Genomic DNA, 113445 nt, shown 5'->3' on the forward strand with positions numbered 1-113445 from the left:
CTTCCACAGGCGATTGATCTGGTACAGGTAGAAGCAAAGCAGCCCGAACAGCACCGCGCAGGCCAGTGCCAGCGCGGCAATCGGGCCGAAGGCCAGGAAGACGCCGGCGGCTACCACCACCAGGCTGATCAGGATAGCCGCGGAACGGGCCCAGATGACATTCATGCGCAGGGTTCAGGCTAGCGGCCGGCAGCGGCCGCATGGGGTTGCGACGGAGTGTGCCACGAATTCGCCGCGCCCTGCCAGCAGCGTGAGTAGTGGCACGGGGCGAATGGCACCGCCCCGGCCAGCCGGCCCCCTCAGGCGCCGGGAGCGCGCGCAAGGCGGTAGCCGCTGCCGCGCACGGTTTCGATCATGTTGCTGTAGCCACCTGGAGTAAGCGCTGCGCGCAGGCGCTTGATGTGCACGTCGACGGTGCGCTCTTCGACAAAGACATGGTCGCCCCAGACCTGGTCGAGCAGTTGCGAACGACTGTGCACGCGCTCCGGATGGGTCATCAGGAAGTGCAGCAGGCGAAACTCGGTTGGGCCAAGGTCCAGCTTGATCGGGCCACCGTCGTCCTCGCCGGTGACACGATGCGTGGCCGGGTCCAGCCGCAGGCCATTGATCGCCACCACGTCGTCGGTCAGCTGCGGCGCGCGGCGGCGCAGCACTGCCTTGATGCGGGCGAGCAACTCCTTGGGCGAAAACGGCTTGGTGACGTAGTCGTCGGCACCGGCTTCCAGGCCCATCACCTTGTCCTGCTCCTCGCCGCGGGCAGTCAGCATGATGATCGGGATCTGGCGGGTGCGGTCGTTTGCCCGCAACTCCTTGGCGAAGGTCGCGCCCGACTTGCCCGGGAGCATCCAGTCCAGCAGCACTAGGTCGGGCAGCACGTCGCTCATCAGCGACAGCGCTTGCTCGGCGTTATAGGCCCTGATCGGATAGTGCCCCGCGTGCTGCAGGTTGACGGCGATCAGTTCGGCGATCGCCGGTTCGTCTTCGACAACGAGAATACTGCTTGGCATGTGTATCGTTCTCCGCAATCAGGCGGCTCAGCTCAGGGCTTCGCGCTCCATGTCCTCGCGCGAGGCATGGCGGACGTCCGTCCCCTTGACAATGTAAATGATAAATTCCGCGATGTTCTTGGCGTGGTCGCCGATGCGCTCCACCGCCTTGGCGATAAAGAGGAAATCCAGCGCGACCGAGATCGTGCGCGGGTCTTCCATCATGTACGTGATGAGCTTGCGCACGAAGCCGCGGAATTCCTCGTCGATCGCCTTGTCGTCCTTGACGATGCGTGCCGCCGCCACGGTATCCAGGCGGGCAAAGGCGTCCAGGGCCTGGCGCAGTAGCGAGATCGCCATCTCGCCCGACAGCTTCACCTCGGCATAGTTGATGCTGTGCGCCGACGCGTCTTCCATGATGTGCTTGGTGCGCTTGGCGATCTTCTCCGCCTCGTCGCCGGCGCGCTCCAGGTTGGTGATGGTCTTGGAAATGGCCATCACCAGGCGCAGGTCGCGCGCGGTCGGCTGGCGCCGCGCGATGATATTGCCGCAATCGGCATCGATCTCGACTTCCAGCGCGTTGAGCTGCTGCTCGCGTGCGATGACCTGGTCGGCCAGGTCGGCGTCGAAGTCAGCCAGCGCGCGCATGGCAACTTCGATCTGCGACTCGACCAGCCCGCCCATCTGCAGCAGCTTGGTGTTGATCGCATTGAGGTCGGCGTCGAACTGGGTCGACAGGTGCTTGTCAGTCATGGGTTTCTCCTGGCCGCTATGGATATGCTAATCCTTGCCCTGCTTTCCAGCGTCGGAATCAGCCGAACCGGCCGGTGATGTAGTCTTCCGTTTCCTTGCGGTGCGGCTTGATGAAGATCTTCTCGGTCTCGCCGAACTCGATCAGCTCGCCCAGGTACATGTAGGCGGTGAAGTCCGAGCAGCGCGCGGCCTGCTGCATGTTGTGGGTCACGATCACCACGGTGTACTCGTCCTTCAGCTCGGCGATCAGTTCTTCGATGCGGCCGGTGGAGATCGGGTCCAGCGCCGAGCATGGCTCGTCGAGCAGCAGCACTTCCGGGCGGATGGCGATGCCGCGCGCGATGCACAGGCGCTGCTGCTGGCCGCCGGACAGGCCGTAGCCAGACTGGTTCAGCTTGTCCTTGGCTTCGTTCCACAGCGCGGCCTTGGTCAGCGCCCATTCCACGCGGTCATCCATCTCCGAGCGCGACAGCTTCTCGAACAGGCGCACGCCAAAGGCAATGTTGTCGTAGATCGACATCGGGAACGGCGTCGGCTTCTGGAACACCATGCCGACCTTGGCGCGCAGCAGCGCGATGTCCTGCCTGGCGGTCAGCAGGTTGTCGCCGTCCATGTTGATCTCGCCCTCGGCACGCTGCTCGGGATAAAGCGCATACATCTTGTTGAAGGTGCGCAGCAACGTCGACTTGCCGCAGCCCGAGGGGCCGATGAAAGCCGTGACCTTGCGGTCGGGGATCGACATGTTGATGTTCTTCAGCGCATGGAACTGGCCGTAGTAGAAGTTCAGGTCGCGCACATCGATCTTGGCGCGTACCGAATCAGGAATGTCGATGACGGTAGAGGTCATTGCGTTCTCTCGCTTGCAGTCAGCTTGCAGTCTTCAGGGCGAAACGTGGGATAGGTCGTTGCGCCGCTTAATGCTTCTTGAACAGGATGCGCGCCAGGATGTTCAGGGCCAGCACGCCGACGGTGATCAGGAACACGCCCGCCCAGGCCAGTTGCTGCCATTCGGTGAACGGGCTCATGGCGAAGCGGAAGATGGTCACCGGCAGGTTGGCCATCGGCTTGTTCAGGTCGGAGGTCCAGAACTGGTTGGACAGCGCGGTGAACAACAGCGGCGCGGTTTCACCGGCGATACGTGCCACCGCCAGCAATACGCCAGTCACAATGCCGGCGTACGATGACTTCACCGTGATCGACATCACCATCTTCCACTTGGGCGTGCCCAGGGCGAAGGCCGCCTCGCGCAGCGAGTTGGGCACCAGGTTCAGCATGTTCTCGGTGGTGCGCACCACGATCGGGATCTGCAGCAGCGCCAGCGCGCAGATGCCTGCCCAGCCGGAGAAGTGCCCCATGCGGGTCACCACCAGCGCGTAGACAAAGAGGCCGATCACGATCGACGGCGCCGACAGCAGGATGTCGTTGATGAAGCGGATAAAGCTGGCCAGCGGCGAGCGCTGGCCATACTCGGCCAGGTAGATGCCGGCCAGGATGCCCAGCGGCGTGCCGAACAGCGTGGCCATGCCCACCATCACGAAGCTGCCGAAGATGGCGTTGGCCAGGCCGCCGCCGGCGGTGTTGGGTGCCGGCGTCATCTGCGTGAACAGGTCCAGCGACAGGCCGCCCACGCCCAGCGTGACAGTGGTCCACAGGATCCACGCCAGCCAGAACAGGCCGAAGCCCATCGCCACCAGCGAAGCGGTCAGCGCATACAGGTTGATGCGGCGGCGGCGGCCCTGCAGGCGCGCGCGCACGGCATCGGCATCGGGACGGACGGCGGGGATAGATACGGAAGACACAGCTTGGCTCGCTTGGCTCATTTGGCGCCCTCATTCTTGGCGAGTCGCAGCAGCAACAGCTTGGACAGCGCCAGCACCACGAAGGTAATGAAGAACAGGATCAGGCCCAGCTCCATCAGCGCGGCCGTATGCAGGCCGGCGCCGGCTTCGGCGAACTCGTTGGCGAGTGCCGAGGTGATGCTGTTGCCCGGCGAGAACAGCGATGCGCTGTCTAGCAGGTTGGTATTGCCGATCACGAAGGTGACGGCCATGGTCTCGCCCAGCGCGCGGCCCAGGCCCAGCATCACGCCGCCGATGACGCCGGCGCGGGTATAGGGCAGCACCACGTTCCACATCACTTCCCAGGTGGTGCAGCCCACGCCGTAGGCGGATTCCTTGAGCAGCACCGGAGTGACTTCAAACACGTCGCGCATCACCGAGGCGATGTAAGGGATGATCATGATCGCCAGGATCACGCCCGCGCACAGCAGGCCAATACCCAGCGGCGCGCCCTGGAACAGCTTGCCGATCACCGGCAGCTGGCCTACCGTGGCGGCCAGGGGCTTCTGGAAATACTCGCCGAAAATCGGCGCGAACACGAGCAGGCCCCACATGCCGTACACGATGGACGGCACCGCGGCGAGCAGCTCGATGGCGGTGCCCAGCGGGCGGCGCAGCCAGGCAGGCGACAGCTCGGTCAGGAACAGGGCGATGCCGAAGCTCACCGGCACCGCGATGATCAGCGCGATCAGCGATGTCACGATGGTGCCGTAGATGGGCACCAGCGCACCGTAGACATCGGCGGGAGGATCCCACTCCGCGGACCACAGGAAGCGCGCGCCGAAGGCCTCGATCGAGGGCCAGGCGCTGATCGCCAGCGAGACGATGATGCCGCCCAGCAGCAGCAGCGTCACGATGGCGGCGCCGCGCGTCAGGCCGCCGAACAGGATGTCGCCGAGCCGGCTCGGAGGCTGGACGCCGCGGGTGTCGGAGGGAATAGTCGCCATGTCGGAGAATTCAGGGTGGATCGCCACTCCCGCCTGGGCGGGAGCGCGGTGTCCGGACGAGAGTCAGGCTGCCCGGACACCGGCCCCGCGCTCGCGCGGGGCCGGCGATGCCGTCAGATCAGTACAGCGCCTTGCCCGAGGCGTCCTTTACGCTGGTCTTCCAGGTCGAACGGATCTGGTTGACCACGCTCTCCGGCAGCGGTACGTAGTCCAGGTCGGCGGCCATGTTGGCGCCGCTCTTGTAGGCCCAGTCGAAGAACTTCAGCACTTCCGCGCCCTGCGCCGGCTTTTCCTGGTTCTTGTGCACCAGGATGAAGGTGGCGCCGGCGATCGGCCATGCTTCCTTGCCCGGCTGGTTGGTCAGGATCTGGTAGTAGCTCTTGCTCCAGTCCGCGCCGGCGGCGGCGGCCTTGAAGGCATCGTCGCCCGGCTTGACCACGGTACCCGCCGCGTTCTTCATGTTCACGTGGGTCATCTTGTTTTGCTTGGCGTAGGCGTACTCAACGTAGCCGATGGCGCCGTTCAGGCGCTGCACGAAGGCGGCCACGCCCTCGTTGCCCTTGCCGCCGGTGCCGCCGCCCGGCCAGTTGACCGTCGTGCCCTCGCCCACCGTGCCCTTCCAGTCAGCGCTGACCTTGGACAGGTAGTTGGTGAAGATGAAGGTGGTGCCCGAACCGTCGGCGCGGCGCACCGGCAGGATGTCCTGGCTCGGCAGCTTGGCTTGCGGGTTCAGCGCCTTGATGGCGGGGTCGTCCCACTTCTTGATCTTGCCCAGGTAGATATTGGCCAGCACCTCGCCGGTGATGGTCAATTCGCCCGGCTTCACGCCTTGCAGGTTGATCACCGGCACCACGCCGCCGATCACCGTCGGAAACTGGACCAGGCCCTGCTTGTTCAGTTCCTCGTCCTTCAGCGGCGCGTCCGAGGCGCCAAAATCGACCGTCTTGGCGCCGATCTGCTTGATGCCGCCCGACGAGCCGATGGATTGATAGTTGACCTTGTTGCCCGTTGCTTTGTTGTATGCGTCGGCCCACTTGGAATACACGGGCGCCGGGAAGGAAGCGCCTGCACCGGTAATTTCCGCCGCGAACGCAGTACCCGCTACGACCATCGAAACGATGCCTGCTACGGCAGTCTTGACCAGCTTCATATGTCCTCCAGAGAACATTGGTTGGGAATGACAAATTTTTGACAAGACGAACTGTATGCTCCCCATATGACAATTCCGTGACATCTTTAAATCTTCTTGAAAGCCGCTGCCAGCTTGGGTTTCGGGGCGCCATCGAACTGTCATGGCGATGCAATGTGACGGCGGTTAATTGCAAAATTACCCAGAAAAACGCCGGGACAAGCCCGGCGTTTGCCGCATTCGCTGCGACGGATCAGGCGCTCAGCGCGTCAGCCAGCGTCTTCGCGGCGCGCTCGGCCATGTCGGCCTGTTCAGCCTCCACCATCACCCGTACCACAGGCTCCGTGCCGGAGGCGCGGATCAGCACCCGGCCACGGCCTTCGAGTGCCGGCTCGACCTCGGCACGCGCGGCTTGCAGGCCGGCATGCGACTGCCAGTCGAAGCCCTTCTGCACGCGCACGTTGATCAGGGTCTGCGGGAACAGCGACACACCCTCCAGCAACTGTGCCAGCGTCTTGCCGCTGCGGCGCAGTGCCGCCAGCACCTGCAGTGCCGAGACGATGCCATCACCGGTGCTGTGGCGGTCAAGGCACAACAGGTGGCCGGAGCCCTCGCCGCCCAGCGTCCACTTGCGCTTGTTCAGCTCTTCCAGCACATAGCGGTCGCCGACCTTGGCGCGCACGAACTCCACACCCTGGCGCTGCAGCGCCAGTTCCACCGCCATATTGGTCATCAGCGTACCCACCGCGCCGGGCACCACCTGTCCGTTGCACTGGCGGTCGCGCACAATCAGGTACAGCAGTTCGTCGCCGTTATAGAGGCGGCCGTCGGCGTCCACCACCTGCAGCCGGTCGGCGTCGCCGTCGAAGGCCAGACCCAGGTCGGCGCCGTTGGCCTTGACAGCCTCGATCAGTTTGGCGGGCGCGGTGGCGCCATAGCCTGCATTGATATTGCGGCCGTCCGGCTGGTTGCCGATCGCGACCACGTCGGCGCCAAGTTCATGGAAGACGTGCGGTGCGATGTGATAGGCGGCGCCATGGGCGCAATCCACCACCAGCTTCAGCCCGTGCAGGTCCTGCTCGTGCGGGAACGTGCTCTTGCAGAACTCGATATAGCGGCCCGGGGCGTCGTTGATGCGGCGGGCGCGGCCCAGGTCGTCGGAGGGCGCGCACAACATCGGCTCGTCGATCGCGGCCTCGATCTCGGCCTCGACCGCGTCGGGCAGCTTGTCTCCATCGGCGGAGAAGAACTTTATGCCGTTGTCGTAGTACGGGTTGTGGCTGGCCGAGATCACCACGCCGGCCGAGAGGCGCAGCGCGCGCGTCAGGTAGGCAATGCCCGGCGTCGGCAGCGGCCCCGTCAGCAGCACGTGAACGCCGGCCGAAGTGAAGCCGGCTTCGAGCGCAGCTTCGAGCATATAGCCCGAAATGCGCGTGTCCTTGCCGATCAGCACGGTCGGGCGGCCCTGCCCGGTCTTGGCGCCGTGCGCCAGCACCTTGCCGGCTGCATGGCCCAGGCGCATCACGAAGTCAGGAGTGATCGGCGCCTCGCCAACGCGCCCCCGGATGCCATCGGTCCCGAAATACTTGCGTGTCATTCGCTGTTCCCTTTCTGATCTGTCTTGCGTTGCACTACCTGGCGCTCTGCGGCGCCTGCCTTGGGTGGACGGGGTGTTCAGGCTGCCGTGACAGACTCGTTGCGCACGGCCCACCAGGTCTTGACCGCGTCCACAGTCTGCTCCACATCATGCACGCGTACGATAAACGCACCGCGCTCTACCGCACACACCGCGGCCGCAATGCTGGCGGCAATTCGTTGCTGTGGCGGGCGCCCGCCCAGAATCGCGCCCAGCGTGGATTTGCGCGAGATCCCCGCCAGTACCGGCAGGCCTTCCAGCGCCATCCGCGGCAACTGGCCGAGCAGGCGCAGATTATGATCCGGCGTCTTGCCAAAGCCAAACCCCGGATCGAGGGATAGGCGCGCGTCGTCGATGCCGGCAGCGCGCAGCACGGCAATCCGTTCGGCCAGAAAATCCGCCACCTCACTGACCACATCCTCGTAGTGCGGGTCTTCCTGCATGGTTTGAGGGTCGCGCTGCATGTGCATCACGCACAGCCCGGCTTTTCCTGCCTCCTGCGCTGCCAGTGCCTCCACCGCGCCAGGCATGCGGAAGCCCCAGATATCGTTGATGAGATCGGCACCCGCCGCAATGGCGGCGCGCATGACCTCTGGCTTGTAGGTGTCGATCGACAGCGGCTTGCCGCAGTCGCGCAAAGCCTCGACCACCGGGATCACGCGCGCCAGCTCATCCTTCAGCGGCAGCGCGGCCGAGCCCGGCCGGCTGGATTCACCGCCGATGTCGATGATGTCCACCCCCTCCTCGATCATCTGTTCGGCACGGCGCACGGCGGCATCGCGGCCGGCGTGCTGGCCGCCGTCCGAGAAGGAGTCGGGCGTCACGTTGAGGATGCCCATCACGAGCGGGCGCTGGTCTAGCGCAAAGCGGAAGCGTCCGCACTGGAAATACCGGATCTCTGGAATCTGCTGCAAGGTCGGAATACTCAATAAAGCGGTGCGCGAACCCGGCCGCGCCAAAGGAAAAGCCGGTGCACCAGGCACCGGCTTCAGGGTCATGCATTACACAGCCAGCATGCAGGCGTCGTCAGGCCGACGAGCTGATGCGATCAGGCCGTGGCAGGCGCGTTGGTCGGCGCCACCGGCGAGCCACCCGGGGGCGTGCTGCCGCCACCGTTCTGACCCGACACACCGCGCGGCGGACGCGGCGGCTTGCCGGCCATGATGTCGTTGACCTGGTCGGCGTCGATGGTTTCCCACTCCATCAGCGCGTTGGTCATGGCCTCGACCTTGTCGCGGTTATCTTCAAGCAGGCGCTTGGCCAGCGCGTATTGCTCGTCGATGATGCGGCGGATCTCGGCGTCGACCTTCTGCTGCGTGGCTTCCGACACGGTCTTCGACGACAGCTTGCCGAACATGCCGTCCTGCTCGGTATCCACGTAGACCATGGCGCCGAGCGAATCGCTCATGCCGAAGCGGGTCACCATGTCGCGGGCGATCTTGGTGGCGCGCTCGAAGTCGTTGGAGGCACCGGTGCTCATGGCGTTGAGGAAGACCTCTTCCGCGGCCCGGCCGCCGAAGAGGATGGCAACCTCTTCCAGCATGCTGTCCTTGTACTTCGAATACTTGTCATGCTCGGGCAGCTGCCAGGTCACGCCCAGCGCCCAGCCACGCGGCATGATGGTGACCTTGTGCACCGGATCTGCCTTGGGCAGCAGCTTGGCAACCACCGCGTGGCCCGACTCGTGGTAAGCCGTGGCCCGGCGCTCTTCCTCGCGCATGACCGTCGACTTGCGCTCCGGACCCATGTAGATCTTGTCCTTGGCGTCCTCGAAGTCCTGCATGTCGACCACGCGCTTGTTGCGGCGGGCGGCAAACAGTGCAGCCTCGTTGACCAGGTTGGCCAGGTCGGCGCCCGAGAAGCCCGGAGTACCGCGCGCGATCACCGAGGCGTCGACGTCGTTGCCAATCGGCACCTTGCGCATATGAACCTTCAGGATCTGCTCGCGGCCGCGGATGTCCGGCAGGCCCACGTAGACCTGGCGGTCGAAACGGCCCGGACGCAGCAGCGCCTTGTCCAGCACGTCGGCACGGTTGGTCGCGGCGATCACGATCACGCCGGAGTTGGCCTCGAAGCCGTCCATCTCGACCAGCATCTGGTTCAGGGTCTGCTCGCGCTCGTCGTTGCCGCCGCCCATGCCGGCGCCACGATGGCGGCCGACCGCGTCGATTTCATCGATAAACACGATGCAGGGAGCCTGCTTCTTGGCATTCTCGAACATGTCGCGGACTCGCGCCGCGCCCACGCCGACGAACATTTCAACGAAGTCGGAACCCGAGATGCTGAAGAACGGCACCTTGGCCTCGCCGGCGATGGCACGCGCCAGCAGCGTTTTGCCGGTACCCGGAGGGCCGACCAGCAGCACGCCGCGCGGGATACGGCCGCCCAGCTTCTGGAATTTCTGCGGATCCTTCAGGAAGTCGACCAGCTCGACCACTTCTTCCTTGGACTCATCGCAACCGGCCACGTCCTGGAACGTGACGGCGTTCTGGTTCTCGTCGATCAGGCGCGCACGCGACTTGCCGAATGAGAATGCGCCGCCTTTCCCGCCGCCTTGCATCTGGCGCATCATGTAGAACCAGAACACGATGATCAGCAGGGTCGGCCCGAGGTAATACAGCGCCTGGACCAGCACGTTGGGTTCGTCATCCGCCTTGCCGGTCACCTGGACGCCATACTTCATCAGGTCGCCGACCATCCAGATGTCGCCCGGCGAGATGATGGTGTACTTGGCGCCTTCCTTAGGCGAGACCACCAGGTTGCGGCCCTGCACGTCGACACGCGACACCTTGCCGTTCTTGGCGTCATCCATGAACTGCGAATAGGTGACGCTGTCCTGCGCACGGGGCTTGTCGAACTGCTTGAAGACGGTAAACAACACCAGCGCGATCACGAGCCAGATTGCCGCCTTTTGAAACAGGTTGTTATTCAAGGCCGAACTCCTTTGCAATTGCCTTGCCAACGGATAGCTGCATTGTAATGCAGCGCCCGCCCTCGGGGGGAAACAGCGAAACTATGACGCCGATAGGTGCGGGTGGGGCACTTTCGCCCACTTATTTTGCCCTGGCCTCGACCGGAATCAGTTAATCCACCGCCTTCAGGTAGCGCCCAAGGATAAAGGTTTCGGAAGATTTGTCGCGGGACGCCTTGGGCTTGCGCTTCGCGACCACTTTGAACTGCCGTTTGAACTTCTCCACGATCTGGCTGTAGCCGCTCCCGTGGAAACACTTTACCAGCAATGCGCCTTCCGGCTTCAGGTGGGCCTGTGCAAACTCAAGGGCCAGATCGCACAAGTACTCGATCCGGGCCGAATCGGCGGAGGCCACACCGGACAAATTGGGGGCCATGTCGGAGATAACAAGGTCGATCTTGTCGCCGCCGGAAGCTTCCAGTACCAGGCTTTCGAGTTGCCGGAACACCTCTTCCTCGCGGAAATCGCCCTGGATGAAAGTGACGTCGGCGACAGGCTCCATCGGCAGGATATCGATCGCGACCACCGCGCCGTCGATCTTCCCGTCCTTGGCCCGGTTCGACGCAGCCAGCTTGTTGCGTGCGTACTGGCTCCAGCTGCCAGGAGCCGCGCCCAGGTCGACGATGACCTGCCCCGGCTGGATCAGCTTGTCCTGCTCGTCGATTTCCTTGAGCTTGTAGGCGGCGCGGGCACGATAGCCCTCCCGCTGCGCCATCTTCACGTAGGGGTCGTTGATGTGGTCGTGCAGCCACGAATGGTTAAACTTGTTCTTTGCCATGCCAGTTCCAGCCTGTTGCCTGCCCCGGCACGCGGCCAATGCCACATGCGCAAGGTTTTTCTACTGTTTTGATGATTTTGCCGCCCGACAGTGCCGGATTGACGGATAATACGCGCCAATTCGCGCTCCGCCCGCCTGCCGAACCGGCACCTGCCGGGCCCGCCGCGCACCAAACTCCAGCGCCACCGGCGCCAACCTATGCCCGCACTACAACTGATTCCTGCCCAGCGCTCCGAACTGCGCTCCCGTGCCCATGCCCTGAACCCGGTCGTCATGGTTGGGGCCGAAGGCCTTACCGGCGCCGTGCTCGCCGAGATCGACCGCAGCCTGGCTGCGCACGACCTGATCAAGATCCGCGTATTCGGCGATGACCGCGACGCCCGCATTGCCATCTACGAAGAAATCTGTGACGCGCTGCACGCCGCGCCGATCCAGCATATCGGCAAGCTGCTGGTGGTCTGGCGCCCGGGCGAGGCGCGCCTGAAGGAAAACCAGCCGGATAGCCTGGGCCGCCTTGCCCCGGCACGCCGCGGCGGCTCCGCGCCGCGCACGGTGACGGTCAAGAAACCCAGCGCCGCACCGAATCGGCGTCCGACCCGCAAGGAAGTGACCGTACTCGGCAACGAGCGCGTCACCGCGGGTGGCAACGTCAAGCGCGCGCGCGCGCGGCCGACCAGCCAGAAAAAGAAAGCCCTCAGCTGACAGGCTCCATCGAAGCGGCCACCGCCCGGTGGCCGCGGCATTCACTCCCCGGCCGAACGCGGCGCCGAAGCGCGCCACACCAGCACCAGCGCGAGCAGGCTTTGCAGCAGGTAGAAAGCACTCGACGCGCCGTGCAGCATGCCGAACTGCGCCTGGTAAGGCGATTCCGAAACACCCAGCCCCAGCGCCTGTGCTTTCTCCTTCAGGCTGCCCATGAACGGCTGGATGCCGAAGTAGCCGACCAGCACGCAGCACAGCATGCCGAGCACCAGCCAGCGCAGGCCGCGATAGCGGTTGGCGCCGCGGCGGATCATCACGTTGCACAACACCAGCTGCAGCACGCCGATGGTCACACCGACGATGGCTTCGGTATGGAACAGGTGACCGGCGATCATGCCGGCCATCTCGCGGCTGGGCAGTACAGAGAACAGCGTCGGCGCCACCATGTAGCCAACCGTCCAGAGGCTGCCAGCCCACACCACCGTCAGCAGCAGGAATAGCCGGTGCGGCAGCGGCGGCAGGCTGTTATAGGAAGAAGAGAACACGTGCCGGTCTTTCCGGTGGCCGGATTGCGGGCGACTGCCGCTCCCGGCCCGACCGGCCTCAGATATAGCGGACGGTAATGACTTCGTACTCGCGCTCGCCGCCAGGGGCCAGCACGGTGGCGACGTCGCCTTCGAACTTGCCGATCAGCGCGCGCGCGATCGGCGAACTGACCGAGATCTTGCCGGTATCGAGGTCGGCCTCGTCATCGCCCACGATCTGGTAGCTCACCGGCTTGCCGGACTCCAGGTCTTCCAGGTCAACGGTCGCGCCAAAGACGATGCGGCCATCGGTGTCAAGCTGGGTCGGGTCGATAACCTGGGCCGTCGACAACTTCGACTCCACTTCGATGATGCGCCCTTCGATAAAGGCCTGCTTTTCCTTGGCAGCGTCGTATTCGGCGTTTTCAGAAAGGTCGCCCTGCGCACGCGCTTCGGAAATGGCATTGATCACCGCCGGACGCTCGACAGCCTTGAGGCGCTGCAGCTCTTCCTTGAGCAGTTCGGCGCCACGCTTGGTAATCGGAATGGTGCTCATGTCTTCTTCAACAAAAAAATGAGCCGCAGCGGAGCTGGAGCCATCCCCGGCAAGACTGCCAGGGCACTTCCGCTCAACCGCGGCTTTCAGACAGGACCGAAGGGCCGCACACTGCTTATGCTGGTGCCAGGCCGATTCAATCGACGAATTTGACGTAGTTTAGGCCAAGAAGCCCGCCGGCATCAACACCGGCGGGCTTCCGGGCAATGTGCAGCGTGGCTTACGCCAGCGTGCCGTGCAGGCCCTGCAGGTCATAGACCTCCAGGCTCTGCATGTGCTTCAGCCCCTCCACCGCAGCGCTGGCGCCAGCGATGGTGGTGTAGTAAGGCACGCGGTTGGCCAGTGCCGAGGTACGGATCGAACGCGAATCCGCGATCGCGCCGCGGGTTTCATCGACGGTGGTGAACACCAGCGCCAGTTCACCGTTCTTGATCATGTCGACGATGTGCGGACGCCCGTCCTTGACCTTGTTCACCACCTTGACCGGGATGCCGGCGGCCTCGATGGCCGAGGCGGTGCCGCGGGTGGCGACGATCGGGTAGCCCAGGTCGTGCAGCATGCGGGCCACGGCAACCGCGCGCGGCTTGTCGCTGTCCTTCACGGTGATCAGCACGGTGCCCTTTTCCGGCAGGCGCGAACCCGCTGCCAGCTGGCTCTTGAACAGTGCCTCGCCGAAGGTCTTGCCCACGCCCATCACTTCGCCGGTGGAGCGCATTTCAGGTCCGAGGACCGGATCGACGCCCGGGAACTTGTTGAACGGGAACACCGCTTCCTTGACGCTGTAGTACGGCGGCACCACCTCGTCGGTAATGCCCTGCTCGTCCAGCGACTGGCCGGCCATGCAGCGCGCAGCGATCTTGGCCAGCTGCATGCCGGTGGCCTTCGACACGTACGGCACGGTACGCGAAGCGCGCGGGTTCACTTCCAGCACGTAGACGGTGTCGACACCGTTGCTCTGCTGGATGGCGAACTGCACGTTCATCAGGCCGACCACGTTCAGCGCCTGGGCCATGGCGGCGGTCTGGCGCTTCAGTTCGGCGACGGTCTCGGCCGACAGCGAGTACGGCGGCAGCGAGCAGGCGGAGTCGCCCGAGTGCACGCCGGCCTGCTCGATGTGCTCCATCACGCCGCCGATGAACACGCGCTTGCCATCCGACAGCGCGTCGACGTCGCATTCGATGGCATCGTTCAGGAAGCGGTCCAGCAGCACCGGCGAATCGTTCGACACCTTGACGGCCTCGCGCATGTAGCGCTCGAGGTCGCGCGGCTCGTGCACGATTTCCATTGCGCGGCCACCCAGCACATACGACGGGCGCACCACCAGCGGGTAGCCGATTTCCTCAGCCAGGCGCAGCGCTTCGTCCTCGGCGCGCGCGGTGCGGTTGGGCGGCTGGCGCAGGCCCAGTTCCTGCAGCAGCTTCTGGAAGCGCTCGCGGTCTTCCGCGGCGTCGATCATGTCAGGGCTGGTGCCGATGATGGGCACGCCGTTGCGCTCCAGGTCCAGCGCCAGTTTCAGCGGGGTCTGGCCGCCGTACTGCACGATCACGCCGACCGGCTTTTCGATCGCGACGATCTCCAGCACGTCTTCCAGCGTCACCGGCTCGAAATACAGGCGGTCCGAGGTGTCATAGTCGGTCGACACGGTTTCCGGGTTGCAGTTGACCATGATGGTCTCGTACCCGTCTTCGCGCAGCGCCAGCGCGGCGTGCACGCAGCAGTAGTCGAACTCGATGCCCTGGCCGATCCGGTTCGGGCCGCCGCCCAGCACCATGATCTTCTTCTTGTCGGTCGGGTTGGCTTCGCACTCGCCATGCTCGGCCTCATAGGTCGAGTACATATAGGCGGTGTTGGTGGCGAACTCGGCCGCGCAGGTGTCCACGCGCTTGTAGACCGGGCGCACGTTCTGGGCAATGCGCGCCTCGCGCACGGCGCGGGCGTCGGTCTTCAGCAGCCTGGCCAGGCGGCGGTCGGAGAAGCCCTTCTGCTTCAGGAAGCGCAGCTCAGCGGCCGACAGGCTTTCCAGTGTGCGTGCCTTGACCAGGCCTTCGGTCTTGACGATGTCTTCGATCTGCGCCAGGAACCACGGATCGATATCGGTCTCGCTATAGACCTCTTCCAGCGACATGCCGAGGCGGAACGCGTCACCCACGTACCAGATGCGGTCCGGGCCGGCCTCGCCGATTTCCTCGACGATCTCGTCGCGGTCGGTGGATTTCTCGTCCAGACCGTCCACGCCGACTTCCAGGCCGCGCAGGGCCTTCTGGAACGATTCCTGGAAGGTGCGGCCCATCGCCATCACCTCGCCCACCGACTTCATCTGGGTGGTCAGGTGGCTGTCGGCCTGCGGGAATTTCTCGAAGGCAAAACGCGGCACCTTGGTGACCACGTAGTCGATCGACGGCTCGAACGACGCCGGGGTCGCGCCGCCGGTGATCTCGTTCTTCAGCTCGTCCAGCGTGTAGCCCACGGCCAGCTTGGCCGCGACCTTGGCGATCGGGAAGCCGGTGGCCTTGGAGGCCAGCGCGGACGAACGCGACACGCGCGGATTCATCTCGATGACGATCATGCGACCGTCCTTCGGGTTGATCGAGAACTGCACGTTGGAGCCGCCGGTGTCGACGCCGATCTCGCGCAGCACGGCCAGCGAAGCGTTGCGCAGGATCTGGTATTCCTTGTCGGTCAGGGTCTGCGCCGGGGCCACGGTGATCGAGTCGCCGGTGTGGATGCCCATCGGGTCCAGGTTCTCGATCGAGCAGATGATGATGCAGTTGTCCTGCTTGTCGCGGACCACTTCCATCTCATACTCTTTCCAGCCCAGCAGCGATTCTTCGATCAGCAGCTCGCGCGTCGGCGACAGGTCCAGGCCGCGCTTGCAGATCTCTTCGAATTCCTCGCGGTTGTAGGCAATGCCGCCGCCGGTGCCGCCCAGCGTGAACGAGGGGCGGATCACGATCGGGTAGCCGGCGGTGCCGGTTTCCTGGGCGATGCGGCCCTGCACGGCCACGGCCTCATCCATCGAGTGGGCGATGCCGGACTTGGCCGAGCCCAGCCCGATCTTGGTCATCGCGTCCTTGAACTTCTGGCGGTCCTCGGCCTTGTCGATGGCCTCGGGGGAGGCGCCGATCAGCTCGACCTTGTACTTGTCCAGCACACCGTGGCGGTGCAGGTCCAGCGCGCAGTTCAGCGCGGTCTGGCCGCCCATGGTCGGCAGGATCGCGTCGGGGCGCTCCTTCTCGATGATGCGCTCGACCACTTCCCAGGTGATCGGCTCGATGTAGGTCACATCGGCCGTGTTGGGGTCGGTCATGATGGTCGCCGGGTTCGAATTGACCAGGATGACTTTGAAGCCTTCTTCGCGCAGGGCCTTGCAGGCCTGGGCGCCGGAGTAGTCGAATTCGCACGCCTGGCCGATGATGATGGGGCCCGCGCCGATGATCAGGATGCTCTTGATGTCTGTGCGTTTTGGCATTGCACGCTCTCTTTATGGGCCGGCTCGCTTGCATGCGGGCCGCGCCGGTAATCAGGGAATCCCTTCAGGATTCGAATAATGTCGGCTGCAGTTGTCGCAACCGCGCCGCGTCAGTTCATGGTCGCCGTAGCCAGCTTGGCGCCGAAGCCGATAAACATCGCCCCGACCCCGCTCGCCATCCCGGCCGACAGCCGCCGCCGGCGCCGGAACGCGTCGGCCAGCTTCGCGCCCACGAAGATGATGGTGGTCAGGTAGGCGAAGCTGCACAGCTGGCACACCACGCCCAGCACGGCGAACGACAGCACCGGGTAGGCAAAGGCCGGATCCACGAACTGGATGAAGAACGAGATGAAGAACAGGATGGCCTTCGGGTTCAGCAGGCTGATCAGCAGCGCCTTGCGGAACGGGTCGGACTGCTCGGCCGCGCCGGCGGGCACCGTCTTGTCCGCCGCATTGTCCACTGCCGCCGCGCCGCGCGAGGCCCAGCTGCGCATTGCGCCGCGCAGCATGTTGAAGCCGATCCACGCCAGGTAGGCCGCGCCGATGTACTTCACCACGTAGAACAGCGCCGGACTGGCCTTCAGCAGCGAGGCCACGCCCGCCGCCGACAGCACCATCAGCACCTGGTCGCCCAGGAACACCCCGCACGCGCCCTTGTAGCCGGCGCGCACGCCACGCTGCGCCGCCACCGACAGCACGTACATCGAGTTCGGCCCCGGCAGCAGCACGATAAAGATCGTGCCGAGCAGGTAGGTCCAGAAATCGGTGATGCCGAAGGCGGTTTGCATGAAGGCGTTCATGGGGTATCCCGTGGTCCAGCGCTGTCCGGGCGCGCTAATTTGCTCACTTACTTGCGCGCGTCGGTCATGTGCTGGATGAAGCGGTCGAACAGGTAAGCCACGTCGTTCGGGCCAGGCGAGGCTTCCGGGTGACCCTGGAAGCAGAACGCCGGCTTGTCGGTCAGCGCGAAGCCCTGCAGCGTGCCGTCGAACAGCGACACGTGGGTCACGCGCGTGTTGGCGGGCAGCGTGTCGGCGTCGACCGCGAAACCGTGGTTCTGCGACGTGATCATCACGCGGCCGTCCTCCAGGTCCTTGACCGGGTGGTTGGCGCCGTGGTGGCCGGCCTTCATCTTCAGCGTCTTGGCGCCGACGGCCAGGGCCATGATCTGGTGGCCCAGGCAGATGCCGAAGGTCGGGATGCCGCGCTCGATGAACTCGCGCGTGGCGGCAATGGCGTAGTCGCACGGCTCGGGGTCGCCGGGGCCGTTGGACAGGAACACGCCGTCCGGATTCAGCGCCAGCGCGTCGGCGGCGCTCGCCTGGGCCGGCAGCACCGTCACCTTGCAGCCGCGCTCGGCCAGCATGCGCAGGATGTTGAACTTGACGCCGTAGTCATAGGCGACCACGTGGAACTGCGGCTTGTCCTGCTTGCCGTAGCCTTCGCCCAGCGCCCATTCGGACTGGGTCCACTCGTACGGCTCCTTGACCGAAACCACCTTGGCCAGGTCCATGCCGGCCAGGCCGGGGAACGAGCGGGCCAGGTCGATGGCCTTCTGCACGTTGTCCTCGCCAGCCAGGATGCAGCCGTTCTGGGCGCCCTTCTCGCGCAGGATGCGGGTCAGCTTGCGGGTATCGATGCCGGCGATCGCCACCACCTTTTCCTGCTTCAGGTAGTGCGCGAGGGTGTGTTCCTTGCGGAAATTGGAGGCCAGGATCGGCAGATCCTTGATGATCAGGCCGGCGGCATGGACTTTCGTGGCTTCGACATCCTCAGGATTGACACCGTAGTTGCCGATATGCGGATACGTCAGCGTGACGATCTGCCGCGAATAGCTCGGGTCGGTGAGGATTTCCTGGTAACCGGTGATGGCGGTGTTGAACACCACTTCGCCGATGGTATGGCCGGAAGCGCCAATGGAATAGCCACGAAAGACCGTGCCGTCTGCTAGCGCGAGAATGGCGGACGGAAAAGACGGTAACACGGGTAGGCTCCTGCTGGACTCACCCCGTGACCGACCAATCGACGCCTCGTGCCTCCCAGGCTGGATCCGTGACGGCGGCAGCGGCATTGCGCCGATGCGGTCGGATCCGGTTGCGGCATGCTCTTTGCATCACATCAAGTGCGAACGGCAGAGGCGGCGCGGATGGGGGCGGCGGAAGGTGGAAAGCGGTTGGCGCTAGGGTGAAGGGTTCTGAAAGCGAAACTTTCGAATTATATCCCGCGCCACCCAATTTCTCAAGTTTTCAAGGACTTGCATCACGCGGGCGCCGCCGCGGGCACCCGGCCCGCCGGTGCCCGCGCCCTGGTCCGGCGGTGTGCGGATCCCGTTACGCGTCAGGCGGGACGACCGCCGTCACTTCGATTTCCACCTTGGCGCGCGGCTCGACCAGGTCGGCCACTTCGACCGCAGTCATCGCCGGAAAGTGCCGGCCAATGATGGCGCGGTAGTGCTGGCCGATCGAGCCATAGGCACCGACATATTCCGCCTTGTCCTTCACATACCAGGTCATGCGTGCGATATGTTCCGGCTTCGCGCCGCCGGCGGCCAGCACGTCGACCACATTGCGCAGCGCCTGCGCCACCTGCAGGCCGAAATCGTCGGTCTCGAACTCGCACTTGCCGTTCCAGCCGATCTGACCGCTGACAAAGAGCAGGCGGCTGCCGGCCTGGATCTCGGCCATCATGCCGTTAGCGTAGCCACGCGGGGGCGCCCAGTCGGGCGGCTGCAGGATTTTCATGGTGGATGTCCTGTTACTTTCTGATTTACGGATTGGGGGAAATCAATTGCGTCAAGCAGCCGGCCGCCGGCCGGTCAGGCCGGCGCCACCAGGTAGGCCGCCATGGCCTCGCGCACGGCCTCCGGCAACGGCTGCGGCGCGATCGAGCCGGTGTCGACGCAGACCAGCCGCTGCGTCACTTCCATGCGGGTATCGTCGTGCGGGCCGGCAAAGCGGATCGCCAGCGTGAAGCTGGACTGGCCGAGCTTGAGCACGCGCAGCTCGCGCGTGAGCACTTCGCCCAACCGGCTCGGCGCCAGGAAGCGGCATTCCAGCTCGGCGGTCGGCACGCCGGCCCGGCCCTCGCCGTGCATGACGTCGAAGGGCCAGCCCAGCGCTTCGCCGAACCAGTCTTCGATGAAGTCGTTGAGCATCTCGAAGTAGCGCGGGTAGAACACGATCCCGGCCGCATCGCAGTGCTTGAAGCGCACCAGGACGGTGCTGCGGAAGACCGGGCTCATGATTTGCTCCCACCTTGATTGGCGCCGTTGCCCTGCTCCGCCATCTGGCGCAGCCGGAAGCGCTGCAGCTTGCCGGTTTCCGTGCGCGGCAGCGCCGGCACGAACTCGATGCGGCGGGGATACTTGTACGGCGCGATCTGGCGCTTCACGAAGTCCTGCAGCGCGGTGCGCGTGGCATCGTCCGCGGGTACGCCTTCGCGCAGCACCACATAGGCCATGACCACCTGCCCACGCCCGTCGTCGGGCGCGCCGACCACGCCGCACTCGGCCACCGACTCGTGCTGCATCAGCGTGCTCTCCACCTCGGGGCCCGCGATGTTATAGCCGGCCGAGATGATCATGTCGTCGGAGCGCGCCTGGTAGAAGTAATAGCCGTCTGCGTCGACCGTGAAGGTATCGCCCGGCAGGTTCCAGCCTGCCTTCACGTAGTTGGCCTGGCGCGGATCGTCCAGGTAGCGGCAGCCGGTCGGCCCCTGCACCGCCAGCTTGCCCACCTGTCCCGGCGGCAGCGGCCGCATCTCGTCGTCGACGATCTGCGCCACGTAGCCGGGCACCACCTTCCCGATCGCACCCGGCCTGACCTCGGCGCCCGCACTGGAGATAAAAATATGCATCATCTCGGTGCCGCCGATGCCGTCGGTCATCTCGATGCCGGTGGCGGCCTTCCAGCTTTGCCGCGTGGCGTCGGGCAGCGCCTCGCCGGCCGACACGCTATGCCTCAGGCTCGATATATCGAAGCGCGGCGCCAGTGCCGCCATCTGCCGGTAGAACGTGGGCGCGGTGAAGACAATGGTGGCGCGGAAATCGTGGATCAGTTCCAGCAGCGATTCCGGCGTGAGCTTCTCCGCCAGCACCGTGCTGGCGCCGATGCGCAACGGGAAGCACAGCATGCCGCCCAGCCCGAAGGTGAATGCGATCGGTGGCGTGCCACAGAAGATGTCGTCCGGCCCGGAGCGCAGCACATGGCGCGGGAACAGGTCGCACATGGCCAGCACGTCGCGGTGGAAATGCATGGTGCCCTTGGGCTGTCCGGTGGTGCCGCTGGTAAAGGCGATCAGGCAGATATCGTCGCTGGCGGTGTCGCAGGCGTCGAAGCTGTCGGGCTTGCCCGCCATCGCGGCTTCCAGCGAGCCCTCGCCCGTGCCGTTGAAGTACAGCGCGCGGGCCAGGGTCGGGCAATGGAATTCCCCGCCGGCCCGCTGGATGGCGTCGAGATCCTCGCGCAGCCGCGCATCGCACAGCGCCGCCGTGACCTGCGCCTTGTCGACGATCTGCTTCAGCTCCCTGGCGCGCAGCAGCGGCATGGTCGGCACGGCAATCAGCCCGGCCTTGATGGTGGCGAGCCAGCTTGCCGCCATCATCAGGTTGTTGGGGCCGCGCAGCAGCACGCGGTTGCCCGGCACCAGCGCCATGTCCTCGACCAGCACATGGGCGATGCGATTGACCAGCGCCGCCAGCTGCGCGTAGGTGACCGTCTCGGTCTGGCCCACCTGCCCTCCCTTGCCCGCGGGGCGATGGCGGATGGCGATGCGCTCGCCGCGGCCTTCGCGCACGTGGCGGTCGACCAGTTCCACCGCGCAGTTCATCCGCGCCGGGTAGTCGGTGTCGGCGTTGAAGCGGAACACCGGCCACTGCTCGGGCGGCGGCAGGCGGTCGCGGGCGAAGGTATCTAGGTGGGCGGTGGTCGCCATGGCTTGTCTCCTGTCTGCTCTGTCGGTACGGCAGTTCCGGGGCGGATCGCTCAGGCCTTGCGGCCGGCCAGCGTCTCGCGGGCGATGATCAGCTTCTGCACCTCGGTGGCGCCTTCGTAGATGCGCAGCGAGCGGATCTCGCGGTACAGGCTTTCCACGCGCGTGCCGACCTTGACGCCGAGGCCGCCGAACATCTGCACCGCGCGGTCGATGACCTGCTGCGCGTTCTCGGTCGCGACCATCTTGGCCATCGCCGCTTCGCGGGTGGTTCGCTCTTTCCTGACGTCCCGCAGCCAGGCCGCGCGATAGGTCAGCAGCGCCGCCGCGTCGATGGCCGTGGCCATGTCGCCGATGGCGGCCTGCGTCAATTGCAGGTCAGCCAGCACGCCGCCGAACATCGGCCGCTCGCACGCGCGCGCCAGAGCATCGTCCAGCGCGGCGCGGCCGAAGCCCAACGCAGCCGCGGCGACCGAGGCGCGGAAGATGTCGAGCGTCATCATCGCCACCTTGAAGCCCTGCCCCGCCTCGCCCAGCCGGTTGGCAACGGGCACGCGGCAGTTGTCGAAGCGCAGCGTCGCAAGCGGGTGCGGCGCGATCACGTCGATGCGCTCGGCGATGGTCAGGCCCGGCGTGTCGGCATCGACCACGAAGGCCGAGATGCCGCGCGCGCCCGGCGCTTCGCCGGTGCGCACGAACACGCAATAGAAATCCGCGATGCCGCCGTTGGAGATCCAGGTCTTGGCGCCGTCGATCACATAGTGCTTGCCGTCTTCCGACAGCCGCGCGCTGCACTGCATCGCCGCGACATCGGAACCGGCCTCGGGCTCGGACAGCGCAAACGCGGCGATGGCCTCGCCGCGCGCCACGCGCGGCAGGTATTGCGCGCGCAGCGCTTCGCTGCCCGCAATCGAAATTGCACCCGAGCCCAGCCCCTGCATCGCGAAGGCAAAGTCGGCCAGCCCGTCGTGGCGCGCCAGCGTTTCGCGCAGCAGGCACAGCGAGCGTGAATCGAGCGCGGGCAGCGCGCCACCGTGCGCGCCCGGCACGCAATAGCGCAGCCAGCCCGCTTCGCCCAGCTGGCGCACCAATGCACGGCAGGCGGCATCGGCATCGCTGTGGTCGACATGCAGATGTTGCGCGCACCAGGCGTCGAGCTCGCGCTCCAGCGTGCGGTGCGTGTCGTCGAACAGCGGCAGGTCGAGATAGGTCTTGTCTGACATCGCGGCTCCCTGGCTCAGTCGCCTTCGAACACCGGCTTCGATTTGGCCACGAAGGCCTCGTAGGCGCGGCGGAAATCGCGCGTCTGCATGCAGATGGCCTGGGCCTCGGCTTCGGCTTCGATAGCCTCGTCCAGCCCCATGTTCCACTCCTGGTGCAGCAGCTTCTTGGTCACGCCGTGGGCGAAGGTCGGCCCGGCGGCGAGCTGCGCCGCCAGCGCCTGCGCCTGTGCCAGCACCGCTTCGGACGGATGCAGCGCATTGAAGAAGCCCCACTGCAGCCCTTCCTCCGCGTTCATCGCGCGGCCGGTATAGAGCAGCTCGCTGGCGCGCCCCTGTCCGATCACGCGCGGCAGCAGCGAGCACGCGCCCATGTCGGCGCCAGCCAGTCCCACGCGCACGAACAAAAACGCGGTCTTGGCCTGCGCCGTGCCCAGCCGCATGTCCGAGGCCAGCGCCATCATCGCGCCCGCGCCGGCGCAGATGCCGTCGACCGCGCTGATCACCGGCTGCGGGCATGCGCGCATTGCCTTGACCAGGTCGCCGGTCATGCGCGTGAAGTCGAGCAGTTCGGGCATGGTCATCTGCGTCAGCGGCCCGATGATCTCGTGCACGTCGCCGCCCGAGCAGAAGTTGCCGCCGGCGCCGGTGACCACCACCGCCTTGATGTCGCTGGCGTAGCACAGCGCGCGGAACAGGTCGCGCAGCTCGGCATAGGAGTCGAAGGTCAGCGGGTTCTTGCGCTCCGGCCGGTTCAGCGTGATGGTGCCGACCTTGCCGTCGTCGGACACCGACCACAGGAAGTGCCGCGGCTCGTAGCCGGCAAAGCTGCGCTTGTGGTGGCGCATGTCGAGTGCGATTTCAGTCATGGTTCTCTCTCAGGTCTCTGTCTTGTCAGCCCGCCATCACTTCGCCGCCGGCCACCGGGATCGCCTGGCCGGTGATCGCGCCGGCGGACGGCTGGCACAGCCACGCCACGGCGTCGGCCACTTCCTCGGGCTGCACCAGGCGGCGCTGCGGATTGCGCGCGGCCAGTTCGGCGCGCGCCTGGTCTTCGGTGCGTCCGGTCTTGCCGACGATATTGGCGACGGCGTCGCGCACGATATCGGTCTCGGTGTAGCCCGGGCAAACCGCATTGACGGTCACGCCCCTGGCCGCGGTCTCCAGCGCCAGCGCGCGCGTCAGTCCGATCACGCCATGCTTGGCCGCGCAATAGGCGCTGACGTAGCCGTAGCCGATCAGTCCGGCGGTGCTGGCCACGTTGACGATGCGGCCCCAGCCGGCTTCGAGCATCGCCGGCAAGGCGGCCTGCGTGCACAGGAAGGTGCCGGTCAGGTTGACATCGAGCATGCGCTGCCACAGCGCGGCATCGGTTTTCATGAAGGGGGCACTGTGCGCCTGCCCGGCGTTGTTGACCAGCATCGATACCGGGCCAGCCGCCTCGGTGGCCGCGGCAAAGGCGCGCGCCACGCTGTCGGCATCGGCGATATCGGCCGTGACGAACGAGACCATGGCGCCTGCCGGTGCCTGCTCGCGCAGCGCCTGCATCGTTTCTTGCAGCGTGCCGGCATCGCGCCCCAGCAGCGTGACGCTGGCGCCGTCGGCCAGCAGACGCCGCGCGATCGCTGCGCCGATGCCGCGCCCGCCTCCGGTGACCAGCGCGTGCATGCCGGCCAGTGTTGCCGTGCTGACCGTCATGCCTGCTTCTCCTGCGCCGCCGCGCGTTCGAGATTGGTTTCCAGTTGCCGCTTGCCCGCCACGTACTGCTTGGGCCAGGCGATGTCGCGGTAGCCGATGCGCGCGGCTTCCTGCAGCGTCCACGCCGGGTTGGCCAGGTGCGGCCGCGCGATCGCGCACAGATCGGCGCGGCCGGCGGCGATGATCGAGTCGACATGGTCGGCCTCGAAGATCGCGCCCACCGCGATGGTGGCGATGCCGGCCTCGTTGCGGATGCGATCGGCGAACGGCGTCTGGTACATGCGGCCATACACCGGCGCCTGGTCCGGGCTGACCTGCCCCGACGAGCAATCGATCATGTCGGCGCCGGCGGCCTTGAAAGCCCGGGCGATTTCGACGGCGTCGTCGGGCGTGATGCCGCCTTCGACCCAGTCGTGCGCCGAGATGCGCACCGACATCGGCTTGTCTTGCGGCCATACCGCGCGCACGGCCTCGAACACTTCCAGCGGATAGCGCAGCCGCGCCGCCAGCGAGCCGCCATATTCGTCGTTGCGCGTATTAGTCAGCGGCGAGATAAAGCTCGACAGCAGGTAGCCGTGGGCGCAGTGAATTTCGAGCCAGTCGAAACCCGCTTCGGCCGCGCGCCGGGCGCTCGCCACGAAATCGTCGCGCACGCGGTCCATGTCGGCGCGCGTCATTTCGCGCGGGGTCTGCGATTCGCCAGGCAGGTATGGCAACGGCGAGGCAGACATCACCGGCCAGTTGCCCTGCGGCAGCGGGTGGTCCATCGCTTCCCAGCCGAGCTGGGTCGACCCCTTGCGGCCAGAGTGTCCGATCTGCATGGCGATGCGGGCATCGCTGTTCGCGTGCACGAATTCGACGATGCGCTTCCAGGCGTCGCGCTGGGCATCGCTCCACAAGCCCGGACAACCCGGCGTGATGCGCGCATCGGGCGACACGCAGGTCATTTCCGCCACCACCATGCCGGCGCCGCCCAGTGCGCGCGAACCGAGGTGCACCAGGTGAAAGTCGCCCGGCATGCCGTCGGTGCAGGAGTACATCGCCATCGGCGACACCACCACGCGGTTCTTCAGCGTGACGCCGCGCAGCCGGAACGGCGTGAACATCGGCGGCAACGGCTCTTGCTCGCGCAGCTGCAGGCTTTGCTGCGGCACGCCGGCCTGTTGCGCCAGCCAGTGCTCGAATTGCGCCACGTAACCGGCGTCGCGCACGCGCAGGTTCTCGTGCGAGATGCGCTGCGAACGCGTCAGCAGCGAATAGGCGAACTGCTCCGGCGGCAGGCTGCCGGCGTAGCGCTCGACGTTCTCGAACCACTCGGTGGAGTTGCGCGCCGCGTTCTGGATCTTCAGCACTTCCACGCCGCGCGTGGCTTCGTAGCGCGCCAGCGCATCGGGCAGGCCGTCGTGGCCGCTGCCACGGATCTCTTCGGCCAGGTCGATCGCATCTTCCAGCGCCAGCTTGGTACCGGAGCCGATCGAGAAATGCGCCGTGTGCGCGGCATCGCCCATCAGCACCACGGGCACGCGACGGCCGTCAGGCAGCGTATTCCAGTGCACCCACTGGCGGCAGATCACCCGCGGGAAGCGGATCCAGATCGCCGAGCCGCGCAGGTGCGCCGCGTTGGTGATCAGCTTGTTGCCGTCGAGGTAGCGCGCGAACAGCTTCTCGCAGTACGCCACGCCCTCTTCCTGGCTCATCTCGTCGATGCCTGCGGCCTGCCAGACCGATTCGGGCGTCTCGACGATAAAGGTCGAAGTGTTGTCGTCGAAGCGGTAGGCATGCGCCTGGAACCAGCCATGCTCGGTCTTCTCGAACGCAAACGTGAAGGCATCGAACAGCTTGTGCGTGCCCAGCCAGACGAAGCGGCACTGGCGCGTATCGATGTCGGGCTGGAAGGTCTCGGCGTAGCGTGCGCGGATGCGGCTGTTCAGGCCGTCCGAGGCGATCACCAGGTCGGCCCGGTATTGCATCGCCAGCGCCTTGTCGTCGGTGACGTCGTTCTCGAATACCAGCCTGACGCCGAGCGCTTCGCAGCGCGCCTGCAGGATATTGAGCAGGCGCTTGCGGCCGATGCCGATAAAGCCGTGGCCGCCGGAGCGGATGGTACGCCCGCCGATATGGATATCGATATCGTCCCAGTGGTTGAAGGCCGCATTGATTTCGGCGGCGCTGGCCGGATCGGCCTGCTTGAGGTTGTCCATGGTGGCGTCGGAAAACACCACGCCCCAGCCGAAGGTGTCGTACGGGCGGTTGCGCTCGACCACGATCACTTCGTTGGCCGGGTCCTGCAGTTTCATCAACAGGCCGAAGTACAGTCCGGCGGGGCCGCCGCCAATACAAAGCACTCGCATCACTTCATCTCCTGCCGGCCGCGCCGTCATGTAGATCATGTCTAAATATTTTATGCTTCAAATATTAGGCGGCATTACAAGATAAGGCAAGTATCCGCTGCGGAGTGCCTGGCCAGACACTCCGCGCCGCCCACTGCTTCAGCCCTTCACCCCTTCAGCGCCGCCTGGATCTGCTCCAGCGCACCCGGGTCTTCGATGGTGGTCAGGTCGCCCGGGTCGCGCCCCTCCGCCACTGCCTGCATGGCGCGCCGCAGCAGCTTGCCCGAACGCGTCTTGGGCAGCGCATTGACAAACAACACCCGCGCCGGCCGCGCCACGGCGCCGAGCTGCTGTTCCACCGTCTTCATCAGGTCGCCTTCCAGCGCCAGCCGCTCCTGCGGCGTTGCCGTGCGGGCGGGATCGCGCGCGATGCAGAACGCCATCGCAACCTGGCCCTTGAGCGCGTCCTGCACGCCCACCACCGCCACCTCGGCCACGGCGGCGTTCGAAGACAGGCTTTCCTCGATCTCGCGCGTGCCCAGCCGATGGCCGGCGACATTGATCACATCGTCCGTGCGGCCGAGGATAAAGACATAGCCGTCCTCGTCGCGCACGCCCCAGTCAAAGGTGGAATAGCACAGCCGGTTCGGCACCGCCTGCCAGTAGGTGCGCACGAAGCGGTCGTCGTCGCCCCACACCGTGCTCATGCAGCCCGGCGGCAGCGGCCCGTCGATGGCGACCACGCCCTTCTGGTTGGGCGGGCATTCCGCGCCGGTGTTCTCGTCGACGATCTTCAGGTCGTAGCCGTAGGCCGGCACGCCCGGCGAGCCCAGCTTGGGCGGCAGCGGCTCGATGCCGCGCTGGATCGCCAGGATCGGCCAGCCCGACTCGGTCTGCCAGTAGTTGTCGACCACCGGCTTGCCCAGGCCGTCCTGGATCCAGCGCGCCGTGGGCTCATCCAGCGGCTCGCCGGCCAGGAACAGCAGGCGCAGGCTGGACAGGTCGTAGCGGGTCAGCCACGCCGGATCCTGCTTCTTCAGCACGCGGATCGCGGTGGGCGCGCTGAACATCAGGTTGACCCGGTATTGCTCGACCAGCCGCCACAGGATGCCGCCGTCCGGGCGGATCGGCGTGCCTTCGTACATCAGCGTGGCCATGCCGGCCAGCAGTGGCCCGTAGACGATATAGCTGTGGCCGACCACCCACCCGATGTCAGAGGCCGTGAACATGGTGTCGCCCGGATTGCCGCAGAAGATGTATTCCATCGACGTGGCCAGCGCCACCGCGTAGCCGCCGGTATCGCGCTGCACGCCCTTGGGCTTGCCGGTGGTACCGGATGTGTAGAGCACATACGACGGCTCGCTGGACTCCAGCCATGCGCACGGCACCTGCGCGCCGGCCACGCGGTCGCGCCAGCTGGCATAGTCTTCATCGCGGCCTTCGGTGCGCGGCATGTCCGCCAGCTGGCGGTCGACCAGCAGCACCTTCTCCGGCTGGTGCGACGACAACCGGATGGCCTCGTCCAGCAGCGGCTTGTACGGCACCACCTTACCGGCGCGCGAGCCGGCGTCGGCGCTGATCACCACGCGCGGGCGGGCGTCGTCGATCCGTGCCGCCAGGCTGACCGAGGCGAAGCCGCCGAACACCACCGAATGGATCGCGCCGATGCGCGCGCACGCCAGCATCGCAAACGCGGCCTGCGGGATCATCGGCATATAGATCAGCACGCGGTCGCCCTTTTGCACCCCCAGGCCCTGCAGGATTGCCGCCATGCGGTTGACCTCGTCGTGCAGCTCGGCGTAGGTGTAGGTGCGGGACTGGTCGACTTCGGTCGAGACCCAGTGCAGCGCCGGCTGGCTGGCGCGCGCCGCCAGGTGGCGGTCGACCGCGTTGTGGCACAGGTTGGTGCGCCCGCCCACGAACCAGCGGGTGAACGGCGCGCGGCTGTCGTCGAGCACCTGCTCGAACGGGGTTTCCCAATCGATGCGCGCCGCCTGTTCGGCCCAGAACCCCTGCGGGTCGGCCAGCGAACGGGCATGCACGGCATGGCTTGCCGTCATGGCAGTCTCCTCCGCGTCTGCGGTCGTTGTGATGATGACGGTAGTTTGCCACCGGCGCGGGCCCGGGGGAAACGGGATTCGGAGGGGTGCCGCCCGCGGCCGCTGCCCACGGCGGATGCAAAAAAGGCGTGCCGTCGGCACGCCTTTTTTGCTCTCAGGCGCTGGGCTCAGCGCGTCTTGCTGCCCTTTCCGCTGGCCTTGACGCTGGACTTGGCCGATGCCTTCACCGGGCCCGCCTTGGCCTCGCGCGCAACCTTGGCCGGCGCCGCCTTGGCACCGCGGCGCGGAGAGGCGTCCACCGTGATGCGCTTGCGCGGCTCGGCCTTGCCTCCCTGTGTCGACACACGCACGATCCCGCCCTTGCTGCCACGTTCGGCGCGCTCGGCACGGTCTTCGCGCTCGGCCCGGTCGGCCCGTTCGGCTCGCGCCGCGCGGACCGCGCCGGCGCCGCGCACAGGCACCATCAGCACCAGGCTCTGCCCTGCCACCAGCTTGGTGCCGGACAGCTTGTTCCACGACTGCACCTGACCTGGTGACACGCCGTAGCGACGCGCCACCGATGCCACCGTATCGCGCCGGCTTGCGCGCACCACCACACGGCGCGCATCGGGCAGGTCGGGCTCCATCGCCAGCATGGCGGTGTCGGCCAGGCTCGCGCTGATGTCCTGGTCGTGGCGGCCCGAGCGGGGGATCATCACGGTCGAACCGGCCTTCAGCCGCATGCCCTTGGGAATGCTGTTGATTTCGCGCAGCGTGTCGGCATCGACATTGAGCCGCGCTGCCAGCGACTCGACGCGCTCGCGCCCGTCCACAGTGACCGCGGTCCAGCTCGACAGTCCGCCGCGATAGGTGTTCAGGTTGTACTGGAAGCGCTCGGCATTGTCGAACGGCAGCAGGATCTGCGGGTTGGATGCCCCCAGGATCACCGGCCGGTTGAACGACGGATTCAGCGCCTTGAACTCTTCCAGCGTCATGTCCGCCAGCTTGGCGGCGAGATTCACGTCGATATCGCGCGACGTGGTCACCGTGACGAAGTACGGATGGTCCGGGATCTCAGGCAGCCTGACACCATATACCGCCGGGTTGGCGATGATGTTCTTGACCGCCTGCAGCTTCGGCACGTAGTAGCGCGTCTCGTTGGGCATGGTCAGGCTGGCGTAGTCGGTCGGCAGCCCGCGCGCCTGGTTGCGCGCGATCGCACGCGACACCGCGCCCTCGCCCCAGTTGTAGGCCGCGAGCGCCAGGTGCCAGTCGCCGAACATGTCATAGAGCCGCTGCAGGTAGTCAAGCGCGGCATCGGTCGAGGCCAGCACATCGCGGCGCTCGTCGCGGAACATGTTCTGCTTCAGGTTGTACGACTTGCCCGTGCTGGGAATGAACTGCCACATGCCGGCGGCCTTGGCGCTGGACTGGGCCTGGGGGTTGAACGCGCTCTCGACGAACGGCAGCAGTGCCAGCTCGGTCGGCATCTTGCGGCGCTCCAGCTCCTCGACGATGTGGTACAGGTAGCGGCTCGACCGCCCGACCATGCGCTCCATGTATTCCGGCCGCTGCGCATACCACTGGGTGCGGTCATCGACCAGCGTGCCCTCCAGGTCCTGCATGGCAAAGCCGCGCCGGATCCGGTCCCAGATATCGTTGGACGGGCCGCGCAGCCAGTCCAGGCCGCCCTGGTCGACATTGATGGTGGAGGTGGATGACAGCGCCGATTTGTCGCTGAGCGAATTGAGCGGATCCTGGCGCCTGGCGGTCTGGGCGGTCGCGCCGTTGGTATCGGCGTCAGGCGGCGTAGGGGTGCTGGCGCAGGCTGCAAGCAGCGCCGCACACGCAACTACCGCCAGTAATCGACCAATTTTCATTAAGTTCTCGAATCGCGACGCTAAAAGGATGCGTGATGCTAAAAAAAACGGCCAATCGCGTCAATCAGATTTTTCTAGGTAGCTGCCTGAAAGCCTTGATCCGTAAGGGTTTTCGGCCGGGCCTGCCTTCAATTTAGCGGAAATTGTCCTTCCACCCACGCAGCGCGCCAAATGCTTTTGCATCGTTGTCGGTGGCACCGCCGTGCGCAGAGACCGCCGCGCGCACCGACGGCTCGCGCGAGCGCAGGAACGGGTTGACTTCGCGCTCGTGGGCAATGGTGGTCGGCAACGTCGGCGTGTCCGCGGCACGCAGCGCATCGACGCGCTGCTCCCACGCCGCCAGCGCGGCATTATCCGGCTCGACCGCCCGGGCGAAGCGCACGTTGCTGCGCGTGTACTCGTGGGCGCAGTAGACGCGGGTGTCGCCCGGCAGGCCGGCCAGCTTGTCCAGCGACGCCAGCATCTGCGCCGGCGACCCCTCGAAGAGGCGCCCGCAGCCGCTGGCGAACAGCGTATCGCCGCAGAACACGGCGCGACCCGCTTCCCCCAGGTCGCCCACGTAGGCGATATGGCCGGCGGTATGCCCGGGTACGTCCAGCACCCGCAGCGTCACCGCGGGCTCGGCCAGCGTCACCTCGTCGCCTTCGCGCAGCGCCCGGGTGCATCCGCCGATACGCTCGCCGGCGGGCCCGAGCACCGGCATCGGCGCGCCCGAGGGTGTGCTCGGGTGTGCCGCCAGCAGGCCGGCAACGCCGCCCTGGTGATCGCCGTGGTGATGGGTGATTACAATAGCGCCCAGAGCCAGCCCCCGCTGCGCCAGAAAGTGCTCCACCGGCGCCGACTCGCCGGGATCGACCACGGCGGCATGATGCCCGTCGTGAATGGCCCAGATATAGTTATCCTGGAACGCCGGGATCGGCTCAACCTTCAACATGCGCATGCTCCTATGTCCAATCGTCCCAATCGCCAGACCGGCGAGTACGGCCAGCGCGGCCAGCGCGGCCTGAATGGTCCCAATGGTCCGATTGTAAGCTGGGAAGACTGGCTGGCCTCGCCGCCGGGCGAGTACATGCTGCGCTGGGAAGCGCAGCAGTACGACCGCACCGTGGCGGACATCTTCGGCTACCACGCCGTACAACTGGGCATGCCGCACGTCGATACCCTGCGCGAGAACCGGATGCCGTTCTCGGCGCTGGCGCTGGACCCGTCGAGCGGGCCGCACGGGCCGCGCGCGGCACATCCCGACGCGCGCCAGCTGCTGTGCCGCTTCGACGAACTGCCGTTCGACACGCAGAGCGTCGACCTGGTAACCCTGCCCCATATCCTGGAGTTTGCCGAAGACCCCCACGAAGTGCTGCGCGAGGTCTCGCGCGTGCTGATGCCCGAAGGGCGCGTGGTGGTCACCTGCTTCAACCCGATGAGCCTGTGGGGGGCGCGCCAGGGCATGAACCGCCTCGGCGCCACGCCCTTCCTGCCGACCGATGCGCAGCAGATCGGCTTCGTGCGCATCAAGGACTGGCTCAAGCTGCTCGGCTTCGATATCATCCGCGGCCGTTTCGGCTGCTACTGCCCGCCCTACCGAACCGAGCGCTGGCTGCAGCGCACCGCCTTCATGGAAAAGGCCGGCGACCGCTGGTGGCCGATCTTCGGCGCGGTCTATATGATCTCGGCGATCAAGCGCGTGCGCAATATACGACTGGTCGGCCCGGCGTGGAAAGCCAAGCCGGCGCTGGCACCGGTGGCAACGCCCGTGGCGACGCCCACCGGCACCCACGGCAAGACGCCCGGCGACGATCACTGAGCCGATATCACGGCGGAACTCACTCACGCGCCGGCCGCGCTACGCGGCCGGCTCTCAACGGAATTCCATGCAAGAAGTCACGATCTACTCCGACGGCGCCTGCAAGGGCAACCCTGGCCGCGGCGGCTGGGGGGCGGTGCTCGTCGCCGGCACCAATGAAAAAGAACTGTTCGGCGGCGAGCCCAACACCACCAACAACCGCATGGAGATGACCGCGGTGATCGAAGCGCTGCGCGCGCTCAAGCGGCCCTGCACCGTGCGCGTCTACACCGACTCGCAATATGTCCAGAAAGGCATCAGCGAATGGCTGCCCGGCTGGAAAGCCCGCGGCTGGAAGACCGCCGACAAGAAGCCGGTGAAGAACGCCGACCTGTGGCAGGAACTCGATGCGCTGACCCAGGGGCACCAGATCTCCTGGCACTGGGTGCGCGGCCACAACGGCCACCCCGGCAACGAGCGCGCCGATGCGCTGGCCAATCGCGGCGTCGAATCGATCGGCCGCTGAACCTCCGCAACGCCACAACAAGAACCGCGGGGCAATGCCGCTCCGCTAGAATGCCCGCCATGCGACAAATCGTTCTCGATACCGAAACCACCGGCCTGAATGCCGCCACCGGCGACCGCCTGATCGAAATTGGCTGCGTGGAGCTGCTCAACCGCCGCCTGACGGGGCGCCACCTGCACTTCTATGTCAATCCGGAACGCGACATCGACGAAGGCGCGATCGCCGTCCATGGCATCACGGTCGAGCTCCTGGCGGACAAGCCCCGCTTTGCCGAGGTCGTGCACGAGATCCGCGAATTCGTCGCAGATGCCGAACTGATCATCCATAACGCGCAGTTCGACCTGGGCTTCCTCGACATGGAATTCCAGCTGCTGGGCATGCCGCCGTTCCGCGAGCATGTCGGCAATGTGATCGATACGCTGCGCGAAGCGCGGCAAATGTTCCCCGGCAAGCGCAACTCCCTTGACGCCCTGTGCGATCGGCTGGGGATCAGCAACGCGCACCGCACGCTGCACGGTGCATTGCTCGATGCAGAATTGCTGGCCGAGGTCTACCTGGCGATGACCCGCGGCCAGGACTCGCTGGTGATCGACACCATGGACAGCGGCACCGGAGCAGGAGGCGCTACCGCTACGGCCGACCTGTCTCGCCTGGTACTGCCCGTGCTGCGCGCCACCGAAGCGGAAATGGAAGCCCACTTCGATGTGATCAAGGGCCTGGACAAGGCCAGCGGCGGCAAGACGGTATGGCAGGAAGCCGCGGCCGAGGAACCCGGCACGATGGCCGCCTGAACAAAAACTTCGGAAAAGGGCTTTACAAGATACAGGAAGCCCTGCATAATCTCATTTCTCCGCTGCACGCCGGCAACGACGATGCAGAAAGGGGTGGTTAGCTCAGCGGTAGAGCACTGCCTTCACACGGCAGGGGTCACAGGTTCAATCCCTGTACCACCCACCAGCATTCAGGAAAAGCCAGCCTCGCGCTGGCTTTTTTCTTTTGCGGCGCCCCCGCCCCGCTTCTGCGGGGCGCAAGATGCACCCTTCCATCGCGCCTTCCGCATACCTGCAACAGCCGCCTGAATCTTGTTGCAAACAGTTTCGAATTCACCCTTGACATCTGCTAATCTTGAACGCATGGCTCGGCAATGGGCGAGGCAGGCACGATAAAGCCCTGGGACCGGGACACGGGTCAGTGCGCACAAGAAAGACGTCAATCATGCAGCACTCTTTGAAGTACCGGATGGCGTTGGCCACGGCGGGTGTGGTGACGCTGATCATCGTGCTGCGCGCGCTCTACGCCCAGTACTACGCCTACGACAGCCTCAAGCACCTGCGGCAGCAGCAACAGGACACGCTGGTCGAGCTGGTGGCGGAGCAGCTGGACGAAAAGGTGCAAAGCCGTGCCGCGGCGTTGCGCCGCCTGGCCCGGCAGCTGTCGCCGATGCTTGCCGCCAGGCCGGCCGAGCTGCGACGCGCCGCCGAAGGCATGGTCGACATGCCGGACCAGTTCAACGCCGTCTTCCTTGCCGCTCCCGACGGCCAGCTGGTATTCAGCACCGCCGTGCCGGACAGCGTGCGCCTGCGGGTGGACGACCGCGACTATTTCCGTGATGTCCTGCGCGGCCAGCCGCTCGCGGTGTCGGACCTGATCCAGGGCAAGCTGACCAACGCACCGGGCATGGTGCTGGCCGTGCCGCTGCACGGGCCCAACGGCGAATTGCGCGGCGTGGTCGGCGGCGTGCTGAACCTGTCGGCCAGCAATTTCCTGCGCGAGCTGGCGCACAGCCGGGTCGGTGTCACCGGCAGCTTCTGCCTGGTGTCGGCCGGCGCCAGTCCGCGCTATGCCATGCATCCCGATTCCAGCCGCGTGCTGACGCCGGCGCGCGCGGTCGACGAGACCTGCGGCGCAGATCGTCCCGCCTCGATGCTGGAAGTGGTCAGGCCGACGCAGCCCATCGTGGCGCGCTACCTGCTGCAGTCCAACGGCTGGGAAGTGGTGGCCGTGCTGCCGGCGGCCGAGGCCTACGCCGTGCTGGTCGATGTGCGCCAGCGCACGATGGTCATTGCCGGGCTGTCGCTCCTTGCCGCCGCCGCGCTGATGTGGCTGGTGATGCGCCGGCTGCTGGCGCCGTTGCAGCGGCTGCACCGCGCCGTGCGCCAGATTGCCACCAACCCCTCCGCACTGGCGGACCTGCCCACCGGCCGGGCCGACGAAATCGGCGAGCTTGCCACCAGTTTTGCCGAGGTGGTGACGCAGCTGTCCGAGCGCGAGGCCGCACTGCAAGCCGCCAAGGACCGCGCCGCGGAGAGCGAAAAGCGCATCGAGGCCATCGCCAACCACGTGCCTGACTTCGTCTCCTTCATCGACCGGCAACAGCGTTACGCCTTCGTCAACCAGGCCTACGCACAGCACTACGGAGTGCCGGCGCAGCAGATCGTCGGGCTGTCCTTGCGCGAGCTGTGGGGCACCCAGGAATACATGGCCTGCCAGCCGTACCTGGAACAGGCCTTCGCCGGCCGCGCGGTGACGTTCACGCGCGAAAGCCCGGATGGCAACGAATGCATGGAAGTCACCTACCAGCCCGCCTGGAACGATGCCCAGGACACCGTGGTCGGCCTGCACATGTTCGCGCGCAATGTGACGCACGAGCGCCAGAAGCTGCGCAACCTGGAGGCACAGACCGTCTCGGACCATCTCACCGGCCTGCTCAACCGCAAGGGCTTCGACCGGCGCCTGGCGGAATGCATGGCACGCACGAGCGCCGGCGGCCGCGCGCAGGCCCTGCTGCTGGTGGACCTGGACGACTTCAAGGCGGTCAACGACAACTACGGCCATCCGGTCGGCGACCGCCTGCTGGTGGCGTTCGCGCAGCGGCTGCGTGCCTGCGTGCGCAAGGGCGACGCGGTCGCGCGCATTGGCGGCGACGAGTTCGCGGTAATCCTGGACGGTGTATCCGACCGCAGCGCGATGGATTCGGTTGCCAACGCCATCGTGCAGGCCGCGCGCATGCCGCTGGTGATCGACGGGCATTCGCTGTCGGCCACGGCAAGCGTCGGTTCGGCGCTGCATGAGGGGCACCAGGTCATGACCGTCAGCGAGCTGTTCATGCACGCGGACATGGCGCTGTACCAGGCCAAGCGGCACGGCAAGGCGCGCTATGCGGCGCAGCCCGATTGCACCGCTGTGGACAATGCCGGCTCCGGGGTGGTTCCGGCGCCTTCCCAGGAGCCTGCCGGCTTGCCGGCCTAGCGGATAAGAAACGAAACGGGCGCACCAGGCGCCCGTTGCATGTGACAGCGCGCCCGGAGCCAGGCCTTGCGGCCTGCAGGCGCCGCTGGTCAGCGCACCTTGCCCTCCTTCCATGCCTGCAGCAGCTTGTCATAAGGGATGGTCTCGCCCTTCGGCTTCTCGTTGGCCAGCTTCTTCCACGGCGCGTGGTCGCTCGACAGCCACTTGGCCGGGTCGCCCTTCGGGTTGAGCTTGGGCGCGCAGTTGCTCATGCCTGCGCGCTGCAGCCGTGCCATCACCTGGTCCATCTCGTCGGCGAGCGTGTCCATGGCGGCCTGCGGGGTTTTCTCGCCGGTCACCGCGGTGGCCACGTTCTTCCACCACAGCTGCGCCAGCTTGGGATAGTCGGGCACGTTGGTGCCGGTCGGCGTCCAGGCCACGCGCGCCGGGCTGCGGTAGAACTCGATCAGGCCGCCATACTTGGCCGCGTTCTTGGTGAGGTAGTCGTGGTTGATGTCGCTGTCGCGGATAAAGGTGAGACCGGTCAGCGACTTCTTCAGCGATACCGTCTTCGAGGTGACGAACTGCGCGTACAGCCACGCCCCGGCGAGCTTGTTGGGATCGGTGTTCTTGAAGAAGGTCCACGAGCCCACGTCCTGGTAGCCGTTCTGCATGCCCTGCTTCCAGTACGGGCCGTAAGGCGACGGTGCCATGCGCCACTTGGGCGAGCCGTCGGCATTGACCACCGGCAGGCCCTTCTTGGTCATGTCGGCGGTAAAGGCGGTGTACCAGAAGATCTGCTGCGCCACCTGCCCTTGCGCCGGCACCGGCCCGGCCTCGGAGAAGGTCATGCCCATCGCCTGCGGCGGCGCGTATTTCTTCATCCAGTCGATGTACTTGGTCAGCGCGTAGACCGCCGCCGGGCTGTTGGTGGCGCCGCCGCGCGCGACCGAAGCGCCGACCGGCGTGCACTTGTCCTCGGCCACGCGGATGCCCCACTCGTCGACCGGCATGCCGTTGGGCAGGCCCTTGTCGGCGGTGCCCGCCATCGACAGCCAGGCATCGGTGAAGCGCCAGCCCAGCGAGGGGTCCTTCTTGCCGTAGTCCATGTGGCCGTACACCTTCTTGCCGTCGAGCTCCTTCACGTCGTTGGTGAAGAAGTTGGCGATGTCTTCATAGGCGGACCAGTTGGTCGGCACGCCCAGGTCGTAGCCGTACTTGGCCTTGAACTTGTCCTGCAGGTCCTTGCGCGCGAACCAGTCGGCGCGGAACCAGTAGAGGTTGGCGAACTGCTGGTCGGGCAGTTGGTAGAGCTTGCCGTCCGGCGCGGTGGTGAACTTGGTGCCGATGAAGTCCTTCACGTCCAGGCCCGGGTTGGTCCACTCCTTGCCCGCGCCGTTCATGTAGTCGGTCAGCGGCAGGATCGAGCCATAGCGATAGTGCGTGCCGATCAGGTCCGAATCGGAAATCCAGCCGTCGTAGATCGACTTGCCGGACTGCATCGAGGTCTGCAGCTTCTCGACCACGTCGCCTTCCTGGATCAGGTCATGGTTGACCTTGATCCCGGTGATCTCCTCGAATGCCTTGGCCAGTGTCTTGGACTCGTACTCATGCGTGGTGATGGTCTCGGACACCACGTTGATCTGCGTGACACCCTTGGCCTTGAGCTTGGCGGCGGCGTCGATAAACCACTTCATCTCCGCCTGCTGCCTGTCCTTGGACAGCGACGAGGGCTGGAACTCATTGTCGATCCACTTCTTCGCTTCCGCCTCGCCAGCCAGCGCGGAGGTGCCGCAAGCCAGCGCAGCCGCGCAGGCAAGGGCCGTCATCCCCAACTTCACGTGCACTTTCATCGGTGTCTCCTCATGGATTCCCCTCCCCGGCTATGGTCTCGGTGGCGGCCCCGGGGCAGGGATAAGCCGCTATACCGCAATCTCTTATCGAAGCGGAAACTGCCGGTTCCGATGCGCCGGTCAGCCCTTGCGCAGGATCAGCGCCAGGACCAGCATCGAGCCGCCGAAGCTGATCCAGACCGACGGTTCCTCGGCCAGGGACAGCCACGCGGTGAGCTTCTCGCCCAGCCCGACCCATGCCAGGTTGACCCACGCCGCGCACATCAGGCCGATGAACAGCCGGTCGCCGCGCGTGGTGGCGATCGGCAGGAAGCCCTTGCGCAGCACCGAAGGCGAACGGACTTCCAGGATGGTCATGCCGATCAGCATGACAACAATGCAGGCGAAGAACACCGCGACCGGTGTCGTCCACACCATCCAGCTCAGCATTGCCATGTCTCCTTGTCTTGTGTGCGCATTACACGCGCCCCATCGCGAAGCCCTTCGCGATGTAGTGCCGCACGAACCAGATCACGATGCCGCCCGGCACGATGGTCAGCACGCCGGCCGCGGCCAGCACGCCCCAGTCCATGCCCGAAGCCGACACCGTGCGCGTCATGGTGGCCACGATCGGCTTGGCGTTGACCGAGGTCAGCGTGCGCGCCAGCAGCAGTTCCACCCAGCTGAACATGAAGCAGAAGAACGCCGCCACCCCCACGCCGGCCTTGATCAGCGGCAGGAAGATGGTCAGGAAAAAGCGCGGGAAGGAATAGCCATCGACATAGGCGGTCTCGTCGATCTCGCGCGGCACGCCCGACATGAAGCCCTCCAGGATCCACACCGCCAGCGGCACGTTGAAGACCAGGTGCGCCAGCGCCACGCCCAGGTGCGTGTCCATCAGGCCGATGGTGCTGTACAGCTGGAAGAACGGCAGCAGGAACACCGCGGGCGGCGTCATGCGGTTGGTCAGCAGCCAGAAGAACACATGCTTGTCGCCGATGAACTGGTAGCGTGAAAACGCATAGGCCGCCGGCAGCGCGACCGCGATCGAGATCACCGTGTTCATCGCCACGTAGATCATCGAGTTGAGGTAGCCGGAGTACCACGACGGGTCGGTGAAGATGGTCTTGTAGTGCTCCAGCGTGAATTCGGCCGGCCACAGCGACAGCGTGGAGACAATTTCCTCGTTGGTCTTGAACGACATGTTCACCATCCAGTAGATCGGCACGATGGCGAACAGCAGGTAGACCAGCAGGAAGCCGCCGCGCCACCATGTCGTGGTGGTTGCCTGGGTGCGGATTTCAGCCATGGGGCATGTCCTCGCTGCCGGCGGTGCCTGCGCGCTGCATCCAGTTGTAGAGGATGAAGCACAGAAGCAGGATGATCAGGAAATAGACGATGGAAAACGCCGCCGCCGGGCCAAGGTCAAACTGGCCCACGGCCTTCTGCGTCAGGTATTGCGACAGGAACGTGGTGGCGTTGCCGGGGCCGCCGCCGGTCAGCACAAAGGGCTCCGTATAGATCATGAAGCTGTCCATGAAGCGCAGCAGCACCGCGATCATCAGCACCCCGCGCAGCTTGGGCAGCTGGATGTGGCGGAACACGGCCAGCCGCGAGGCACCATCGATCTGCGCGGCCTGGTAGTAGGCGTCGGGAATCGCGCGCAGGCCCGCGTAGCAGAGCAGCGCCACCAGCGGCGTCCAGTGCCAGACGTCCATCACCAGCACCGTCACCCAGGCATCGAAGGCGCTGCCGGTGTAGTTGTAGTCGAAGCCCATCGCCTCGAGCGCGGCGCCGAGCAGGCCGATATCGGTGCGCCCGAAGATCTGCCAGATGGTGCCGACCACGTTCCACGGGATCAGCAGCGACAGCGCGATGATCACCAGCGCCGCCGATGCCTTCCAGCCCCTGGCCGGCATCGACAGCGCCAGCAGGATGCCGAGCGGGATCTCCACCAGCAGCACCGCCAGCGAGAAGCCCAGCTGGCGCAGCAGCGCGTCATGCAGTTCGCCGTCGCGCAGCACGGTGCGGAACCATTCGGTGCCGACAAAGACGCGCCGCTCGGGCGAAATGATGTCCTGCACCGAGTAGTTGACGATGGTCATCAGCGGCAGGATCGCCGAGAACGCCACGCATGCCACCACCGGCAACACCAGCAGCCAGGCCTTCTGGTTGACAGGCTTCATGACACCAGTTCCTCGTTGACGTAGTAGCAGGTATGGCGGTTGAACACCGACAGCCAGGCCGTGTCGCCGGGCCGCAACGCGGCTGCCTCGGCGCCCAGCCGGGCGCGCAGTGTGCCGGCCGGGTTGGCGGGCTGGGTGCCCGCTTCCTGCACGCTGCCAGTCACCAGCCAGTAGGTGCCGATATCCTGCGCGCGCTGCACCTGTGCCGGCACCGCCTGCATGTCGCGCACCTCGCGCTCCGGTGCCAGTTGCAGGTACTCGGGCCGCACGCCGATGCGGAAGCTGCCCGCCGCGCGCAAGGCCGCGGCCACCGATGGCGCCAGCGCCGGCGTGTAGCGTCGGCCGGCCACCTCGATGGCATCGTCGCGCCACTGGCCCGGCAGGAAGTTCATGCCGGGCGAGCCGATGAAATGCCCGACGAAGGTATGCGCCGGCCGCTCGAACAGCGCGTCGGCCGGCCCGACCTGCACCGCCTTGCCGCGCGACATCACCACCACCTGGTCGGCGAAAGTCAGCGCCTCGGTCTGGTCGTGGGTGACGTAGATCAGCGTCAGGCGGAATTCGTGGTGGATCTCCTTGAGCTTGCGCCGCAGCTGCCATTTCAGCTGCGGGTCGATCACCGTCAGCGGCTCGTCGAACAGGATCGCCGAGACGTCATGCCGCACCAGTCCGCGGCCCAGCGAGATCTTCTGCTTGGCGTCTGCGGCGAGGCCGCTGGCGCGGCGGTCCAGCGTGGCCGACAGCTCCAGCATCTCGGCCACGCGGCCGACGCGCTCGCGCACCTGTGCCTCCGGCACGCCGCGGTTGCGCAGCGGGAAGGCCAGGTTTTCGCCGACAGTCATGGTGTCGTAGATCACCGGGAACTGGAACACCTGGGCAATATTGCGCGCCTGCGGCGTGGCGCCCGTGACGTCGCGTCCGTCGAAGGCAATGGTGCCGTGCGAAGGCCGCAGCAGCCCGGAAATGCAGTTCAGCAGCGTGGTCTTGCCGCAGCCGGACGGGCCCAGCAGCGCGTAGGCGCCGCCGTCCTCGAAGGTGAACTTCAGCGGCAGCAACGCGTAGTCGTCATCGTTGCGCGGATGCGGCAGGTAGGAGTGTGCAAGATCGAGGTCGATGCGTGCCATCGTCAGGCCCCCGCCGCCGCGGCACCGGCCGCCGCCCCGCCCGGCACATCCGCCGCCAGCCCGCCGGGCCGCCGGGGCGCGTGGATGCGCCGGCCGGCCGCGTCGAACAGGTAGATCTGGTCAGGCAACAGGTGCAAGGACACCGGTTCGCCCAGCTGCAGGTCGAGCACGCCGGCAAACTGCGCCACCAGGTTGCCCACCGGCGTATCGGCATGGATGAAGGTGTCCGAGCCCGACAGCTCGGCCAGGGCCACGCGCCCCGCTATCGCGACCGCGCCCGCGCCCGGTTCGCCGGCCAGGCGCAGCGCCGACGCGCGCACGCCCACGGTGACCGGTCCGTCGCCGCCGCCGGCGCCGGACACCGGCACCGAGATGCCGCCGGCGAGCGTGACCCAGCCGCCGTTGAGCGTGCCCGCGATCAGGTTCATCGGCGGATCGTTGAAGGCGCGCGCCACGCGCAGCGAATCGGGATAGTGGAAGACGTCGGCGGTCGGGCCGTACTGCAGCAGTTCGCCGGCATCGAGCACGGCCGTATAGCCGCCCAGCAGCAGCGCCTCGCCGGGTTCGGTGGTGGCGTAGACCACGGTTGCATCACCATGTGCGAACAGCTGCGACAGCTCTTCGCGCAGTTCTTCGCGCAGCTTGTAGTCCAGGTTGACCAGCGGCTCGTCCAGCAGCATCAGCGGCGCTTCCTTGGCCAGCGCACGCGCCAGCGCCACGCGCTGCTGCTGGCCGCCCGAAAGCTCCGACGGATAGCGGTCGAGCAGGTGGTCGATATGCAGCCGCGCCGCCAGTTCGCGCACGCGCGCGCCAATGTCAGTGCCGGCTGCGCCCTTGCGCCGCAGCCGCAAACGCAGCGGCGAGGCAATGTTGTCGAAGACCTTGAGCGACGGGTAGTTGATGAACTGCTGGTAGACCATCGACACATTGCGCTCGCGCACCGGCACGCCGGTAACGTCATGGCCGTCGACCAGCACGCGGCCGGCGCTGGGCCGGTCGAGCCCCGCCATCACGCGCATCAGCGAAGTCTTGCCCGCCTGGGTGGCGCCCAGCAGGATGGTCACCGCGCCGGGAACCGGCGCCAGCGTCATCGGATAGAGATACGCCTGCGAACCTGCGTGCTGCGCCACGGCCTCCAAACTCAGCTGCATCCGGCCTCCATGTTCGATATGCTTTCCGCATCACCACATTCCGCGCAACGCAGGCGCACAATTCTTGGCTTTCGACCGTTTTAGTAATAAAACGAACAGAAAACAAGTGTGCACCGCATCATTTGTTTTCGTTTCTGTTTGAACTAGAATCCCGGCATGACGCTCAATCCCCGCCAGACCGCCCTGCTCGAAGAAGTCCGCAGCCAGGGCTTTGCTTCCATCGACGAGCTTGCGCGCAAGTTCGGCGTCACGCTCCAGACGGTGCGCCGGGACGTCAACCTGCTGGCCGAGAACGGCATGCTGGCGCGCTTCCATGGCGGGGTGCGGGTAGAGGGCTCCACCACCGAGAACATCGCCTACCGGCAGCGGCAGGTGCTGAATGCCGAGGGCAAGGCGCGCATTGCGCGCGCGGTGGCGGCGGCGGTGCCGGAGGGCTGCTCGCTGATCCTGAACATCGGCACCACGGTGGAAGAGATCGCGCGCGAGCTGATGCAACATCGCGGGCTGCGCGTGATCACCAACAACCTGAACGTGGCCAATATCCTCGCGGACAACCCCGACTGCGAGGTCATCGTCGCCGGCGGCGTGCTGCGCTCGCGCGACCGCGGCATCGTCGGCGAGGCCACAGTCGAGTTCATCCGGCAGTTCAAGGTGGATATCGGCCTGATCGGCATCTCGGGCATCGAGACGGATGGCACGCTGCGCGACTACGACTTCCGCGAGGTCAAGGTGGCGCGGACCATCATCGAGCATTCACGCGAGGTCTGGCTGGCGGCGGATACCAGCAAGTTCAACCGCCAGGCCATGGTGGAGCTGGCGCATGTGTCGCAGGTCGACCGGCTGTTCACCGATGAGCCGCTGGCGGCACCGTTCGACCGGATCCTGGCCGACAGTGGGGTGAAGTGTGTGGTGGCGGAGCGGGAATGAGCCTGCCGGACGTCCGGCTGCTGCTTCTGCGCATGCGGAAGCGGGGCTGGTGTTGATGGCGGGAGGCGGGGAGGTGCATGCCGCGTCGGCTGCGCGACAGGCCTGCCCTCTCCCCCGGCCCCTCTCCCGCGCGCGGGAGAGGGGAGCAACCCCTCGGGAAATCGAAGGCTTACTTGAAGACGACGGTCTTGTGGCCGTTCAGCAGGATGCGGCGTTCGGCGTGCCACTTGACCGCGCGGGCCAGCGCCACGCATTCCACGTCGCGGCCCACGGCGGTGAGCTGGTCCGGGTCCATGCTGTGGTCGACGCGCTCGATTTCCTGCTCGATGATCGGGCCTTCGTCCAGGTCGGCGGTGACATAGTGCGCGGTCGCGCCGATCAGCTTCACGCCGCGGTCGTGCGCCTGGTAGTAGGGCTTGGCGCCCTTGAAGCTGGGCAGGAACGAGTGGTGGATATTGATGGCGCGGCCGGCCAGCTTGCGGCACAGGTCGTCGGACAGCACCTGCATGTAGCGCGCCAGCACCACCAGGTCGATCTTCTGCTCCTGCACCACGTCGAACACGCGCGCCTCCTGCGCGGCCTTCTGCTCGGCCGAGGCGTTCATCAGCGGCAGGTGGAAGAACGGCACGTCATACGATGCGGCCAGCTGGTAGAAGTCGCGGTGATTGGACACGATCGCCGCGATCTCGACCGGCAGGCCGCCCACCTTGGCGCGGAACAGCAGGTCGTTCAGGCAGTGGCCGATCTTGGACACCATGATCATCACGCGCGGCTTGACCGAGGCGTCGTTCAGCTCCCACTGCATTCCGAACTGGTCGCCCACCGGCGCGAACGCCGCCTTCAGCGCGCCCAGGTCCGGGCCGCCCGCGGTCGCGCTGAAGTGCACCCGCATGAAGAAGCGGCCGGTGTACGCGTCACCGTACTGGTCCGAGTCGACGATATTGCAGCCGTGCTGGAACAGCAGGCCCGAGACGGCATGGACGATGCCCGGCTGGTCGGGGCACGAAAGGGTCAGGATGAATCCGGTGGTGCTCATGGTGTGTGGTTCTGTCGGAGGGGCGCGGTGTATGAGCGCAAAGGCCATGAAGGCCGCGAAGACGGTGAAAGCCGTCAAAGCGCGGGCCAGGCCCGCTGCGCAAGCTCAAGCGCGACGGTCTTCGGTGCCCGGCCAGCCGCGCCGGCGAAGGGCATCCAGCGTCACCAGCGTGGCGTCGACCGTCATGGCGCCGCTCGACATGATATCAAGCAATGCGGCCATCCCCACGCGCTTGTGTTCGCTGACCTCGCCATCCTGGTTGCTCGGGACGAATCCTGGCGGCAGCATCAGGTCATAGACATAGACCTGTTCCCATTGCACGCCTTCGGGCAGGTCGCGCAGCACCTCGATCATGCCGTGCGGCTGCACGCGCCAGGCCAGCGCCGGCGGGATGCCGGATTCTTCCTCGCACTCGCGCACCAGCGTGGCCAACGGGTCGCTGCCGTGCGGCATGCCGCCGGCGACCAGGTTGTCCCACATGCCGGGGTCGACCGACTTGGCCGGGCTGCGCCGCGAGATCCACAGCACGGGGCCGGCTTCGTCGGTTTCCACGATGCCGTTCATGTGCGAGGCAAAGGTCAGCAAACCCAGGAAGCGCGCGGCGGCCCGCTCCACCGCCGCGAGCGCGGGTGCGTCCAGGGCCGACGTGACCGCGAACAGTTCATGGCGCCAGCCGCGCACGTGCCCGGCGTCGGCCAATTGGTGCGCGAGCGCGGCCAGCGCGGCGCTCAGCACGTCGAAGCCGGATCGTCCCGGCAGCAGTTCCACCGCGGCGGTGCCGTCCGCGGCGCCCTCCTCCGGCCCGAGGATGCAGCCCATGCCGCGCAGGATCGCGGCATGCGACCGTGGCAGCCAGCCGACCTGCTGGCCGCCCACCATCAGTCGCAGCTTGCTGGCGGGATCGAAGCGGGTGCGCGCCGCCAGCGAGGCGGCGATGCGTGCCATGTGGCTGGCGTCGGCGCCATTGCCGGATGGAACGCCGGATGGAACGCCCGACGAAGCACCAGACGGCTCAGCGGGCGGCAGAGAAAAGATTTCGGCCATGTCAGATCGGGGCGCCGGCCGGGCCGGCGCATGTTGTCATTTTCAGGATTGAACGCATGAACCAGGCAGCAACGCAAGCCCAGGGGCAGCACCCCGGCCGAGGCCGGCACGCTTCCGAGCCGCAATTTGTGCTGGCGCTCGACCAGGGCACCAGCAGCTCGCGCGCGATCCTGTTCGACCACGCCGGCAGCGTGGTGCGGCTGGCGCAGCGCGAGTTCCGCCAATACTACCCACATCCAGGCCATGTCGAGCACGATCCGTACGAAATCTGGCAGTCGCAGCTGGCGGTAGCGCACGAAGTGCTGGCCGATGCCGGCATCTCCGCCACGCAGGTGCGCGCCATCGGCATCACCAACCAGCGCGAAACCACGATCCTGTGGGACCGCAAGACCGGCGAGCCGGTCGGACGCGCGCTGGTCTGGCAGGACCGCCGCACCGCGCCGATGTGCGAGGCGCTGCAGGCAGCCGGCCATGGCGAGCTGTTCCGCGAGAAGACCGGGCTGATCGTCGATGCGTATTTCTCCGGCACCAAGCTGCGCTGGATGCTCGACAACATCGAGGGTGCCCGCGAACGCGCGCAGCGCGGCGAACTGGCGTTCGGCACGGTCGACAGCTGGCTGATCTGGCAACTGACCGACGGCGCGCGCCACGTCACGGACGTGTCAAACGCCTCGCGCACGATGCTGTTCAATATCCACCGCTTCGAGTGGGACGACGCGCTGCTGGCGCTGCTCGACATCCCGCATGCGCTGCTGCCCGAGGTGGTGCCGTCCAGCGGCGAGGTGGCGCGCACCGCGGCGCGGCTGTTCGGCGTGGAGATCCCGATCGCGGGCATCGCGGGCGACCAGCAGGCGGCCACCTTCGGCCAGGCCTGCCTGTCGCCGGGCATGGCCAAGAACACCTATGGCACCGGCTGCTTCCTGCTCATGAATACCGGCACCGAGCCGGTGACATCGCACAACCGGCTGCTGACCACCATCGGCTGGCAGTTCGGCGGGCAAACCCAGTATTGCCTGGAGGGCGGCGTCTTCATGGGCGGCGCCACCATCCAGTGGCTGCGCGACGGACTGAAGATCATCAACAGCGCGCCCGAAGTCGAGCCGCTCGCGCGGCAGTGCGAGGACACCGGCGGCGTGGTGCTGGTGCCAGCCTTTGCCGGCCTGGGCGCGCCGCACTGGGACGCCTTCGCGCGCGGCACGCTGGTCGGCATGACGCGCGGCACCGGCCGGCCGCAGCTGGCGCGCGCGGCGCTGGAATCGATCGCGTTGCAGAGCGTCGATGTGCTGGAAGCCATGCAGAAGGACGCCGGCATCGCGCTGGCCGAGCTGCGCGTGGACGGCGGCGCCTCGCGCAGCGACCTGCTGATGCAGATGCAGGCCGACCTGCTCGGCACATCGGTGGTCCGCCCGCGCGTGACCGAGACCACTGCGCTGGGCGCCGCCTACCTCGCCGGCCTGGCCACCGGCTACTGGAGCGACCCCGCCCAGATCGCGCAGCAATGGCAGGTGGAGCAGCGCTTCGAGCCCAATCTGTCGGCCGATGAACGCGGCCACCGGCTGGCGCGCTGGCGCCGCGCCGTCGAGCGCGCCCGCGACTGGGCGCGCGAGGACGAAGCCGGCGGCCACGGCTGAACCCCGGCCCGCCCCCGCCCCGCCAAGACCGTACACACCCCCGAGCCTAGCGCCATGCAGAAAGTCTCCACCCCGACCCAGCCTCCCACCCGGGCCGCCCTGCTTTCCACCCTGGAGCGCGAACCGCGCTGGGACGTCATCGTCATCGGCGGCGGCGCCACCGGCCTCGGCACCGCGGTCGATGCCGCCTCGCGCGGCTATCGCACGCTGCTGGTCGAAGCCGCCGATTTTGCCAAGGGCACCTCGAGCAAGGCCACCAAGCTTGTGCACGGCGGCGTGCGCTACCTGGCACAGGGCAATATCGGCCTGGTGCGCGAGGCCCTGCACGAGCGCGGCCTGCTCGCGCGCAACGCGCCGCACCTGGTGTGGCCGCTGGGCTTCGTGGTGCCGGCGTACCAGATGTTCGACCAGCCCTTCTACGGCATCGGCCTGAAGGTCTACGACATGCTCGCCGGCAACCTCAACCTGGCCGGCAGCCGCTGGCTGAACCACCATGAGGTGCTGGCCGCCGCCCCAAACCTGGCCGAGCACGTCAGCGGGCGCCCGCTGCGCGGCGGCAACCTGTATTTCGACGGTCAGTTCGACGATGCGCGGCTGGCGGTGGCGCTGATGCGCACCCTGTTCGACGTGGGCGGCACCGCGGTCAACTACATGCGCGTAACCGGCCTGAGCCAGCAAGGCGGCGTGATCAGCGGCGTCACCGTCCAGGACGCACTGGGCGAGGCCACGTTCCGGCTGCGCGCGGACTGCGTGATCAATGCCACCGGGGTCTGGGTCGACGCGGTGCGCCAGATGGAGGACGGCCATGCCCGCACCCTGGTGGCGCCGAGCCAGGGCGTGCACCTGACGCTGCCGCGCAGCTTCCTGCCGGGCGAGCGCGCCATCCTGATTCCAAGGACCGACGACGGCCGGGTGCTGTTCGTGGTGCCGTGGAACGGCCATACCATTGTCGGCACCACGGATACGCCGCGGCGCGACCTGCCTCTCGAGCCCGATGCCGGTGCCGACGATGTCGATTTCATCCTCGAGACCGCCTCGCGCTACCTGGCCAAGGATCCCACCCGCGCCGACGTCACCAGCGTCTGGGCCGGGCTGCGGCCCCTGGTCAAGGCTACCGGCGAAGCGTCCACCGCATCGCTGTCGCGCGAGCATACGATCCTGGTCTCGAAGGCGGGCCTGATCACGGTCACCGGCGGCAAGTGGACCACCTATCGCAAGATGGCGGAAGACGTGATCGACACCGCGATCCAGCGGCAGATGGTGCGCGCCGCGCGATGCGTGACCGCCGAGCTGCAGCTGCACGGAGCCGCCGGACTGCCGGCGGAACTGCCGCTGGCGGATGCGGCCGCGCCGGACCGCTACTACGGCAATGAGCTGGCCACGCTGCGCGCCCTGCCCGGCCATGACCGCGTGCTGGCGGCAGCATCGGGCCTGACCGAAGCCCATGTCCGTTTCGCGGCCCGGCACGAACTGGCACGGCGCGTCGAAGACGTGCTGGCGCGCCGCAACCGCGTGCTGTTCCTCGACGCGCGCGCCGCGCTGCAGGCCGCGCCGGCAGTGGCCGCGGTCCTGGCCGAAGAGTTCGGGGAAAGCCAGGCCTGGCAGGCGCGCGAGCTCGACAGTTTCCGCACGCTCGCCGCTGGCTATATGCTGGACAGCGCCGCGCAGCCCGAGAAACCGGCCGCCACCGCCCGCGCCTGAACCGGCTGACACAACCATTGGAACAAGCCCATCAACCATGAATCGCCCGACTCTGAACGCAACCCGCGGCGCGCTGCTGCTTGCATGGCTGGCCGCGGTTGGCAGCGCCAGTGCCGCGCGGGCCCCCGGCATCGACGGCGTGCGCTTTACCGACGTGCGTACCGTGCGCTACCAATGCGACGGTGACAAGACGCTGACCGTGCGCTACTTCAACAGCGCGGACAACCAGGCCGCCGTGTTCCGCATGGACGGCAAGCCGGTGCTGGCGGTGGCCACGGTTTCGGGGTCCGGCGCGCGCTATGTCGGCGGGCGCTACGAATGGTGGACCAAGGGCGATACCGGCACGCTGCGCGACCTGATGCAACAGGAAAATGCCGCGGCGACGCTGTCGAATTGCCAGGCAAAGCCCTAGCCGAAGGGCATGCATCGTTACCAGATCCGACGCCGACGTTTGAGGCAACGGCGTTCCGGGCGATAATGCGGGGATTGAATTTGGGAGAACACCATGGACGAGATTGAAGATCTGTCCGATCTGCCGATGCCCCGCTTTATCTGGGGCTTCGCCGTTATCGCCGGCAAAAGCGGCGAGGTCATGCACGACGAGTTCGAGTATCTGACCCACACCCGCAGCCCGCGCTTTACGTGCCGCGTGGTCGAGCTGGAAGACATGCCGGCCGAAAGCGAGGAAGACGCCATCGACGGCCGCATCGTCCATCATGACGATCCGCGCCGGATGTTCTATATCACCGACGCCGGCATGGCGCTGGTCAACTTCCAGCTGTTCGACAAGATGCCGGACATGCAGAAGTTCAAGCGTGTCTGCGACGAAGCCATCGCCAACTGGATGCTGCGCCGCGAATTCCTCGACGAGGAGGAAGAGGACTGACCCCCCGCTTCCGGCCCCGCCGGATCGTTGCGGCCGCCTGCGCGGCCGCACCTCTCACCTCTGTCAGGCCTGGTCTTGCTCCGGCGGCAGCGCGCCCGTCAGCAATTCATTGAGCAGGCCGCTCATGCCACCGGGATGATTGACGGCCAGCGCCTGCAGGCGCCGCGCCAGCGTGGCGTCCAGCTTGCACGCGAACGGCACCAGGCCCTGCTCCTGGTCCAGCCGGCGCTGTTCACGGCGATCCGGCCGCGCCCCGGCGCCGCCAGGAATCCCGCCCCGGGCCGCCGAGGCCTGTTTCAGGCTGTTGGCGATCTTCAGGCCCTTGTTCTTTTCCAGGTCCGTTTTCTTCACGGCAATTTCCGAAAGTCTGTCGAGGCCGGCATTGTACGCGCAGGCTGCGGCCTGCCACGGCAACGTCCGCGCTGGAACATGCTCCGAGATCCGCGCGCTATGTGTCGCTGACTTCGATCAGCTCGGCCGCCACGCGCTGGATTTCCGCGTAGACCGGGATCGCGTCCATCGGGCCGGTGCAGCCTACCGCCGTCGCCTGGCTGGCATCCGCCCCCGGCGGCAGGAAGACAAAGGCCATGCCGGGCTGCCAGCCTGGATGCTTGCGCAGGCTGTCATTGAGGATGTCGAGATACTGCGCGCGCGTGAAGACGTGCCTTGCCATCGCTACCTCCGGATCCACTGCCGATGCGCCCCGAGGACGCGGCATCATGGCGGGGATCGTAGCATGGCAACCATGGCCGGCGTCACCTTGCGGCGCCGGCCCGTGCACGCCTCAGCGCATCCGCGTCAACACTCGCCCTTCTTGGCGTGGCCCGGCGGGCAGTGGTAATCCTTGCCCTTGTTGCCCTTGCCGTTGCCCTTGGAGCCGCCCTGGTCCCAGCGACCCGGCACCAGCACCCAGCCATCGCGCGACTGGATCCAGCGCGGCGACTCATAGACATAGCCAGGCCGCTCGCGCTCCCAGCGGCCGGTCTTCCACGCGTGCTTATGGCGATGGTCGTCCCAGTCCCAGTAGCCCGGCATCCAGACATAGCCGGGGCGCGGGGCGGGAATGGCCTCGTACATCGGAGCCGGCGGCGGCACGCCGATGGCAATATTGACCGACACCTGGGCCATCGACGCCGCACTGAAGGCAAGGCTGGAACCCAGCACGGCCGCCAGCAAGACGGTCCGGATGGGCCGGAGCGCTAGATTTGTCATGAAATCCCTTTCTTCATGGAGGAACGCACGCACAGTCTAGCGCGCGCCGCCACGGCGCCATGCAAGAAAAGGTGTCGGTGGATCACAAAGATGCCGGCGCGCAACACTCGCTTGCACGCCGGCGGCATCAGTGATCCTCTGCCATTGCCTTGAGCTGGGCTTCGCCGGCATCGCGCGCGGCGTCCGCGGTGGTGAAGGTATCGTCCGAGACGATGGCGCGCCGGACCTCCCGCGCATCGAAGTCGACCAGCGCAACCACCCAGACGTAGCGCCCAGCCTGGGGAGCGGTCTGCACGAAAGCTTTCAGGTTCGGCCGGGATTCACTCGTCATGATGCATCTCCTTGAGAAACGTTCTGGAAACGTCGTTGAGGGAAGTGCCGTAACACAAAGGTGTCTGAAAACTCTAGCACACGGTCTGTGCCCTTACCCGGCTTGCCCGGCCTCCCACACTGCACCCGAACTCGCCCGCCTGGGTGGCGGCCTCGTCGGCAGGGACCTGGGCTGGCAGCGAGGCGGTGCCCGGAATCCCATTGCATGAGTTGCGTGCGGCACGCGAGGCCCGGGCTACGGCACCCTTCAGTCAGCATCGCGGCAACCGATAATCAGTCCACTGGCCGCCGCCGGCCCGCAGTTCGACCCACGCTTGACCGCCCGGAACCGGCGCCCGGACAATAGCCGCGGCTGCGGTAACCGAACCACCACAATCGCAGCGCACACGCTCCGCCCCCGAACCATGGCTCCTGCCCCGGCCAGCGCCACACCCCTCTCCCACGCGCGCCAACGACCGCTGTTGCGCCGGTGGGCGCCCGCCCTGCTCGGCGCCACCCTCGCCTTGCTGCCCGCGGTGCTGCCGCCGGCGGTCACGGCGCAGCCTGCGCCACAGCGCACCGAGTTGGTGGCGCGCGTGGTCTTCAGCCTGCTCGGCTATGCGCGCTGGCCCGTCGAGCGCGACACCGTACGGCTGTGCGTCGACAACGCCAGCCGTTATTCCTCCCGCCTGATGGAAGGCGGCACGCTTGCCACCGGCCGGCCGGTGCAGCCGCGCCACGTCGACGTGCTGGCCGATACGCTCCAGCCGGGCTGCGATGCGCTCTACGTCGGTGTCATGAATGAAGCCCGGCGCAAGCGGTTGTCGGCCGATCTGACCGGCCGCCCGGTGCTGGTGATCGCCGAAGAAGACTTCGAGTGCGAGGTCGGCAGCATGTTCTGCCTGAACATCCGCGAGACCCAGGTTTCGTTCCGCGTCAATCTCGACACGCTCGCCCGCAGCGGCGTGCACGTCCACCCCGGCGTACTGCAGCTGGGCCGGCGCAAGGGGTCGACATCATGAGCCCGCGCCAGCCCGGACCGGCCGCCGCGCCGCGTCCCACGCTTTACAGCGTGCTGGGCCGCATTCACCTGGGTGTGGCGCTGATCGCCGTGATTACCGCCGGCCTGCTGCTGACGACGATCGGCGTTACCGCATTGCGCGTCTATGCGGACCACAACCTGCGGCTGGTGGCTCGCTCGATCGCCTACACGCTGGAAGCGCCGGTGGTGTTTCGCGACCAGGCGGCGACCGGTGAGACGCTGGCCGTCATCGCCGCGTCGGAAGACATCGCGCGCGCGACCGTCTACGACGCCGACAACCGCGTGCTGGCCGAGTGGCAGCGCCCCGGGCAGCCGCAGCTGACCGGCCTGCGCCAGGCGCTGGCCGAATGGCTGAGCATGAACGCGGTGGAGCAGCCGATCGTGCACCAGGCGCAGCAGGTCGGCCTGCTGCGGGTCAGCGGCGATCCCCGCAACCTGCTGCAATTTTTGCTGCGAGGGGCACTGGGACTGCTCGGCTGCCTGTTGCTGACGGCGGTCGGCGCACATTACCTGGCCAGCCGCATGCTGGTGCAGATTGTCGAGCCGCTGCGCAACCTGATGCGGGTGGCGCACGCGGTGCGCTCCGAACGAGACTTCGCGCAGCGCACGCCACCGGCGCGCATCGCCGAGCTCAACGCGCTCAGCGACGACTTCAACGGGCTGCTCGATGAGCTGCAGACGTGGCAGAACCAGATGCAGCACGAAAACCGCTCGCTCGCCCACCGTGCCAACCATGATGCGCTGACCGGGCTGCTGAACCGCGCCGCCTTCGTCGAAGCGCTGGAGCATGCGGTGCGACATGCCGCGGCCAACCATGAATATGCGGCGGTGCTGTATCTCGACAGCGACGGCTTCAAGGACATCAACGACCGGCACGGGCATGCCTCGGGGGACGCGGTGCTGGTGGCCATGGCGCAGCGCATCCGTGCCAGCCTGCGCAATGGCGACACCGTGGCGCGCATCGGCGGCGACGAGTTCGCGGTGCTGGCCGCGCGCCTGCGCGCGCCGGCCGACGCCATCCATATCGCCGAACATATCCTGCAAGCCATGACCGAACCGATCGCGCTGCCCGACGGCGCCTCGGTGCAAGCGTCCGTGAGCATCGGCCTGGCCGTGTTCCCGGTCCACGCGCAGGCCAGCCAGGCGCTGCTGCACGCGGCCGATGCCGCCATGTATGGCGCCAAGCGGCGCTCCGGCGGCATCTGGCAAAGCGCCGAGCCACGCCTGGATGTTACGCTGTGAGTCTCCGCATGACTGCTCCCACGCCCCCGGCCGTGTTGAAACCTGTCTGGAAATCCTGCGCCTGCGCCATTGCCGCCAGCCTGCTGCTGGCGGCATGCCAGACCGCGCCGGTCGCAACCGGGCTGTCGGCGGCGCAAATCACCGTGCTGCAGCGCGAAGGCTTTGCACTGACCAGCGAGGGCTGGGAACTCGGCCTGACCGACAAGGTTCTGTTCGGATTCAATGAAGACCTCGAAGTGCGCGGCCTGGGCAAGAGCCGCCCGGTGGCGGACAACCGCACCGCAGCTGGCCGCGCCGAGAACCGGCGCGTGGCCATCATCGTTTCGGTCGACTGACGCTTCAGTCGCCGAATGGATTGGGCGCGCGGTTCTCGAGCGACTCGTTCAGGTCGAACTCGTCGCGCACCTTGTCGACCACCGCGCGGATGCTGGCCTCATAGCCGGTTGCATTGCCGAAGCCGCTCATGTCCCAGTTGCGGCCGCGGGCATCGCGCGCATGCGGAACCGGCGCGGGCACCCGGACCTTGGCGCCATCCTCGCCGACTTCATAGATTTGCTGGATGCGCCGGCTGACCTCGTCCTGCAGGGCATGCCGGCCACGCTCGCGCTTGGCCATGGCTGACTCCTCGATGCATGCGCTGGCATGCTACCACGGTGCGCCAGCGTGGTTCAAAGTGCCGTGATCGCGGCCTGATAGGCCGCGTAGAGCCGCGCGAAGACCGGTCCGGGCGCGCCGGCGCCGATGGTGCGGCCGTCGATAGTAACCACCGGCAGCAGTTCCTTGCTTGCCGACGACAGCAGCACTTCGTCCGCCGCGAACAGGTCTTCCCTGGCGATCCGGCGCACTTCCAGCGGAATCTCCAGCGCCGCGCAGACCTCTTCCATAAAACCGTAGCGGATGCCTTCCAGGATCAGGTTGTCCTTGGGCGGCGCCAGCACGCGGCCATCGCGCACCACCCAGACGTTGGACGACGAGGCTTCGGTCAGCCAGCCGTCGCGGAACTGGATCGCTTCGGTCACCCCGTGCTCCGCGGCATACTGCGCTGCCAGCACGTTGCCGAGCAGCGAGGTCGACTTGATCTGGCAATTCAGCCAGCGCCGGTCCTCCATCGTCACGCAAGCCACGCCCTGTTCGCGCATGTGCGCGGCTGGCAGCGCCATCGGGTTGGTCATGATCAGCACCGTCGGCACGACTTCCTTGGGAAAGGCATGCGCACGCCGGGCTACGCCGCGCGTCACCTGGATATAGATCATCTGGTCCGACATCCCGTTGGCCCGGACCACTTCGTCGATCAGTGCCTGCCACTGCGTGGCGCTGTGGGGATCGGGAATCCCGATCGCCTCCAGGCTGCGGTGCAGGCGCGCAAGATGCTGCGCTCCGCGGAACGGCTTGCCGCCGTAATACGGGATGACCTCATAGATGCCATCGCCAAAGATAAAGCCGCGGTCGAGGACCGGGATGCGGGCTTCGGACAGCGGGGTCAGGGAACCATTGAGGTGGACGACGGGGTCGGTCATGGGGCTTGAGGCAGTGGAGAGAATGAAACAATTCTTTCACAGGCCCCAGGGCGAGGTTATGCGCAATTTGCATCGGCTCGTAACCCGAATGGCGCAGCAACCCACCATGAAGCATGGATACCCATTAACCCATGTGGGGGTGTTCGCTGCAGCACTTCCCGCCCAGAATCAAGGGGTCGTGAGTTGACCCCTCTCGGCATTTCCCGCAGCCCGCCATCGTGCGGGCTTTTTTTTGCATCACCAGAATTGGGGATGCGCGCCGTGCCGGCAACGGCGACGATAAGACCGGGCGGACTGCGACACGCCCAACGCCACTTGAAGCCCTCGCCTACCCTGGCCGGGGGCTTTTTCTTTTCGAATTCGTTGCGTGAGCCAATGCCCGGTCATAGCGGGCAAGGCGGCCGGAATGCCGGCACGACGGCACAGGAGCCCGACGCGGGCATTTCGGACTCCTGCGCATCCGGGAGCACGGGAGCGCCTTCCTCCGCGGCATTGACCGAACAAGGGCCGGAGTTCAGCGCTACCGAAGCAAACGGGCCGGGCAGGCACGGCACCACCAGCTCGATGCCCGCCAGACTCCTCGCCTTGGCATAGAAGGCGCTGCGTCCGGGCATGACGTCCAGCAACTCGGGCACCAGCATCAAGGTGAGCAGCGAGAACATGGACAGCCAGGCAACCGGTGACGGCATGGCACGGACCCCCGATGGCAGTTTGCACCCCCGTGGTTTCCAGTGTCCTCCAGGCGCTCTCCCTTGACCATGCCTGTTCCCGCTGCGTTAGGTGTGGTGGCGCACAAGCTATGATCGACCGGATGCGTGCGTAACGGCCATTGGCGGAGCCTGCCGGTGGCGTGCCCCGAACCGGCGATTGATCCATGAGCGCATCGGCTTCTCCACCAGGTAGTGGAGGAGAACGGCGGCGCCCAGCGTGAGGAGCAACAGCAGCACCGACTGCTGCCAGCCGGGCATGGCGGCCAGATCGGGCAGGCGGCTCCGGGCGAACGCGAACAGGTACTGGGGAATCCGCTGCACGATGTAGAGGCAGTACGACACCTCGCCCAGAAACACCAGCGCGCTTACCGACAGCACGCGCGTCATTGCATCCTTTTCATAAGACAGCGAGAAGATCAGCCCGGCCGCGCCCGCAACGAACAGGGTGTCCACGCCCAGCCCGACGGCGATGGCACAGACGAGCAGCGAGATGGCGGCACCGAGCACGCAGCCGTCGTATTCCGGCATGGCTTCGCGCAGGCGGCACAGCAGCACGCCAAGCATGAACTCCGGAAGCAGCCGTGCGATGCCTCCGCTGAGCGAAAGATGCTCGGGCGAGGTTGCCTCCACCAGCGCAAGCACCGCCAGCGCGCACGCCGCCATCAGCAGGATGCGGGTCTTGTTCATGCGCGGCGCCGCGAGCACGAACAGCGGAAACCAGACATAGGCGAACCATTCCGCGCTGACCGACCAGCCGACGTCATTCCACCCCGCGGGCCCGGCATAGCGCCAGGCGCTCAGCAGCAGCAATGCCGACACGAATTTCGAAGTCGTGTAATCGACGGTTCCGACCACGCCCGTATGCAGCACCACGTCGCGCAGCATCACCGCGGCCGCAAAAACCAGCAGGCAGGTAACATAGGCCGGATAGATCCGTGCAACGCGCGCCACGATAAATGCCCGCCAGTCCAGCCGCTTACCGGGTGAGGGCGCGTACTGATATGCCAGGATAAAACCGCTCAGCACAAAAAAGCCGTCGACGCCGAGATAGCCATGGTCAAAGAAGGTGCTGGTGAAGCCAAGGTCGAAGTACGCGCCCTCCGCGCCATAGTGATGGAACCAGTGCCTGCACAGCACCCACAAGGCAAGCAGCCATCGCAGGCTTGTCAACGGTTTGAATTGACGCATATGCCCTTCTTCGTAGCCAGTGTTCACAGGCATAACTGTGCCAACACGCCGATACGCGTTCGGTGCGGTTGGCGACGCGTTGACGTTTCACGCCCGCATCGAGCCGCGGATGCTTGTCGTCCAGGCACAACACTTCTATTTAGAGGGATGCGCGAACCCACGCGGCTGTACGACCATCGTCATGGGCGGTTCCGCGACTCGCCCACCACTACTTCAAGCCCTCGCCTACCCTGGCCGAGGGCTTTTTCTTTGGTTGGCGCAAAGAGGCTGTGGCCCATCCGCACCGCAACAAATCTTTACAACTGAGCCCGTGAATTCCTGCCGGGTTGCCCTAGCCTTCCCCCATGCTTTCCGAAGGAGACGGCCATGCCTTCGTCACGGGACACATTCAGGTTGCGCCGTCCTGGGCGCCGGACGATGAATTGGCATGACGTTGCCTTGATATGGGTAGCGTGGATCGGATTGTGTGTGGGGTTTGGGTGGACGCTTTCCAAAGCGGCCGGCACCTTCGAATAGGGCTCCGCTGCGCCCACATCGCCCCCCTTCGAAACAGGGACAGGAAATGGTTCCCCCACCAGATGGGGATGCTAATGTCTTTACATTTGCCGGAGAATGCTGGGGTCGTGAGTTGACCCCTCTCGGCTTTCTACCCAAAGCCCGCCGATGCGCGGGCTCTTTTTTCATTCAGACCCGTCGGGAAGCTGCCATACCGGCGGCACATCTGATTAGAGGGATGCGCGCCCCGGGCGTTTGCACGAACATCGTGATGGGCGTTTCCGTGACTCGTCCACTTTCTTCAAGCCCTTCATGCCCTCGTCCACTGGCCGAGGGCTTTTCTTTGTCCGAGTCGGTCTCTTCCCGAAGGCCAGTCGCCGGCGCCGCTCGGCCTTGCCCAGTGGCGCTGCGCAGAAAACAAAAAAGCCGTCCCATTTGGACGGCTTCGGATCACTACGGATGTTGTTCTGGCGGAGAGAGGGGGATTCGAACCCCCGATAGGCTATTAACCTATACACGCTTTCCAGGCGTGCGACTTAAACCACTCATCCATCTCTCCGGGAAGTCCGCGATTATAGCAGAGTTGCCCGACGAATCCACAAGTACGTGCGGCACCGCACCTACCCCCTGCGCAAATACGTTACCAGCCTGTCGATCACCGGGGCGTTGCGCGGCGTGAGCAGGCTGACGATGATTGCCACCGCAAATCCAGCGGGCACGCCAAAGGCGCCGGAAGCGATCGGGTCGACGCCGAACCAGCGGTTGCCGAAGATGCCGGTCATGCGGGTGAAGAACGGGTAGTTGACGAAGATGTAGTAGACCGCCACGCCAAGCCCTGCGGACATGCCAGCGACAGCGCCGGCCGCGGTCGTCCGGCGCCAGAAAATGCCCAGCACCAGCACCGGGAAAAAACTCGATGCTGCCAGCGAGAAGGCGGCGCCGACCAGGAACAGGATGTTGCCAGGACGCAGCGATGTGACGTATGAAGCGAACAAGGCAACGCCCAGCAGCACGATCTTGGCCGTGGTGACGCGGCGCTGGTGGCTCGCCTGGCGGTCGACCATGTGATAGAAGACGTCGTGCGACAGCGCGTTGGCGATGGTGAGCAGCAGGCCGTCGGCGGTCGACAGCGCCGCGGCCAGCGCGCCGGCGGCGATCAGTCCGGAGATGACATAGGGCAGCCCGGCGATCTCCGGCGCGGCCAGCACGATCATGTCGGGCTGCAGCAGGATCTCGGCCCATTGCACGATGCCATCGCCGTTGACATCGCGAATGCCGAATACGGGCGGATCGACCTTGCGCCATTGCACCACCCATTGCGGCAATTCTGTATACGAGGTGCCGACCAGATGCTCGAAGAACTCGTACTTGACCAGCGCGGCCAGCGTCGGCGCGGACACGTACAGCAGCGCGATGCAGAACACGGCCCAGGCCACCGAGTTGCGGGTCTCCTTGACCGAGGGCGTGGTGTAGAGGCGCGTCAGGATATGCGGCAGGCTGGCGGTGCCGACCATCAGGCAGAACACAAGCAGCACAAAGTTGAGCCGCTTGGTCTTGCGCTCCTGCTCGGACGCCGCGGGGTATGGCTCTGTGGACGACGTCGAATGCCGGCTGCGCGCAAGCGCCTCTTCGCGCTGCAGGCTCCACTGCTGCTGCGCCGCGGAGGGATCGCGCGGGAATTCCATGCGCTCGCGCTCCAGCGCCTTGATTTCTCGTAGTGGCGCGTTGCGGGCACGAAGGTCCTGCAGCCGCGCGTCCAGCGTATCGCGCTCCTGCCGGAAGGATTCTGGCAAACGGGCAATGCGCTCCTGCAGCAGGATGGCCTGCTGCCTGTAGTACTCGCGCACGGCCTGCTCGGCTGGCTCGCGCTCCAGCTCCTGCTCGCGTGCATCGAGCTGCGCCAGCAACGTGCCGTAGCTGAGCTGTGGCACCGCTTCCTGGTGATGCTTCCACGCAATCATCGAGACCGTGACCAGGAAGGCGACGATCATCATGATGTACTGCGCCACCTGCGTCCACGTGACCGCGCGCATGCCGCCCAGGAACGAGCACACCAGGATGCCGGCCAGCCCGAAGAAAATGCCGACGGCGAATTCCACGCCGATAAAGCGCGTCACCACCAGCCCTACCCCCTGGATCTGCGCAACCAGGTAGACGAAGGAACACAACGAGGCCGCCAGCACCGCAATGGCCCGCACCGGCAGGTTGCCGCCGGGCTTGCCGTTGCCATAGCGCGCGGCCAGGAAATCGGGGATGGTGTAGCCGCCATACTTGCGCAGGTATGGCGCCAGCAGGAACGCGACCAGGCAGTAGCCGCCGGTCCAGCCCATCACGTAGGCGAGGCCCTCGTAGCCCGATGCGAACAGGATGCCGGCCAGCCCGATGAAGGACGCGGCGCTCATCCAGTCGGCGGCGATCGCCATGCCGTTGAACAACGCCGGCACTCGCCGCGAGGCGACGTAGTACTCGTTGAGGTCGGAGGTGCGGCAGATCAGCCCGATGCAGGCATAGATCGCGATGGTGATAAAGAGGAAGACGTAGCCGAGCCACAGGGCGTCGGCGTTGGAGCGCTCCAGCAGCCCCATCATGCCGACGAAGCCAAACAACCCTAGCGTGAACAGGCCGTAGTACAGCAGCAGCCGGCGGCGGAAGCGCGACTGGGCATCGGGCATGGGCGGCGGTCCGTGGTCGGTGGGGAGCTATCGTAACAAACCCGCCGGCGCGCGGGAACGCGGCGGCGGGTTGGTCGGTTGCACGGCAGAATGGTTACTGCGCCTGCTTGAGCTGCTCCAGGATCGCCGGATTCTCCAGCGTCGAGGTGTCCTGCGTGATCTCCTCGCCCTTGGCCAGCGAGCGCAGCAGGCGGCGCATGATCTTGCCCGAGCGCGTCTTGGGCAGGTTGTCGCCAAAGCGCAGGTCCTTGGGCTTGGCGATCGGGCCGATTTCCTTGCCGACCCAGTTGCGCAGTTCCGTCGCGATCCTGGCAGCCTCGTCACCGGTCGGACGCGAGCGCTTGAGCACGACGAAGGCGCAGATCGCCTCGCCGGTCATGTCATCGGGCCGGCCCACCACCGCGGCCTCGGCCACCAGCGGGTTGGCCACCAGCGCCGACTCGATCTCCATCGTGCCCATGCGGTGGCCCGACACGTTCAGCACGTCGTCGATGCGGCCCATGATCGTGAAGTAGCCGGTTTCCTTGTCGCGGATCGAGCCGTCGCCGGCCAGGTAGAGCTTGCCGCCGAGTTCCTCGGGGAAATAGCTCTTCTTGAAACGCTCGGGATCGCCCCAGATGGTGCGGATCATCGACGGCCAGGGGCGCTTGACCACCAGGATGCCGCCGTTGCCATCGGGCACGTCGTGGCCGGTCTCGTCGACGATGGCGGCCATGATGCCCGGCAGCGGCAGCGTGCACGAACCCGGCACCAGCGGCGTCGCGCCCGGCAGCGGCGTGATCATGTGGCCGCCGGTCTCGGTCTGCCAGAAGGTGTCGACGATCGGGCAGCGCTCGTTGCCTACGTTCTTGTAGTACCACATCCAGGCTTCGGGGTTGATCGGCTCGCCCACGGTGCCGAGCAGGCGCAGGCTCGACAGGTCGTATTGCTTCGGGTGGACCTTCTCGTCGGCCTCGGCGGCCTTGATCAGCGAGCGGATCGCGGTCGGCGCGGTGTAGAAGATGCTGACCTTGTGGCGCGCGATCATGTCCCAGAAGCGCCCGGCATTCGGGTAGGTCGGCACGCCTTCGAACACCAACTGCGTGGCGCCGGCGGCCAGCGGCCCGTAGGCGATGTAGGTGTGGCCGGTGACCCAGCCGATGTCGGCGGTACACCAGAACAGGTCGTCGGGCTTGACGTCGAAGCTCCACTTCATCGTCATCAGCGCCCACAGCAGGTAGCCGCCGGTGCTGTGCTGCACGCCCTTGGGCTTGCCGGTGGAGCCCGAGGTGTAGAGCACGAACAGCGGGTGCTCGGCGCCCACCGGCTCGGCTTCGCAGGTGTCGGGCTGGTTGGCGCAGACGTCGTCGAGCCAGCGGTCGCGCCCCTCGGTCCAGCCGACATTGCCGCCGGTGCGGCGGTAGACGATCACGCTCTTCACGGCCTCGCAGCCGCCCAGCGCCAGCGCATCGTCGGCGATGGCCTTCAGCGGCAGCGCCTTGCCGCCGCGCATCTGCTCGTCCGCGGTGATCAGTGCCACCGCGCCCACGTCGACCAGCCGCTCCTGCAGCGACTTGGCTGAGAAGCCGCCGAACACCACCGAATGCGTCGCGCCCAGGCGCGCGCAGGCCTGCATCGCGGCCACGCCTTCGACCGACATCGGCATGTAGATCACGACGCGGTCGCCCTTCTTGATACCAAGCGTCTTCAGGCCGTTGGCCAGCCGGCACACCCTGGCGTGCAGCTCGCGGTAGGTGACGCGCGTCACGGTGCCGTCGTCGGCCTCGAACACGATCGCGACCTTGTCGGCGTTGCCGTTTTCCAGGTTGCGGTCCAGGCAGTTGTAGGAGGCGTTGAGCTGGCCGTCCTCGAACCACTTGTAGAACGGCGCGTTGCTCTCGTCCAGCACCTTGGTGAAGGGCTTGTTCCAGTGCAGCAGCTCGCGGGCATGGCGCGCCCAGAACCCTTCGTAGTCGCGTTCGGCTTCGTCGCACAGCGCCTGGTAGGCCTCCATGCTGGGAATCGCGGCCTGGCTGGCGAACGACTCGGGCGGGTTGAACACGCGGTTCTCGTGCATCACCGATTCGATGGCGGACATAGACTTGTCTCCTGATTTTGGACTGGCTTTGGCTGCCAAGTTACGCCCGACGGCTTACTTAAACCTGACGGTCGCCGGCTGCTGCTTGCGGTGACGGGGCAGGATCCGGCTGCGATGCATGCTGCAACGCAACGGGAAAGATCCTGCCTTCGGGGGCGAAAGTGCAGCCTTCTCCATTAGGCTAGCACAGCTATAATGCCGCGAGCCCTATACCTGAACGCGGCGCTTACCCTCGCCGCGTACCCTCACGCTTGCACCGGCTTGCCCGCGCCATCGCGCCCAACGTGCCCGCCAACACCTCCCCCGCCGCCACCACGACCACTGCCCAGCTTTTTTCGCCGGTCCATGCGCTGTTCCTGGTCGGATCGATGGCGCTGGTCGGCAGCAATGTGGGGCTGGGCAAATCGATCATCGCCCATGTGCCGGTGCTGCTGTTCGCGCTGCTGCGCTTTGTCATCGCCATCGTCTGCCTGGCGCCCTGGTACCGGCCAGCGCGCATGCGCAGGGTGTCGCGCGCCGAATGGCTGAACCTGTTCCTGCAGGCGTTCTTCGGCACCTTCCTTTTTACGCTGCTGATGCTCAACGGCGTGCGGCTGACCAGCGCCATGGCCGCCGGGGTCATCACCAGTACCATTCCCGCCACGGTGGCGATCCTGTCCTGGCTGGTGCTGCGCGAACGGCTGTCGCGCCGCACCGTGGCCTCGGTGCTGCTGGCGGTGGCCGGCATCGCCGTGCTCAACATCGCCCGCGGCGAAGCGCACGGCGCCGGCGAAAACAGCCACGCCTGGCTGGGCAACCTGATGATCCTCGGCGCGGTGCTGTGCGAATCGATCTACGTGATCCTGTCGCGCCGCCTCACGCAGACACTGGCTGCCATCGAAATCTGCGCCTATACCCACCTGATCGGCGGCCTGCTGATGCTGCCGCTGGGCCTGGTGCCGCTGCTGACCTTCGACGCCTCCACGGTGCCGGCGCAGACCTGGCTGATGCTGCTGTGGTACGCGCTGTCGGCCAGCGTGTTCTCGTTCTGGCTGTGGATGAAGGGCATCCGCCATGTGCCGGCGCAACTGGCTGGCGTGTTCACCTCGGTGCTGCCGGTGGCTGCGGCCACCTACGGCATCGTCGTGCTGGGCGAGCAGCCGGGCTGGCCGCATGGCGTGGCGCTGGCCTGCGTGCTGGCGGGCATCGTGCTGGCGAGCTGGCCGGGACGAATCGCGCGCGGCGCGTGGCGCGGCAAGGCGGCGGGCGCGGATCCCGGCGCGTCGGGCTGAGCTACGCGGGCGAGGAACGGTAGCAGCCTTCGGTTACGGTCGGTAACACAGTCCGGTCATCGGCGCTTGGTACAATCCACGCCGACTTTCAACTCGCCGACACCGCCCCGCCCATGGCTTCCAATCCTATGACCAGGCCGCAGACCATGCGGCCGATCCCGAGCATCATCTTCGCGTCGCGCTGGCTGCAGTTGCCGCTTTACCTGGGTCTGATCGTGGCCCAGGGCGTCTATGTTTACCATTTCCTGGTCGAAGTCTGGCACCTGCTGGCGCATGTGACGGAATTCGACGAGAACAAGATCATGCTGGTGGTGCTGGGCCTGATCGACGTGGTGATGATCTCCAACCTGCTGATCATGGTGATCGTGGGCGGCTACGAGACCTTCGTGTCGCGCCTGGGCATCGACAACCACCCGGACGAGCCGGAATGGCTGGACCACGTCAACGCAGGCGTGCTCAAGGTCAAGCTGTCGATGGCGCTGATCGGGATTTCGTCGATCCACCTGTTGAAGACGTTTATCGACGCGGAACAGCGCACCACCCACACCATCATGTGGCAAGTGGCCATCCATGTGGCGTTCCTGGCTTCCGCGGTGGCGATGGCGTGGGTGGACCGCATGGTTTCGCACCCGGCCGGCGCGCATGCCAAGCGCGAATCACATTAAGGCTTGCATAAGCTAAGACTTGCCTCCGAACCGCGGCCATGTGCCGCGGTTTTTGCTTTTGGCGTGCGGTGGCCGCGCCGTGAGGCCCAGGCGGCACAGCAGGAGGCTGTAGACCAATGTATGCAGCCGGGCAGACTGCCTCCGCTCGGTGTATGATTTCGCGCTGTGTTTCACCGCTGCCCACCCCACAAAATGACAGTCATCAAGCAAGAAGACCTCATCCAGAGCGTCGCCGACTCCCTGCAGTACATCAGCTATTACCACCCGATGGACTACATCACCAGCCTGGGCCGCGCCTATGAGCTGGAGCAGAGCCCGGCGGCCAAGGACGCGATCGCGCAGATCCTGACCAACAGCCGCATGTGCGCGGAAGGCAAGCGCCCGATCTGCCAGGACACCGGCATCGTCACGGTCTTCGTCAAGGTGGGGATGGACGTGCGCTGGGACGGCGCCACCATGGGCCTGACCGACATGATCAACGAGGGTGTGCGCCGTGGTTACACGCACCCCGACAACGTGCTGCGCGCGTCGATCGTCAGCCCGCCCGAAGGCGGCCGCAAGAACACCAAGGACAACACCCCGGCCGTGATCCACTATGAAGTGGTGCCGGGCAATACCGTCGACATCCAGGTCGCGGCCAAGGGCGGCGGCTCGGAGAACAAGTCCAAGTTCGTGATGCTGAACCCGTCGGACTCGATCGTCGACTGGGTGCTGAAGACCGTGCCGACCATGGGCGCCGGCTGGTGCCCGCCCGGCATGCTGGGCATCGGCATCGGCGGCACCGCCGAGAAGGCGATGGTGATGGCCAAGGAATCGCTGATGGAATCCATCGACATCCAGGACATCATCGCCCGCGGCCCGAAGGACTGGGTCGAGGAACTGCGCGTCGAGCTGTACGAGAAGGTCAACGCGCTGGGCATCGGCGCGCAGGGCCTGGGCGGCCTGGCCACCGTGCTGGACGTCAAGATCATGGCCTGCCCGACGCACGCCGCGTCCAAGCCGGTCGCAATGATCCCGAATTGCGCCGCCACCCGCCACGTGCACTTCACGCTGGACGGCAGCGGCCCGGCCAAGCTGGAAGCGCCTGACCTGTCGCAATGGCCGAAGGTCGAGTGGGCACCGAACACCGAGACCTCCAAGCGCGTCGACCTGGACACGCTGACGCCGGAAGAAGTCGCCTCGTGGAAGCCGGGCCAGACCCTGCTGCTCAACGGCAAGATGCTGACCGGCCGCGACGCCGCGCACAAGCGCATCGCCGACATGCTGGCCAAGGGCGAGAAGCTGCCGGTGGACTTCAAGAACCGCGTGATCTACTACGTCGGCCCGGTCGATCCGGTGCGTGACGAAGCCGTCGGCCCGGCCGGCCCCACCACCGCCACGCGCATGGACAAGTTCACCGAGATGATGCTGGCCGAAACCGGCCTGATCTCGATGATCGGCAAGGCCGAGCGCGGCCCGGCGGCGATCGAGGCCATCAAGAAGCACAAGTCGGCCTACCTGATGGCCGTCGGCGGCGCTGCCTACCTGGTGGCCAAGGCGATCAAGGAAGCCAAGGTGGTCGGCTTCGAAGACCTTGGCATGGAAGCCATCTACGAGTTCGACGTCAAGGACATGCCGGTGACGGTCGCCGTGGACAGCGAAGGCACCTCGGTCCATAAGACCGGCCCCGCCGAGTGGCAGGCCAAGATCGGCAAGATTCCGGTGGCCGCGCTGTAAGCAGCCCCACACGCCGAGGCGGTAGAATCTGCCTTTGCGCTTGAAAAAGCCGGGTTCCGACCCGGCTTTTTTCTGCCCCATTCTTTCCAGGCCTTCCCAGTCGCTCTTCTTTCCAGTCGTCCTCGCATTCCCGTGAACCCAGCACCCATCGGCGTCTTCGATTCCGGCCTTGGCGGCCTGTCCGTGCTGCGCGAGATCCGCGCGCTGCTGCCGCATGAAGCGCTGCTTTACCTGGCCGACTCCAGATACGCGCCTTATGGCGAGAAGCCCGAGACGTTCGTCGAGGCGCGCACGCTGCAGGCGTGCGAGTGGCTGCTCGGCCAGGGCTGCAAGGCGCTGGTGATCGCCTGCAATACGGCCACGGGCCACGCGGTGGAGGTGCTGCGCGAGAAACTGCCGGTGCCGATCATCGGCGTCGAGCCCGGCCTGAAGCCGGCTGCCGCGGCGAGCCGCAGCAAGGTGGTGGGCGTGCTGGCGACCGCCAACACCCTCAAGAGCGCCAAGTTCGCGCGCCTGCTGTCGTCGCTCGAAGGCGAAAGCCGCTTTATCTGCGAGGCAGGCCTTGGCCTGGTATCGCTGATCGAGCAAGGCGATCTCGACGGCCCCGCCGTACGTGAGCGCCTGGGTGCCTACCTCACTCCCATGCTTGAAGCCGGCGCGGACACACTGGTGCTGGGCTGCACCCACTACCCTTTCCTGTCCGGCACGATCCGCGAGATGGTCGGAGACCAACTCGCGCTGGTCGACACGGGCGGCGCCATTGCGCGCCAGCTCGCCCGCAAGTTGTCCGAGCACGGCCTTGCCGCGGACGCCGGCGCGCTGCCGCGCGACCGTTTCGTTTCCACCAAGGACGCCGCGCATTTGCGCGCGATGGCGGCAGCGCTGCTGCGGGTGGACGCGGATGCGGAAACGGTGGTGATCGAACCGGCGCCGGCATTCTAGCCGGCGCCTGTCCTGCTGCAGGTTATTGCTATTGCAGGAAGCCCAGCGGCCGGTGCTCCCGCACCTCCGGCTTGATGGCATGTTCCTGGCGCAGCTGCGCCAGGAATTCGTCCGGCGTCAGCGCCTCGCCCAGCAGCACGCACTGGCGCTTGACGGTGGCGAAGTCTCCCGGCGTCAGGCAATCCATCGCGTCCAGCTCGCGCCGCATGCCATCGGTCAGCAGCGTGGCGTCGCCGCCCAGCGCTTCGTCGACGAACATCGCCGCCCGCTGCTCCGGCTTCAGCGACAGGAAGCGGATCTTGAACGAGAAGCGCCGCAGCGCAGCCTCGTCGATGCGGTCGAACAGGTTGGTGGTGCAGATGAAGATGCCGTTGAAGCGCTCCATGCCCTGCAGCATCTCGTTGACCTCGGAGATCTCGTAGTTGCGCACCGCCTGCTGGCGGCTCTGCATGAAGCTGTCGGCCTCGTCCAGCAACAGCACCGCGCCGTCTTCCTCGGCGCGCGCGAACATGGCCGCGATCTGCTGCTCGGTCTCGCCCACGTACTTGCTCATCAGGTCGGAGGCACGCCGGATCATCAGCGGCAGGTCCAGCTCGGCGGCGATATGCTCGGCGAGCGCGGTCTTGCCGGTGCCGGGCGGCCCATAGAAGCACAGCGTGCCGCGCTGGCGCACGCGCAGTGCGTCGACGATCTTCGCCACCTCGTAGCGGGTTTCCAGGTGCAGGTTTTCAAGCCGGTAATGCGTGACCACCGGGCGGGCCTCGGCCTCCGGACGCAGGCCCATGGCGCGGTCGGCATGCTCCAGCTGGCGCAGGATCAGCGCTTCGACCGGCTCCGCCACGTCGGGCCGCGCCAGCTCGACAAAACGCGCCGCCGATTGCACCTGCGCCGGCGTCAGCGTCTTGCGCGCGGCCAGGCCGCTGATGAAGGCATCGCTGACGTCGAGTCCGCCCAGGTGCTTGCGGATGATGTTCTCGCGCACCAGCGGCGGCGGGATCTTCAGCTCGAGGTGGAACTGGAAGCGGCGCAGGTAGGCCGGGTCGATCTGCCGGATCGAATTGGAGATCCAGATCACCGGCACCGGGTTCTGCTCGAGCGTCTGGTTGACCCATGCCTTGCCGTTGACCGACGCGCGCGTATCCTCCTGCCCGAACAGGCTCATCAGCTCGCGCGCGCTGCCGGGGAAAACGTCTTCCACCTCATCGAACAGCAGCGCGGTATGCGCGCGACCGCGCAGGAAGGCCTGCGACACCTGCAGCGAGCGGTAACGATCCTTGCCCGACAGGCTGTTGCCGTCGCGGTCCAGGCAATCCACCTCGTACAGCTCGCACCCGGCTTCGCGCGCCAGCAGGCGCGCGAATTCGGTCTTGCCGGTGCCGGGTGGCCCGTAGATCAACACGTTGACGCCGCTGGCGTGCTGGCGCGTGGCGTTGGCCAGCAGCGCGCACAGGTAGCGGGCATCGGTCTCGACATGCGGGTAGTCGGCGACGGTCAGCGTGGGCGGCGCGGCCGGACGGGTGAACACCGCCATCATCTCGGCTTCGTTGGCGTAATTGCCCAGCAGCACGTGCAGCAGGCGGTCGGACAGGCGCATCAGGTCGCCCAGGTCGGTCACGCTGTTCTCGGGCAGCGGCTGCTCGATCAGGTTCAGCGTTTCGAGCCGCGAGCCCGGGCGCAGCGACGCCGCCACGTCGGCGGCGCCGGCGCCGGTCAGGCCGGCCAGGATCTGGAAGGCTTCCTGGCTGTGCGCAACCTTGCAATCGACCATGACCGCGCGCAGGTCGCGCTTGTACTTGGCCAGCGCCGCGTACAGCAGCAGCTTGCGCTCGTGGTCGGGCAGGTCCAGCACGCGGCTGAGCATGTCGATATTGCGCACCAGCAGCACGCGCTCACCGTCGAGCCGCTGCGCGATGGCGGCGGCCGAGGCGTCGAACACGGCGAACATGTCCTTGGCGTGGTGCTTGACGTACTCGTCGAGGTAATAGAACAGCGCGCTTTCGTCGAAGGCGCTGTTCCACTGGCCGTGGCGGTCCAGGAATTCCTCGGGCGTCAGCCGCGCCGCGCCCTTCCACGCCGGCATGTCGGCGCAGCGGGCAGCCAGGAAGCGCTGGACGCGCAGCACCACCCCATATGGCCACACCATTTCCTGCGCGCTGACAGTCAGCACATCGTTGATATTGCTGCGCAGGTTGAAGCGTGGCCCCAATGTGCACACCACGCGCAGGGCAAACTGGGCGCACATCCAGTCCAGCGCGGAGCTGGACGACACCCCGGGCATGGAGCGCAGGAGCGTCGATCGGTCATCTTCAGCGGAACGTGTGAAATCCATGGACGGTTCCCCGAGCTCGCCGTGGCGGGGCCGACCGACCGGCGCACCGCCTCGTCTGCAGTTTCTTCCTATGCTAGCGCGCTTTGCTGCCCACCGCGCGGGGGTGAGCAAACCTGCCGCCAGCGATTGTGGCCTGGGCCACCGAAGCAACGGATCCTTGCGGGCGCGCAAACCCGCGCAAGCTAGCGCCAGCCTCTCCACAATGCTGCCTGATCTCGCGGTATAACTTGCCGCGGCAGAAAATTCCAGTTGCGACGCACAAATCACAACAAATAAGAATCATTATCGTTTATACTAGCGAGCTGACACGCTGCCCCAGAGTGGCGCTCCCACGGCAACCCAGTTGAAGGAGCGTTTATCATGGAATTGCTGCTTAGCCTGCTGGTCGGTTGCGGCATCTCGCTGATCCTGTTCTACCGTAAGTGACGGCGCACGGTCGCTGCTGCTGCTTGTACCGAGCCAGGCCATCCTGCGCCTGCCGGCAGACTTTTGTTGTTGACACATGTTCGACCAACGCTTCTTCAAGATTACGCTCGCCGTCCTGCTGTTCCATGCCGGCCTGCTCTACCTGATCCAGAGCGGCCTGGCCCGCAAGCTGACCGAGGCGGTGATTGCCCCGGAGATCATCGCGCGCATCATCCCGCTCGAACCGCCCAAGCAAGAGGCCCCGCCCGAGCCGCCCAAACCCAAGCCCAAGCAGGAAACGCCGCCTAAGCAGGTCAAGGTGACCACGCCCAAGCCGGCGCCCCAGCCCAAGCCCACTCCCCAGCCGGTAGCCAATCTGCCGCCGACCCCGAGCGCACCGGAAGCGCCGGCCGCACCGCCTGCGCCGCCCGCACCGCCTGAACCCGCTCCGGCGCCCGTGTCAGCCGCGCCGCGCGCCGTCGGCATCGGCGAAATCCAGTGCACGCCGCCGCAACCGAAGTATCCTTCTCAGTCGCGCCGCATGGGCGAGACCGGCAAGACGGTGGTGCGCCTGACCACGGACGAAGGCGGCAAGGTCATCAAGACCTCCGTGGTGTCGTCGAGCGGCTCGTCGCGCCTGGACCAGGCCGCGGTGGAAGCCGTGCAGGCCATGCGCTGCAAACCCTACATGGACAACGGCCGTGCCGTCGCCGTCACGGCGCAGCAGCCGATCGGCTTCGAACTGAACTGAGCGCCGGTCCGCTGACCGCCATACCGGCCTACCCGATTTCCGATCATCTGATCTGACCTAAACCAAGCGAACTCACCAGGAACCAACCCATGCAGGACCTCGGACTCTCCCACCTCTGGACGCAAGGCGACTTCGTCATGCGTGCGACCGCCATCATTCTGCTGATCATGTCGCTCGCCTCTTGGATCGTGATCTTCACCAAGGCCTGGGATCTGGTGCGCCTGAAGAAGATGGCGCAAGGCGCGGAAAAGCGCTTCTGGCACTCGGACGACTTCGACCATGCGCTGGAAACCCTCGGCGCCAACGATGCCAATCCGTTCCGCACGCTGGCCATCGCCGGCAAGGAAGCCGCCCAGCACCACCGCGCCAGCCAGCCGCAGCTGCATGACGTGATGGATATCTCCGACTGGCTGACCCGCTCGCTCAAGAGCTCGATCGACGAGGCCGTGGCGCGCATGCAGTCGGGCCTGGCTGTACTGGCTTCGGTTGGCTCGACCGCGCCGTTCGTCGGCCTGTTCGGCACCGTGTGGGGCATCTACCACGCGCTGATCGGCATCGGGGCCTCGGGCGTGCCGACCATCGACAAGGTCGCCGGCCCGGTGGGCGAGGCCCTGATCATGACCGCCTTCGGCCTGGCCGTGGCAATCCCCGCGGTGCTGGGCTATAACGCACTGACGCGTGGCAACAAGGCAGTGATCTCCAAGCTCAACCGCTTCGCCCACGACCTGCACGCGTACTTTGTAACTGGCGCCCGCGTGCGTCCCACCGGTGCCCGCAACGAAGACGGCACTGTGCGCCTGGCCGCGGCCCAGCGCTAATCCGCAAGCAAGGAAGTCATCATGGCATTCGGTACTCTCGACGGTGACGACGACGAGGTGATGAGCGAGATCAACATGACGCCGCTGGTCGACGTCATGCTGGTGCTGCTGATCATCTTCATCATCACCATCCCCGTGATCAACCACGCGGTGAAGATCGACCTGCCGCGCGCCACCAACTCCCCGAACGATCCCAAGCCGCAGAACATCAACGTCTCGATCGACGCCGGCGGCAAGGTGTTCTGGAACCAGGTGGAAGTGGACCAGACCACGCTGGAAAGCAATATCGCGCTGGCCGCGCAGCAGCAGCCTCAGCCTGAGCTGCACCTGCGCGCCGACCGCGAGGTGCGCTACGAGCGCGTGGCCGAGGTCATGGCCGCCGCGCAGCACGGCGGCCTCGGCAAGATCGGCTTTATCACCGAACCCAAGCAGTAGGACGCGCGCCGGCAGGCACAGCGCACAAAGGAAGGGCATCCCGCAGGATGCCCTTTTTTTGTTTACCGGCCGCTCGCCGCTGCGGATCGCGGGTCCGGATGGAAGTCTGTCGAATCTTTGATCTAAACTATTGTAATGATAACAATTCTCATTTATGATTCTTCCATCGAATGCGCCATCGGTGGCGCGCCCCTGATGCCTTTCCCCTGCGCGCCCAGAGCGCCAGCCAGACCCGGAGCCAGATGATGAGCACTCTTTCCCTGCCGCTGTCGCAACCGCGTGAAGTCACCCGCCGCCGCCTGTCGCTGCGCCGTGTCGAGGTGGTCCAGCCGCGCCGCGAGGCGGCAGCCGCGAAAGCAGCCCCGTCGACGATCGCATCCATGAAATCGGCCGTAGCCGCCCTGCCCGCCCGCCTCGAGGCGTTGGTGCGCGACAGCCTGTCGTCGGCGCCTGCTGGCGAGCCGGTCGCGCTGGAGGCGATCATGCGCGGCAACAGCACGCTGCCCATCCTGCATAACGGCGAGGTCTACACGCTGCGCGTGACCCGCTACGGCAAGCTGATCCTGACCAAATGACGCATCCCGGCGGCAAGGCCATGCGCTGAAGCCGAAGGGAACAGATCGACAATGTCTTGAAGCCCGCGTCTGCCGCGGGTGCCACGCAAGTGGCAGTACAGACTTTTGTGGGGACCACCTCGGAACGAGGTGTTGGGCAGTAGCCAGGTGCTGGCGCCGCGGCGGGAATTCCAGACCCCTCGCCGTATCGGGCTTATCCAGTGCCGCACCCAGCCATGCCCTCTTTTATTCCGCCCCGCAGGCGTGGCCTGCGGGGCTTTTTCATGCGCGGCCGGCGCCGCGCAACGGGGTCCTGTTATTACAGGCCCAGAGCGGCGATACCCGCGCGCGCAACCTGTGCGTCTTCGGTCGACTTCACGCCCGACACGCCGACGGCACCGACCACCTGCTCGTTGGCAACGATGGGCACGCCGCCCTCCAGCATGCCCTGCAGCACCGGCGCTGTCATGAACGAATAGCGGCCGTTGTTGATCATGTCTTCGTAGATCTTCGATTCACGGCGGCCCAGGGCGGACGTACGGGCCTTCTCCGCGGCGATTTGGGCCGAGATCGGCGCGGCGCCGTCCAGGCGCTGCATCGCCAGCATATGGCCGCCGTCGTCGACCACGACGATGGACACGGCCCAGTGATGGTTCTTTGCTTCGGTTTCCGCCGCGGCCATGATCTTCTTCACATCGTCTGCCGTCAGAACCGTCTTTTGCTGCATGCCACTCTCCTGGTCATTCATTTGGTTGGAGGTGGAAGTATACCCCGCACCCCATTACCCCGCACCCCACGCCATCGCCATCGCGCCCACCCGGCAAGCGGCGGGCAAAGAAAATGGCCCGCGTCAGGCGGGCCATTCATCATCCATGCACTGCGGCGATCAGGCGCCGTCGGTGTACGGATCCGGCTTGCCGATACGCGCACCGTCGGTGTAAGGGTCAGGCTTGCCGATGCGCGCGCCGTCGGTGTAGGGGTCGGTCTTGCCGACGCGGGCGCCATCGGTGAACGGATCGGCCTTGCCCATGCGGGCGCCGTCCAGATACGGGTCAGGCTTGCCGGTCGCGGCGAACGAGGCGGTCGACACTGCGCACAGCGCGGCCAGCACGGAAGCGGCGGCAATCGATTGTTTGAGCTTCATGAGATTCCCCTTGAAATTCTGCTTGGTACGGGCATCGCGGCGGGCTACTTCGAAAACAAAAAGAGCCGGTGAGAGCCGGTGTCATCGCGATGTCACGCCTGTAGTTTAGGGAAAACCCCTACGCCAATAGACGTGACGCTTTGAGCAGTCCGTTCAAATAATTTGACCGGAATCAAGGTAGGGAATCATCCGGGGAACCGACGCCCGCGGCTCATGTCGCCATTCGCAAGCCCAAAAGGAAAGGGCCCCGCAGGGGCCCTGTCTTCCGCAGCGTTTCGGCGCTGGGCGCTCAGTCGTGACGCCAGCGGCCATGACCGCGGTGTCCCGGCGGACCATAGTAACCGTGGTGATGGCCGCCATAGTAACGCGGCGGGCCATAGTAGCGCGGGCCATAGTAGACCGGACGCGGACGCACCACCACTGCCGGCGGGCCGTAGTAAACCGGCGCCGGCGCTACCACCACCGGCGGTGGCGCATAGTAAACCGGAGGGGGCGGATAGTAGGCCGGCGCGCCAACCACGACGCCCGGAACGCCGATCGCGACGCCGACGCTCACATGGGCCATTGCGGCCCCGGATGCCAGCCCGGCGGCGACACCGAATGCTGCGAGCCACCAACGTTTCATATCCGCCTCTCAGATTTGAGATTTCTCTTACTCGGTATTGTAGTGGGTCGGAATTTTCCAGGTGCAACCGAGGGCACTACATTGTTACCAGCCGTAACATTGCGTCACTTTTTTCTTCCGTGACGCCAACCCCTTGGCGAACCGAATAAAGGCTGCGGCGCGCTTGCATCCGGATTGCGAAGCCACCACAATACCGGGCTTGCCGTGCGGCCGTGGAGAAATTGGTAGACTCAGCAGACTTAAAATCTGCCGCCTTTCCAGGCTTACGGGTTCGAGTCCCGTCGGCCGCACCAGGGCCACCGCAGCGGCAACCCTGCGCCCAAAGCAAAAGAGGAGGCCCTCTGCCTCCTCTTCAGATCCTTCGCGCTGCGCCGCGCTCTTCGCGCCGCGCTTTACGCCATCACGTAGCACATCAGCGCACCGACCCCCATCAGGAACACGAACAGCACTCCGGCCAGTGCCAGCGGCTTGCGTCCGGCGCGCACCAGGTCACCGATGCGGGTATGCAAGCCGATTGCCAGCATTGCACAGGCCAGCAGCCAGTTATCCAGCGCGATCAACGGTGCCTTCCAGGCGGCGGGCACCGTGCCGGCCGAGTTGAGCGCCATCACCGCGACAAACCCCACCGCAAACCACGGCACCGACTTCAGAATCCCGGCGAAGCGGCCCTTGCCGGCGCTCGCCTGGCCTGCCTCGGCCTTCCCTTGCGGCCACAGCGCCATCACCAGCAGCAGCGGCCCCAGCGCCAGCACGCGCACCATCTTGGCCACTACCGCGGCATCGGCGGTCGGCTCGCTGATCATCTTGCCGGCGGCGATCACCTGTGCCACCTCATGCAGCGTCGCGCCGGTGAAGATGCCGAACATGCGCTCGCTGACCGCCCAGTGCCAATGGCCATTGGCCAATTCGAACAGGTAGGGATAGAGCAGCATGCCAACCGTGCCGAACAACACCACCGTGGCGACCGCCACTGCGGTCTGGCGGTCGTCGGTGCGCACCACCGACGACACCGCGATGGCCGCGGCCGCGCCGCAGATCGCGCTGCCGGAGCTGACCAGGATCGCTTCGCGGCGGCTCAGTCCGAAGAAGGTCGACCCGACCCAGGTGCCGAACAGCAGCGTGGCGACCAGCATCGTGAGCGGTACCACAATGCCCGGCAGGCCCAGCGCGACGATGGACGCGAATGTCAGCCGCAGGCCGTACAGTGCCACGCCCAGCCGCAGCAGGTAATGGCGCGCCACCTGCATCCCGGGTGCCAGCGGTGCCAGCCAGTGCTTCGGCAGCGTATTGGCCGCGACCATGCCGGCGCACATGGCGAGCGTCAGTGCGCTCAGACCATAGCGGGCGATCGCCGGATGCTCGGCCAGCGCCAGTGCCAGCCAGGCAATGCCTCCCAGCGGCACAAGCGTCAGCAGGCGCTGGGACCAGGGCGGAGTGGCGGCTGCCGGGTTGGCGGCTGCGGTGCGGGGGGCGCTGCTGGAAGTGGCGGAAGACATGGCAGTTCACTTGTTCTGTAGTGACTCCAGCGTACTGGCCCGCCCCTAACCCGTAAAACGGGTAATATCGTTATGCGTTATCTAATATTTCGATATGGAACCACGTTCAGAGCATCGTCCAGAACCTCGCGCCGAGCAGCGCCCCCTGCGCCTCACGCTGCGCCAGCTGTCCGTCTTCGTCGCCGTGGCGCAGCACGGCAGCACCATGGCGGCCGCGCAGGCGCTGGCGATGTCGCAGTCAGCGGTCAGCGCTTCACTGGCGGAGCTGGAGCGTGCGCTGGACAGCCCGCTGTTCGACCGCATTGCACGCCGCCTCAGCATTAACGAGACTGGCCGCCAGTTCTTCCCGCGCGCGCTGGCGCTGCTGGACCAGGCGCATGAGCTGGAGCGCTTTGCCACGCAGACCGGGGTGCAGTTGCGCATCGCTGCCAGCAACACCATCGGCAGCTATATCCTGCCGCCTCTGCTGGCGGGATTCCGTCACTCGCGCAGCGGACCCTGCACTCTGGACCTGCGCATCGGCAACACCCGCGAGGTGCTGCAGTCACTGCTGCAGTTCGAAGCCGACATCGGCCTGGTGGAAGGCGCCAGCCACGAGCGCGACCTGCGCAGCATGCACTGGTGCGACGACGAGATGGTGGTGGTGGTCGGCCCGTCGCATCCGCTCGCGCCCACGCCGAACGACCTGGTGGCACTGCGTGACGCCGAATGGATCGTGCGCGAACCGGGCTCGGGCACGCGCGAGGTGATCGAGGAACGCCTGGTGCCGTTGCTGGGCGAACTGCGCTTCGCGCTGGAACTGGGTAATGCCGAGGCGATCAAGCGCGCGGTGATGAGCGGCTTTGGCGTCAGTTGCCTGTCCTTGCACGTGGTGCGTGACGAACTCGCGCAAGGTACTCTGGTGGCGATCCGCGAAGGCTTGCCGCGCATCGTGCGGCCGCTGCAACTGGTCGTGCATCAGGACAAGTTTCCGACGCAAGGCCTGCTGGCCTTCACCGAATACCTGCGCACCATGGCGCCGCGTATCGGGGCGTGACGCGCGTCCCGCATCGGGGCGCATGATGCGTGGCGCGGACCGCGTAACGGCCCCGCGCAATGGACCCACCTGAGCGCGACAGCTAGGCCGTCTGCGGCTCGCCGCGCTTGCTGCGCGCGGTGTACAGGTCGAGCAGGTGGAACAGCACCGGGTTGAGCATGATCGACAGCAATGCGCCTGCCAGGATCAGTGCCTGGCCGCGCTCGGGCAAGATATTCAGGTAGACGCCCAGGCTCGCCAGGATGAAGGAGAACTCCCCAATCTGCGCCAGGCTGACGGCAATCGTCATGCCGGTCTGTCCGGAGTGCCCGAACACCCGGACAATGCCCATCGCCGCCAGCGACTTGCCGACCACAATGATAAACAGCGTCGACAGCACGCCCCACGGGTCGTTGACCAGCACCATGGGATCGAACAGCATGCCGACCGAGACGAAGAACAGCACCGAAAAGGCATCGCGCAGCGGCAAGGATTCTTCCGCCGCGCGATGGCTGAATTCGGATTCGGCCAGCACCATGCCGGCAAAGAAGGCCCCCAGCGCGAACGAGACGCCAAACAGTGAATACGCGCCATAGGCCACGCCCAGCGCGGTCGCCAGCACGCCCAGCCGGAACATCTCGCGATTGCCGGTCCAGACGATGCGCTCGAGCATCCACGGGATAAAGCGGCGCCCGATCAGCAGCATTACCGCGACAAAGGCAGCAACCTTGCCCAGCGTCGAAAACACCGCCAGCAGGACGTCGCCCGTGGCCGGACTGCCTTCGGCACCGGCGTCAGTGGCGCCGGCAAGCAGACCCGCCATCGCCGGCAACAGCACCAGCGCCAGCACCATGGCCAGGTCCTCGACGATCAGCCAGCCTACCGCGATCCGCCCCTGGGGCGATTCCACCAAGCCGCGCTCCTGCAGCGCCTTGAGCAGCACCACGGTACTGGCCACCGACAGCGCCAACCCATACACCAGTCCCTGCCCCCACGACCAGCCGAAACCCCACGCCGCCAGCATGCCGAGGAAGGTCGCGATTCCGATCTGCACGACTGCCCCGGGGATCGCGATGCGCTTCACCGCCATCAGGTCCTTGATCGAGAAATGCAGCCCGACGCCGAACATCAGCAAGATCACCCCGAGCTCGGCCAGTTCCGGCGCGAGCGCCTGGTCAGCGGTGTAGCCCGGCGTATGCGGCCCCACCACGATCCCCGCGCACAGGTAGCCGATCAGCGGAGGCAGCCGCAGTTTGCTGGCAATGGCGCCAAGGACGAAGGCCAGGACGATACCGCCGACGATGGTGCTGATGAGCGGGGTGGCGTGGTGCATGCGCGCGGGGTTCCTCGTGTCAGGGGCTGGACGGCAATGGCTGGATCCCCCGCTCTCCCCGCGCGCGCCACCATGCCACAAACCACCATGCGGCGCGCACCAGCGGTCTGTGCGGCACGATCGGCAGCCTCGGACGGGACAAGCAGGGAAAGAACGGGGAGTGCCGCAGCGGCCCCGGACACGCTGGACGCGCATCACGGATCGGGAATGGCGTATGACATGCTGCGCCGCGATCCATCGCGCGGCGCACCCCGAAAAGCGTACGACAAGGGTAATGTAACATGCCCGCCACGCGCTCAAAGCGCAGAAATGCGAGGCAATTCATGGCGAGGAGCGCCTGTGCGAGGCGGAGGGAACGAGCGCAATACCTGCGCAAAACAAAAACGGCGCCCAAGAGGCGCCGTTCTGCATTGCAACTGGAGGCGGAGGTCGGAATCGAACCGGCGTACACGGCTTTGCAGGCCGCTGCATAACCACTCTGCCACCCCGCCAGGTGACGTGATGCTGGATTGTAGCCGCATTCAGCCGATGCTGCCGGCTGGCCTGCCACGGCACTTCAACCCAAACAAAAAGGGAAGCGTTGCTTCCCTTTGGGGATTGGAGCGGGAGACGAGTCTCGAACTCGCGACCTCAACCTTGGCAAGGTTGCGCTCTACCAACTGAGCTACTCCCGCATACAACTTTTTGCTGCCGGCCCGGCCAGTGCCATGCACGTTGCCGAACCTTCGAATAACCTGGAGCGGGAGACGAGTCTCGAACTCGCGACCTCAACCTTGGCAAGGTTGCGCTCTACCAACTGAGCTACTCCCGCAGGGTACTGCCACAAAAACTTTTTAAGGCATTTTGTTTCGCAATTTGCCGCTATCACACAACATCTTGCGCTAAACCTGCCTTATCTCGCTGCTTTCGTTTGTGTCGTCAGCAACGAGAATGAGATTATGCAAAAAGCTCCCCTCTGCGTCAACACCTTTTTGGATTTTCTTTTCACTTCCGGGCGCCGGCACCCGCCACCACACTGCTGCGCTCCCGGATCTGCGGCCAGGCCAGCTTCATGTAATAGATCATCGACCACAGCGTCAGCACCGCGGCCAGGTAGATCATCCAGGTGCCCAGCACGTAGGCGTCGAACCCGAGCAGTTGACCGCTGAACAGCAGCAGCGGGATCGCGATCATCTGCACGGTGGTCTTGAGCTTGCCAAGGAAGTTCACCGCCACGCTCTTGGACGCACCGATCTGCGCCATCCACTCACGCAGCGCCGAGATCGTGATCTCGCGCCCGATGATGACCAGCGCGATCAGGTCGGTGACCCGGTCCAGCGCCAGCAGCGACAGCAGCGCGGCCGTCACCATCAATTTATCGGCGACCGGGTCCAGGAATGCGCCGAACGACGAGGTCTGGTTCCAGCGCCGCGCCAGGAAGCCGTCGAGCCAGTCCGTCACCGCGGCGATGATAAAGAACGCCGCCGCCGTCAGGTTCTTGGTGTGCATGGGAAGCCATGCGTCGGGCAGGTAGAACACGCCCACCACCAGGGGAATCATGGCGACACGAAGCCAGGTCAGCAGGATCGGGATATTGAAAGGCATGGAACTCGGGCGGCGGGGGAACGTGACCAATCCCGCGATTGTCGCCGATTTCCGGACCAATCGACCATCATTGGTCATTTTCGTCCCCGCGACAGCAACTGCCGGGGGTCAATGCAGCTGTCGGTAGATCTCCTCGGCGAGCCCGCGCGAGATGCCCTCGACGCTGGCCAGCTCGTCGATGCTGGCGGCCATCACGCCGCGCAGGCCGCCAAAACGGGTCAGCAGCTTCTGGCGCCGGCGCGCGCCCACACCTTCAATCTCTTCCAGCCGCGAGGTCGTGCGCGCCTTGGCCCTGCGCGCGCGCATGCCGGTGATCGCAAAGCGGTGGGCTTCGTCGCGGATCTGCGCCACCAGCATCAGCGCCGCGCTGCCCTGCCCCAGTTCCAGCGACGCTCGGCCGTCGGCGAATACCAGTGTTTCCAGGCCGACCTTGCGCCCCTCGCCCTTGGCCACGCCGACCAGCAGGCCGATATCGAGCCCCAGTTCCTCGAACACCTGGCGCGCCACCTCGACCTGGCCCTTGCCGCCGTCGATCAGCACGATCTGCGGCAGCAGCGCGGTGGCTTCGCTGCCTGCCTGCGCGCCGCCGTCTTCCTGCATCTGCTCGACCAGCTTCTGGTAGCGGCGCGTCAGCACCTGGCGCATGGCGGCATAGTCGTCGCCGGGGATGATGTCCTGGATGTTGTAGCGGCGATATTCGCTGTTCTGCATGTCATGGTGGTGGTACACCACGCACGACGCCTGCGTCGCCTCGCCGGCGGTGTGGCTGATATCGAAGCACTCCACCCGCAGCAGCGCCAGGTCTTCCAGGTCCAGACCGATGGTTTCCGCCAGCGCGCGCGTACGCCCCTCCTGGCTGCCCTGCTCGGCCAGCCGACGCGACAGCGCCAGCGCCGCGCCCTGCTGCGCCATCTCCAGCCACACCTTGCGCTGGCCCTGCGGCTGGCGCACCAGCGTCACCTTGCGACCGGCATGCAGCGACAGCGCCTCCAGCACCGCACCGTCGTCCGGCACATGGCTGACGACGATGATGGGCGGCGCCGGTTGCTCCAGGTAGTGCTGCACCATGAAGGCGGACAACACCCGCGCGGCGATGCGCTCGACTGTGAGCGCTGGCGCGGCCTCGGCGGCCTCGGCGGCGCCGGCCTCGTCCAGCGTGTCGCGCTGGTCGGCATCCTCGACGATCATCGCGGCCTCGTCGGCATGGGCTGGGAAATAGGCCTTGTCACCGAGATGGCGGCCGCCGCGCACCATGGCCAGGTTGACGCAGGCGCGCCCGCCTTCCACCGCCACGGCCAGCACGTCGATATCGCGCGCCTGCCCGCCCACTTCCTCCACCGCCTGGCGCTTGAGCACGGTCGACAGCGCCGCGATCTGGTCGCGCACCGCGGCGGCCTGCTCGAACTCGAGCCGCTCGGCATGCTGTTCCATCTTGCCCTGCAGGCCTTCCAGCACTTCGGTCTGGCGGCCCTGCAGGAAGCGCGCCGCGTTGGCAACGTCACGCGCGTAATCCTCTTCGCTGATGGCATTGACGCACGGGCCGGTGCAGCGATGGATCTGATGCAGCAGGCAAGGCCGGGTGCGGTTGTTGAAGACGGTGTCCTCGCAAGTGCGCAGCTGGAATACCTTCTGCAGGATCTGCATGCTCTCGCGCACCGCATAGGCGCTCGGGAACGGGCCGAAGTACTGGTGCTTGCGGTCGGTGGCGCCGCGGTAGTACGCCATGCGCGGAAAGCGGTGCCCGGTCAGCTTCAGGAACGGATACGACTTGTCGTCGCGGAACAGGATGTTGTAGCGCGGCGCCAGTGCCTTGATCAGGTTGTTTTCCAGCAGCAGCGCCTCGGCCTCGGTGCGCACCACCGTGGTCTCGATACGGGCGATACGCGCGACCATCATCGCGATGCGCGGCGACAGCTGGGTCTTGGTGAAATAGCTCGAAACCCGCTTCTTCAGGTCGCGCGCCTTGCCGACGTACAACACATTGCCGCCGGCATCGAAATAGCGGTACACGCCGGGCAGGCCCGGCAGGCGCGAGATGACCGGCTTGGCGTCGAAGGGCTCGGGCGGCAGTTCGCCCGGCGCTTCGGCGGCGATCTCGGGCTGCACTTCAGCCGGAACGTCGGCCGGAACTGCCACTGGAATTTCGGCCGGCGTTGCGGCCGCCACATCGGCCGCGGGTTTCGGTGAATCGGATTGCTGGTCGGACATTGGGGACGGTGACCGCTACACGGACCGCGCGCAACAAAATGGCGCGGCCTCTAAAATCGCAAGTTTAGAGCAATTCAGCGCGCATCCCGCCCGTGCGCGCCTTTACCTGCCATGCCTATTCGCTCCTGGGACATTTTCTGCACCGTGATCGACAATTTCGGCGACATCGGCGTCTGCTGGCGGCTGGCCCGCCAGCTCGCGCAGGAGCACGGGCACGTGGTGCGGCTCTGGGTCGATGATCTGGCGAGCTTTGCGCGGCTGGCGCCTGAGCTTGATACCGGTGCCACGGTGCAGCGCCTGGCGGGCGTGGAAATTCGTCCATGGCGGCCGGCGGGCGACAATGACGTGGACGACACCGCCGGGGTGGCGCCCCACGATGCCGTCATCGAAGCCTTCGCCTGTGAAGTGCCGCAAGCCTTCCTGGCGCGCATGGCCGTGCGCGACCCCAAGCCCGCCTGGATCAACCTCGAATACCTGAGCGCCGAGCCATGGGTGCGGGAGCACCATGCGATGCCCTCGCCCCATCCGCGGCTGCCGCTGGTGAAGCACTTCTTCTTCCCCGGCTTCGAGCCAGGCACTGGCGGCCTGCTGCGGGAGTCGATGCTGGGCGCGCAGCGCGCCGCCTTCCTCGGCGGCCCCGCCGCCCAGGCAGCCTTGTGGCATCGGCTAGGCGTGACGCCCCGCCCTGACGCGCTGCGGGTAAGCCTGTTTGCCTACCGCAACCCGGCCCTGCCCGCGCTGCTGGAGCAATGGCGCGACGGCACCGAGGCTGTCCATTGCCTGGTGCCCGCCGGCATGGCCGCCGACCAGGTCGCCGAATGGCTGGGCACGCCGCTGCGGATCGGCGACCCGGTCGAACGTGGCAGCCTGCGCGTGCAACTGATCCCGTTCGTACGCCAGGAGCACTTCGACGAGCTGCTGTGGGCCTGCGACCTGAACTTCGTGCGGGGCGAGGACTCTTTCGTACGTGCACAGTGGGCGGCGCGGCCACTGGTCTGGCATATCTACCCCCAGGACGATGCAGCACACCAGGTCAAGCTCGACGCCTGGCTCGACCTGTTCCGCCAAAGCGGCGTGGCACCCGACGCGGTCACTGCGTTGACGGATTTCTGGCACGCATGGAACGGCTACGGTGTCCCCGTCGACTGGCCGCGCCTGCGAGCGCATCTGGCGGCACTTGCCGCCATCGCACCGCGCTGGGAGCGGCGCTTGCAGCATCCCGGAGATCTTGCCGCCAACCTGGTGGCGTTTTGCGAAAATCAGGTAAAATAATCGGTTGATCCAAATGGCGACCGGGCCGGAGAACCAGGTCCTCTCCCAGGCATCGAACGCGTGGGATGAAGACCTGAATGCAAGCTGAGCACGGGGTCGCGAGCGCGTGGATACCGGCTTTCGGCGGAGCATCTGGCCGACCGCAACGGTAATGCCGGCAGCGCGCCTTCGCCATTCCAAATTCCTACTTTCTTATTCAGGAAAACAGTTCAGATGAAAATCGCACAGGAACTCCGCGTCGGTAACGTGTTCATGATCGGCGGCGATCCGATGGTCGTGCAGAAGGCCGAGTACAACAAGTCGGGCCGCAACGCGGCCGTGGTCAAGATGAAGTACAAGAACCTGCTGACCGACGCCCCGGGCGAGTCGGTGTTCAAGGCCGACGACAAGTTCGAAGTCGTGGTGCTGGAGCGCCGCGAGTGCACCTACTCGTACTTCGCCGACCCGATGTACGTGTTCATGGATACCGACTACAACCAGTACGAAGTCGAGAAGGACAGCATGGGTGACTCGCTGAACTACCTCGAAGACGGCATGAACGTTGAAGTCGTGTTCTACAACGACAAGGCCATCTCTGTCGAAATGCCGACCACGCTGGTCCGCGAAATCGTCTACACCGAGCCGGCCGTCAAGGGCGACACCTCGTCGGGCAAGGTGCTCAAGGGCGCCAAGATCAACACCGGCTTCGAACTGCAAGTGCCGCTGTTCTGCAACATCGGCGACAAGATCGAAATCGACACCCGTACCGGCGAATACCGCAGCCGCGCCAACTAAGGCGTGCGCAAGGTCCTGGCTGACACAGCGGGACCGGCAAGGAAAAAGGCAGCCGAGGCTGCCTTTTTCTGTTTTTGAACGCGCGCGGATCAGCCGAGCAGCTCGTACTCGCGCAGCGTGCGCAGCGCGGCGCGGTATTCGCCTTCGCCCTGCAGCTTGTTCCAGTCCATCGGCTTGCGGCGCGGGAACAGCTTGCGGACGCGGCGCTGCGAGGCCTTGTCGATACCCACGTCGAGTTCGGTCAGCAGCTGGTCGGCGCGATCCGGGTGGTTGCAGATCAGCACCATGTCGCAGCCTGCCGTCAGCGCGGCACGCGCGGCCTCGGTCACGTTGCCGGCCACGCTGGCGCCCTCCATGCTGAGGTCGTCGCTGAAGATCACGCCCTCGAAGCCCAGTTGCGCACGCAGCACGTCCTGCAGCCAGTAGCGCGAGAAGCCGGCCGGATTCGGGTCGACCTTGGGATAGATCACGTGCGCCGGCATCACCGACGACAGGCTCAGGCCCAGCCATTCGTACGGACGCGCGTCCTGCTCAAGGAGCTCGTCCAGCGTACGCTCGTCGACCGGGATCGCCACGTGCGAGTCGGCCTCGACATAGCCGTGGCCGGGGAAGTGCTTGCCGCAGTTGCTCATGCCGGCCAGCAACAGGCCGTGGTTGAGGTGGCCGGACAGCATCGTCACCACGCGCGGGTCGGCATGGAAGGCGCGATCACCGATCACGGCACTGCGCCCGTAGTCGAGGTCCAGCACCGGCGTGAAGCTGAAATCAATGTCGCAGGCGCGCAGCTCGGCTGCCAGCACATAGCCGCATGCCACCGCAGCGCGTGTCGCCGCCAGTACGTCGCGGTCCCACAGCTCGCCCAGCCGATGCATCGCCGGCAGATGGGTAAAGCCATCGGTCTTGCAGCGCTGCACGCGGCCGCCCTCATGGTCGATGCAGATCAGCACGTCGTCGCGCACCGCGCGGATTGCGCGCGTCAGCGCCTGCAGCTGCGCGCGCGATTCGAAGTTGCGCGCGAACAGGATCACGCCGCCGGTCAGCGGATGCGCGATGCGGCGCGCATCGTCGGTATCGAGCTGCTTGCCGACGACGTCGAGGACCACCGGGCCCGGCCGCTTGCCGGAGTTCTTCTTGGACATGGAAGGGGTTGGATTCACAAGGCTTTGGGTTGAGGAGCCGCCTCGCCGGTGCGCTCGGCAATGGCGAAGGCGACTGCATAGTCATGTTCGTCACTGACACTGACCCGCACGGTGAGGCCGCGTTCCGCGAGCCATGCCGCCAGTTCGCCGTGGCATACCGGCGAAGGCTCGCCCGAAGGCAGGTTCATCAGCTCCATCGCGCGCCACGTCATCGGCCAGCGCATGCCCAGCCCGATGGCCTTGGAAAAGGCTTCCTTGGCGGCAAAGCGCGTGGACAGGAAGGCGAGTCCGCGTTTCTCGGAACGCGCCTTGCGCGCGTGGTACTTGGCCAGCTCGTTGGGTCCGAGCACCTTTTCCGCGAAGCGGCCGTGGGTGCGTTCCATCACGCCCTGCACACGGGCGATCTGGATGATGTCGGTGCCGACGCCGTAGATCACGCCGGCGCGCCTGCGACGGGATATCGGGTACCCAGGCGCGCGGCCACCATGATGGCCTTCATCTCGCGCACCGCGTTCTGCCAGCCGACGAACACCGCATGGGCGACGATGGCATGCCCGATGTTCAGCTCCTTGATGCCGGGCAGCGCCGCGACGGGCTGGACATTGGTGTAGTGCAGGCCGTGCCCGGCGTTGACCACCAGCCCGTGCTTCAAGCCCGCGTCGACACCTTCCGCGATGCGGCGGAATTCCACCGCCTGTTGGTCGGGCGACTGCGCATCGGCATAGGCGCCGGTATGCAGCTCGATCACCGGCGCGCCGCACGCGGCCGCGGCGGCGATCTGGTCGGGGTCGGCATCGATGAACAGCGACACGCGGATGCCGGCGCCGGCCAGCTGCGCGCAAGCGGCCTTGACCTGCTCGAAGCGCCCGGCCACGTCGAGGCCGCCTTCGGTGGTCACTTCCTCGCGGCGCTCGGGAACAAGGCACACATCCTGCGGACGGATCTCGCAAGCGATATCGAGCATCTCCTGCGTGATGGCGCATTCCAGGTTCATGCGCGTGGCCAGCTGCGGGCGCAGCGCGCGCACGTCGGCGTCGCGAATATGGCGGCGGTCTTCGCGCAGGTGCAGCGTGATCAGGTCCGCGCCGGCTTCCTCGGCCTGCAACGCGGCCTGGATGGGGTCGGGGTACACGGTGCCGCGCGCGTTGCGCAGCGTGGCCACGTGGTCGATATTGACGCCAAGGTCGATGACGCCCGGATTTGCGTGGAAGATCATGCGATCAGGAAATTCGGATTGGAATGGTTCGGTCACAGATACTGCAGGTCGATCAGTATCTGGCGCGTTTTCAGCGGTTCGCCTTGCAGATAATAATGCAGCAGGAAGCGCATCAGTGCCCGGCTTTGCGCCGCGGTCTGCGCGCGGCTGTAATCGTCCTGCGCCATGTCGAGCAGCGTCTGGCCCGACACCACCGGCCACGACGACGGGTCGCTCGGCTGGGCGCGGCGCACGCCGCGCTCGGGCTGGTAGACATAGTCGAGCCCCGGCTGCACGCGTTCGCCTGTGCTCAGGCACTGGTCGAATCCGACCGCGAAGCCGGTGTCCTGCAGCAGCACACGCTCGAAACTGCGCAGCACCAGGCCGGCAGGCTCGCCGTGCGCCAGCCGCGTGAGCGTGGCCAGGTAGTGGCGGAACAGCACGGGATACGCATCTTCGCGCGGGCAGAAGCGCATCAGTAGTTCGTTCAGATAGAACGCGGACAGCAACGCATCGCCAGCCAGCGGCGGCATGCCACCGACCCATTCCGCCTTGGTCAGGGTCTTGACCTCGCCGCGGCCGCTCCACGACACCGAGACCGGATGGAAATGCTGCAGCACCGCGCGCAGCGCCGAATGCGGGCGCTTGGCGCCCTTGGCCACCATCGAGATGCGGCCATGGTCGCGGGTGAAGACATCGAGGATCAGGCTGGTCTCGCGATACGGCCAGGCATGGAGCACAAAGCCCGGCTGGTCGGCGACGCGCGACTCGGGCCGGGCCGGCACGATGCGCATGGCGCGGTCCATCATGGCGCGTGCTGCCGCATCGGCCATGCCGGGCAGCGCCTTGCTGTCGAGCAGTTCGGCCGCCTCGTCCACCACCGGATCGGCGCGGCGGGCGCGGGGCGCCGGCGCGCGCGCGATATCAGCCGTCTTGCTCAATGGTCGCTCGCCTTTCGCTCGCAGTCCGCTCACTCGTAGCCGTAGGCTCGCAGTCCGGCTTCGTTGTCGGCCCAGCCGCTCTTCACCTTGATCCACATCTCGAGGTAGACCTTGCCGTCAAAGAGCTTCTCCATGTCGAGGCGCGCCTCGGTAGAGATCTGCTTGAGCTTGCTGCCCTTGTTGCCGATGATCATGGCCTTGTGCGCGTCGCGCTCGACCAGGATGGTGGCAAACACGCGGCGCAGCCGGCCCTCGGTCTCGAACTTGTCGATGACCACCGTGCTGGTGTACGGCAGCTCATCGCCGGTCCAGCGGAACACCTTCTCGCGGATGATCTCTGAGGCCAGGAAGCGTTCGCTGCGGTCGGTCATCGCATCGGCGTCATACATCGGCTCGCCTTCCGGCAGGTAGGGCCGGATGATCTCGAACAGCCGCGCGATATGGTCGCGGGTCTTGGCCGACATCGGCACCACTTCGCGGAACGGGAACAACTGCCCCACCTTTTCCAGGAAGGGCATCATCACTTCCGAGCGGTTCTCGCCGATGCGGTCGAGCTTGTTGGTCACCAGCAGAACCGGCGTGTTCTTTGGCAGCAGCGACAGTACCTTCTCGTCGTCGGCGCCGTAATAGCCGGCCTCGACCACGAACAGGATCAGGTCCACCGACGACAGCGTCGACGTGACCGCGCGATTCAGCGAACGGTTCAGCGCGCTGGCGTGGCGGGTCTGGAATCCGGGCGTATCGACGAACACATACTGTGCGTCATCCGTGGTCTGGATGCCGACAATGCGATGCCGCGTAGTCTGCGCCTTGCGCGAGGTGATGCTGATCTTCTGGCCGACCAGCGCGTTCATCAGCGTGGACTTGCCCACGTTGGGACGGCCGACAATGGCCACGGTGCCGCAGCGGAAAGCCGCAGCCGGGGTATCCGCCGCGTGTTGCTGCGGATGGTTAGATTCGGTCATTCCTTCAACCTGAGAGACAGCTGCGGGTCCTGCGGCTGGGGTTGCTTGCGGGTCTTGCCGGTGCGCTCGGCGCGGCTGCGCTTGAGCAGTTGCGGCACCAGCTTCTGGACTTCGTCCAGCGCCAGCTTGGCGGCGGCCTGCTCGGCGGCACGCCGCGAGGCACCGGTGCCGAACACCCGGACTTCCAGTTTAGGCACCGTGCACTCGACTTCAAACTGCTGGCTGTGCGCGGCTCCGTGGGTGGCGATTACGTTATATTGCGGCAGCGCGATCTTGTGGCCCTGCAGGTATTCCTGCAGCAGGGTCTTGGCGTCCTTGCCCAGCGTACGCGGATCCACCTGCTCCAGGATGGGGATATAGAGCTTGCGGATCAGCGCGCGCGCAGCCTCGAAGCCGGTATCGAGGAAGACCGCGCCAACAATGGCTTCGAGCGCATCGGCGAGAATCGAAGGACGGCGGAAACCACCGCTCTTCAGTTCGCCCTCGCCCAGGCGCAGCGTGTCGGACAGTTGCAGCATCTGGGCAATCTCATACAGGGCCTGCTGCTTGACCAGGTTGGCCCGCACGCGCGACAGGTCGCCTTCGTCGAGCTTGCCGAACATGCCATAGAGCATGTCCGCCACGGCGCAGTTGAGCACCGAATCGCCCAAAAACTCGAGGCGTTCGTTGTGCTGGGCGCTGTGGCTGCGGTGCGTCAGCGCCTGCTGCAGCAATTCTGGCTTGCTGAATCGGTAGCCGAGTCGTTGCTGCAAGGCGTCGAGGTTCATATCAGTGCTGCGTTCCCGAATAGGTGATCATAAGACTCAGGGGTCCGTAGACGGGCACTTCGGTCCGGTACGAAAAATCGACCGAGCGAATGTTGCCGTTATCGTCCTCGCGGACCAGCAGGTCTTCGCCCTTGACTGCGGCAATCCGGTCGATGGCTGCCTGTTTGTCGAAATACTCGACGACTTCACGTTTGTTGACAGCGCGCTGCTTCGCGTAGCTGGCGGCGCGCTTCACTGAAAAATACTCCACCAGGCTCGGGATCGAGCGCACGGCCGGCAAGGCCACGCCGATCACGAAAACCACTACGACCAGCAGCGTCCAGACGGAAAAACCGCCCTGCCCGCGGTGCCGTGGCCCGGCCTGCCTGTACTCCCGGCCTTGTTCTTTCCCCTTACCCTTCCCGGTCTGACCCATTTGCGCTTGCCCTCTGTTGTGTTGAGTGTTCTTGCGCCGCGTGGATTGAGTTATTTAAACGAGCCCACGCGTCCGAAATTGCCCAGGTTCATCCAGATGACAAAGGCCTTGCCGACGATATTCTCATCCGGCACGAATCCCCAGTAGCGGGAGTCGAGGCTGTTGTCCCGGTTGTCGCCCATCACGAAATAGTGACCTGCAGGTACCTTGCACGTCACACCCTGCTGATTGTAAGTGCAGTTTTCCCGGTAAGGGAAATCCGGGTCGGCACCCGCCACGAACGCCGGCCGGTCGGCATCGTTAAGGATGCCATGGTCGACGCTGCCGGGCAGCTTTTCGCGGAGATGCTTGGAATACGCCAGGCGCTCTTCGTCCAGGAAATCCGGCAGCACGGTGTATTCGGCGGGCTTGCCATTGATGGTCAGCCGCTTGTTGAAATACTGCACCGTGTCGCCCGGCACACCGATAACGCGCTTGATGTAATCGAGCGACTGGTCCTTCGGGTAGCGGAACACCATCACGTCGCCGCGCTGAGGCTCGCGCATGTCCATGATCTTCTTGTTCACCACCGGCAGCCGGATGCCGTATTCATACTTGTTGACCAGGATGAAGTCGCCGATCAGCAGCGTCGGGATCATCGAGCCCGACGGAATCTTGAACGGCTCGACCACGAACGAGCGCAGCACGAACACCGCCAGGATCACCGGGAAGAAGCTGGCCGAGTATTCCAGCCACCACGGCTGGCGCAGTTTTTCTTCGGCCAGGCGCTTGCGCGTGGCGTCGGCATCGGTCGCGCCGAAGCCGCCTTGCAGCGCCGCCTGGCGGGAATCGAACTCGGCCAGCGCCAGCCGCGCCGAGGCGCGGCGCTGCCGCTCGAACACGAGCTTGTCCGCGACCCACGCAACACCCGTAATCACCACCAGCACAAAAAGGATCAGTGCAAAATTCATGACGGCTTCTGGTTCTTGGAAATCCTGGTACAGCCTGTTCTGTTATGCGCGCGCCCAATCGCCGCGCGTGGCATCGTGCTGCCGGTGCCTTACTTGTCGTCCACCTGCAGGATGGCCAGGAAGGCCTCTTGCGGGATCTCGACCGTACCCACTTGCTTCATGCGCTTCTTGCCGGCCTTCTGCTTTTCCAGCAGCTTCTTCTTGCGAGTGATATCGCCGCCGTAGCACTTGGCCAGCACGTTCTTGCGCAGTGCCTTGACGTTCTCGCGCGCGATGATATTCGAGCCGATCGCCGCCTGGATCGCCACGTCGTACATCTGGCGCGGAATGATCTCGCGCATCTTGGCTGCCACTTCGCGGCCGCGGTATTGCGAGTTGGAGCGGTGCACGATCACCGACAGCGCATCGACCTTGTCGCTATTGATCAGGATATCGACCTTGACCACATCCGACGGGCGATATTCCTTGAACTCGTAGTCCATCGACGCATAGCCGCGCGACACCGACTTCAGGCGATCGAAAAAGTCCATCACGATTTCCGCCATCGGGATCTCGTAGGTCAACTGGACCTGCTTGCCGTGGTAGCTCATGTTGATCTGCGAGCCGCGCTTCTGCGTGCACAGCGTAATCACCGAGCCGACATATTCCTGCGGCATATAAAGATTGACCGTGACGATCGGCTCTAGGATCGCTTCGATCTTGCTCGGATCCGGCATCTTCGCCGGATTTTCCACCGTGATCATGGTGCCGTCGCGCATCTCGACCTGGTACACCACCGTCGGCGCGGTAGTGATCAGGTCCATGTCGAACTCGCGCTCCAGGCGTTCCTGCACGATTTCCATGTGCAGCAGGCCCAGGAATCCGCAGCGGAAGCCGAAGCCCAGTGCCTGCGACACTTCCGGCTCGAACATCAGCGAGGCGTCGTTCAGGCGCAGCTTCTCCAGCGACTCGCGCAGCGCTTCATACTGGTTGGCCTCAACCGGATACAGGCCGGCAAACACCTGCGGCTTGACTTCCTTGAAGCCCGGCAGCGGCGCCTCCGCCTTGCGCTGCACGGTGGTGATGGTGTCGCCCACCTTGGCGGCCTTCAGTTCCTTGATGCCGGCGATGACGAAACCCACCTGGCCGGCGGTCAGCGAATCGCGCTGGATCGACTTGGGCGTGAACACGCCCACCTGCTCGACCAGGTGCTGCGCGCCGGTGGCCATCAGCAGGACCTTGTCCTTGGGGCGCAGCGTGCCGTTGACAACGCGCACCAGCATCACCACGCCGACATAGTTGTCGAACCACGAATCGATGATCAGCGCCTGCAGCGGTGCGTCAACGTCGCCCTTGGGCGGCGGCACCTTGGCGATCAGGGCTTCGATCACGTCCTGCACGCCCTGACCGGTCTTGGCCGAGCAGGGCGTGGCGTCCTGCGCGTCGATGCCGATGACGTCCTCGATTTCCTGGATCGCGTTGTCGGGATCGGCCTGCGGCAGGTCGATCTTGTTCAGCACGGGCACCACTTCCACGCCCAACTCGATCGCGGTGTAGCAGTTGGCCACGGTCTGCGCCTCAACGCCCTGCGAGGCGTCGACCACCAGCAGCGCGCCTTCGCAGGCGGACAGCGAGCGGCTGACTTCATAGCTGAAGTCGACGTGTCCCGGGGTGTCGATCAGGTTCAGGTTGTAGACCTCGCCGTCGCGCGCCTTGTAGGTCAGCGCGGCGGTCTGCGCCTTGATGGTGATGCCGCGCTCTTTCTCGATATCCATCGAGTCGAGGACCTGCGCTTCCATCTCCCGATCCGACAGCCCTCCACAGAGCTGAATGATCCGGTCGGCCAGGGTGGACTTCCCATGGTCGATATGGGCAATGATCGAGAAATTACGGATATGGTCCATCTAGTGTTCAGGGAGCGCCGGCAACAGGGCCCGGGCTGCAACAACGGTTCGTCGCGGTTCGAAAATGGCCCGGCGCCGCGCGCCGACAGGCGTGCGCGGGCGTGCCGCAAAGGTCAGGGGTGCAATTTTTGCGCCAAACCGCAATTTTACCGGATTTTCAAAGGCTTCCGGGTCGTGAAATGGCCACGCCGTATGCGTGGCAGGCGCACTCAGCCGCTGGCGCGGACGCCGCCGTGTGCCGCCAGCCACACTCGCACCGCGCCATCGTCGAGGAAATAGTGACAAAGCTGCGCAGCACCGCTGTCGAGCGCCTCCGGCGGCCCTGGCATCAATACCGGGACCAGTTCGCCGAAGCGGTCTTCCAGGCCCGCGTCGCTGTCGACGTCCACCTCATGCAGCACGAAAGAAAAATCGCGCCGGAGTGACTCCAGCGCGACCCTCATGTCGTCGCACAGATGGCAGTACGCCCGGCCGTAAAGCGTCAGCGCGGGCATGCCATCGAGGCGAAACGGATCAGCGGTTGGCGGTGGCGCCCGGGCGCAGCGTCAGCACCTGGGTGGCGTCGCCGCGCCGCACGAACACCGCGGCGATCCGGCTCTTGTCCAGCCCCCGCACCAGCTCGTTGAACTGGCGGGCGTTGGTCACGTCGGTGTCGCCCAGCCGCAGGATAATGTCGCCTGGACGGATGCCGGCGCGCAGTGCGGGGCCGTCGGCCAGCTCTACCTCGACGCCCGACTTGAGCTTGAGCTCCTTCAGGCGCGCGTCGGGCAGGTCATTGACCACCAGCCCCAGCGCGTTAGGCTTGCTGGACTGCGCGCTGTCTTCCTTGGGCGCCGCGCCGCGGCTGGCGCGGGCCTTGCCGTCCGGTTCCAGCTCGGCGACGGTGATGGTGACCTCGCGGGTCGCGCCCTTGCGCCACAACTGCAGCGGAACGCGCGCGCCCGGCTTGGTATCGCCGACCATGCGCGGCAGATCCGAAGCGCGCTCGATGTCGCGGCCGTTGAACTTCAGGATGATGTCGCCGGCCTCGATCCCCGCCTTCTCGGCGGGGCCGCCCGGCTCGACGCTGCCGACCAGTGCGCCGCGCGCACGGCCCAGTCCCAGCGAATCGGCCACTTCCTTGGTGACATCGCCGATCGCCACCGCGATGCGGCCGCGGGTCACGCGGCCGGCGGTCTTCAGCTGCTCCGACACGCGCATCGCCTCGTCGATCGGGATCGCGAAGGAAATACCCATGTAGCCCCCGCTGCGGCTGTAGATTTGCGAGTTGATGCCGATCACTTCGCCGCGCAGGTTGATCAGAGGGCCGCCCGAGTTGCCGGGGTTGACCGCCACATCAGTCTGGATAAACGGCACGTAATCGCCGGTATCGCGCCCCTTGGCCGAGACGATGCCCGCGGTCACGCTGTTATCCAGACCGAACGGCGAGCCGATGGCCAGCACCCACTCGCCGGCGCGGACTTTCTCCGAGTCGCCCAGCGGCAGGCGCGGCAGGTTGTTGGCATCCACCTTCAGCAGCGCCACGTCGGTACGCTTGTCCGAGCCGATCAGCTTGGCCTTGAACTCGCGCTTGTCCGGCAGCGTCACATAGATGGTCTCGGCGTCCGCCACAACATGCGCATTGGTCATCACATAACCATCGGCGCTGATAATGAAGCCCGAGCCTACGCCGCGGCTCTGCTCTTCCTGCTGCGGCGGCTGGTTGCGGCGAGGCGGCGTGCCGGGGGCCGGCGCGCCCGGCATGGGCACGCCAAAGAAGCGCCGGAAGAACTCGGCCATTTCTTCGTCGCCGGGGGCGCCGCCGCGCTGGCGCACGCGCTCGGTGGTGCGGATATTGACCACCGCGGGGCTGGCCTTTTCCACCAGGTCGGTGAAATCAGGCAGGTTGTAGCTGTTGGCGGCGGCCTGGGCGTGGCTGACTTCGGCCACGGTCGGGCCGAGCACCAACATGGCAGCCATGACCACGGCACGCGCCAGGGCTGGAGATCTGAAAGTCATCGACAACTCCCGGGATTCAGCGAAAGAAGAAAAACCGATACGATCCCGTGGCTGGGACCCCTTGCGCAGGTTTCATGGGCCGGCACCCGGAACAGGCGTTCCGAGGCGCCGGCTGCACCCGCGTCAGGCTCAGTGTACCGCCTTGGGCTGCCGGTACTCTACGGCCGTCGCAAACTGGCGTACGGTGCTCGCCGGCACTTCGCCGACCACGGTGATCCAGTAATCGGCGATCCGGCGCACAACGACCTGGGTCGCGCCAAGCGCCGCTACGCCTTCGCGGCGCACTCGCTGCTCGGAAACCGGCTCGATAAAGACAGAGAGGCCGGTCAGGCCGTCGCTGTAGACCACCTGCAGGACTTCGAAGACCTGGCCACGGTTGTTGCCGGGCGCCGACGCCCGCAGCTCGCCCAGCGGACGGCGCACCTCGCGGATCTTCTGGAAACCCTTCAGCGGCACGGCGATCGTCCAGCCTTCGTCGGCGATATTGGTCGGCTGGTAATTCACCTCGTAGTGGTTCCAGTTGCTGGAACTCTTGATGGCCGCGAGGATGCGCTGCTTTTCAGACGGCACCCCGATCTGGACTTGCGAGAATGCCACCTGCTCCAGCACCTTGCCGCCGTCGCCAACGGTCTGCGCACGCATCAGCAGACCGGAATTCTTCTCGGCCCACAGGCGCACCGCATAGCGCGCGGCATCATGCGGCTCCAGCGCGAACACCTCGCAATCCATGCCGGCGACCCGCTCCGCGGGCATCCTGCGCATGTCGTAGAGCTCGAGCACATCGTTCTTGTTCGTGGCCAGCAGCGCCGGGAAGCGGTCCTTCGCTTCCTGCTTCTCCACCACCACCAGCTTGGCTTCCGGAATCAGGCTGTGCACCACGTCATTCTGGCGCAGCACCTCGCGCGGCTTGCCGTCCAGCGTTTCCAGGCGCTCGTACTCGTTGTTGACCAGATCGCTGTAATGCTGGATGCGCGACGCATGCATGACGCTGCCGCGCTGGTAGATCAGCGTGCCGACGTAGTTCTCGCGCTGCGCGGCCTTGTGAATCTTGTTGAGCCAGGCGGTGGCGTCGCGTCGGTTCAGCGTACTGTCCGAGGGCTGAGCGGTCGCCGCTGCAGCAGTCAGACACAAGGCCAGAAAAAGGGACCTACGCAGGGCCCCAATTCTCTGTGCGCCCGCGACATAGGCGGACGACCGTCCTTTATGCATGTCCGCCATTATTCCTGCGTATTTTCCTGAGAGAAGCTGGCGCCGTTGGCAACCGTGCGCATGGTTGGCACGAACGCATCCGTTGCCACCGACGTGCGATGGGCGCGCAGGTATTCGTCCAGGCGCGGGTCGCGGATCATCTGGGTGTCGGCCACGGTGACGATGCCGGCAGCTGGCGCGGCTGCGGACGGTTCCGCGCGCGCCACCACGGCTTCGGGCGCAGCCAGGCCAGCGGGTCCGCGCATCTGCGGCACCACCACCCAGCTGACCGCCGCCACGGCGGCCGCGATCGCGGTACCCGGCAAGGCGCGGCGCACCCACGATGGCCTGACCAGCAGGCGGTGGCGGGCGCTGGCTTGCGCCACGGCCGGCACCAGCACGTGCGGCTCGGCCTCCAGGCGCACAGAGAAGCGAGACAGAAAATCGGAGGTGGAGCCAGCGTGCGTCAGGTCTTCCGAGCGCAGAGCATCGCCGATCAGCTGGTATGTGCTCCAGTCAGCCAAGCCCTCGTCGCCTTTTGCGAGTTCGAGCACGGCATTGACTTCGTGCGGCGCGAGTTCGCCATCCATCAGAACGGAGATCTGCTCCGCTGCTTCCACTACATGAACCGACTGCTTATGAGCCTGACCCATTTCCCACCCCAAGACATTCCATTGAACACCGATAATCCCGTCTACTGCTGTCGCTTATCGATGCAGGAATAGGCTGCAACGCTGGCCGCACGACATTGTTCCTTGCTACCGAACTACTACCACCGGAACCACTACCACCGCTTGCCCTCTGCCGTTCCCAGCAGCGGACGCAATCTTTCGGCAATCGCCTCGCGCGCACGGAAGATCCGCGAGCGCACCGTGCCGATCGGACATCCCATCGCCTCCGCGATTTCCTCATAGCTGAGGCCCTCGATCTCGCGCAGCGTGATGGCGGTCCGCAATTCCTCCGGCAGTGCTTCCATCGCGCGGTTCACCGTCTCGGCAACCTGGCGCGTGTGGAGCATCGACTCCGGCGTATTGATATCCCTTAGTTGCTCACCGTCCGCAAAAGTTTCAGCCTCTTCCGCATCGATGTCGCTCGACGCTTCCGGGCGGCGGCCCTGGGTAGCCAGGTAGTTCTTGGCCGTGTTGACGGCGATCCGGTACAGCCACGTGTAGAAGGCCGACTCCCCGCGAAACTGGGGCAAGGCGCGATATGCCTTGATAAAGGCATCCTGCGCCACATCCTCGACTTCGGCGGGGTCCCTGACCAGGCGCGAAATCAGGCGAATGATCTTCCGATGGTATTTGGTCACCAGAAGTTCAAAGGCCCGCTTGTCGCCCTGCTGGACGCGTTCAACTAGGAGCTGATCGGCTTCGCGTTCGCTCACGTATGGCTCACCTGCAGTGTATCTCTTGGCTTGGTCGTCACGACAAACGTTGTATTTTACCTACGATTCTCCGCCCGCCCCGTCGAGCAACGCGCATCCTGTGACCGTGAATTAACAATTTCGTTCCCGTGTGGACGTGTCGGGTTGCACCTTCAGTGCAACTCTAGCGGCCCGCTGCAACCGCCGCGAGAGTTCCAGCGACACGGCTTGGCAGGGAAGGAAGACGGCGCCCGGCAGGCCAGGCGCACGGGAAGCAAGGCGCAAGACAGCGATGCCGCCCGCCTGCCAGAACCCGCTCACCACGACTTCGTGGCGGCTGGCGCCAAGCGCTTCAATACGGACCCGCAGCGGCCCTTTGCCATCGGGCGCCGGCAGCAGCGCCGTGCAGCGCCAGCGCAGGGCACGCACCCATCGGCGCCAGCTGCGCAAAATCGGCACGCCGGCGGCGACGGCCGGCAGCGCCAGCGCGGCATGCCACCACATCACGCCGGCGGGGCTGGCGGCAACGGCGTCAGCCAACGCTGACGCGAGCAGCCCCACCGCAGCCGCTTCACCGGCGCAGAACAGGAACAGGGCCCACCGCAAGGGGTGGACCCTGTCCTGGCGCAGCCCGCGCAGGGCCCGCCTCAACCACGGATCAGACGCGGCGGAAGACAAGCGTGCCGTTGGTACCGCCGAAACCGAAGTTGTTCTTCACCGCAACGTCGATCTTCATCTCGCGCGCCGTGTTGGCCACGTAGTCCAGGTCGCATTCCGGATCCTGGTTCTCGATGTTGATCGTCGGCGGCGACACCTGGTTGTGCACGGCCAGCACGGTGAAGACCGATTCCAGGCCGCCGGCGCCGCCCAGCAAGTGGCCGGTCATCGACTTGGTCGAGTTCACCACCATCTTGTAGGCCTGGTCGCCGAACGCTGCCTTGATGGCATCGGATTCGTTCTTGTCGCCGAGCGGCGTCGAGGTGCCATGCGCATTCAGGTAATGGACCTGGTCCGCATTGATGCCGGCGTCCTTCAGCGCGTTGACCATGCAGCGGCGCGGGCCGTCCATGTTCGGCGCGGTCATGTGGAACGCATCGCCGCTCATGCCGAAGCCGATCAGCTCGGCATAGATGCGCGCGCCGCGCGCCTTGGCCGACTCGTACTCTTCCAGCATCATCACACCAGCGCCCTCGCCCAGCACGAAGCCGTCACGGTCCTTGTCCCACGGGCGCGAGGCTGCGGCCGGATCGTCGTTGCGGGTCGACAGCGCGCGGGCCGCGGCAAAGCCGCCGATACCCAGCGGCGACACCGTCGACTCGGCGCCGCCTGCCAGCATGGCATCGGCGTCGCCGGCCTGGATCAGGCGAGCGGCCAGGCCAATGCTGTGCAGGCCGGTCGTGCACGCGGTCACGGCAGCCAGGTTCGGGCCCTTGATGCCGTGAATGATCGACAGGTGGCCGGCAATCATGTTGATGATCGAGCCCGGCACGAAGAACGGCGAAATGCGGCGCGGACCTCGCTCGGTCAGCACCGCTTTGGTGTCTTCGATCATCGGCAGGCCGCCGATGCCCGACCCAACCAGCACGCCGATGCGCTCGGCGTTGGCTTCGGTCACTTCCAGGCCGCTGTCCTTCAGGGCCTGCGTACCCGCGGCGATGCCGTAATGGATAAACGTATCCATGTTGCGGGCTTCCTTGGCCGGGATGTAGTCCTCGGCATTGAAGCCCTTCACTTCACCGGCGAAATGCACGGAAAGCGCGGAGTGATCGAATTTGGTGATGGTGGCGATGCCGGACTTGCCGGCTACCAGGTTGGCCCAGCCTTCGGCAACCGTGTTTCCGACCGGAGACACAAGGCCAAGCCCAGTGACGACGACGCGACGACGGCTCACTATGTTTTCCTACGGGTGCGTGAAGAGGCAACGGAACGACGGATCAGCCTGCCGCTGGGCCACAGGCGCGGCGGACAGGCGAGTTCCATTCTGCGTCTTCGAACAGACGAAAGCCACAGAAAACAGCAAGGCAAGGCCGCGACGGCCCGCCCACCTGCCTTCTGTGGCTCGGAATTAAGATACGATGGGCTCAGGCCTTGACGTGCGCGGTGGCGTAGTCGATAGCCTGTTGCACGGTCGTGATCTTTTCGGCTTCCTCATCGGGAATTTCCATGCCGAATTCATCTTCCAACGCCATCACGAGTTCAACCGTGTCCAGCGAGTCCGCACCGAGGTCGTTCACGAACGAGGATTCGTTCTTGATGTCTGCCTCGGCCACGCCAAGCTGTTCTGCCACGATTTTCTTGACGCGTTGTTCGATATTGTCCATGTAACCCTCCAGGGAAGTTCGACAAAAAGTGGGCGCATTTTAGCAGGTTTGGGACGACAGAAATGCCGCCTGCCAAGCTTTGCAAGAATCGCGCCCGTTTGGTTCGGAAAACTACGACTTCACTACGGCTTCAGGCAGCTTCTTCCGGCTTCTCGCTGAAAAACCGCCACCTGAAAACCGATTAATTCATGTACATCCCGCCGTTCACATGCAGTGTGGTGCCGGTGATATATGCGGCTTGCGGACCGGCCAGGAAGGCCACCGCGTTGGCGATATCCTCGGGCTGGCCCAGCCGGCCCAGCGGGATCTGCTGCTTGAGCGAAGCATGCTGCTCTTCGGACAGCGCCTTGGTCATGTCGGTATCAATGAAACCCGGCGCGACACAGTTGACCGTCACGTTGCGGCTGCCAATCTCGGCAGCCAGCGAGCGGGTCATGCCAGCCACGCCCGCCTTGGCGGCCGAGTAGTTCATCTGGCCGGGGTTGCCGACCGAGCCGACCACCGAAGTGATATTGATGATACGGCCCTGGCGGGCCTTCATCATCGGGCGCAGCACCGCGCGCGACAGGCGGAAGACCGAGGTCAGGTTGGTCTGGATGACCGCGACCCAGTCCTCGTCCTTCATGCGCATCGCCAGCTGGTCTTGCGTGATACCGGCATTGTTGACCAGCACGCCGATGCCGCCATGGGTCTTCACGATCTCGTCGATCAGGGCATCGCAAGCGGCCGCGTCATTGACGTTCAGTACCGCTCCCTTGCCCTTCAGGCCCTCGGCGCCAAGGTATTCGGTGATGCCGGCGGCGCCGGACTCGCTGGTGGCGGTGCCGATCACGGTGGCGCCCTGGCGGGCAAGTTCCAGCGCGATGGCGCGGCCGATGCCGCGCGAGGCGCCGGTGACCAGCGCAACCTGGTTATCGAGAAGTTTGGTCATGCAGAATGTCCTTTCGTGCTCTTTTGTCCTGGGCTGACTTCCCTGGGCTTACTTCAGCAGGGCCAGCGTGTCCTGCAGCGAGGCCGGATCGAAGATCGCGCCGCCGGTCAGGTTGCCGTCGATACGCTTGGTCATGCCGGCCAGCACCTTGCCCGGGCCGCATTCGATCACATGCGTGACGCCTTCGGCAGCCATCTTCTGCACGCACTCGACCCAGCGCACCGGCGCCGCGGCCTGGCGCACCAGCGCATCCTTGATTGCTTCCGGATCATTCACGATCGCAACGTCAACGTTGTTCACCAGCGGGATCGACGGCGACGAGAACGCCAGCCCGGCCATCCGCTCGCGCAGGCGGTCGGAAGCGGGCTTGAGCAGCGACGAGTGGAACGGCGCCGACACCGGCAGCGGCAGCGCGCGCTTGGCACCCTTGGCCTTGGCGATCTCGCATGCCTTTTCGACCGCGCCCTTGTGGCCGGCGATCACGACCTGCGACGGGGCGTTGAAATTGACGGCTTCGACCACGCCGGCGGCAGCCGCCTCGGCGCACGCGGCGCGGACGTCGTCATCGGACAGGCCCAGGATCGCGGCCATGCCGCCTTCACCCACCGGCACGGCTTCCTGCATGGCCTGTGCGCGGAAACGCACCAGCGGCACCGCGTCGGCAAACGGAATCACGCCCGCGGCCACCAGCGCCGAGTACTCTCCCAGGCTGTGGCCGGCAACCAGCGCCGGCGCCGGACCGCCGGCGTCCAGCCACGCGCGGTAGACCGCCACGGCGGCGGTCAGCATCACCGGCTGGGTATTGGTGGTCAGGTTCAGTTCTTCGGCGGGACCTTCGGCGATCAGGCGACCGAGATCCTGGCCCAGCGCGGCCGAGGCTTCTTCCACGGTGGCGCGCACGACGGCGTTATCCGCAAAGGCATTGAGCATGCCGACCGACTGCGAACCCTGGCCGGGAAATACGAAAGCGAATTTCATCGGATTGGAACCCTTTATGAAACGGGAAACCGGCGCGGCGGTGCGCGGCGTTGGCGCGCACCGGGCACCGGCTGCGAATTACATGCGCAGCAGCACCGCACCCCAGGTGAAGCCGCCGCCGACGCCTTCCATCAGCACGGTCTGGCCCGGGCGGATGCGGCCGTCGCGCACGGCGACGTCGAGCGCGAGCGGGATCGACGCGGCCGAAGTGTTGCCGTGCTCGTGCACGGTGGCGACCATGCGTTCGGCGGGCAGGCCCAGCTTTTTGGCCGTGCCCTGCATGATGCGGATATTGGCCTGGTGCGGAATCAGCCAGTCGATCTGCTCAGGCTGCATGGCTGCCAGCTCCATGGCTTCGCGCGCAACCTTGTCGAGCACGGTGACGGCGAGCTTGAACACGGCCTGGCCATCCATGTGCAGGAATGGGTTACCGGTGATATTGCCGCCCGAGACATTGCCCGGCACGCACAGGATGTCGACGTAGCTGCCGTCCGAGTGCATGGCGCTCGACAGGATGCCGGGCTCTTCCGACGCGGTCAGCACCACTGCGCCGGCGCCGTCGCCGAACAGCACGCAGGTAGTACGGTCGTTGAAATCCAGGATGCGCGAGAACACTTCGGTGCCGATCACCAGCACGTTGCGGTGCGAGCCGCTGCGGATGAACTTGTCGGCCGTGGCCAGCGCGTAGACAAAGCCCGAGCACACCGCCTGCAGGTCGAACGCCGCGCAGTGGTTGGTGATGCCCAGCTTCTGCTGCACCAAGCAGGCGGTGCTGGGGAAGACGAAGTCAGGCGTGGAGGTGGCGACGACGATCAGGTCGATGCTCTGCCGGTCGATGCCGGCGGCCTCGATGGCCTGCTCGGCGGCCTTGACCGCCAGGTCGCTGCTGGTCACGTCGGGCTCGGCCCAGTGGCGCGCCGAGATGCCGCTGCGCGAGACGATCCACTCGTCGCTGGTCTCGATGCCCTTTTCGGCAAGCTGCGCCGCCAGATCATGGTTGGTCACGCGCCGCGGGGGCAGGTAGCTCCCGGTACCGATGATTTTTGCGTACTTGGTCATGTAGTGTCGGATCGTATGGACCGCAGTTCCCGCTGGCAGGCGCGCAAGGCGCTCAGGCGGCGTGGGTACTGGGATGCGCGCTGGGCGCGTCTGTCTCCGGGGCGGTCTGCGCCACGCCAGCGGCGCTGGACTTATCGGCGAAAGCCCGTGCGATACGGGGAATCACGCCATTCTTGGCGGCATCATACCCGCGTTTGATAGCCCATTCAAAAGAATGGGCATCGGCCGAGCCGTGGCTCTTGATCACCAGGCCGCGCAGGCCCAGCAGCGACGCACCGTTGTAGCGCGCCGGATCAAGCCGCTTGGCAAGCCGCGACAGCACCGGCATGGCCACCGCCGCGAGCAGCTTGGTGAACCAAGAGCGGGTGAATTCTTCCTTGATCATGCCGCCGATCATCTTGGCGAGGCCCTCGGTGCTCTTGAGCGCCACATTGCCGACGAAGCCGTCGCAGACGACGATATCGGTCGTTCCCTTGAAGATGTCGTTGCCTTCCACGTTGCCGTAGAAATTGAGCTCGGAAGCGCGCAACAGCTCGCCGGCGCGCTTGACCACCTCGTTGCCCTTGATGACTTCCTCGCCGATATTCAGCAGGCCGACGGTCGGGCGGTCCTTGTGGTCAACCACGGCCACCATGGCCTCGGCCATGCGGGCAAACTGCAGCAGGTGTTCGGGCTCGCAGTCGGCGTTGGCGCCGAGGTCCAGCACGGTGGTGCCCCAGCCTTCCTGGTTCGGGATGGTGGTGGCGATGGCCGGCCGCTCGATGCCTTCGAGCGTTTTCAGCACATAGCGCGATACCGCCATCAGCGCGCCGGTATTACCGGCGGAAATGCAGGCACCGGCACGGCCTTCCTTGACCTGGGTGACGGCCACGCGCATCGAAGAATCCTTCTTCTTGCGCAGCGCCACCTCGACCGGGTCATCCATGGTGATGACCTCGGTGGCCTCGACGATGCTCACACGGGGATGATCCTGCGCATGCAGCTTTTTCAGCTGCGTGCGGATGGCGTCCGACAGGCCCACCAGCACCATTTCGGCATCGTCGTGGCGGGATAGAAAACTGATCGCCGCGGGCACGGTCACGGACACGCCGTGGTCGCCGCCCATGCAGTCGATAGCGATTTTGATCGTCATTGTTCCTGGTACGGATAGCGCGGCAGCGCACACCACGCCCGGCGGTTATCCCGAGCGCCCAACAAAAAAGCGGCAACGATCTTGCCGCTTTTTTGTGTCTGACCGTCTTGTGTCCGACTTACAGGCATGCGCGAGCGAGACGCAATGTCACGCCACGAAGCTATCAGTCGTTCTTGGTCTTGATGACCTTGCGGCCACGGTAGTAGCCGTTCGGGCTGACGTGGTGACGCAGGTGGGTTTCGCCGGTGGTCGGCTCGACGGCCAGCGGGGCGACCGTCAGGTGGTCGTGCGAACGATGCATGCCGCGCTTGGACGGCGACTTCTTGTTCTGTTGAACAGCCATGATGACTCCTTCGAGAATTTTTCAATATTAACACACGCATCCCGCCCAAGGCGTAGCCGGGGCCCGGCCGGATGCTTCAACTACCACCTGCGGAACACGCCATCGGCCCGGTTGGCCTCAGTGCTTGTTCTTCAGGCCGGCCAGCGCCGCAAAGGGCGACGGCCGCTTTTCTTCCTCTGGCTCAGCCTCGGGCTGGGCCTCGCCGTCCGTGCCGGTCACGAGGCTTTCGTGCACCGTCGGGCAGGCGTCATGCTTGGGGGCCACCGGCAGCGCCAGCAGCACTTCATCTTCAATCAGTTCCAGCAGCGAAAAGCGCTTGGAGCCCGCGATCACATCGACTTCGTCGTCGTCCATCGGCGCGGCGTCGGCTGCCTCTTCGCTCTCCACCACCTCGAAGCGCGTAGCCGTATCGATCGGCTCGGCATAAGGCGTCAGGCAGCGCTGGCAATCCAGCCACATCCGGCCCTTGACGGTCACATCGAGGAACAGCCGCCGCGCCACCGGGGCGCCCGGCTCGGCCGCCTCTTCGCGCACGAAGCCGGCAGCCGTGTAGGCAAACGTCTCTTCGGGGGCCGAGGCTGGCGCTTGCGCGGCGGTCTCGGCTAAGATGCGCGGCAAATCCCGCACCGCCACGTCGCCGCTGAGGCTTTCGCTCTTGCGGCAGAACGCGAAGAGATCGAGCGCGCGCAGGTCAATTGGCTGGGTCATGTGCGTGGCTCCCGTCGTATTGCAATGACTGGCTCGCCACATCCCACGCCTGCGCTGACAGCGGCCGCGCACATTGGCGGCACAGCGCCCAAGTGCGGATGCGGCAAAGCGCGCGATTATACGACGTAAACCTTGTGGAGGTCAAAGGTCTTGCCAGGCAAACCTTGCCTCATTCCTGTTACGCTTCAATCACTTATGTATCAAGACCCCCGCCCCAGGCTGATCCTTGGCTCCGGCTCGCCCTACCGCCGCGAGTTGCTCGAGCGGCTGCGCATCCCGTTCGAAGTGGCCACCCCGGACATCGACGAGACCCCGCTCGCCGGCGAAGCGCCGGAGGCTACCGCCCTGCGCCTGTCGCAGCGCAAGGCCGAGGCCATTGCCGCGCGGCACCCCGGTGCGCTGGTGATCGGCTCGGACCAGGTGCTGACGCTGGATGGCGTGCAGATGGGCAAGCCCGGCACGCACGACAAGGCCGTCGCGCAGCTGCGCCGCATGCGCGGGCGCACGGCCACCTTTCATTCGGCGCTGTGCCTGCTTGACGGGCGCAGCGGCAACGCCCAACTGGCCGACGTACAGACGCGCGTGACCATGCGCGATTTGAGCGATGCCGAGATTGAAGCCTACCTGCAGCTGGAACGCCCCTATGACGTGGCCGGCAGCGCCAAGTCCGAAGGGCTCGGCATCACGCTGCTCGCGCGCGTCGAGTCCGACGACCCCACGGCGCTGGTCGGCCTGCCACTGATCGCGCTGACCGGCATGCTGCGCCAGGCGGGCTACCCGCTGCTCGTGGCATGACGCACCGGAGTCAACCATGAGCGGCAATCTTTTCCTGATCCCCAATACCCTCGGCAAGCGCGACGAAGCCGATCCGCTGGTCGAAGTCATTCCCGCCGGCGTGCAGCAGATTGCTGCCGGCCTCGACTACCTGGTCGCGGAGAATGCCAAGACCGCCCGCGCCTTTTTGAAGAAGCTGGGCGAAAGCACCCCGCTGGCACGTCCGATCCAGCAGATCGAGATCCGCGAGCTGAACGTCAACACCCGCGCCGATGCGCTGGCCGAGCTGCTCGCACCGATCCAGGCCGGCCGCGACGGTGGCCTGCTGTCCGAAGCCGGCGTGCCGGCGGTGGCCGATCCCGGCGCCGAGCTGGTCCGGCTGGCGCATGCGCGCGGCATCCGGGTGCGGCCGCTGGTCGGGCCCAGTTCGATCCTGCTCGCGGTGATGGGCTCGGGCCTGAACGGCCAGAGCTTTGCCTTCAATGGCTACCTGCCGGTCGATGCCGGCGAACGCGCGCAGCGGCTGCGCGAGCTGGAACAGCGTTCGCGCAAGGCCAGCCAGACACAGGTGTTCATTGAAACGCCGTACCGCAACGCGGCGCTGCTCGAAGCCATGCGCGAGCATTGCGCCGGCACCACGCTGCTGTCGGTGGCGGTGGACCTGACGCTGCCGACCGAAACCATCGTCACGCTGCCGCTGTCGGCGTGGAAGGCAGACCGGCTCGCGCTGCACAAGCGGCCTGCGATCTTCTCGATGCTGGCGGCCTGAACACGCCAGAAAACGTAGAAAGGGGCGCAAAGGCGCCCCTTTTTCATCTGGGGAATCGCGCCGCCTCAGTGCATGCCCTGCATGCGCGTGCTCCACAGCATGGTCTTCATCGCCGCAGTGCCGACCGCGGCGCCGAAGCGCTTGGCCACGCGCTCGGCAATGTTTTCCTTGACCGTATAGTCGACGATATCCTCGGCCTTGAGCACGTCGCGGGCGACGGAATCGGCGGTCCCCAGCGCATCGGCCAGCCCGAGTTCAATGCTGCGCTCGCCCGACCAGAACAGCCCGGAGAACAGCTCCGGGTCGTCCTTGAGCCGGTCGCCCCGGCCTTCCTTGACCACGCCGATGAACTGCTCGTGGATTTCCTTGAGCATCGTTTCGGCGTAGGCCTTCTGCCTGGGCACCTGCGGCGAGAACGGGTCGAGCATGCCCTTGTTGGCGCCCGAGGTGTACAGCCGGCGCTCCACGCCCAGCTTGTCCATCAGGCCGGTAAAGCCGAAACCATCCATCAGTACGCCGATCGAGCCCACAATGCTGGCCTTGTCGACATAGATCTTGTCGGCCGCCGCGGCCACGTAATAGCCACCTGAGGCGCAGATTTCCTCGATCACCACATAGAACGGCTTGGACGGATAGAGCCCGCGCAGGCGATGGATCTCGTCGTTGATGATGCCGGCCTGCACCGGAGAGCCGCCCGGCGAGTTGATTTTCAGGATCACGCCGGCGGCATTGGCATCGGCGAATGCCGCTTGCAGCGAGGCATTGATCGACTCGGCGCTGGCCGGCGTACCGGCCGCGATCTCGCCCTCCAGCGTCACCATCGCGGTATGGCGGCCGGACGTGTTGATGCCGTCGCCCTTGAAATCGAACAGCGCGATGAAGATCAGCGCCAGCAGGCCCAGCCCGACGAAGCGGAAGAAGATGCGCCAGCGGCGTGCGGCGCGCTGCTCGCGCAGTGATGCCGTCAGCACCTTTTCCAGGACGTCGCGCTCCCATCCGGCCGCGCCCACAGGGCCGCTGTCGCCCGCTCCTGCGCTCCCGGTCATGCGGGCCTTGCGTTCGCGCTGCTCGCGCCGTGCCGCATCGTCGCCAGCCCGCAGTTCGTTTTCCAGCGGATAGTCGGCTTGCTTCGCGGTGACCAGGCGCTCGGTCTCGGGCCGGTTCGCATCATCCTGCCCAGGCTCATGCGATTCGCCCGGTGCTCCCGGTTGACCATTAGGCGGCTTCTGTTCTTCTGTCATGCAACTCGCTCGTGGAAAGCTTGGAAACAGAACGGGCGGCCAGGCCGCCCGTCATTCAGGCGCCGTCCGCCTGGACGGCGGCCCGGTACGGACCTTCAGGGAACCAGAAGACCTGGCCATCGCGCTCTTCGATACGCAGCTTGGCCAGCGCCGCGCCGCGGCAGGGACCGCCGACGCACTCGCCGCTATCCGGTGCATAAACCGCGCCATGTGTGGCGCACATCAAGTATAGGCCCGAGCTATCGAAGAACCGCCCCTCCTGCCAGTCGAGCTCCATCGGCACATGCGCGCACTGGTTTAGGTAGCCATGCGCGGCACCGTCGAAGCGCACCACGAAAGCGCCGATCTCGCGGCTGTCCAGCACCACCGAGAAGCGCACCCCCACGCCGCCCTCTTCCAGGTCTGCCGCGGCGCACAGCCGCACCGCGCCCTGGCCGGCCGTGCTCTCAGGCATGGGCAAGTAGCCAGTCGGTCAGGTCGGCGATCGACGTGGCGCAATGCACCGGCGCCATCGCCCGCAGCGACTCGCCCGGATGTGCACCATAACACACCCCAATGCCCGCAGCACCAGCATTGACCGCCATCTGCAGGTCATGGGTGGTGTCGCCCACCATGACGGTGCGCTCCATGTCCTGGCCCAGCTCGCGCGTCAGCTCTTGCAGCATGGCCGGATGCGGCTTGGAGAAGGTTTCGTCAGCACAGCGGGTGGCGTCGAAGAGTTGCGTCAGGCCGCTGGCTGCCAGCGCGCGCTGCAGGCCGACGCGGGTCTTGCCGGTGGCGACACCGAGGAAATAGTGCTCGCCGCGCAGCACTTCCAGCATCTCTCGCACCCCGTCGAACAGCACCAAATCAGCGTCGCGGGTCAGGAAATGGTAGCGGTAGCGCTCCGCCAGACGCGGGTAGTCGACCGGATCCAGGGTCGGCACGGCGTACGACAATGCATCCTTCAGCCCCAGCCCGATCACATGGCTGGCCGCGCTGTCGTCCGGCACAGGCAGGCCCAGGTCGCGGCTGGCGAGCTGGATGCACTTGGCGATGGTCGGGGTCGAGTCCATCAGCGTCCCGTCCCAATCGAAAACGATCAGGTCAAATTGTTGCCTGGCCATGGTTGTCCTTGTGGCGTTGATTGCGCAGCCCTACTCCGGGGCGCGCAGCTGTCGCAATTGTTGCAGGAATCCGACGCATTCGTCCGGCAACGGTGCCTCGACGGTCAGCGGCGTCCCCGTCGCCGGGTGGATAAACACCAGCCGGTGGGCGTGCAGGAACATGCGCTTGATGCCGGGATTGGCGGCGGAACGCGCCAGCGACTTGTTCAGGGGGAAGTCGCCGTACTTCTCGTCGCCGACGATCGGGAATCCCGAATGGGCCAGATGGACGCGGATCTGGTGCGTCCGGCCGGTCTTCAGCTCGGCTTCCAGCAGGGTAAAGCCGGGAAACGCCTCAATCCGGTTGAATACCGTGTGCGACGCCAGCCCGTCGGCCTGCACCCGCACGCGGCGCTCGCCGTCGGGCGTGGTGTACTTATATAGAGGCAGCTTCACATGCTGGCGGTTGTTCGGGAATTCCCCGGCCACGCAGGCGAAATACCGCTTGTCCATGCTGTTGCCGCGGATCTGCTCATGCAGGTGGACCAGCGCGGAACGCTTCTTGGCCAGCACCAGGATGCCCGAGGTCTCGCGGTCGAGGCGGTGCACCAGCTCGAGGAACTTGGCCTGGGGCCGCGCCTGGCGCAGCTGCTCGATCACGCCGAAGGCAACGCCCGAGCCGCCATGGACCGCCACGCCGGCGGGCTTGTTCACCACCAGCAGCTGCGCATCCTCGAACAGCACGGGAAATTCGCTGGCCGGCACCGGCTGCGCCCCGGCGGAATGAGACGAAGTCGCCACACGCATCGGGGGAATTCGCACCACGTCGCCCGACTGCAGTCGATAAGTGGCATCGATACGCCCCTTGTTGACCCGCACTTCGCCCGACCGCAGGACCCGGTAGATATGGCTCTTGGGAACGCCCTTGGCGACCTTCAGCAGGAAGTTGTCGATGCGCTGGCCTTCGGAGCCTTCGTCGATCGTGACATACGCCACCTGCGGGCTTGCCGGCGCTACATCGGCAGGCTTTTCAATTTGATGGCGTAACTCATTCATTTTCAATATAATTTCCTCGCTGTTCCGGCCGGGGGCCGGCAGCGCAAGACCTGTGTAAGCGATCAATCCCGTGATTAATCTTGGATTGACCGCATTCTACACTTGGGGTCGCCGCCAGCCCGGCCCGTCTTCCGCCCTGCGCCGCTTCATTGCGTGATCCGCGCGGGCGCCAGACGGACAAATGGCAGTAAAGCAGCACGCACGATATCGCCGGCACGCAGGAAGTCGCCCATAGGAGGCTTCGGCGCAGCAGGCGATGACGTGGGAACAGAGTGTTCAGGTAAAACAGAATTTAAGAGTGGATGCCCCTGCCGGCATCCGCTTCGGTGAGAGAAGTCCCGCCTGCACCGGGAAACGGTGCCGGCCGGCAGGCCAGCCTGCCGCCTGACTGGAAATACCGGCGCCCGGTCGCAGAACTCCAAGAAGTAGTAGGTGCGCCCGCCAGGAGATGTCAGGCAGCATCGGCAGCCTTGCCGTGTCCGAAAAATTTGCTCTTTGACGCGTCTAGGCCTTCCGCGGCCCGGCCGCGATGCCGCCGGCGCCGCGCCGGTGCCGGTCATGCCGGCGTTATGCATCGCCTCCGGAACGGGAACGCGCCAGTGTCTGCCAGAGCAGCCGCCGGCGCCCTCTCCCGCCCCACGGACGTTACCCCGACGTCATCGCCTCTCTTTCACCCGCGCCCAGCCGCTCGCCTTTGCGCGAAACGGCGCTTTCCGGCAATTCTCGCGCCTTCGCTCGCTCCCTCGCGTGCTCCATGAATCGCCGCGGAAACCGCTCAGACGGTACAACCGCGGCACCGGAGTGAGGTATTGCGATGAAACGCATGCTGTTCAACGCGACGCAACAAGAGGAATTGCGCGTCGCCATCGTCGACGGTCAGAAGCTGATCGATATCGACATCGAGACTGCCGGGCGCGAACAGCGCAAGGGCAATATCTACAAGGGTGTCATCACCCGTATCGAACCCTCGCTGGAAGCCTGCTTCGTCAACTATGGCGAAGAGCGCCACGGCTTCCTGCCGTTCAAGGAAGTCGCCCGCGCCTTCTTCAAGGAAGGCATCGACGTGCGCAACGCGCGCATCCAGGATGCCCTGCATGAAGGCCAGGAACTGATCGTCCAGGTCGAGAAGGAAGAGCGCGGCAACAAGGGCGCGGCCCTGACCACCTTCATCTCGCTGGCTGGCCGTTACCTGGTGCTGATGCCCAACAACCCGCGCGGCGGCGGTGTGTCGCGCCGCATCGAGGGCGAAGACCGCCAGGAACTGCGCGAGACCATGGCGCAGCTGACCGTGCCGGAAGGCATGAGCATCATTGCCCGGACCGCGGGTATCGGCCGCTCGGCCGAAGAACTGCAGTGGGACCTGAACTACCTGCTGCAACTGTGGAAGGCCATCGACGGCGCCGCCGGCGACAACAAGGCCCCGCTGCTGATCTACCTGGAATCGAGCCTGGTGATCCGCGCCATCCGCGACTACTTCCAGCCGGATATCGGCGAGATCCTGATCGATACCGACGAGATCTACGAACAGGCCCGCGCCTTCATGAGCGTGGTGATGCCTGACAACATGAACCGCGTGAAGAAGTACCGGGACGACGTGCCCCTCTTCTCGCGCTTCCAGATCGAGCACCAGATCGAGTCGGCCTACTCGCGCATGGTCATGCTGCCGTCCGGCGGCGCCATCGTGATCGACCACACCGAGGCGCTGGTCTCGGTGGACGTGAACTCGGCCCGCGCCACCAAGGGCGCGGACATCGAGGAAACCGCGCTGCGCACCAACCTCGAAGCCGCCGACGAAATCGCCCGCCAGCTGCGCCTGCGCGACCTGGGCGGCCTGATCGTGATCGACTTCATCGACATGGAGTCGGGCAAGGCCCAGAAGGACGTGGAAACGCGCCTGAAGGACGCGCTGCGCCACGACCGCGCCCGCGTGCAGATGGGCAAGATCAGCCGCTTCGGCCTGATGGAGCTGTCGCGCCAGCGCCTGCGCCCGTCGCTGTCGGAGGGCTCGCACATCACTTGCCCGCGCTGCAACGGCACGGGCCATATCCGCGATACCGAATCGTCCGCCCTGCAGGTGCTGCGCATCATCCAGGAAGAGGCGATGAAGGAAAACACCGCCGCCATCCACTGCCAGGTGCCGGTGGAGGTCGCCGCTTTCCTGTTGAACGAGAAGCGCCAGGAAATCAACCTGATCGAGCTGCGCTTCAAGGTCAACGTGCTGCTGATCCCGAACAAGCACCTGGAAACGCCGCACTACAAGCTGGAGCGCCTGCGCCACGACGACCCGCGCCTGGAAGACAGCACCGCCAGCTACAAGATGGCCGAGGCCGCCGCCAAGGAACTGGAAGCCGATACCAGCTACAGCAGCCGCCGCAAGGAAGAAGCCAAGCCGCGCCAGGAAGCGGCGGTCAAGGGGATCACTCCGGAGCAACCGGCTCCGGTCTCCGTGCCGCGTCCGGAGCGCGCCCCGCGCCCGGAAGCTGCCCCGGCAGCTCCGCCCGTCCCTGCCACCAAGCCGGTGGAAGCCGGCGGCTTTATCGCCTGGCTGAAGGGCCTGTTCGGCGCGCGTCCGGCGCCTGCGCCGGTGGTTGAGCCGGCCAAGCCGGTGGCTGCCGCAGAAAGCCGAGGTGGCGAAGGCCGCCGCGAGCGCGGCCAGCGCGGCGAAGGCCGTGGCCAGCGCGGCGAGCGCGCCGAACGTGGCGAGCGCGGTGAACGCACCGAGCGTACCGAGCGCGGTGAGCGTGGCGAGCGCCAGCCTCGCGGTCAGCGTGCAGAGCGTGGTGAGCGTGCCGAGCGCCAGCAAGGCGAGCGCGGCGAACAACGCGAAGGCCGTGGCGAGCGCCAGGGTCGCCAGCCGCGCCAGCAGGACGGCCTGGCCACTCCGGCCGTCGCCCGCCAGACCGAAGCCGCCCAGGGTGAACGTGCCCAGGGCGAGCGCGCCGAAGCCCGTCAGGAAGGCCGCCGCGAACGCGGCCAGGAACGCCGCGAGCGCCAGCGCGATCGCCAGCGCGAACGCAGCGACCTGCGTGAAGCCGAGGCCGGCGAAGCGCCGCAGCCGGAAGCCGTAGCCGCCGCCCAGGCGCTGGGCGTGCTGCCGCAAGCCGCCGCTGACGAAGTGCCGGCCGTGCGCGCCGAATTGCCGGAAGGCGCAGAAGGATTCGCCGAGACCGCCGAGGGCGAAGAGCGCCGCCGCCGTAACCGCCGTGGCCGCAACCGCTATCGCCGCGAGCGCGACGAAGCCGGCCAGGGCACGCAAGGTGAAGACGAAGCCGCTCTGGAAGGCGCTGCCGAAGCCGCCGAAGGCATCGCTCCTGTGACCGCCGAGGCCGCCGAGGCGACCCCGCTAGCCGCGCCCCAGGCCACACCGCAAGCCGAACCGGCACCGCAGGCAGCTGTTGCTGTTGCCGCCGCGGAAAGCGTCGAAGCAATCCGCATCGCCGTGCCGGAAGCCGTGACGCCCGCCCCCACCGCTGAACCGGCACCGGCACCGGTAGCCGCACCCGTGGCCGAAACCGCCCCGGCCGCCGTGGCCGTGCAGGCGGAAGCCGCCGCAGCCGTAACCGAGGCGATCGCCGCCGAAGCCGTGGCCGAGCCGGTCGTGGCCGCAGCCGTGGCACCCGCCCCTGCCGTGGCCGCACCCGCTGCGGAACCGGTTGCCGCACCAGCCCAGGTCGCCCAGGTGACCCATGCCGCACCGGCAGCAGCCGCTGCGCCGGTCGCGATGGAAAGCCTCGAGCCGATGCTTGCTGGCGCCGGCCTGCAATGGGTCCACACCGATGCCGACAAGCTGCGCTCCGCCCAGGAAGCCGCTGCCCGCATCGTGCCTGCGCCGCGCGTGCCGCGCGAGCGCAAGCCGCTGCCGCCACTACCCCAGGGTCCGATGATCCTGGTCGAGACCGGTCGTCGCGAAGTGGACACGGCGTCGCAGCAGTAAGCCTGCCCGGGTGCCCCCGCTGGCACCCGCATCGTTGCAGAAGGGACAGCCGTGGCTGTCCCTTTTTTCATGTACGGGAAATCCACGCGATTCGCGGGATTGCGGCTCCCCGGGCGCCCACTCGGCTAGAATGGCAGCAAATGCATCAGGGCTCCCGGAGTCCCCCGGCCTGGCCTCGCCAGGCCACTCGCCGGAGCAGCGCCCACCCACAGGCCATGACCGAATCCGTCATTCCGATCTTCGACCTGCGCGACCATCGCTACCATTCGATGACGCCGCGCATCCCCGGCAAGCTGGAGCCGCCCACCGGCTTGGTGGCCGACACCCGCGGCCGGCCGCTGCATGACCTGCGCATTTCGGTGACGGACCGCTGCAACTTCCGCTGCGTCTACTGCATGCCGAAGGAAGTGTTCGACAAGGACTACACCTTCCTGCCGCACTCGGAACTGCTCAGCTTTGAAGAAATCGAGCGCACCGCGCGCCTGTTCGTCGCGCATGGCGTCGAGAAGATCCGCCTGACCGGCGGCGAGCCACTGCTGCGCAAAAACATCGAGCACCTTGTCGAGATGCTGGCAAAGATCGAGACTGTCTCTGGCAAGCCGCTCGACCTGACACTAACCACCAATGCCTCGCTGCTGGCGCGCAAGGCGCGCTCGCTGCGCGACGCCGGCCTGACGCGCGTCAGCGTCAGCCTGGACGCGATCGACGACGCCACCTTCCGCCGCATGAACGACGTCGACTTCGCCGTTGCCGACGTACTGCACGGCATCGAGACCGCGCAGGCCGTGGGCCTGGCGCCGATCAAGGTCAACATGGTGGTCAAGCGTGGCACCAACGACCAGGAAATCGTGCCGATGGCGCGCCATTTCCGCCACAGCGGCATCATCGTCCGCTATATCGAATTCATGGACGTCGGCGCCAGCAACCACTGGCAGATGGACGAGGTGCTGCCCTCGGCCGAGGTCGTGCGCCGCATCGATGCCGAGTTTCCGCTGGAACCCGTGCAGGCCAACTACACCGGCGAAACCGCCGAGCGCTGGCGCTACCGCGACGGCAGCGGCGAAATCGGCGT

At 66.0% G+C, this 113445-nt stretch carries 107 protein-coding genes and 6 tRNA genes (2 of these 113 running past the window's edge); 30 read left to right on the plus strand and 83 right to left on the minus strand.

Annotation, left to right across the window (positions count from 1 at the left end; translation table 11 throughout):
• The 11 genes from phoR to VSR71_RS00810 all read right to left on the minus strand — a co-directional run.
• Nucleotides 1-165 carry the beginning of a phosphate regulon sensor histidine kinase PhoR gene (gene phoR / locus VSR71_RS00760; protein WP_342912072.1) on the minus strand. 1200 nt of this gene lie to the left of the window's left edge, so the window shows 165 of its 1365 coding nt (coding positions 1-165); its start codon is at nt 163-165; its stop codon lies off the left edge, out of view.
• A gap of 134 nt (nt 166-299) precedes the next feature.
• Nucleotides 300-1007, minus strand: a complete 708-nt coding sequence (gene phoB / locus VSR71_RS00765; RefSeq protein ID WP_342912073.1) for a phosphate regulon transcriptional regulator PhoB — start codon at nt 1005-1007, stop codon at nt 300-302.
• Nucleotides 1008-1034: 27 nt separating this feature from the next.
• A complete protein-coding gene (gene phoU, locus VSR71_RS00770; RefSeq protein ID WP_342912074.1) occupies nt 1035-1739 on the minus strand; it encodes a phosphate signaling complex protein PhoU in 705 nt (234 codons plus the stop codon).
• Nucleotides 1740-1797: 58 nt separating this feature from the next.
• Nucleotides 1798-2586 (minus strand): phosphate ABC transporter ATP-binding protein PstB, encoded by a 789-nt coding sequence (gene pstB, locus VSR71_RS00775; protein ID WP_342912075.1) that lies wholly within the window; start codon nt 2584-2586, stop codon nt 1798-1800.
• 67 nt (nt 2587-2653) lie between these two features.
• Nucleotides 2654-3559, minus strand: a complete 906-nt coding sequence (gene pstA, locus VSR71_RS00780) for a phosphate ABC transporter permease PstA (RefSeq protein ID WP_342912076.1) — start codon at nt 3557-3559, stop codon at nt 2654-2656.
• Nucleotides 3556-4524, minus strand: coding sequence for a phosphate ABC transporter permease PstC (gene pstC / locus VSR71_RS00785; RefSeq protein ID WP_018007824.1), 969 nt, complete (start codon nt 4522-4524; stop codon nt 3556-3558). Before pstC ends, pstA begins: the two co-directional genes overlap by 4 nt.
• 118 nt (nt 4525-4642) lie before the next feature.
• A complete protein-coding gene (pstS, locus tag VSR71_RS00790; protein ID WP_342912077.1) occupies nt 4643-5674 on the minus strand; it encodes a phosphate ABC transporter substrate-binding protein PstS in 1032 nt (343 codons plus the stop codon).
• A gap of 232 nt (nt 5675-5906) precedes the next feature.
• A complete protein-coding gene (gene glmM / locus VSR71_RS00795) occupies nt 5907-7250 on the minus strand; it encodes a phosphoglucosamine mutase (RefSeq protein WP_342912078.1) in 1344 nt (447 codons plus the stop codon).
• Nucleotides 7251-7327: 77 nt separating this feature from the next.
• Nucleotides 7328-8128: a dihydropteroate synthase gene (gene folP, locus VSR71_RS00800; RefSeq protein ID WP_342912662.1), complete on the minus strand. Its 801-nt coding sequence runs from the start codon at nt 8126-8128 to the stop codon at nt 7328-7330.
• A gap of 209 nt (nt 8129-8337) precedes the next feature.
• The gene (gene ftsH, locus VSR71_RS00805) at nt 8338-10221 is read right to left on the minus strand and encodes an ATP-dependent zinc metalloprotease FtsH (RefSeq protein WP_342912079.1); all 1884 of its coding nucleotides are present in this window, start codon (nt 10219-10221) and stop codon (nt 8338-8340) included.
• A 151-nt stretch (nt 10222-10372) separates the two neighbouring features.
• The gene (locus VSR71_RS00810; RefSeq protein WP_029046379.1) at nt 10373-11038 is read right to left on the minus strand and encodes an RlmE family RNA methyltransferase; all 666 of its coding nucleotides are present in this window, start codon (nt 11036-11038) and stop codon (nt 10373-10375) included.
• Nucleotides 11039-11236: 198 nt separating this feature from the next.
• Here VSR71_RS00810 and VSR71_RS00815 point away from each other — a divergent pair, with 198 nt between their 5' ends.
• Nucleotides 11237-11740 carry a YhbY family RNA-binding protein gene (locus VSR71_RS00815; protein ID WP_342912080.1) on the plus strand — a complete coding sequence of 168 codons (504 nt, stop codon included), beginning with the start codon at nt 11237-11239 and terminating at the stop codon, nt 11738-11740.
• A gap of 41 nt (nt 11741-11781) precedes the next feature.
• On the opposite strand, the gene VSR71_RS00820 is transcribed toward VSR71_RS00815, so the two are convergent.
• The 15 genes from VSR71_RS00820 to gloB all read right to left on the minus strand — a co-directional run bounded on the left by VSR71_RS00820 (nt 11782) and on the right by gloB (nt 31319).
• Nucleotides 11782-12285 (minus strand): DUF4149 domain-containing protein, encoded by a 504-nt coding sequence (locus tag VSR71_RS00820; protein WP_342912081.1) that lies wholly within the window; start codon nt 12283-12285, stop codon nt 11782-11784.
• Between the two features lie 58 nt (nt 12286-12343).
• The gene (greA, locus tag VSR71_RS00825; protein WP_342912082.1) at nt 12344-12820 is read right to left on the minus strand and encodes a transcription elongation factor GreA; all 477 of its coding nucleotides are present in this window, start codon (nt 12818-12820) and stop codon (nt 12344-12346) included.
• A gap of 220 nt (nt 12821-13040) precedes the next feature.
• Nucleotides 13041-16289, minus strand: coding sequence for a carbamoyl-phosphate synthase large subunit (gene carB, locus VSR71_RS00830; RefSeq protein ID WP_342912083.1), 3249 nt, complete (start codon nt 16287-16289; stop codon nt 13041-13043).
• A gap of 110 nt (nt 16290-16399) precedes the next feature.
• Nucleotides 16400-17089 carry a leucine efflux protein LeuE gene (gene leuE / locus VSR71_RS00835; RefSeq protein ID WP_342912084.1) on the minus strand — a complete coding sequence of 230 codons (690 nt, stop codon included), beginning with the start codon at nt 17087-17089 and terminating at the stop codon, nt 16400-16402.
• A 47-nt stretch (nt 17090-17136) separates the two neighbouring features.
• Nucleotides 17137-18273: a glutamine-hydrolyzing carbamoyl-phosphate synthase small subunit gene (gene carA, locus VSR71_RS00840; RefSeq protein WP_342912085.1), complete on the minus strand. Its 1137-nt coding sequence runs from the start codon at nt 18271-18273 to the stop codon at nt 17137-17139.
• Nucleotides 18274-18619: 346 nt separating this feature from the next.
• Nucleotides 18620-19030, minus strand: coding sequence for a RidA family protein (locus VSR71_RS00845; RefSeq protein ID WP_342912086.1), 411 nt, complete (start codon nt 19028-19030; stop codon nt 18620-18622).
• 74 nt (nt 19031-19104) lie between these two features.
• Nucleotides 19105-19530, minus strand: coding sequence for a thioesterase family protein (locus tag VSR71_RS00850; RefSeq protein ID WP_342912087.1), 426 nt, complete (start codon nt 19528-19530; stop codon nt 19105-19107).
• Nucleotides 19527-21221 (minus strand): AMP-binding protein, encoded by a 1695-nt coding sequence (locus VSR71_RS00855; protein ID WP_342912088.1) that lies wholly within the window; start codon nt 21219-21221, stop codon nt 19527-19529. Before VSR71_RS00855 ends, VSR71_RS00850 begins: the two co-directional genes overlap by 4 nt.
• A 50-nt stretch (nt 21222-21271) precedes the next feature.
• The gene (locus tag VSR71_RS00860) at nt 21272-22441 is read right to left on the minus strand and encodes an acyl-CoA dehydrogenase family protein (protein WP_342912089.1); all 1170 of its coding nucleotides are present in this window, start codon (nt 22439-22441) and stop codon (nt 21272-21274) included.
• A 14-nt stretch (nt 22442-22455) separates the two neighbouring features.
• The gene (locus VSR71_RS00865) at nt 22456-23307 is read right to left on the minus strand and encodes an enoyl-CoA hydratase family protein (RefSeq protein WP_029046368.1); all 852 of its coding nucleotides are present in this window, start codon (nt 23305-23307) and stop codon (nt 22456-22458) included.
• A gap of 25 nt (nt 23308-23332) precedes the next feature.
• Nucleotides 23333-24136 carry an SDR family NAD(P)-dependent oxidoreductase gene (locus VSR71_RS00870; protein ID WP_342912090.1) on the minus strand — a complete coding sequence of 268 codons (804 nt, stop codon included), beginning with the start codon at nt 24134-24136 and terminating at the stop codon, nt 23333-23335.
• A complete protein-coding gene (locus VSR71_RS00875) occupies nt 24133-26487 on the minus strand; it encodes a bifunctional salicylyl-CoA 5-hydroxylase/oxidoreductase (protein WP_342912091.1) in 2355 nt (784 codons plus the stop codon). Before VSR71_RS00875 ends, VSR71_RS00870 begins: the two co-directional genes overlap by 4 nt.
• Nucleotides 26488-26633: 146 nt before the next feature.
• On the minus strand, nt 26634-28559 hold the full coding sequence (locus VSR71_RS00880; RefSeq protein WP_342912663.1) for a propionate--CoA ligase: 1926 nt from the start codon (nt 28557-28559) through the stop codon (nt 26634-26636).
• 134 nt (nt 28560-28693) lie between these two features.
• A complete protein-coding gene (locus tag VSR71_RS00885; protein ID WP_342912092.1) occupies nt 28694-30385 on the minus strand; it encodes a transglycosylase SLT domain-containing protein in 1692 nt (563 codons plus the stop codon).
• 133 nt (nt 30386-30518) lie between these two features.
• Nucleotides 30519-31319 carry a hydroxyacylglutathione hydrolase gene (gene gloB, locus VSR71_RS00890; RefSeq protein ID WP_342912093.1) on the minus strand — a complete coding sequence of 267 codons (801 nt, stop codon included), beginning with the start codon at nt 31317-31319 and terminating at the stop codon, nt 30519-30521.
• 135 nt (nt 31320-31454) lie between these two features.
• Here gloB and VSR71_RS00895 point away from each other — a divergent pair, with 135 nt between their 5' ends.
• The 5 genes from VSR71_RS00895 to VSR71_RS00915 all read left to right on the plus strand — a co-directional run bounded on the left by VSR71_RS00895 (nt 31455) and on the right by VSR71_RS00915 (nt 35940).
• On the plus strand, nt 31455-32186 hold the full coding sequence (locus VSR71_RS00895) for a class I SAM-dependent methyltransferase (protein ID WP_342912664.1): 732 nt from the start codon (nt 31455-31457) through the stop codon (nt 32184-32186).
• Nucleotides 32187-32253: 67 nt separating this feature from the next.
• On the plus strand, nt 32254-32691 hold the full coding sequence (rnhA, locus tag VSR71_RS00900; protein ID WP_029046361.1) for a ribonuclease HI: 438 nt from the start codon (nt 32254-32256) through the stop codon (nt 32689-32691).
• 59 nt (nt 32692-32750) lie between these two features.
• Nucleotides 32751-33482 (plus strand): DNA polymerase III subunit epsilon, encoded by a 732-nt coding sequence (gene dnaQ, locus VSR71_RS00905; RefSeq protein ID WP_342912094.1) that lies wholly within the window; start codon nt 32751-32753, stop codon nt 33480-33482.
• A gap of 91 nt (nt 33483-33573) precedes the next feature.
• Nucleotides 33574-33648 (plus strand) — tRNA-Val (locus VSR71_RS00910).
• A 258-nt stretch (nt 33649-33906) separates the two neighbouring features.
• Nucleotides 33907-35940 (plus strand): sensor domain-containing diguanylate cyclase, encoded by a 2034-nt coding sequence (locus tag VSR71_RS00915; RefSeq protein ID WP_342912095.1) that lies wholly within the window; start codon nt 33907-33909, stop codon nt 35938-35940.
• A gap of 89 nt (nt 35941-36029) precedes the next feature.
• Here the strand turns inward: VSR71_RS00915 and VSR71_RS00920 are convergent, their stop codons facing one another.
• The 6 genes from VSR71_RS00920 to VSR71_RS00945 all read right to left on the minus strand — a co-directional run bounded on the left by VSR71_RS00920 (nt 36030) and on the right by VSR71_RS00945 (nt 42212).
• Nucleotides 36030-37760, minus strand: a complete 1731-nt coding sequence (locus tag VSR71_RS00920; RefSeq protein WP_342912665.1) for an ABC transporter substrate-binding protein — start codon at nt 37758-37760, stop codon at nt 36030-36032.
• A gap of 132 nt (nt 37761-37892) precedes the next feature.
• Entirely contained in the window at nt 37893-38201 is a 309-nt protein-coding gene (locus tag VSR71_RS00925; RefSeq protein WP_342912666.1) for a DUF2160 domain-containing protein, read from the minus strand.
• A 28-nt stretch (nt 38202-38229) separates the two neighbouring features.
• Nucleotides 38230-39060 carry a carbohydrate ABC transporter permease gene (locus VSR71_RS00930; RefSeq protein WP_342912096.1) on the minus strand — a complete coding sequence of 277 codons (831 nt, stop codon included), beginning with the start codon at nt 39058-39060 and terminating at the stop codon, nt 38230-38232.
• Complete coding sequence (locus tag VSR71_RS00935; RefSeq protein WP_133096068.1) at nt 39053-39937, minus strand: carbohydrate ABC transporter permease; 885 nt, start codon at nt 39935-39937, stop codon at nt 39053-39055. The genes VSR71_RS00930 and VSR71_RS00935 overlap by 8 nt, the downstream gene beginning before the upstream one ends.
• Nucleotides 39934-41061: an ABC transporter ATP-binding protein gene (locus VSR71_RS00940; RefSeq protein ID WP_342912097.1), complete on the minus strand. Its 1128-nt coding sequence runs from the start codon at nt 41059-41061 to the stop codon at nt 39934-39936. Before VSR71_RS00940 ends, VSR71_RS00935 begins: the two co-directional genes overlap by 4 nt.
• A gap of 2 nt (nt 41062-41063) precedes the next feature.
• Entirely contained in the window at nt 41064-42212 is a 1149-nt protein-coding gene (locus VSR71_RS00945; protein ID WP_342912098.1) for an ABC transporter ATP-binding protein, read from the minus strand.
• Nucleotides 42213-42368: 156 nt separating this feature from the next.
• Here VSR71_RS00945 and VSR71_RS00950 point away from each other — a divergent pair, with 156 nt between their 5' ends.
• Nucleotides 42369-43139 carry a DeoR/GlpR family DNA-binding transcription regulator gene (locus tag VSR71_RS00950; RefSeq protein ID WP_342912099.1) on the plus strand — a complete coding sequence of 257 codons (771 nt, stop codon included), beginning with the start codon at nt 42369-42371 and terminating at the stop codon, nt 43137-43139.
• Between the two features lie 169 nt (nt 43140-43308).
• On the opposite strand, the gene purU is transcribed toward VSR71_RS00950, so the two are convergent.
• Together purU and VSR71_RS00960 are read right to left on the minus strand one after the other, a co-directional pair.
• Entirely contained in the window at nt 43309-44175 is an 867-nt protein-coding gene (purU, locus tag VSR71_RS00955) for a formyltetrahydrofolate deformylase (protein WP_342912100.1), read from the minus strand.
• Between the two features lie 105 nt (nt 44176-44280).
• Nucleotides 44281-45219, minus strand: coding sequence for an NUDIX hydrolase (locus VSR71_RS00960; RefSeq protein WP_342912101.1), 939 nt, complete (start codon nt 45217-45219; stop codon nt 44281-44283).
• Nucleotides 45220-45275: 56 nt separating this feature from the next.
• Here VSR71_RS00960 and glpK point away from each other — a divergent pair, with 56 nt between their 5' ends.
• The 4 genes from glpK to VSR71_RS00980 all read left to right on the plus strand — a co-directional run bounded on the left by glpK (nt 45276) and on the right by VSR71_RS00980 (nt 49437).
• Nucleotides 45276-46850, plus strand: a complete 1575-nt coding sequence (gene glpK, locus VSR71_RS00965) for a glycerol kinase GlpK (RefSeq protein ID WP_342912102.1) — start codon at nt 45276-45278, stop codon at nt 46848-46850.
• Between the two features lie 54 nt (nt 46851-46904).
• Nucleotides 46905-48551 carry a glycerol-3-phosphate dehydrogenase/oxidase gene (locus VSR71_RS00970; protein ID WP_342912103.1) on the plus strand — a complete coding sequence of 549 codons (1647 nt, stop codon included), beginning with the start codon at nt 46905-46907 and terminating at the stop codon, nt 48549-48551.
• A 37-nt stretch (nt 48552-48588) separates the two neighbouring features.
• A complete protein-coding gene (locus tag VSR71_RS00975; RefSeq protein ID WP_342912104.1) occupies nt 48589-48963 on the plus strand; it encodes an MliC family protein in 375 nt (124 codons plus the stop codon).
• 93 nt (nt 48964-49056) lie between these two features.
• On the plus strand, nt 49057-49437 hold the full coding sequence (locus VSR71_RS00980) for a hypothetical protein (protein WP_342912105.1): 381 nt from the start codon (nt 49057-49059) through the stop codon (nt 49435-49437).
• Between the two features lie 63 nt (nt 49438-49500).
• On the opposite strand, the gene VSR71_RS00985 is transcribed toward VSR71_RS00980, so the two are convergent.
• The 4 genes from VSR71_RS00985 to VSR71_RS01000 form a co-directional block, all read right to left on the minus strand.
• Nucleotides 49501-49794 carry a hypothetical protein gene (locus VSR71_RS00985; RefSeq protein ID WP_342912667.1) on the minus strand — a complete coding sequence of 98 codons (294 nt, stop codon included), beginning with the start codon at nt 49792-49794 and terminating at the stop codon, nt 49501-49503.
• Between the two features lie 91 nt (nt 49795-49885).
• The gene (locus VSR71_RS00990) at nt 49886-50110 is read right to left on the minus strand and encodes a hypothetical protein (RefSeq protein ID WP_029046345.1); all 225 of its coding nucleotides are present in this window, start codon (nt 50108-50110) and stop codon (nt 49886-49888) included.
• 125 nt (nt 50111-50235) lie between these two features.
• Nucleotides 50236-50649, minus strand: coding sequence for a YXWGXW repeat-containing protein (locus VSR71_RS00995; protein WP_342912106.1), 414 nt, complete (start codon nt 50647-50649; stop codon nt 50236-50238).
• Between the two features lie 127 nt (nt 50650-50776).
• Nucleotides 50777-50980 (minus strand): hypothetical protein, encoded by a 204-nt coding sequence (locus tag VSR71_RS01000; protein ID WP_342912107.1) that lies wholly within the window; start codon nt 50978-50980, stop codon nt 50777-50779.
• 403 nt (nt 50981-51383) lie between these two features.
• Between VSR71_RS01000 and VSR71_RS01005 the strand changes: the two genes are divergently transcribed.
• From VSR71_RS01005 to VSR71_RS01015, 3 genes are read left to right on the plus strand one after another with little or no spacing between them, the layout of a single operon-like run.
• Complete coding sequence (locus VSR71_RS01005) at nt 51384-51980, plus strand: YfiR family protein (RefSeq protein WP_342912108.1); 597 nt, start codon at nt 51384-51386, stop codon at nt 51978-51980.
• Nucleotides 51977-53242 (plus strand): diguanylate cyclase domain-containing protein, encoded by a 1266-nt coding sequence (locus VSR71_RS01010; RefSeq protein ID WP_342912109.1) that lies wholly within the window; start codon nt 51977-51979, stop codon nt 53240-53242. Before VSR71_RS01005 ends, VSR71_RS01010 begins: the two co-directional genes overlap by 4 nt.
• Before the next feature lie 8 nt (nt 53243-53250).
• Nucleotides 53251-53577 carry a hypothetical protein gene (locus VSR71_RS01015; protein WP_342912110.1) on the plus strand — a complete coding sequence of 109 codons (327 nt, stop codon included), beginning with the start codon at nt 53251-53253 and terminating at the stop codon, nt 53575-53577.
• 4 nt (nt 53578-53581) lie between these two features.
• On the opposite strand, the gene VSR71_RS01020 is transcribed toward VSR71_RS01015, so the two are convergent.
• The 7 genes from VSR71_RS01020 to acs all read right to left on the minus strand — a co-directional run bounded on the left by VSR71_RS01020 (nt 53582) and on the right by acs (nt 61901).
• Complete coding sequence (locus VSR71_RS01020) at nt 53582-53857, minus strand: hypothetical protein (protein ID WP_209753719.1); 276 nt, start codon at nt 53855-53857, stop codon at nt 53582-53584.
• 53 nt (nt 53858-53910) lie between these two features.
• Complete coding sequence (locus VSR71_RS01025; RefSeq protein WP_342912111.1) at nt 53911-54759, minus strand: D-amino acid aminotransferase; 849 nt, start codon at nt 54757-54759, stop codon at nt 53911-53913.
• 383 nt (nt 54760-55142) lie between these two features.
• The gene (locus VSR71_RS01030; protein WP_342912112.1) at nt 55143-55448 is read right to left on the minus strand and encodes a hypothetical protein; all 306 of its coding nucleotides are present in this window, start codon (nt 55446-55448) and stop codon (nt 55143-55145) included.
• Between the two features lie 108 nt (nt 55449-55556).
• Nucleotides 55557-56657, minus strand: coding sequence for an acyltransferase (locus tag VSR71_RS01035; protein ID WP_342912113.1), 1101 nt, complete (start codon nt 56655-56657; stop codon nt 55557-55559).
• A gap of 963 nt (nt 56658-57620) precedes the next feature.
• Nucleotides 57621-57711, minus strand: a tRNA-Ser gene (locus VSR71_RS01040).
• 61 nt (nt 57712-57772) lie between these two features.
• Nucleotides 57773-59824, minus strand: coding sequence for a sodium:solute symporter family protein (locus VSR71_RS01045; RefSeq protein ID WP_342912114.1), 2052 nt, complete (start codon nt 59822-59824; stop codon nt 57773-57775).
• A gap of 94 nt (nt 59825-59918) precedes the next feature.
• Entirely contained in the window at nt 59919-61901 is a 1983-nt protein-coding gene (gene acs / locus VSR71_RS01050; RefSeq protein WP_342912115.1) for an acetate--CoA ligase, read from the minus strand.
• A gap of 350 nt (nt 61902-62251) precedes the next feature.
• Here acs and VSR71_RS01055 point away from each other — a divergent pair, with 350 nt between their 5' ends.
• The 4 genes from VSR71_RS01055 to murI all read left to right on the plus strand — a co-directional run bounded on the left by VSR71_RS01055 (nt 62252) and on the right by murI (nt 66495).
• Complete coding sequence (locus VSR71_RS01055) at nt 62252-63172, plus strand: DMT family transporter (protein ID WP_342912668.1); 921 nt, start codon at nt 62252-62254, stop codon at nt 63170-63172.
• A gap of 113 nt (nt 63173-63285) precedes the next feature.
• Nucleotides 63286-63837, plus strand: a complete 552-nt coding sequence (locus tag VSR71_RS01060) for a TIGR00645 family protein (RefSeq protein ID WP_342912116.1) — start codon at nt 63286-63288, stop codon at nt 63835-63837.
• Between the two features lie 192 nt (nt 63838-64029).
• Entirely contained in the window at nt 64030-65553 is a 1524-nt protein-coding gene (locus VSR71_RS01065) for a fumarate hydratase (protein ID WP_342912117.1), read from the plus strand.
• A gap of 132 nt (nt 65554-65685) precedes the next feature.
• Nucleotides 65686-66495 carry a glutamate racemase gene (gene murI, locus VSR71_RS01070; RefSeq protein ID WP_342912118.1) on the plus strand — a complete coding sequence of 270 codons (810 nt, stop codon included), beginning with the start codon at nt 65686-65688 and terminating at the stop codon, nt 66493-66495.
• A 28-nt stretch (nt 66496-66523) separates the two neighbouring features.
• Here murI and VSR71_RS01075 read toward each other — a convergent pair whose 3' ends face one another.
• The gene (locus VSR71_RS01075; RefSeq protein WP_342912119.1) at nt 66524-68824 is read right to left on the minus strand and encodes an AAA family ATPase; all 2301 of its coding nucleotides are present in this window, start codon (nt 68822-68824) and stop codon (nt 66524-66526) included.
• A 502-nt stretch (nt 68825-69326) separates the two neighbouring features.
• Here VSR71_RS01075 and VSR71_RS01080 point away from each other — a divergent pair.
• From VSR71_RS01080 to VSR71_RS01095, 4 genes are all read left to right on the plus strand, one after another.
• Nucleotides 69327-69980, plus strand: coding sequence for a TonB family protein (locus tag VSR71_RS01080; RefSeq protein WP_342912120.1), 654 nt, complete (start codon nt 69327-69329; stop codon nt 69978-69980).
• An 89-nt stretch (nt 69981-70069) separates the two neighbouring features.
• A complete protein-coding gene (locus tag VSR71_RS01085; RefSeq protein ID WP_209763327.1) occupies nt 70070-70798 on the plus strand; it encodes a MotA/TolQ/ExbB proton channel family protein in 729 nt (242 codons plus the stop codon).
• 21 nt (nt 70799-70819) lie between these two features.
• Complete coding sequence (locus VSR71_RS01090; RefSeq protein WP_342912121.1) at nt 70820-71233, plus strand: biopolymer transporter ExbD; 414 nt, start codon at nt 70820-70822, stop codon at nt 71231-71233.
• A 245-nt stretch (nt 71234-71478) separates the two neighbouring features.
• Nucleotides 71479-71808, plus strand: a complete 330-nt coding sequence (locus tag VSR71_RS01095) for a hemin uptake protein HemP (RefSeq protein ID WP_342912122.1) — start codon at nt 71479-71481, stop codon at nt 71806-71808.
• A gap of 298 nt (nt 71809-72106) precedes the next feature.
• Here VSR71_RS01095 and VSR71_RS01100 read toward each other — a convergent pair whose 3' ends face one another.
• From VSR71_RS01100 to VSR71_RS01110, 3 genes are all read right to left on the minus strand, one after another.
• Entirely contained in the window at nt 72107-72514 is a 408-nt protein-coding gene (locus VSR71_RS01100) for a heme-binding protein (RefSeq protein WP_063238276.1), read from the minus strand.
• Nucleotides 72515-72673: 159 nt separating this feature from the next.
• On the minus strand, nt 72674-72931 hold the full coding sequence (locus tag VSR71_RS01105; RefSeq protein ID WP_342912123.1) for a hypothetical protein: 258 nt from the start codon (nt 72929-72931) through the stop codon (nt 72674-72676).
• 289 nt (nt 72932-73220) lie between these two features.
• The gene (locus tag VSR71_RS01110; RefSeq protein WP_342912124.1) at nt 73221-73556 is read right to left on the minus strand and encodes a hypothetical protein; all 336 of its coding nucleotides are present in this window, start codon (nt 73554-73556) and stop codon (nt 73221-73223) included.
• A 206-nt stretch (nt 73557-73762) separates the two neighbouring features.
• Between VSR71_RS01110 and VSR71_RS01115 the strand changes: the two genes are divergently transcribed.
• Nucleotides 73763-73849: transfer RNA gene (locus VSR71_RS01115), tRNA-Leu, on the plus strand.
• A gap of 99 nt (nt 73850-73948) precedes the next feature.
• On the opposite strand, the gene VSR71_RS01120 is transcribed toward VSR71_RS01115, so the two are convergent.
• A complete protein-coding gene (locus tag VSR71_RS01120; RefSeq protein ID WP_342912125.1) occupies nt 73949-75052 on the minus strand; it encodes a YeiH family protein in 1104 nt (367 codons plus the stop codon).
• A 94-nt stretch (nt 75053-75146) separates the two neighbouring features.
• Here VSR71_RS01120 and VSR71_RS01125 point away from each other — a divergent pair, with 94 nt between their 5' ends.
• Complete coding sequence (locus VSR71_RS01125; protein WP_342912126.1) at nt 75147-76088, plus strand: LysR family transcriptional regulator; 942 nt, start codon at nt 75147-75149, stop codon at nt 76086-76088.
• 82 nt (nt 76089-76170) lie between these two features.
• Here VSR71_RS01125 and VSR71_RS01130 read toward each other — a convergent pair whose 3' ends face one another.
• The 6 genes from VSR71_RS01130 to uvrC form a co-directional block, all read right to left on the minus strand.
• Nucleotides 76171-77400 carry a cation:proton antiporter gene (locus tag VSR71_RS01130; RefSeq protein WP_342912127.1) on the minus strand — a complete coding sequence of 410 codons (1230 nt, stop codon included), beginning with the start codon at nt 77398-77400 and terminating at the stop codon, nt 76171-76173.
• Between the two features lie 417 nt (nt 77401-77817).
• Nucleotides 77818-77891: transfer RNA gene (locus VSR71_RS01135), tRNA-Cys, on the minus strand.
• A gap of 107 nt (nt 77892-77998) precedes the next feature.
• Nucleotides 77999-78074 (minus strand) — tRNA-Gly (locus VSR71_RS01140).
• A 61-nt stretch (nt 78075-78135) separates the two neighbouring features.
• Nucleotides 78136-78211 (minus strand) — tRNA-Gly (locus VSR71_RS01145).
• Nucleotides 78212-78384: 173 nt separating this feature from the next.
• Entirely contained in the window at nt 78385-78984 is a 600-nt protein-coding gene (gene pgsA, locus VSR71_RS01150) for a CDP-diacylglycerol--glycerol-3-phosphate 3-phosphatidyltransferase (RefSeq protein WP_029046324.1), read from the minus strand.
• A gap of 108 nt (nt 78985-79092) precedes the next feature.
• Nucleotides 79093-81192, minus strand: coding sequence for an excinuclease ABC subunit UvrC (gene uvrC / locus VSR71_RS01155; RefSeq protein WP_342912128.1), 2100 nt, complete (start codon nt 81190-81192; stop codon nt 79093-79095).
• A 111-nt stretch (nt 81193-81303) separates the two neighbouring features.
• On the opposite strand from uvrC, the gene earP reads away from it, so the two are divergent.
• Nucleotides 81304-82464, plus strand: coding sequence for an elongation factor P maturation arginine rhamnosyltransferase EarP (gene earP / locus VSR71_RS01160; RefSeq protein WP_342912129.1), 1161 nt, complete (start codon nt 81304-81306; stop codon nt 82462-82464).
• A gap of 213 nt (nt 82465-82677) precedes the next feature.
• Nucleotides 82678-83238: an elongation factor P gene (gene efp / locus VSR71_RS01165; RefSeq protein ID WP_029046321.1), complete on the plus strand. Its 561-nt coding sequence runs from the start codon at nt 82678-82680 to the stop codon at nt 83236-83238.
• Nucleotides 83239-83327: 89 nt separating this feature from the next.
• Here efp and nagZ read toward each other — a convergent pair whose 3' ends face one another.
• From nagZ to VSR71_RS01280, 23 genes are all read right to left on the minus strand, one after another.
• A complete protein-coding gene (gene nagZ / locus VSR71_RS01170) occupies nt 83328-84377 on the minus strand; it encodes a beta-N-acetylhexosaminidase (RefSeq protein WP_342912130.1) in 1050 nt (349 codons plus the stop codon).
• A gap of 14 nt (nt 84378-84391) precedes the next feature.
• Complete coding sequence (gene acpS, locus VSR71_RS01175; RefSeq protein ID WP_342912131.1) at nt 84392-84814, minus strand: holo-ACP synthase; 423 nt, start codon at nt 84812-84814, stop codon at nt 84392-84394.
• Nucleotides 84811-85593, minus strand: coding sequence for a pyridoxine 5'-phosphate synthase (pdxJ, locus tag VSR71_RS01180; protein ID WP_342912132.1), 783 nt, complete (start codon nt 85591-85593; stop codon nt 84811-84813). Before pdxJ ends, acpS begins: the two co-directional genes overlap by 4 nt.
• 32 nt (nt 85594-85625) lie before the next feature.
• Nucleotides 85626-86513 carry a DNA repair protein RecO gene (gene recO, locus VSR71_RS01185; protein WP_342912133.1) on the minus strand — a complete coding sequence of 296 codons (888 nt, stop codon included), beginning with the start codon at nt 86511-86513 and terminating at the stop codon, nt 85626-85628.
• A 29-nt stretch (nt 86514-86542) separates the two neighbouring features.
• Nucleotides 86543-87478, minus strand: a complete 936-nt coding sequence (gene era, locus VSR71_RS01190) for a GTPase Era (protein WP_342912134.1) — start codon at nt 87476-87478, stop codon at nt 86543-86545.
• Nucleotides 87475-88245, minus strand: a complete 771-nt coding sequence (rnc, locus tag VSR71_RS01195; protein ID WP_029046315.1) for a ribonuclease III — start codon at nt 88243-88245, stop codon at nt 87475-87477. The genes era and rnc overlap by 4 nt, the downstream gene beginning before the upstream one ends.
• Before the next feature lies 1 nt (nt 88246).
• Complete coding sequence (locus tag VSR71_RS01200; protein ID WP_342912135.1) at nt 88247-88660, minus strand: DUF4845 domain-containing protein; 414 nt, start codon at nt 88658-88660, stop codon at nt 88247-88249.
• 50 nt (nt 88661-88710) lie between these two features.
• The gene (lepB, locus tag VSR71_RS01205) at nt 88711-89610 is read right to left on the minus strand and encodes a signal peptidase I (RefSeq protein ID WP_342912136.1); all 900 of its coding nucleotides are present in this window, start codon (nt 89608-89610) and stop codon (nt 88711-88713) included.
• 89 nt (nt 89611-89699) lie between these two features.
• Nucleotides 89700-91493, minus strand: coding sequence for a translation elongation factor 4 (lepA, locus tag VSR71_RS01210; protein ID WP_342912137.1), 1794 nt, complete (start codon nt 91491-91493; stop codon nt 89700-89702).
• A gap of 209 nt (nt 91494-91702) precedes the next feature.
• On the minus strand, nt 91703-91987 hold the full coding sequence (locus VSR71_RS01215) for a glutaredoxin family protein (RefSeq protein WP_342912138.1): 285 nt from the start codon (nt 91985-91987) through the stop codon (nt 91703-91705).
• A gap of 19 nt (nt 91988-92006) precedes the next feature.
• Nucleotides 92007-93491, minus strand: a complete 1485-nt coding sequence (locus VSR71_RS01220; RefSeq protein ID WP_342912139.1) for a DegQ family serine endoprotease — start codon at nt 93489-93491, stop codon at nt 92007-92009.
• A gap of 129 nt (nt 93492-93620) precedes the next feature.
• Nucleotides 93621-94700, minus strand: coding sequence for a MucB/RseB C-terminal domain-containing protein (locus VSR71_RS01225; RefSeq protein WP_342912140.1), 1080 nt, complete (start codon nt 94698-94700; stop codon nt 93621-93623).
• Between the two features lie 8 nt (nt 94701-94708).
• On the minus strand, nt 94709-95332 hold the full coding sequence (locus tag VSR71_RS01230; protein WP_342912141.1) for a sigma-E factor negative regulatory protein: 624 nt from the start codon (nt 95330-95332) through the stop codon (nt 94709-94711).
• Nucleotides 95333-95463: 131 nt separating this feature from the next.
• Complete coding sequence (gene rpoE / locus VSR71_RS01235) at nt 95464-96063, minus strand: RNA polymerase sigma factor RpoE (RefSeq protein WP_012353313.1); 600 nt, start codon at nt 96061-96063, stop codon at nt 95464-95466.
• 111 nt (nt 96064-96174) lie between these two features.
• The gene (locus tag VSR71_RS01240) at nt 96175-96648 is read right to left on the minus strand and encodes a hypothetical protein (protein WP_342912142.1); all 474 of its coding nucleotides are present in this window, start codon (nt 96646-96648) and stop codon (nt 96175-96177) included.
• A 52-nt stretch (nt 96649-96700) separates the two neighbouring features.
• Entirely contained in the window at nt 96701-97933 is a 1233-nt protein-coding gene (gene fabF, locus VSR71_RS01245; RefSeq protein WP_342912143.1) for a beta-ketoacyl-ACP synthase II, read from the minus strand.
• 190 nt (nt 97934-98123) lie between these two features.
• A complete protein-coding gene (gene acpP / locus VSR71_RS01250; RefSeq protein WP_008644813.1) occupies nt 98124-98363 on the minus strand; it encodes an acyl carrier protein in 240 nt (79 codons plus the stop codon).
• 181 nt (nt 98364-98544) lie between these two features.
• The gene (gene fabG, locus VSR71_RS01255) at nt 98545-99294 is read right to left on the minus strand and encodes a 3-oxoacyl-ACP reductase FabG (RefSeq protein WP_133095531.1); all 750 of its coding nucleotides are present in this window, start codon (nt 99292-99294) and stop codon (nt 98545-98547) included.
• 48 nt (nt 99295-99342) lie between these two features.
• The gene (gene fabD, locus VSR71_RS01260; protein ID WP_342912144.1) at nt 99343-100272 is read right to left on the minus strand and encodes an ACP S-malonyltransferase; all 930 of its coding nucleotides are present in this window, start codon (nt 100270-100272) and stop codon (nt 99343-99345) included.
• Nucleotides 100273-100350: 78 nt separating this feature from the next.
• Entirely contained in the window at nt 100351-101331 is a 981-nt protein-coding gene (locus tag VSR71_RS01265; RefSeq protein WP_342912145.1) for a beta-ketoacyl-ACP synthase III, read from the minus strand.
• A 52-nt stretch (nt 101332-101383) separates the two neighbouring features.
• Nucleotides 101384-102463, minus strand: a complete 1080-nt coding sequence (gene plsX / locus VSR71_RS01270) for a phosphate acyltransferase PlsX (RefSeq protein WP_342912146.1) — start codon at nt 102461-102463, stop codon at nt 101384-101386.
• A gap of 163 nt (nt 102464-102626) precedes the next feature.
• Entirely contained in the window at nt 102627-102806 is a 180-nt protein-coding gene (gene rpmF / locus VSR71_RS01275; RefSeq protein ID WP_029046300.1) for a 50S ribosomal protein L32, read from the minus strand.
• 117 nt (nt 102807-102923) lie between these two features.
• On the minus strand, nt 102924-103514 hold the full coding sequence (locus VSR71_RS01280; protein WP_342912147.1) for a DUF177 domain-containing protein: 591 nt from the start codon (nt 103512-103514) through the stop codon (nt 102924-102926).
• A 195-nt stretch (nt 103515-103709) separates the two neighbouring features.
• Between VSR71_RS01280 and VSR71_RS01285 the strand changes: the two genes are divergently transcribed.
• Nucleotides 103710-104309, plus strand: a complete 600-nt coding sequence (locus VSR71_RS01285) for a Maf-like protein (RefSeq protein ID WP_342912148.1) — start codon at nt 103710-103712, stop codon at nt 104307-104309.
• A gap of 16 nt (nt 104310-104325) precedes the next feature.
• Nucleotides 104326-105057 (plus strand): SAM-dependent methyltransferase, encoded by a 732-nt coding sequence (locus VSR71_RS01290; RefSeq protein WP_342912149.1) that lies wholly within the window; start codon nt 104326-104328, stop codon nt 105055-105057.
• A gap of 65 nt (nt 105058-105122) precedes the next feature.
• Here the strand turns inward: VSR71_RS01290 and VSR71_RS01295 are convergent, their stop codons facing one another.
• Genes VSR71_RS01295 through VSR71_RS01310 form a run of 4 tightly spaced genes read right to left on the minus strand, consistent with a single transcriptional unit; the run spans nt 105123 to nt 108439 of the window.
• Nucleotides 105123-106298, minus strand: a complete 1176-nt coding sequence (locus VSR71_RS01295; protein ID WP_342912150.1) for a S49 family peptidase — start codon at nt 106296-106298, stop codon at nt 105123-105125.
• Between the two features lie 55 nt (nt 106299-106353).
• Nucleotides 106354-106752, minus strand: a complete 399-nt coding sequence (locus VSR71_RS01300; protein WP_342912151.1) for a Rieske (2Fe-2S) protein — start codon at nt 106750-106752, stop codon at nt 106354-106356.
• On the minus strand, nt 106745-107404 hold the full coding sequence (locus tag VSR71_RS01305; protein WP_342912152.1) for an HAD-IA family hydrolase: 660 nt from the start codon (nt 107402-107404) through the stop codon (nt 106745-106747). Before VSR71_RS01305 ends, VSR71_RS01300 begins: the two co-directional genes overlap by 8 nt.
• Nucleotides 107405-107434: 30 nt before the next feature.
• Nucleotides 107435-108439, minus strand: coding sequence for an RluA family pseudouridine synthase (locus VSR71_RS01310; RefSeq protein ID WP_342912153.1), 1005 nt, complete (start codon nt 108437-108439; stop codon nt 107435-107437).
• Nucleotides 108440-109253: 814 nt separating this feature from the next.
• Here VSR71_RS01310 and VSR71_RS01315 point away from each other — a divergent pair.
• Both VSR71_RS01315 and moaA read left to right on the plus strand, forming a co-directional pair.
• Entirely contained in the window at nt 109254-112373 is a 3120-nt protein-coding gene (locus VSR71_RS01315; protein ID WP_342912154.1) for an Rne/Rng family ribonuclease, read from the plus strand.
• Between the two features lie 215 nt (nt 112374-112588).
• A protein-coding gene (moaA, locus tag VSR71_RS01320; protein WP_342912155.1) for a GTP 3',8-cyclase MoaA crosses the window boundary here: on the plus strand, nt 112589-113445 show its 5' portion. Its footprint extends 268 nt past the window's final position; only the first 857 of its 1125 coding nucleotides appear in the window; it begins with the start codon at nt 112589-112591; the stop codon falls past the right edge of the window.

The organism is Cupriavidus oxalaticus (assembly GCF_038900635.1).
GTDB lineage: Bacteria > Pseudomonadota > Gammaproteobacteria > Burkholderiales > Burkholderiaceae > Cupriavidus > Cupriavidus oxalaticus_B.

Excerpts from the sequence above, each read along its gene's own strand:
- plsX (WP_342912146.1), bottom strand. The coding sequence starts at position 102,463 with ATGACGATCAAAATCGCTATCGACTGCATGGGCGGCGACCACGGCGTG.
- VSR71_RS00895 (WP_342912664.1), top strand. The coding sequence starts at position 31,455 with ATGCTGCGCTGGGAAGCGCAGCAGTACGACCGCACCGTGGCGGACATC.
- VSR71_RS01125 (WP_342912126.1), top strand. The coding sequence starts at position 75,147 with ATGGAACCACGTTCAGAGCATCGTCCAGAACCTCGCGCCGAGCAGCGC.
- VSR71_RS01045 (WP_342912114.1), bottom strand. The coding sequence starts at position 59,824 with ATGCCCGATGCCCAGTCGCGCTTCCGCCGCCGGCTGCTGCTGTACTAC.
- VSR71_RS00990 (WP_029046345.1), bottom strand. The coding sequence starts at position 50,110 with ATGGCAAGGCACGTCTTCACGCGCGCGCAGTATCTCGACATCCTCAAT.
- phoU (WP_342912074.1), bottom strand. The coding sequence starts at position 1,739 with ATGACTGACAAGCACCTGTCGACCCAGTTCGACGCCGACCTCAATGCG.
- era (WP_342912134.1), bottom strand. The coding sequence starts at position 87,478 with ATGACCGAATCTAACCATCCGCAGCAACACGCGGCGGATACCCCGGCT.
- VSR71_RS00865 (WP_029046368.1), bottom strand. The coding sequence starts at position 23,307 with ATGACTGAAATCGCACTCGACATGCGCCACCACAAGCGCAGCTTTGCC.
- VSR71_RS01295 (WP_342912150.1), bottom strand. The coding sequence starts at position 106,298 with ATGACAGAAGAACAGAAGCCGCCTAATGGTCAACCGGGAGCACCGGGC.
- VSR71_RS01005 (WP_342912108.1), top strand. The coding sequence starts at position 51,384 with ATGGCTCCTGCCCCGGCCAGCGCCACACCCCTCTCCCACGCGCGCCAA.
- VSR71_RS01215 (WP_342912138.1), bottom strand. The coding sequence starts at position 91,987 with ATGCCCGCGCTGACGCTTTACGGCCGGGCGTACTGCCATCTGTGCGAC.
- fabG (WP_133095531.1), bottom strand. The coding sequence starts at position 99,294 with ATGACCAAACTTCTCGATAACCAGGTTGCGCTGGTCACCGGCGCCTCG.
- VSR71_RS00855 (WP_342912088.1), bottom strand. The coding sequence starts at position 21,221 with ATGGCGACCACCGCCCACCTAGATACCTTCGCCCGCGACCGCCTGCCG.
- glpK (WP_342912102.1), top strand. The coding sequence starts at position 45,276 with ATGAACCAGGCAGCAACGCAAGCCCAGGGGCAGCACCCCGGCCGAGGC.
- VSR71_RS01075 (WP_342912119.1), bottom strand. The coding sequence starts at position 68,824 with ATGGATTTCACACGTTCCGCTGAAGATGACCGATCGACGCTCCTGCGC.
- VSR71_RS00945 (WP_342912098.1), bottom strand. The coding sequence starts at position 42,212 with ATGCAGCTGAGTTTGGAGGCCGTGGCGCAGCACGCAGGTTCGCAGGCG.
- VSR71_RS00970 (WP_342912103.1), top strand. The coding sequence starts at position 46,905 with ATGCAGAAAGTCTCCACCCCGACCCAGCCTCCCACCCGGGCCGCCCTG.
- pdxJ (WP_342912132.1), bottom strand. The coding sequence starts at position 85,593 with ATGATCTTCCACGCAAATCCGGGCGTCATCGACCTTGGCGTCAATATC.
- VSR71_RS01095 (WP_342912122.1), top strand. The coding sequence starts at position 71,479 with ATGAGCACTCTTTCCCTGCCGCTGTCGCAACCGCGTGAAGTCACCCGC.
- VSR71_RS00815 (WP_342912080.1), top strand. The coding sequence starts at position 11,237 with ATGCCCGCACTACAACTGATTCCTGCCCAGCGCTCCGAACTGCGCTCC.
- earP (WP_342912129.1), top strand. The coding sequence starts at position 81,304 with ATGCCTATTCGCTCCTGGGACATTTTCTGCACCGTGATCGACAATTTC.
- VSR71_RS01100 (WP_063238276.1), bottom strand. The coding sequence starts at position 72,514 with ATGCAGCAAAAGACGGTTCTGACGGCAGACGATGTGAAGAAGATCATG.
- efp (WP_029046321.1), top strand. The coding sequence starts at position 82,678 with ATGAAAATCGCACAGGAACTCCGCGTCGGTAACGTGTTCATGATCGGC.
- uvrC (WP_342912128.1), bottom strand. The coding sequence starts at position 81,192 with ATGTCCGACCAGCAATCCGATTCACCGAAACCCGCGGCCGATGTGGCG.
- rnhA (WP_029046361.1), top strand. The coding sequence starts at position 32,254 with ATGCAAGAAGTCACGATCTACTCCGACGGCGCCTGCAAGGGCAACCCT.
- VSR71_RS00875 (WP_342912091.1), bottom strand. The coding sequence starts at position 26,487 with ATGCGAGTGCTTTGTATTGGCGGCGGCCCCGCCGGACTGTACTTCGGC.
- VSR71_RS00975 (WP_342912104.1), top strand. The coding sequence starts at position 48,589 with ATGAATCGCCCGACTCTGAACGCAACCCGCGGCGCGCTGCTGCTTGCA.
- pgsA (WP_029046324.1), bottom strand. The coding sequence starts at position 78,984 with ATGCCTTTCAATATCCCGATCCTGCTGACCTGGCTTCGTGTCGCCATG.
- pstC (WP_018007824.1), bottom strand. The coding sequence starts at position 4,524 with ATGGCGACTATTCCCTCCGACACCCGCGGCGTCCAGCCTCCGAGCCGG.
- VSR71_RS00930 (WP_342912096.1), bottom strand. The coding sequence starts at position 39,060 with ATGGCTGAAATCCGCACCCAGGCAACCACCACGACATGGTGGCGCGGC.
- folP (WP_342912662.1), bottom strand. The coding sequence starts at position 8,128 with ATGGGCATCCTCAACGTGACGCCCGACTCCTTCTCGGACGGCGGCCAG.
- glmM (WP_342912078.1), bottom strand. The coding sequence starts at position 7,250 with ATGACACGCAAGTATTTCGGGACCGATGGCATCCGGGGGCGCGTTGGC.
- VSR71_RS00845 (WP_342912086.1), bottom strand. The coding sequence starts at position 19,030 with ATGAAAATCCTGCAGCCGCCCGACTGGGCGCCCCCGCGTGGCTACGCT.
- purU (WP_342912100.1), bottom strand. The coding sequence starts at position 44,175 with ATGAGCACCACCGGATTCATCCTGACCCTTTCGTGCCCCGACCAGCCG.
- VSR71_RS01130 (WP_342912127.1), bottom strand. The coding sequence starts at position 77,400 with ATGCACCACGCCACCCCGCTCATCAGCACCATCGTCGGCGGTATCGTC.
- VSR71_RS01300 (WP_342912151.1), bottom strand. The coding sequence starts at position 106,752 with ATGCCTGAGAGCACGGCCGGCCAGGGCGCGGTGCGGCTGTGCGCCGCG.
- phoB (WP_342912073.1), bottom strand. The coding sequence starts at position 1,007 with ATGCCAAGCAGTATTCTCGTTGTCGAAGACGAACCGGCGATCGCCGAA.
- VSR71_RS01265 (WP_342912145.1), bottom strand. The coding sequence starts at position 101,331 with ATGACCAAGTACGCAAAAATCATCGGTACCGGGAGCTACCTGCCCCCG.
- VSR71_RS01220 (WP_342912139.1), bottom strand. The coding sequence starts at position 93,491 with ATGACTTTCAGATCTCCAGCCCTGGCGCGTGCCGTGGTCATGGCTGCC.
- pstB (WP_342912075.1), bottom strand. The coding sequence starts at position 2,586 with ATGACCTCTACCGTCATCGACATTCCTGATTCGGTACGCGCCAAGATC.
- VSR71_RS00940 (WP_342912097.1), bottom strand. The coding sequence starts at position 41,061 with ATGGCACGCATCGACCTCGATCTTGCACACTCCTACCTGCCGCATCCG.
- VSR71_RS01305 (WP_342912152.1), bottom strand. The coding sequence starts at position 107,404 with ATGGCCAGGCAACAATTTGACCTGATCGTTTTCGATTGGGACGGGACG.
- lepA (WP_342912137.1), bottom strand. The coding sequence starts at position 91,493 with ATGGACCATATCCGTAATTTCTCGATCATTGCCCATATCGACCATGGG.
- VSR71_RS00995 (WP_342912106.1), bottom strand. The coding sequence starts at position 50,649 with ATGACAAATCTAGCGCTCCGGCCCATCCGGACCGTCTTGCTGGCGGCC.
- VSR71_RS01030 (WP_342912112.1), bottom strand. The coding sequence starts at position 55,448 with ATGCCGTCACCGGTTGCCTGGCTGTCCATGTTCTCGCTGCTCACCTTG.
- dnaQ (WP_342912094.1), top strand. The coding sequence starts at position 32,751 with ATGCGACAAATCGTTCTCGATACCGAAACCACCGGCCTGAATGCCGCC.
- VSR71_RS00915 (WP_342912095.1), top strand. The coding sequence starts at position 33,907 with ATGCAGCACTCTTTGAAGTACCGGATGGCGTTGGCCACGGCGGGTGTG.
- greA (WP_342912082.1), bottom strand. The coding sequence starts at position 12,820 with ATGAGCACCATTCCGATTACCAAGCGTGGCGCCGAACTGCTCAAGGAA.
- VSR71_RS01280 (WP_342912147.1), bottom strand. The coding sequence starts at position 103,514 with ATGACCCAGCCAATTGACCTGCGCGCGCTCGATCTCTTCGCGTTCTGC.
- VSR71_RS00980 (WP_342912105.1), top strand. The coding sequence starts at position 49,057 with ATGGACGAGATTGAAGATCTGTCCGATCTGCCGATGCCCCGCTTTATC.
- VSR71_RS01200 (WP_342912135.1), bottom strand. The coding sequence starts at position 88,660 with ATGGGTCAGACCGGGAAGGGTAAGGGGAAAGAACAAGGCCGGGAGTAC.
- VSR71_RS01080 (WP_342912120.1), top strand. The coding sequence starts at position 69,327 with ATGTTCGACCAACGCTTCTTCAAGATTACGCTCGCCGTCCTGCTGTTC.
- VSR71_RS01230 (WP_342912141.1), bottom strand. The coding sequence starts at position 95,332 with ATGGGTCAGGCTCATAAGCAGTCGGTTCATGTAGTGGAAGCAGCGGAG.
- VSR71_RS00860 (WP_342912089.1), bottom strand. The coding sequence starts at position 22,441 with ATGTCAGACAAGACCTATCTCGACCTGCCGCTGTTCGACGACACGCAC.
- VSR71_RS01285 (WP_342912148.1), top strand. The coding sequence starts at position 103,710 with ATGTATCAAGACCCCCGCCCCAGGCTGATCCTTGGCTCCGGCTCGCCC.
- nagZ (WP_342912130.1), bottom strand. The coding sequence starts at position 84,377 with ATGTCCAAGAAGAACTCCGGCAAGCGGCCGGGCCCGGTGGTCCTCGAC.
- VSR71_RS00810 (WP_029046379.1), bottom strand. The coding sequence starts at position 11,038 with ATGGCAAAGAACAAGTTTAACCATTCGTGGCTGCACGACCACATCAAC.
- VSR71_RS01035 (WP_342912113.1), bottom strand. The coding sequence starts at position 56,657 with ATGCGTCAATTCAAACCGTTGACAAGCCTGCGATGGCTGCTTGCCTTG.
- fabD (WP_342912144.1), bottom strand. The coding sequence starts at position 100,272 with ATGAAATTCGCTTTCGTATTTCCCGGCCAGGGTTCGCAGTCGGTCGGC.
- rpmF (WP_029046300.1), bottom strand. The coding sequence starts at position 102,806 with ATGGCTGTTCAACAGAACAAGAAGTCGCCGTCCAAGCGCGGCATGCAT.
- VSR71_RS01225 (WP_342912140.1), bottom strand. The coding sequence starts at position 94,700 with ATGCATAAAGGACGGTCGTCCGCCTATGTCGCGGGCGCACAGAGAATT.
- VSR71_RS01290 (WP_342912149.1), top strand. The coding sequence starts at position 104,326 with ATGAGCGGCAATCTTTTCCTGATCCCCAATACCCTCGGCAAGCGCGAC.
- VSR71_RS01015 (WP_342912110.1), top strand. The coding sequence starts at position 53,251 with ATGACTGCTCCCACGCCCCCGGCCGTGTTGAAACCTGTCTGGAAATCC.
- VSR71_RS01000 (WP_342912107.1), bottom strand. The coding sequence starts at position 50,980 with ATGACGAGTGAATCCCGGCCGAACCTGAAAGCTTTCGTGCAGACCGCT.
- VSR71_RS01060 (WP_342912116.1), top strand. The coding sequence starts at position 63,286 with ATGGCTTCCAATCCTATGACCAGGCCGCAGACCATGCGGCCGATCCCG.
- acs (WP_342912115.1), bottom strand. The coding sequence starts at position 61,901 with ATGTCCGCCATCGAATCGGTGATGCACGAGAACCGCGTGTTCAACCCG.
- VSR71_RS00935 (WP_133096068.1), bottom strand. The coding sequence starts at position 39,937 with ATGAAGCCTGTCAACCAGAAGGCCTGGCTGCTGGTGTTGCCGGTGGTG.
- VSR71_RS01020 (WP_209753719.1), bottom strand. The coding sequence starts at position 53,857 with ATGGCCAAGCGCGAGCGTGGCCGGCATGCCCTGCAGGACGAGGTCAGC.
- VSR71_RS01025 (WP_342912111.1), bottom strand. The coding sequence starts at position 54,759 with ATGACCGACCCCGTCGTCCACCTCAATGGTTCCCTGACCCCGCTGTCC.
- VSR71_RS01315 (WP_342912154.1), top strand. The coding sequence starts at position 109,254 with ATGAAACGCATGCTGTTCAACGCGACGCAACAAGAGGAATTGCGCGTC.
- lepB (WP_342912136.1), bottom strand. The coding sequence starts at position 89,610 with ATGAATTTTGCACTGATCCTTTTTGTGCTGGTGGTGATTACGGGTGTT.
- acpP (WP_008644813.1), bottom strand. The coding sequence starts at position 98,363 with ATGGACAATATCGAACAACGCGTCAAGAAAATCGTGGCAGAACAGCTT.
- VSR71_RS01085 (WP_209763327.1), top strand. The coding sequence starts at position 70,070 with ATGCAGGACCTCGGACTCTCCCACCTCTGGACGCAAGGCGACTTCGTC.
- pstA (WP_342912076.1), bottom strand. The coding sequence starts at position 3,559 with ATGAGCCAAGCGAGCCAAGCTGTGTCTTCCGTATCTATCCCCGCCGTC.
- VSR71_RS01010 (WP_342912109.1), top strand. The coding sequence starts at position 51,977 with ATGAGCCCGCGCCAGCCCGGACCGGCCGCCGCGCCGCGTCCCACGCTT.
- VSR71_RS01310 (WP_342912153.1), bottom strand. The coding sequence starts at position 108,439 with ATGAATGAGTTACGCCATCAAATTGAAAAGCCTGCCGATGTAGCGCCG.
- VSR71_RS00870 (WP_342912090.1), bottom strand. The coding sequence starts at position 24,136 with ATGACGGTCAGCACGGCAACACTGGCCGGCATGCACGCGCTGGTCACC.
- VSR71_RS00960 (WP_342912101.1), bottom strand. The coding sequence starts at position 45,219 with ATGGCCGAAATCTTTTCTCTGCCGCCCGCTGAGCCGTCTGGTGCTTCG.
- VSR71_RS00925 (WP_342912666.1), bottom strand. The coding sequence starts at position 38,201 with ATGCTGAGCTGGATGGTGTGGACGACACCGGTCGCGGTGTTCTTCGCC.
- gloB (WP_342912093.1), bottom strand. The coding sequence starts at position 31,319 with ATGTTGAAGGTTGAGCCGATCCCGGCGTTCCAGGATAACTATATCTGG.
- pstS (WP_342912077.1), bottom strand. The coding sequence starts at position 5,674 with ATGAAGCTGGTCAAGACTGCCGTAGCAGGCATCGTTTCGATGGTCGTA.
- rnc (WP_029046315.1), bottom strand. The coding sequence starts at position 88,245 with ATGAACCTCGACGCCTTGCAGCAACGACTCGGCTACCGATTCAGCAAG.
- VSR71_RS00950 (WP_342912099.1), top strand. The coding sequence starts at position 42,369 with ATGACGCTCAATCCCCGCCAGACCGCCCTGCTCGAAGAAGTCCGCAGC.
- VSR71_RS01120 (WP_342912125.1), bottom strand. The coding sequence starts at position 75,052 with ATGTCTTCCGCCACTTCCAGCAGCGCCCCCCGCACCGCAGCCGCCAAC.
- carB (WP_342912083.1), bottom strand. The coding sequence starts at position 16,289 with ATGCCAAAACGCACAGACATCAAGAGCATCCTGATCATCGGCGCGGGC.
- leuE (WP_342912084.1), bottom strand. The coding sequence starts at position 17,089 with ATGAACGCCTTCATGCAAACCGCCTTCGGCATCACCGATTTCTGGACC.
- VSR71_RS01065 (WP_342912117.1), top strand. The coding sequence starts at position 64,030 with ATGACAGTCATCAAGCAAGAAGACCTCATCCAGAGCGTCGCCGACTCC.
- VSR71_RS01110 (WP_342912124.1), bottom strand. The coding sequence starts at position 73,556 with ATGAAACGTTGGTGGCTCGCAGCATTCGGTGTCGCCGCCGGGCTGGCA.
- VSR71_RS00850 (WP_342912087.1), bottom strand. The coding sequence starts at position 19,530 with ATGAGCCCGGTCTTCCGCAGCACCGTCCTGGTGCGCTTCAAGCACTGC.
- VSR71_RS01105 (WP_342912123.1), bottom strand. The coding sequence starts at position 72,931 with ATGAAGCTCAAACAATCGATTGCCGCCGCTTCCGTGCTGGCCGCGCTG.
- VSR71_RS01090 (WP_342912121.1), top strand. The coding sequence starts at position 70,820 with ATGGCATTCGGTACTCTCGACGGTGACGACGACGAGGTGATGAGCGAG.
- VSR71_RS00885 (WP_342912092.1), bottom strand. The coding sequence starts at position 30,385 with ATGAAAATTGGTCGATTACTGGCGGTAGTTGCGTGTGCGGCGCTGCTT.